Genomic DNA, 115343 nt, shown 5'->3' on the forward strand with positions numbered 1-115343 from the left:
GGGAATTTGAGGATAAGCAACGATGGGATCAAAAACGCCCGTAGGATAACTAAGGCAAATGTTTAACCTATCTTTTGGTTGATCGAGAACAATCGAATTAATAATCGAACCGCAAGCTGTATTTTTGCTAATTTTAGTTACAACAAAACCATTGGGTACATTTGGAATAGTAGTTGTCCCAAATCCTCCTAAGGGATAAGCAGTGCAGACTTCTATGCCAGGAAGTGGCTGCTTGATTGTAAGTGTGGCATCATCAAGGGAACTGCAAGCAGAGGTAGTGGATTTACTGGTTACAACATAGTTACTAGGTACTAAAGCTCCTTTAGTTCCACCAGTAGGCAATATATAGTAGGAGCATATCTTTAAATCATTCCTGGGTGTGTCAATTACAACTGCATTCTCGCCAGTTGTACCACATGAGGCTGTGGTGTTACCAGTAATGACATAACCATTAGGTAAATTCGGAAGAACTGTACTCCATCCTATCCTGTAAGATTTGCACATTTTCAGACCTGGTTGTGCAGGAGCGATCTGAAGCTGTTGACTGCCATCACAGGATGGCCAATCTGTAGCCGCGATGACTATATAATTATTGGGTATCTGTTGCTGCGAACAAATCGTAAGTGTCTGTGCATTAACTTCCTGCTTGCCTAATAGAATACTGCTAATGAAGAACATGAAATAGACAAGATACCTTGCATTCCCTTTCACTAAAATAGTGTATATGAAATAACGCATATTATATTTCTAAAATGTTGAATTAATTCCTTTGCTTTTCATTTTTGACAACGCTTAATCCGGTAACAAGTATTTTATAGTGCTTTTTACTAAAAAAGTAAATATTATACATAGATATTTTATCTATTTTTAGTTGTAACTTTATAAGCGGGCATCACAGACAAGGGAATGTAACCACCACTGATTAAATAGATGTGCGATCGCTTACTGTGGGCTTGATATCGGAAGTGCGATCGCAAACTCTGCTCCCTGTCCCAAAACAGAATTAACTTCAATCTTTCCTCCATGACGCTCAACGACAAGTAGCTAATTTTTAGTGGTTAGTTTTTAGTCGCTGCTCTCGGTAGAGCCACGAGTTATTCACTAACCATTAACCATGAAAAACTAATAATCAACAACCAATGACCTTCCAAGCTCTAAGCCGCATCTGTCTGTTGTAGCACAAAGTCGAACTCGGCTGTATAGAAAGGTTTGCTTTGATTGTATGCGTTGAGTTTGTCGAGTGTCTCATGTTTTTGCAGCTTAATGATGGCAGATCTGACCGCGAACGTTGTATCTGAATCGAGGTGCGGATCTCCATCAATATGAATTTGTGTAGTCAGGGGTATATAGCCTGCAGCACTCAACTTAAAATGGATATGGGCTGCTCGTTGGGTATGTCGTCCCAAAAGCTGCAGCAGCTCACCGCACGGTCCGCTTGATGGGATAGTGTACCCTATTGGCACAACCGTTTCAAATGCGTAAGAGCCGTCCGAATTGGTTCTGAAACGACCTCGAAAGTTACCCTTTGCCTGGGATGCATCATGAAGGTCATAGAGTCCCTTTGAATTTGACTGCCAGACATCAAGAAGCGCATTGGCAATTGGTTTGTTGTTCAGGTCTAAGACGCGTCCTGATAGGAAGAGCGTATTGCCGTCGCGATCAATTCCGAGGCGATCGCCCATGTTGCGCTCTGGCGCATCCGCTACATAGACAGGACCCTCCAGATTACTTTCAGTAGCTGTGCTACTCTTGTTATGCAATAGAACCACTAGCTCTGAGATTCCCAGCAAGTCGAGCAGCATATGAATTTCCCCATTCGGTATCTCTTTTGTGTAGCGATCTGCCCGAATGAGAAAATCGCGCAAGAGCGATAACTCCTGTTCCGTCAGATTCACCTCCTGCACGAAGGCGTGCAGATGTCGAATAAGGCTGGTATAAATCTCGTAAAGGCGTGCATGAGTCTTGCCTTGATCACCGTGCTCAATCACGGCTTGAGTAATACTTTCGAGAGTAATGTTTCTCATCTTTATCTGCTTTAAGTACTTTAATTTTATCAAACGAAGTTTGAGCTTGTTGCAACACGAATTGTGCCAACTGTTCCATCAACTCAAACTCGGCACAAAGAAGAGCTGCTTCGGCTGCTTCTTCGTGCAGTTTTAATGTCAAGTTATAGTGTGTTTGCCAAGAGTCAGCAGACAACAGAGCGATCCCAACTGTAAAATACTTAAGTGCTGGTTCATAAGCCGCAGCCGCCTTGGCTTTTCGTCCCGCCATTAAATTCAGTTGCGCTAAATTTTATTTAGCGGTGTTGGCTCAAAATAGTGTTCGCGCAATACCCGACGCATTACCTTATTGGAAGCAGTGCGTGGCAAGGTATCAACAATCACAAGGTCGTGAATCTTGAATAGGGGATTGAGACGTTGCTTAATTGCTGCTTGTAAAGATATCATCAGCGCTGCTTTATCTTGTTGAACCTCCGGTGCAACGACCGCATAGATTACTAATCGGCTCGGTCCTCCTTGTGAAGGAGAAACTGCGATCGCAACACTTTCACAAATTTCTGGTTCACCATTCAGAACTTGTTCAATCTCAGCCGAACTAACTTTAATACCGCCCAGGTTCATGGTATCATCTACCCGACCTTGAGCGCTGTAGTAGCCGTTAGGTAACCTTTCTATTTGGTCGCCATGACGGCGTAGAGGAATGGCGGAGGAGAGAACAGGAGTCTTTGCGAAGTAAACTTGGTGATGGTCTTTGTTCAATAACTGAGTAGACAACCCAATTGATGGAGGTACGATAAACGCCTCGCCTTTGTTAGCAGAATTTCCTTCTGTGTCAAGAATAACAAAGTCCAATCCCAAAGCAGGTGTGGTAAAAGTTGAAGGTACACAAGGCTGTACTAAAGTTCCAGTCATATAGCCTCCACCGATTTCTGTACCCCCGCAGTATTCAATAACGGGTTTATATCCAGCCAGGGACATTAAATACAGCATATCTTGAGGCTTAGAACACTCACCTGTCGAACTAAAAGCTTTTATAGCACTCCAGTCCAGCCCTTGCATGCAAGCAGTCGTTTTCCAGTGACTAACAAGACTGGGTACGACACCAAGTAAATTTACTTTAGTGTCTTGTATAAACTGACCATATTCTCGTTCTGTAGGCACTCCATAATAAAGTGCAATAGTCGCTCGATTCATTAAGCAAGCATAAATCAGCCAGGGTCCCATCATCCATCCTAAGTTACTATGCCAAGCGACTAGATCGCCGGGATGAATATCATGATGCAAATGACCATCAACAGCGCATTTAATGGGAGTGGTTTGCGTCCAAGGAATGGCTTTGGGTTCTCCTGTCGTACCGGAGGAAAATAGGATATTGATGGCAGTCGCAGGATGGGCAAGGATAGCATCGAATTGATGGTTGGAACTGAGAAAATCTTCCCAAGTCAAATCGCCAGGACGCAGTTTTAAAGATGCCAACAAGGAAACAGTCTCCCGATCCTCGTTCCCCATTTTAGTTTTTACAACAATTGCTCTCGGTGAATTGGCTGCTATAACTTTCTCATAGAGAGGCAACTGCTTGCCACCACGCAGAATATAGCTTTGGGTAAAGATTGCTTGAGCGTTAGATAGACGCAATCGCATAGCAATTTCTGTAGCCGCAAAACTGTCAGCTATGGAAACTACCACGCAACCAGCTTTAATAATTCCCAAGTAAATTGCCACAGATTCGGCTGTCATGGGCATCACGATGGCAATAGTATCGCCAGCAAGAAAGCCAGCCTCCACCAATCCATTAGCAACTCGGTTAGTTAGAGATTGGAGTTCGCCATAAGTCATGGTAGAAATTGAACTACAATCTGATTGGAACAGAATAGCTGGTGCATTAGCTGGTGCTGAAAAGCAACTTTCAATGATGTTAAATCGAGCACCTACCAGCCATTGCGAAGACTCAACTCCATTGCTCAAATCGATAATATGGCTGTACTTTTCTCGGAAGTGAATACCCAAATGTTGAATCACTATTTCCCAGAACTCAGCCCGATTTTGTGCTGACCAAGCATGAAGTTCTGGATAAGAATCTAGCCCCAGGGATTTCATTAAAGCAGCGATATTCGTTTCTTGAATTTGCTCTTTGGAAGGAAACCAAGCAGGCGGTAGTCCTTGACTGCTATCCCAATCGGAGAAGGTGGTTTTGTAGAAGAGTTCATGTAATGCAAAGGGATGACTGGGAGTGAGAATGTATTGCACTAAGTGCTGCCAGCAATCAGCAGGTTGTAATGAAGCAAGCCACTGATTGACCTGCGGCAGAATTGCGATCGCAGTCTTTGCTTCGACACCACAAGCGATAATTTGTTCTAGTGACAATTGCGTCCTCATCCCCCTTGTCCTCCTTATCTCCCTCATCCCTCCATTCCAAGACGATCTGCCTCCAACCCATCCCAAAAAACGGCAATGGCATCAAGAATTTCTCGTCCTCCCTGGATGAACTCGGCTTGGTCAAAGTCAGCTTGAAAATAAACCGCTTCAAGCTCCTCCAGAGTGTGTCCGGCGTGTTGCATCTCGACACGATTGTGCCAACTGAAGAATGCTAAACGCAAGTTCGGGTATCGTGCTTGCTTAATGCGCGTGAGTCCTTCCTCCAATTCCTGCCAGAAGCCTGCTGCTGCCCAGTTTTCCACTGCAAAGCTAGCACCCTCAGCTATATATGGGTCATCACTTCCATAAAGACGTTGCAGTTCATTGCAGAAGTGCAAGGTGGTAGAACTTCCGTGCTTGCGTTTGCCAATGTCTTTGTAGTGTAACCCCAAACCCTCAGCTAAATTGACCAGCCATTCAAAATGTGCGGCGCGGAAACGACAAATGCCACCGTCCACTGTACCCTCGGTACTGACTAATTCAGGATCACCTTCTCGATCCTTGTCCTCTTCAGTCTGACCCATGTTATTGCCAATTGATTGCTCTAGCTTGCGATAAATGACGCCTAGTTCGTTCAGCAATATCTCGCGACTCTTTCGCGACTGCTCAAGGGTGGGCGAGTTAATGGCTTTTAACAGTGCTGCTATGAGGAATTGATTGGAGAACACCGAAAATTGCTGAATAAAGTAACGCAATTCTTTCTCTGTGGCTGTACCGTTAGAAAACCAACGAGTATAGGTGTTGTTGGTGATAATGCGGTGTTGTAACAATTCTTGATTGATTTTGGTGAGGAAATCTTGGAAATTGTCTACTTGTTTTTGAGTTAATTCGCCTTGATGCGATCGCTTTTCGATGCGAGCGGAGATGGTTAAAGAAGTTGGGGTATTCACGTGAATAAAAGTCATAATATTTACACAACAAAATATCAAGCAATCCAACTATAGGCGTAGTCTTTGTCCTCCAATGCCAGGGCTTGTTTTGTCAGCTGCAACGGACGAAAGGTATCAATCATCACAGCTAGTTCATTAGTTCGCTCTTTCCCAATCGAACCCTCGTACATTCCTGGATGAGGACCGTGAGGAATACCACTAGGATGAATGGTAATTGATGATCGCTCTATCCCCTTACGAGACATAAAGTTCCCGGATACATAGTAAATCACTTCATCCGAATCAACATTGGAATGGTTATAAGGAGCCGGAATTGCTAGAGGGTGATAATCAAAAAGGCGTGGCACAAAGGAACAGATAACAAAGCCAGGAGCCTCAAAGGTTTGATGTACTGGAGGGGGCAGGTGAATTCTGCCCGTGATGGGTTCAAAGTCCTCAATATTAAATGCGAAAGGATAGAGATGCCCATCCCATCCCACAACATCTATAGGATGATGGTGATAGAGATAGCTAATAATTCTATCTCTGGTTTTGACCCGCACCTCAAATTCCCCTACTTCGTCATGGGTTACCAAATCCTCTGGCGGACGAATGTCGCGTTCATTATAGGGAGAGTGTTCGAGAAATTGTCCGTACCGATTGACATATCTTGCTGGTGGCTCTATGTGTCCGCTTGCTTCAATGACAAGCATTCGCTGCTCTACACCTGCATCCGGTATAAGACGCCACAGCACTCCCGCCGGAATGACTAAATAATCTCCTACTTGATAGTGTAGAATACCATACTGGCTTTCTAATACACCACTGCCATCATGGATGAAGATCGCTTCATCACCGTGAGCACATCGATACCAGTACAACATTGGCAATCTGGGTCGAGCAATTGAAATGCAAACATCTGCATTTGCCATCAACGGGACACGTGCCTCCACAGCATCTGCCCCCGATTCTACGGTTGCTGTGCGTAGATGGCGGTGACACAAGGGACTAGATTCTTCATAGGACACATTTACCGTCCTCTCTAACAAAATTTTCTGTATTTCTGTAGGTGGACGTAAATGGTAAAGCAAGGACTGAACACCTGAAAAACCTCGCATCCCGATCAATTCTTCATGGTATAAAGAACCATCAGGTTGACGAAATTGAATGTGTCGCTTGTGGGGAATTTTTCCTAATTTATAGTAGAAAGTCATAGGCTCATCTCCTCTATCCCCCGTATCTGGTGCATCATAAATTACCCCGCAGCGCTTGTTCGCGTTCTATCGCCTCAAACAGGGCTTTGAAGTTACCTTCACCAAAACCTTGCGCTCCATGACGCTGAATCACTTCAAAGAAAAGTGTTGGTCGGTCTTGCACGGGCTGGGTGAAAATTTGGAGTAAATACCCATCTTCATCCCTATCTACTAAGATGCCCAAATCTGCTAGTTGCTCGATAGGCTCATCAATCTCACCCACTCGCTCTTTCAAGTTTTCGTAATAGGTTCTCGGTACGTCTAGAAACTCCAACCCCGCCTTTTTTAATTGGGTGACTGTTTCGATAATGTTATTCGTCGCGCAGGCAATGTGTTGTACTCCTGGTCCCTTATTATATTCCAGGTACTCTTCAATCTGAGATTTGCGTTTTCCTTTGGCTGGTTCGTTAATTGGTAATTTAATCTTGCCCGTGCCGTTCTGCATCACTTTAGACATTAAGGCTGAGTACTCTGTGGAAATTGCCTCATCGTCAAAATGCACTAGCAGGTTAAAACCCATTGTATCAATGAAAAACTGTACCCATTTGTTCATTGCACCTAATTCGACGTTTCCTACGATGTGATCGATATTGCATAAGCCTACAGAGTTAGTACTGTTAATGGGGTATCGAGGTGCAAAGCCAGGAGCAAAGACTCCAGAGTAATCGCTCCTCTCTACAAACTTAATCAAGACATCGCCGTAGGCATGGATAGCCGCATAACGCAACACACCGTATCCATCTTCTTCCTCAGTTGGTGCGATCGCTCCTACAGCACCCCGTTTGGTTGTTTCTTTGTAAGCGTTTGTAGCATCTGGCACTTCAAAAGCGACGATTGCAACTCCATCACCATGCTTAAGCACGCTTTGAGAGATGGGATGGTTGGCAACGAGTGCTGCGCTTAAAACAAAGCGGGTTTCTCCTTGCTGCATGAAATAGGATGTTACTTCACGGCTGCCAGTTTCTAAACCCCGATAAGCCGTATTGGTAAACCCAAAAAACTTGGAATAGAACAGTGCTGCTTGCCTTGCATTTCCAACATAAAACTCAAGGTGGTCAAAGCACTTAATAGGACAAAAGTCAATCATCTGAATTCCTCCCAGTTCAGAGGAAATACTGGAAATAAATTTTTCACAAGTATTATATTTACTATATGAGGTGGGATAAGTAATTTTGAATATAAGTAATGCCACTCTAGGAATCAGAGCCAAGCACTATTTTTTTCAAACAATCTGCTTTTAGCGACGATTGTCACTAAGTAACCTCTAATTCGATTATAAAATTAAGTTTTTCTTTTGCCAGGGTATGGTTTGTTAACTTATGTGCTTACAGCAATTTTCAGATTAATAGACCACATGGAGTGGGGTGGGCGTCCTCGCCTGCCCTCTCCAGAATGTACGGGCGGGGACGCCCGTACCACAAGAGCATAGTGTGGTTCTAGACCTTGAAAACGGGTGCAATATTAATGTAGTCTGTGTATTTCATTGAGAATTGACGCGTTATAACAATGCGGCTTTCCTCCGTGATCTGAAAGTACGCGGTTTCCACACTCCCAGAGGTTTTTAGATGAGCCGTCCCATTGACACCACCCATGACCCGAACTTACGTAGTTGGGTAGAATCTGCCAATCGCAAGGACACTGATTTTCCAATTCAGAACTTACCTTTTGGTGTATTTCAACTTTTAAATAGCGGTGAACCCTCACACATCGGTGTTGCTATTGGCGACCAAATTCTAGATGTGTCCCTGTGCTTGGAGACAGGGCTTTTGCAAGAACTTCCTGAACATCTACAAGCCGCTTGTGGGGAATCTAACTTAAATCGACTCATGGCTATGGGGGGTGGGGCTTCATTAATGTTACGCCGTCACCTGAGCCAATTACTGCAATGGAACGATCGCTCGCCTACAGCACAACAAATGCTCGTTCCCATGTCTAATGCTAAACTTTTACTACCAGCTAATATTAGCGATTATACTGATTTTTATGCTTCGATTTTTCACGCGACTAACGTGGGCAAGTTGTTTCGTCCCGACAATCCCCTCTTACCTAACTACAAATATATCCCCATTGCTTATCACGGACGAGCTTCCTCAATTCTACCTAGTGGGACTGCTATTGTGCGCCCCAAGGGTCAGAGAAAAAGTCTTGAAGCACTAACCCCTAGTTTGGAACCAACTCAGATGCTGGATTACGAACTCGAAGTTGGTTTCTTTGTGGGTGTTGGCAATGAGTTAGGAGAACCTATCTCCATAGATACCGCCGAAGACCATATCTTCGGGCTGTGTTTGGTCAATGATTGGTCAGCAAGGGATATTCAAGCTTGGGAATATCAGCCCCTTGGTCCTTTCTTAGCTAAAAGCTTTGCGACTATTATATCACCTTGGGTGGTGACTCTGGAAGCACTAGCACCTTTCCGAACTCAAGCTTTTAAGCGCGATCCGGGCGATCCGTTGCCACTACCTTATTTGTCTTTCCCAGTAAATACTGAAATGGGGGGTATTGATATTAAAGTAGAAGTGTTACTGCGATCGGTTCAAATGCAGGAGGCGGGGATGGAACCATTCTGCTTAAGCCGTGGCTCTTTTAAAGAGATGTACTGGACAATAGCACAAATGCTAACTCATCACACGAGTAATGGTTGTAACCTCCGTCCTGGCGATTTGTTAGCTAGTGGAACAGTTTCAGGTGCTGCAAGTGGTTCACAAGGATGCCTGTTAGAGATCACTCAGCGTGGAGTCAATCCAATTGAATTGCCTACGGGTGAGATGCGCTCTTTTTTGTTAGATGGTGATGAAGTTACCCTGCGCGGGTACTGTGAGAAACAAGGTTTTACCAGGATAGGTTTTGGAGAGTGTCGAAGTGCGATTTTACCTGCTAGTGGTCTGTCACACCAACTTTAAGGCGGAGCCAGATCCCCGACTTCTTGAAGAAGTCGGGGATCTGAACTTCGGCTTTCTCAATCCAAAATCCAAAATCCAAAATCCAAAATCCAAAATTCCCCTTGTGGGTACTCTAAACGCCAAAAAAGAGAGATAATCTAAGTCTATCATTTAGTTGCCATTAGTCATGGCTCACGGCTTTTCAGATAAAGACCTGCGAGGTTGTTCCTTTCGAGATTCTGACCTTACGGGAGCTAACTTTTTTCGATCGGATATTCGCGGTGCAGATTTTACCAATGCTACCCTTACGGGGGCTAATTTCTGTCAGGCAACAGCTGGTTTACAGCCGCGTCAGGCAATGCGTTTGGTATTTATAGCAGTCGTCCTATCGGCACTCTTGGGATTGACGGCTATATTTGCTATTGTTTTTTTTGGCTGTGTAATTTTTCCTTTGACGGTAACCCCAAGAAAAATCTTGTCAGCAACACTCGTTTCCGAATTGTTTGCTGTCTATATACTTTTCAATATTCCTCATAATTTACGGAGGGCTTTAGGAACGATCGCAGCGACTGGAGTTATATTTGGGGTAATATTTGGGGTGACGACAGGCAACTTTGTTGGGGTTAGTGCTGGAATAGTTACAGCAGGTATAGCTGTAGGATTGTGTACAACTGCGATCGCCGTCTCCGTTATAGCTGTGGCAATTTCTGATATGATATACGGAGTTATGGCTGTATGTGTGAGTGCATCTGCAACTATAGTGAGTGCCATCCTAGGTTCTGCACTTGGAGTTACACTTGGTATCGCAGTTGTTAGATTTATTCGTCACGATCCCATCTTGCCCCTTCCTAAAGCTGAAGCTTTATCTGGAACTCTCATGGCAACTGCTTTTGGAATTGCTTGTGGTGCTCTGATAGTTAGATATATTGTACGGCAAATTTTGGCAGAGGATAAAACATTTGGGTGGATGCGGAAGATTGCGATCGCGATTCTAGCTAGATTGGGAACTAGTTTTAAGGGGGCTGACTTAACTCATGCTGATTTTGCCCATGCTATCCTCAAAAATACGGATTTTACAAATGCTAAACTGACTCGCACTCACTTTTATTTAGCGCAACACCTTGAGACGGCTAAAGTTGATCGTACAATTTTGTCCGAGCCACAAGTGAGAAATGTAATTGTTACAAAAAGGGTTACCAAAGATTCTTTTGCGGGTTGTAACCTCAAAGGTGCTAACCTTTTGGGTGCAGATCTCCGCAATGCTGATTTTACAGAAGCAGATATCAGTGAAGCAACATTTGAATATGCGGACTTGGAAGGAGCAAACCTGACGAAAGCGAGAGCAATACAAGCGGATTTTCGACAAGCAAAGCTCACAGGAGCGTGTTTGGAAGCGTGGAAAATAGATAGGACGACTCAACTGAAAGAGGTAATTTGTGATTATGTTTATCTCGCTCAGAAGCAGCTAAAACGCTATCCTATCTATAGAAAATTTGTACCAGGAGAATTGAATCTTTGGGCAAAGCAGAAGGTAGATGAAGGAAAGTTAAGTTAGTCATTGAAGGAATTACGCAGCAGTTCCATAAAATTTACATTTATTAATAATTCGCCAATGACAAATTCGTCTATTTTTTCTTCGTCGAACTAGGTTGAACGCTGGGTGTAGGTTGTTTGTTGCTATTGTCTGGGGCTTGTTTCCACTCTGAAAGGTCTCGCTTGACAGCATTTTCAAAATCTGTAGAGACTAACAACACATTGATATTTCCTTTTGGTTGAGCGGAAGGATTTACTTGAGCGTAGAGAAAACGGCGATTAAAATCAGTTTGTCCCAAAATTAACTGATGGTTTTGTTGATTTTTCAGTTTGATATCAATAGTTGCTTGTGGTTGAGCTAAGCCAAATTCTGAAAGTTGATTGGTTGAAATAGAGATAGTGCGATCGCTCTTTCCTTCTACTAACAAATTCATCAAATAACCGACAATTGGGTCACTTGCTGGAACAACAGAGGGAGATTTCATCAACCACTTAGTACCTTCAGACTTACCACTACGTTCTAAATTGATAGTTTGATTTTGAGTCTGAATTGTTAAAGACTGCACCTCATCTTCTTTAAAAGAGAAAATTGGCTGCTTGTTTTCCTTGACTTCCTCTCGTTGAAATGAGCCTCTAATTTCATAGAAATAAACAAAACCTCCTAAACCTAATGCTATCAGTAGCAAAATTAAAGTCGTTCGCTGTAGTTTCATAAATTGGTTGGTAGTTAGTGGTTAGTAGTTATACAAAATTTTGATTTATAATGTCCCCTGATAATTGAGTCCGCGTAGGCGGACTTCGTTTGTATAGGCGTGATTTCTAATCGCCACGGATAAAAGGGGGCTATAACAACGAATTTAGTATTAGTAATTAATAGTTAAACATACTATGTACAGAGCGCAATGCCTTGCGCCCCTACTAACCACTAACTAAAAATTATCTTCTTATCCACCAAAGAAGACCTGCAGCTAATAACCCTATAAGCGGTAAAACAAACAGAGACGATATCTCTAAAAGATTGGCTTGGGCTGTTGTTAGGTTAATGCGACGGTTTCTGACTTCTTTAGGGCTAATTGAAAGAGGTTGTCTATCTTGTTGACTGAGCCATGTGACTGAATTCAAAAAGACATCTTTATTCAGCTGCTGTTCAAACAAGTTATTAACAATAAAACCTGAATTTCCGATCGCGACCATTCGTGATTCAGTAGCAGAGGAGGGGACAGGGGGGCTAGCTTTGGCTTGAGTTGTTGGTGATGCGGTGGCTGTAGGTGTGGGGCTAGCCTGAGTTGCTGGGGTTGGGGATGCATTAGGCGTGGGTTTTGCGCTGGGAGTGGGGCTAGCTTTGGCTTGAGTTGTTGGTGAAGGACTGGGTTTAGAAGTGGGTTTGGTGGTAGTCGCAGGGCTAGCTTGAGTTGCTGGGGTTGGGGATGTTGTGGGTTTAGGGATGGGGTTGGGTTGGATTGGAGGTGTAGCTGTCAGTTTCCTCCTTAATGCAACACCTAATGTCAAAGGTCCTTTGCGATCGCTTTCAGGATTAAACTTCAAATCCTCACTTTCTAAATCACTTTCTGCCCAACTATCGGGGTATGGCTTAGTCAGTAAAAGTGGAGTGACTTCTACACCCGCAACTGGTGTTGTATCAATTGGTCGTGCTAGCGGATAAAAAGAAATGCCGTTACCAAAATCTTTAGTGATGGGGTGTTTTCCGTATTCTCTCACCAAAGGTGCCGCAGGCCCAAGCCCTACACTTCCAGAAACATCCACAGCCAAACGATTATCTAACCTGATACCCCATTCAGCAAATAAACTGTTGAGTTTTGGGTCGATACTGGGGTCAATCATTAACAGTAAATTGCCACCTCGATTGAGGAATTGCCGCAAAGCGTTGACTTCGCTTTCAAACAGTGCTCGTTTCGGACCTGCTATAACAATAACAGTGGCATCCTGAGGAACGCTCTTATTTTCAGCAAGATTGAGTGGTAATGTGGTGTAAGTTTTGTCACTTAATGCTTTGATGGCTTGAGATATTCCTTCTTCACCGCCTGAAAATTGGTGTTCGCCGTGACCTTGAAGGAAGTAAACTTTAGCCGAACTCAGGTTAGTTACTTGTTGCAAGCTATTTGTCAGCTTTATTTCGGATAAAGGTTCTTGCTGACTGACTACCTGTACTAACTGTTTTTTATCTTCAGATTCCAAGTAAACTTCTCCATCTTCTTTAACGCCAAACTTGCGTGTCAATCCCGGTCTGCCACGTGGATCGACGTACTCAAATTTAAATTTTGGGCTTTGTCGTCGGTAATCTTCTAGCAAGTCCCGATCTAGAGGATTTTGATTGACATCAAACACCCATACCTTTACAGGAGTTTCTAAGGAACGAACCAATTCCCGTGACTGGGGAGAAAGGGTAAACAATTTGGTTTCTGTCAAGTCAGTTCGCCAGTTGTAGCGAGTTCCTAAAAAGTTAACTAACCCCAGAATTGCCAACACTGCCAAAGTGGCAAACAGGGCATTAGTACTAGCTTGAGTGGAACGTTTGCCCCACCAATTATTTTGTTGGTTTTGCCATATCAGCCACAATCCAATGACAACAGTACCTGCAATTATCAGTACTAATGGTATTAATCCCCAATTTTCTGATACCAACCCAGCAGTCACACCCGCCGCTATCAGAAACAGACCAACCCAAACTAAATATTTCCAAATTTTCTTTTTAGCAATCGTCTTCATTTTCATGTCATTTATCAAATCGCTTCTCGAAAATTCGTAATTAATAATTACGAATTTTCGGTCACTGGTCACTGGTCACTGGTCACTGTAATTGACTGTGCTGTGAGAAAGACTCCTAGAATAATGTAACTGGAGAATAAAAGCAAGCTGCTGGTATCAAAAATACCTTGTACCAGTGTATTGTAATGTTTCAGCAATGATAGATGCCCTATTGCTTCTCCTAAAGAACCACCAATGTTTTTGGCGATTAAATCTAGGAATAATAGTAATAAAATTAACGCGAATGTGAGGACTGCAGATAAAATTGTGCTGTCTGTTAGGGAGGAAATAAACATTCCCAAGGATAAGATGGCTGCTGCTAGTAAGATGAGCGCTAAATGACCGAGCAGGGGAATTGTTGACGGTATTGGCGGATTGGATGCACTTAACGCGATCGCTTCCAAGACTAGCATGGGCATGACCATAGTTGTAAAAAATGTTAGCACCCCTAGTAGTTTTCCAACAGCAACTGCCCAGTTTGTAATGGGTGATGTGGATAAAAGTTCCAACGTGCCGCGCTTGCGTTCTTCAGCATAGAGACCCATAGAAAGAATGGGCAGCACAAATAACAACAGCCATCCCATTCTGTCCAAAAAAGCACGTACAAATTCATAAGGAACATCTATTGGCGGAACTGGTACTCCTATTTGTTGCCCTCGTAGATCGTAGGCAGCCACTGTTGACAAAATACCCTCCGGTCCCATCAAAATGAGCACAAAGAACAATCCAGATAAAAACCAAAATACGCCTGCAACAGCATAGGCTAAAGGCGATACAAAATAGCTCTGCAGCTCTCGGCGATAAATGGCAATAATATTACTCAGTACTATACCCATCTAAGCGGCTTCTCCTTCCTTGGCTTCTGCTGTTTCTGTCTCTATCTCCAAAACCTTTTCTGCTGTTGTCAGTTGTAAAAAGGCATCTTCCAGAGTAGGGCTAACACGTCGCATTTCGTGTAAACTAAATCCCGCACGCACTAACGCGGCTGCAATCTCCTCGCCCGGTTCAGTTCCGGGTTGTGATAGCACTCGCAGGTGAGTTCGTTGATCTTTTAAATCATGATGACCTTGCATCGCCACTGTGGGAACTGATTCTACCAAACCCACGCCCGGTATGTTTTGTAACATTTGTTTGGCGAGGCTGGCTTCTCCTTTAATTTCCATTTCATAGCCTGAGCCTCTCGTCAACTGTGACATTAGGTTTTCTATAGTATTAGTTGCTACAATCTTACCTCGATTGATAATTGCTACGCGGCTACAGGTCATATTCACTTCAGGCAAAATGTGGGTCGAAAGAATAATTGTATGACTACCTGCCAAACTCTTAATTAAATTTCGGACTTCAATAATTTGCCTGGGGTCGAGTCCAACGGTGGGTTCGTCCAAAATAATGGCTGGTGGATCGTGGACAATGGCTTGGGCTATACCGACTCTTTGACGGTATCCTTTAGAAAGTTTGCGAATGATGGTGTGACGCTTATCTTCTAAGTTACACTTTTCTAACGCCGCTTTGACTTTTGCTGTGCGATCGCCAGCAGGAATTCCTTTAATTCTTGACACAAAATACAAAAATCCCTCAACCGTCATTTCAGGGTACAACGGGGGTGTCTCAGGTAGATAACCAATGCGTTGGCGCACAGCTAGGGAGTTATCGTGGACATCAAAGCCAGCAATCCGGGCAGTTCCACTTGTTGCTGGTAAATAACCAGCTAAAATTCTCATGGTTGTTGTTTTTCCAGCACCATTTGGTCCGAGAAAGCCCAAAATCTCTCCTTGTTCCACATTAAACGTGACATCAGCGATGGCTGGGGTAGAACCGTATCTTTTACTTAACTTTTCAACTTCGATCATTCCTGGTGCCGAGTACGAGTGATAGAGTTTCCAACCATAATAAATCACTTAATTAACAAACTATATGCTCATGGGCGGCGAAGAGTCAGTTCACTCATTTGAGAGGGGGTTTTGGATGTAAATCAGTCTCCAATCTATTAGTAAGAGAAATGAGTTTGTCATTACGCTCCCAATCAAAGTTTATTGTTGAGAAGCCCGTACAGTCATAGGTGGGTAGGAATTATGATAAATAAATTACGAATTATGAATTAAGAATTCTTTTTTTCAAACTGGGTACTCTAAGAAAAAGATTTTTTGCAAATTGTGTTCTTTGAGGATTGGGAATGAAAAATGTCAACATTGATTTGCTCGGTTATCAGAGCACAAATCAGTTATACGCAGGGTCGCGTACTGTAGTGTATCAAGCCATTCGAGAAGCAGATCGATCCCCAGTCGTCATTAAGCTGATGCGAGAGGAATATCCTACTTTTGGAGAATTAGTTAGGTTTCGCAATCAGTACGTAATTGCTCAAAATCTGGATTTTGGTGGTATTGTCAAACCATTGGCTCTGTTACGGTATGGTCAAGGTTATGCCCTTGTTATGGAAGATGTGGGGGGCGTTTCCTTGGCAAATTATCTCAAAGAACAAGCGATCGCTCTCACTCACCGATGACGTAGTAGAATTCATGGCGTCGCAGTTGCAGAAGTTGCCACCAGCAACCCAGAACGTTCTCAAATTAGCCGCTTGTATTGGCAATCAGTTTGATTTAGCAACACTGGCAATTGTTTCCGAACAAACTGAACTAGAAATTGCAACAATCTTATGGAAAGCACTACAGGAAGGCTTAGTGATTCCTTTAAATCAAGTGTATAAATTTTATCAAGATTCATCATTGGTCATTGGTCATTTATCATTAGAAAATAGCGAACAAAAAACAATTTATAAATTTTTGCACGATCGCGTCCAACAAGCAGCGTATTCCCTAATTCCCAAAGATGAGAAACAACCCGTTCACTTGAAGATTGGACGGTTGCTTCTGAACAAGACGCCCGAAGCCAAGCGGGAAGAACGGATTTTTGAAATAGTGGGTCAACTCAACATGGCAATTGAGTTAATGACCCAATTAACAGAACGTCAAGCCCTAGCCCAGTTCAATTGGATAGCCAGCTGTAAGGCAAAAGCAGCCACCGCCTACGCCGTCGCCCTTGAGTATGCTAATGTAGGCATTCGTTTACTGAATGAAGCCCTTTGGCAAAATCAATATAAGTTAACCCTAGCACTCCATCAAGTTGCCACAGAAGTTGCCTATCTGAGCGGCGATTTAGAGCAGATGGAAACCTTTGCTAATAAAGTTTTAAGCTACGCGAAAACTCCCTTAGATCGAGTTAGCGTGTATGAGGTCAAGATTGAAGCATTTACTGCTCAGGGGCAGTTGGCGGACGCCATCGCTGCAGCACTGACCATTTTACAGCAATTGGGTGTGGAACTGCCAGCAGATCCCAAGCAGGAGGACGTTGCAGCTGCTTTTCAATCCGTCTCGGATGCCATTGGAGATCGCTTACCTGCTGAGTTACTCGACCTCCCAGAAACTACGGATGAGAACGTTTTAGCAGTGGCACGAATTCTAACGTCAGCAGCACCTAGTGCTTATCTGTTTGAACCACTGTTATATATACTTGTAGTCTTAAGAAAAGTTTATCTTTCTGTTGTATATGGCAATGGACCAACCTCAACTTTTGGTTATGTCAGCTATGGGATATTGATGTGTGGTGCCATCAAAAATTTGGAATTGGGTTATGAATTTGGTCAGTTAGCCCTCGATCTGTTATCACATATACAAAATTCAGAACTTACGGCAAAAATATTCTGCCTAGTCTATTCATTCATAAGACATTGGAAAATGCATTTGCGTGAGACATTACACCCCTTACAGAACGCTTATGCTAGTGGGTTAGATGTGGGCGATTTGGCTTTCGCAGGCTACTCTACTCACGTCTACGGATTTTACTCTTATTACGCAGGGCAAAACTTAACGCAACTGGAGTTGGAAATTGCCGAATACTGTGAAGCTCTCAAGCACCTAAAGCAAACTGTAGCTTTAGCCTATTGCCAGTTGCTTCGACAAGTCTTACTCAATCTGATGGGACATGGAGATGACGTTGTGACCTTGAGTGGTGTTGCTTACAACGAACAGCACCAGGTGATATTTTATGAAGCAACGGGCGATCGCAATGGATTAGCTTTTCTATGGATTAACAAACTGGTCTTGTCTTATCTGTTTTCAAGGTTTGCACTAGCTGCAGACTCGGCAGAACAAGCAAGACAGCATTTGGATACCGTCTCTGCTTATATACACGTACCCATCTTTCATTTCTATGAATCTTTAACCTACTTAGCATTATTACCGCAATGCTCAGCCACAGAACAGCAGCAAATGGGGGAACGCATCGCTGCTAACCAAGCGAAACTCAAGGACTGGGCAATTCATGCACCGATGAATTTCCAGCATAAATACGATCTAGTGGAAGCAGAGCGGTATCGAGTTTTAGGTCAGCGAGGGGAAGCAATTGAATACTACGATCGCGCCATCGCTGGAGCCAAAGAACACGGTTACATCCAGGAAGAAGCCCTTGCCAACGAACTAGCAGCAAAGTTCTACTTGGAGTGGGGCAAAGCGAGAATCGCTCAAGACTATATGATTGAAGCTTACTATGGCTATGCCCGTTGGGGCAGCCCAGCCAAAATTGCCGATCTCGAACAACGCTATCCCAAACTGCTGACCTCCATCCTCCAGCAAGAGCGTTCTGCCCTGTGGCTCAAAGAAACCGTCTTTGCTGGGAGTATAGTGACTTCCACTAGTTCCAGTAGCAGTGTCTCGAATTACCTCGATCTATCTGCCATTCTCAAAGCCTCCCAAACCCTTTCTGGTGAAATCGAATTAGATAAACTTCTTTCTACTTTGCTGCACACCGTCATCCAAACAGCAGGAGCAGATAAGTGCGTGTTAATGGTGTTAGAAGAAGATTGTCTCATGGTGCAGGCATCGGCAAAGCTAGTGTCTTTGCAAGAAAAAAGAGTCTTCCAGATTGATTCTCATGTGCAACAAACTCCACAGCCTCTCCAAGAGAGTTGCGAAGTCCCAATCAGTCCGATCAACACGGTCAAACGCAGCTTACAATCCTTGGTCATTACCAACGCCACAGAGCATCCTCAGTTTGCTATTGACCCTTATATTGAAAGGCAACAGCCCAAGAGCATTTTGTGTAGCCCGATTTTACATCAAGGCAAGTTACTTGGCATATTGTACCTGGAAAATAATTTGGCAACTGGAGCTTTTACTCGCGATCGCGTCGAACTACTCAATCTGCTTTGCGCTCAAGCCGCCATTTCTTTAGAAAATGCTCGACTGTATCAACAAGCGCAACAAGCATTGGTTGACTTACAACACGCCCAACTTCAGATTGTCCAAAGTGAAAAGATGTCTGCACTGGGCAATTTGGTAGCAGGAGTCGCTCATGAAATTAACAACCCGGTTGGTTTTATTGCTGGCAATTTGCAACCGGCTTTGGATTATATCAAAGATACCTTTGGCTTGATTGATTTGTATCAGCAGGAATATCCCAATCCCAGCAAGGAAATTCAAGATGAGATGGAAGCCATTGACTGGGAGTATATCCGCGAAGATTTGCCCAAATTAGTTGACTCCATGAAACTGGGCGTGCAACGTATTCGTGATATCAGTACCAGTTTGCGAACTTTCTCCAGAACGGATAAAGATTACAAGGTTCCGTTCAATCTTCATGAAGGGATTGATAGTACCATCTTGATTCTCAAACATCGCCTCAAAGCTTCAGAATCCCGTCCCGCCATTGAGGTGGTGAAAAACTATGACCATCTCCCACCAATTGAATGTTTTCCCGGACAACTCAATCAGGTGTTTATGAATATTTTAGCAAATGCCATTGATTCACTGGAAGAGTCATTTGTCAAGTATAAAGTGTCATCGGCAAACAAGAAAATTCCAACAATTACAATTCGCACCTACTTAACAAGCAGTTGTAGTGCTCAACAGATGACTCATCCCAGGGATAACAGCGTTGTCATTCAGATTCAGGATAATGGTATTGGTATGACCGATGAGGTAAAACAGAAGATTTTCGAGCATCTGTTTACCACCAAAGCCGTTGGTAAAGGTACGGGATTGGGACTGGCGATCGCTCGTCAAATTGTAGTAGAAAAGCACAATGGCAAATTGAGTGTGAACTCAGTTCTGGGTCAGGGAACGGAATTTTGTATTGAACTTCCAGCGTAAATTTCAGTTCTTGTTAGCAAACAACTACAGTTTCTTACCCGCATTTGGGAAAACTAAATCTGGCAATCTCAAAAATTCAGCAGTATGGTTACTCCCCAAATCAGCATTCCCGGTTATCAAGTGAAGAATTTAAGTAAGCTTATGGGAAAAAAATACATTGTAGATTTAAACGAAACAGAATACTCCCAATTGCGATCATTAACGTTCCCATTCACCCATCATCAGTTCTGCTCTTGCTGCATACAGAAGCGATAGCTGTACCAACACATCCCCTGCAATGTGCAGTTGTTCTATCAATGGTTGTTTGTGTATGGCTTGCTCTAACGCTTTCAGCAGCGAGCGCCGAAGGCGGGCACGGAGCGCCAACGCAAGTCTGCCATTTCTGGAAACTTAGATGCTGTTTCTAACGATCGCCATAAATCGAGTTCTAGCTGCTGAGTTTTTTTCAAATGTGTACCTCTGGATGAAGCGGACAAGGGCGAGTCGGACAATTAAGTGGGTGCAATTCCACTGAAGAACGAAAACTTTCAATTTTCATTCCACAATGCTCGGAAAAAATATTCAAAATCTGAACCAGTAGCGTTTTGACTTGACTCTCGGTTAGCCCCAAGCAATGAACTGGCTCAATTTTGGCGATGCGATCGTTACCCATCCAGAGTTCCGCCCCTAACGCATGAAGTGGAGAATCTTTTGTCTCCCGATACCAATGAATCACAGCCGCCTCAACAGCAGGAGATGGAATTTCCAGCGTGACAACTCCAAGAGAATCTCTTACAGGAGAACCTATATCCTGATGCTGTCGGAACCTTTGCTGCTTCCTTTGATGATTCCGAACTCCTCGATGGCGGTAATAAGAACGGCGGTTGTGGCAATACTTTGGATTCCAGCATCCATCGCCACTTTCTCCATGCTTTTGCTGGGCTTCGAGCGAACTCAGTTTTGAGCAAAGCCGACATTTTTCACTATCTGGACGCGCCATTTCCACCTCGAATCGGTGCTAATAATTCCTCAACCCACTGTTGGTTGGCTTGTGATAATTTAGGAGGTGGAACTGGTTGGCTGTAATCAATGCGATCGTTATACCCAGCTCGCTCGCATACGCCATCAACAATTGGCTGCAAATCAACGCTCAATTCTTCATCTGACAACGAAAGCGGCAAAGGAAAACTGGGAATTGGTTCGGGTAGATTGAAGCCATATAAGTCAGCTTTGGGTCGTTGTGGACTTCGACTCACAACGATACGGTAGTCTGTTGGCTGTACTTTACCTAACATGGTCATTGGTGAGTGAGCGCGTAGTAGGTCAATTTCGATCAGATGCGAAAGGCTTCCTAAAACCCGCCCCCGTTTCTTTTCATAGGCGGTTCTACCCGAACCTTTTTGTTTATTTTTGGGCGATAACACTTCAATGACGGTAATTACAGTATCACTGCCTATTTCTCGGACTTCCAAATACCGCTCTTTTACGGTTATGGGCATAGGTAGCGCTATTGACTGCGGACGCTTTTGAGTTAGGGTAAGTCCTGTTTCTGACTGAAGTTTCTCTCTGGCTGGATGAGATGAACTGCTTTTAAGGACTGTAGCATCTGGAACTCCAACTAAAACCTCATCGCTCTCAGAGTCTTGGTAAGTGCGAGTTTCGACTTCAATGTAATACTTTGGGCGCAACTGAGGTGCAACTGTATCGGCGATTGCGACCAAAAGCCGAGTATGAAATGAAGACCAAAAAGCAGACTGTTCCAGATAAGGCTTCATCCCCGGAAATGGTGAGGGCATGAGTTAAACTTCCATCCCACAAGCGTTTTTCACAGTATACCTTATTGTTAGTTGAATTTAGTCGGATTTTAGTCGTATATAAGATATTGTTGACATATTTGATATAGAATAGGATATAATTAGAGCGCGATAAGCCGGGTACGGCTTGCGCCAAAAGCGAACGCGTTTATGGAGCTTCTGCTTATAATATTAATTTAGCACGTTAAGTACGCAAGAACCGATCCTCGCGAACAAATTAATGATGTGCTTGACCTCGCTAAAATCGAAGCTAGGAAATTGGAATTGTATCCGGGCGACGTATATTTCCCGGCGTTGCTCGAAGGTATTGCTGAAATGATGCGCGTGCGTGCTAATCAAAAAGGAATTGCCTTCACTTATCAACCTGATTCTGATTTGCCCACTGGGATTACAGTCGATGAAAAACGCTTGCGCAGTATCGGCCATTTGTCACAGTACTACGTCAGTATGCAGATAATTTTCAGATTGAAAAGATTCAAACATTTCTTGAATCTTTTCAACCTAAATAGTTAAATAGTTTCCATGGAGCGAAGCCTCTTGGAAGGCATTCCCACGCGGAACCAGGGAACAAGGTGGGAGGGTCTAACCCACCATTCGTTAACAGTATCCGTAAAAGAAATAATTTAGGATTCCTATAGCTGTCGTTTACTGTTCGCATTGCTTTTTGTAAAAGAATTTAGCACACATATAGTTAATTAATAGGAAGACCAAGAACAAAAATCCAGTAGTTTGATAAATCTCGCTCATATCGTTAGTCCCGCTAAATTCAATAGGCTCTGGAGCTACCGCAACTTCCGATTGATTGTATATTTTTGTAACATTTATACGGTTTTGAAAATGATTCTGTGCTACTAAAATCATTGGTTCTCCTCCTGGTTATTTCAGTATGTTCCTTTTAAATTAGTGATACAATCTGAAAAAAATAACAGTGCTAACACTTAAATTATGACTGATTCATTTTTTCAAAGAATAGCTGCTGAAAAAGCAAAAGAGCCTGTTAAGTTTTGAAAAATTTAAAACTTAAAGCAAGAATCAATTATTACGGATATAAGGGCAAGAAACAGATGAGTAATGTATTAGTTAGCGACATAAGCCCTACTATAATATTAATACGAAGAGCTAAAATAATCGTGTAAAAAAAAGTTAATATACTGTGTCCAAGAGTCAAGAGTCTCATACGGCACCTTCCCTGGCAGAGTCAGGGAACGAAAACAACTGGTCACTGGTCACTGGTCACTGGTCACTGTTACTTTGGTAGTGCATATACACAACAGGAATTCTTATTAGCTTCTTCCCCAGTTGAGATAAACCGAACTTACGTTTGAGGGATGGGGGTAAATTTTCAAAACCGACTGGGGTAAAGCTAAAGCGGCTGTAAAACTGAGCTAATTGCTGACCCAAGCATTCCAAATAAAGTGGCAAAGTTGCTTGATTAATCAGATGTTGTGTCAAAACAGTTCCCAAACCGCGACCTCTCCATGCAGGTAAAACGACTAAGCTCCCAAGTTCTTGTACCCCAGAAAAGTTGCGGAGTTGTCCGCAAGCCACTATTTGCTCATTGCATTCTATGACCCAAAATTGCTGCCATCTTATTTGAGTAGGGTCAAGGGTTGCTCTCAGTACCAGTAACCGAATCGACCAAATATCTTCAGATGTTGCTTTGCGAAGACCACATTCTGCTGGTAAAGAAATCATAGTGGTTAGTGGTTAGTGGTTAGTGGTTAGTGGTTAGTAGTGTAGGACAGGCGTCTCGCCTGTCATCGTTATTAGTTAGTAGTGTGGGACAGGCGTCTCGCCTGTCATCTAGTAGTGTAGGACAGGCGTCTCGCCTGTCATCGTTATTAGTTAGTAGTGTGGGACAGGCGTCTCGCCTGTCATCGTTAGTTGTTAGTAGTGTGGGACAGGCGTCTCGCCTGTCATCGTTATTAGTTAGTAGTAATTCTAACTAATAACAGCATTTCAATCTTACAAAATGTAAAATTTGTCAGAAAATGTCATGAAAGGTCATAGCCTTGCCAAGCTTACTTTAACCTTTGCGAAAAGCTTCTACTTGTAGATGAATCCAGATATATAACCAAATCGGAAAAGGAAATTCTCAACAAAACTAAATCATTAAATTTGGAATTAATAAAGATTAAATTTACTTGACAAGGAGATGAGCATTATGAAAGTTAATAACCAAGATTTATATTACAAAACTATTCCTCAAGTTGATGAAAATATTGAAGATGTTTTTGCCCAACATACAGGTTGCATCTCAAATCTCAATTCTGCTAATACTAAGAGCAAGAAACCTGCTCTCGTTGCTAGATGGTATAGAGAGAACGGCAAAATGGTTTGTCAATGGGAATCTATCTAGAAATGGCAATTATTACCAAACTCAGTTAGTCGGTGAATCGTGAGCTTATAGTTGCGCCGCTAGGCGTGCCGTAGGCATAGACAGCGCTACTACAAACAGAATTCATTCAATTTACATTTCGTCACAGATTTTGATTTTTCCTTACCAAAATTACACAGGAAACTTATCTTATGCGCCTAAATTATCGTGGGTCATCATACACTTCTACTTCCCAAAATATTGAGACTGTGATTTCTGATATTTCTGCTCAGTTTCTCGGACAAACTTATCAAATTCGTCGTGCAGTTCAACCTTCGAGATTTCAATCGAGTGTCAGTCTCCAGTTTCGTGGCTCTTTGTATTTCAAAGCTTTATCATGAAACTTGGCAATGGGCAATATGAATTGAAGAACTTTTAACAATGCCCATTGCCCCACTCCCAACCCCCCACTCCCCACTCCCTACTCCCAACTCCCTTCTTTCACAATAGGAGGTTTTGATGAACAAAAAGTTTATTTTATTTACTTTGTCTTTGCTAATCACAATTGGATTGTTTACATATCCTACTAAGCTGTTTGGTCAAGTCATGGCAAACGAACCTAGTAGCATTTCTGCGCGAGAGACTCATCCCTCAGTACCTCTTCTGAAGAATCTTGGCAATCACCATTATTCCATATCAACTAGCTCAAAACTTGCCCAACGCTACTTTGACCAGGGGCTTGTCCTAGCTTATGGATTCAATCATGCTATGGCAGTACGCTCCTTTCAAGAAGCAACAAAGTTAGATCCTAATTGTGCAATGTGTTATTGGGGACTCGCACTTGTACAAGGACCGAATATTAACGCCCCCATGGATGCAAAAGCCATCCCGTCAGTATCTCAAGCATTGCAAAAAGCAGTTGAGTTGAGCAAAAATGTCAGTGAGAAGGAACAGGCTTATATTAACGCCTTAACAAAGCGTTACGCTTCACAACCCATTGAAGACCGCAAGCCTTTGGATATTGCCTACGCCAATGCAATGCGAGAAGTACAAAAACGCTATCCAAATGATTTAGAGGCTGCAACTCTATTTGCTGAAGCTTTAATGGACACAATGCCTTGGAATTATTGGACAAGGGATGGAAAACCTAACCCAGGAACAAATGAACTTCTTGCCACTTTGGATTCTATCTTAAAGCGCAATCCCAATCATCCTGGTGCTCTCCACTTACATATTCATGCTGTTGAAGCATCTCCCCATCCTGAACGTGGGGTAACCAGTGCAGATCGTCTCCGCAATTTAGTTCCAAGTGCTGGACATTTAGTGCATATGCCCGGTCATATTTACATTCGAGTTGGGCGGTATCATGATGCCGTTGTCGCCAACCAAAAAGCCATTGCGGCTGACAAGCAATCCATGTCCTTGACTCCATGTCATACCAAAGGGCTTTACGAGTTGGGTTACGTACCCCATAACTACCACTTCCTTTTAGCAGGCGCTATGATGGGAGGAGAAGGTACATTAGCAATTCAAACAGCCCGTGAGACATCGGCAATTGCCGATCACCAAGTGATGCGGCAACCTGGATTCGGAACTTTACAGCATTATTACGCGTTACCACTGTATACTTTAACAAAGTTTGGTAAGTGGGATGAGATTCTCAAAGAACCGACACCAGATGCAGACCTGATGTATCCCAATGGCGTTTGGCATTATGCACGGGGAATGGCGTTTACTGCAAAAGGTCAACTGAAGCAAGCTACAGAGGAATTAGAAAAAGTAAAAGCTATTGCTGCTGACCCCGCTTTGGAGAAGGTCACAGTTTGGGATATTAATTCCACTGTCAGTTTGATGAAAATTGCCTCTGAAGTTTTAGCGGGTGAACTTGCAGCAAAACAGAAGAATTATACACAAGCGATCGCTCACTTGAAAACTGCTGTTTCATTAGAAGATAATCTCAGATATGATGAACCTGCAAGTTGGTACTCTCCTGTTCGGCAATCATTGGGAGCCGTTTTGCTTGAGGCTAACCGCATACAAGAAGCTGAAACTATATATCGGGAAGATTTAGAACACTATCCTGAAAATGGTTGGTCGCTTTTGGGGTTGACAAAAAGCTTAGATGCACAAGGTAAGACAAAAGAAGCACGCTCGGTGCAACAGCGATTCGAGAAGGCTTGGAAGTATGCTGATATCAAGCTTGTTACTTCACGAGTCTGAGTTTTGATGAAACCTCTTGTATCAATTAAATATCTCTAGAAATTAATTTACATCGTCTACAATCTCTGTAAAGATACTTCAAACAGCGCGTCTTTACATTGTTTTTTGGAGATGTCTAGAGCGTCGGTACAGTAATACTAAAAACCCGGTAACTTCATCGTTGAGCATACGAGATATCAAGCTTGACCACAGAGAGAAACCGGGTTTTTTGCCTCCTTTTTGACTACTAAAGTTTAAGCATTAAATTTTCCTTTAAATTTTACTTATTAATCAATACCTACCCTACCATCACTAACAACCAAAGCAAGTTCCCAAAATGAAACTCTATTACATTCCCACAACACGAGCGGTTCGTCCTCGATGGCTCCTAGAAGAGATGGGTATTTCCTACGATCTGGTTCAAGTCAACATGAATATGACAAAGCAACCAGAATATCAAAAATTACATCCCCATGGGAAAGTTCCTGTTTTGATAGATGGAGAAGTTACAATCTTTGAGTCTACTGCCATTTGTGCTTACCTTGCTGATAAATACCTAACTTTTGGGTTTGCTCCTTCTCCAGACAGTCCTCAAAGAGCTTATTACTACCAATGGCTGTTTTATGCTTCCGTTACTCTCGAACCTCCCGTGGAGCATTTTATGTTCAATGTTTTACCGAACTTGCCAGAAAAACTACTGCCAGAAAAAGTGCGGTTTGGAGCTTCATCTGATGAATCTCTACAATGGTTAACCGAGTTGCCCAACCTTTAAGAGAAGCGCTAGCTAATAACAACTATTTAATAGGCAACCAATTTAGCACAGCTGATATCGTGACTGGAGGAGTTCTGCTATGGGCTAAGAAGTTAGGAATGCTTGTTACAAACGACTCCCTTACTCAATACATTGACCATTTGATGCAAAGACCAGCCCTCATACGAGCAGATGAAGATTTTTATGCCAAAATCCCTCAAAAACAGTAAGGCAATCTGGTTTTCTTTTTGAAAAATCATAGTTTTAATTTAACATTTACCCAGTTCAACTGCTCCACAAGGAATTTGCTAAGGATTAGACAATATTACTTATGAAATATGTGGTAATAAGCATAATTACTCCAAAGGGGATAAGACTTAAATTCTAGAAACTTGTTTAATAATAAAAACGCCCACTAGATAGCTAGCTGACATCTAGCTTCTAGCAGGACTTTCCCCTAATTGAACTAGCAACTAGGAGACAAGGCTATTATGTCAAATAATTTAAAGATTGGTCATCTTGATCGCGACGTAAAAGATACGCACTCTTTAGATGATTTACGTATTCTTGTAGTAGATGACGATCCGGATAGCAGTATGTTACTTGCTTTTATTCTTGAAAGTTATGGTAGTCAAGTAATGATTGCATCGTCATCCATAGAAGCGTTGGGAATATTAAAAGAATTTGAACCGAATTTTTTAATTTCCGATATTGTTATGCCGCAAGTGGACGGTTATTCATTAATTCGCCGAATTAGAAATCTTGATTCTCCACTAAGAACGATTCCCAGCGTGGCGGTAACAGTTGTAAAACCAGAAGAAGGACACAAATTGGCTTTAATATCAGGGTTTCAAGCTTACTTGATTAAACCAGTAGACCCCGATAATTTAATCACAGAAATCAATAAACTTACCGTTTCTACAGAAAACTTTAATTGTGATTGAAAAAAAGCGATTCGAGAAGGCTTGGAAATATGCTGATATCAAGCTTGTTGCTTCATGAGTTTGAGTTTTGATGACTCCCGTCAGGGGCTTTTGTAACCAAAGCCATTTTACGAACGTTTTCCCTAAATACACTGTTCTCATGCCACATCGGTATCGTATGATGATGTAAAAATTTTGACGCATGAGACGGCAATGTTTTTCTTCCATACTTACAGCAGTTTTTGTTTCCAATTCAATGATATTGCTAAAAAATTGTTCTAATCTACCAACCCTGGCTTTGTTTGTGTAGCTGCTAGCTGAATTTTTAGGATTTTATTTTGTTCCCTAAGTACTCCTGGTGAATCAATCTGACAATCGTCAAAAGTCACAGAGTCAACATCTAGGAACTGAGCGATCGCCAACTCAATTACTAATTCTGGGGAAAGTTGGGTTTGTTTGGAGTATTCCTCTATTGCCTGCCTAATGCGCTCTGGCAAGTAGTCCAAGATATTTTTAAGTGCATTTGTTTCGGTTCTTTGCATAGTACTTACTCTTACGATGGAATTTTACTGTTATATACTTCCCACGGGTATAGATTGCGCTTTTGAACCCAGGTGTAGGGGCGCAAGGCATTGCGCCCCTACAAAGGATGTTGTTCATTTTCACGTTTATTAAGTATAAGAATTAACAGATCGCTATTAACGAACCGTTTTGAACTGATTCGCAACAGTTAAGTTAGAGTTATAAGTTATAAATTTATTTTATAGCTTATAACTAAGACTATTTTCAAAAATTATTTATAAACTGCTTAATAGTAGTCGCAAGCAGAAAAGCTTAACAAGAAAAACTCATGAACACACAGCAAGCCAATGACTTCGACAAAATTAGCCTCACTGCTTTTATGGTGAGCTTAGCCAGAGAGTTTACAGATATTCCCTATGCTGGGGAGTTGGCAAAATTGGTAGAAGCGCAAAGATTCATAGAGCTATATTTACCGCAAAATCAAGACAAGAGCGTTTTGCTAACCGCACGTGTGGAAGCTCGCTACAAAGCTATTAACCAAGTCATGGCTCAATATCAAATAACCCAAATTCTAGAACTTGCATCTGGTTTGCTACCGCGTGGTATGAACTTATCTTGTGACCCTAACATCACTTTTATTGAAACCGATTTGCCTGCAATGATTCGCTGTAAACAACAATTGGTTCAGCAACTCATTGGGGAACGTCCCAATCTGCACTTTGTAGAAATTGATGCTACTAGCAGTCCCAGCCATTTTTTAAAAAGTACCGTGCATTTAAAAGCAGAACAGCCAGTCATGCTTTTGTGTGAGGGGCTTCTGACACACCTTACACTCTCAGAAAAACAACAAGTATGCACCAACGTCCGAGAAATGCTTCACGCTTACGGTGGAGTCTGGATTACCCCTGATTTCATTGACACACCTAGCTTTTCGCGATCGCTACAAAATGACCCAGATTTACAAAAGCTAATACAAATAGGAACCAACTTTACAGGTAGGTCTTTAGTAGATAATAATTTTGCAACTCCCGACCAAGCGCGACAATTCGCTTACGAACAAGGCTTCCGCGTAGTGGAGTATAGTATGCTGAACGTAATCAACGAGTTAAGCTCCTTGAAAATTTTAGGCGTTGATGCAGAAGTGGTTAAGAAAATGCTCACCACTCAGTTTGTCTTTGCTCTGACTCTTGATATCGCTGATTGAAGTATCTACTGATTTCTCAGTTCTCTTGATGAAGGAAATATTTGATTGGGAGTTGTTCGCAGTCCTCCATTCGAGCTATTTGGACTAAGATACGCTCCACCTGGTTTCATCTTATCTTTCCTAAGAATGACACGTGTTCCATTGCGGTAGTAGAAAGTTTTTGTACCATTACCGTTATCAATTGTATTGGAAGGATAAAGCGTACCATTATTTGGTGTAGTAATTCTACCATTCGGGGCAATGCGAGTTCCAGAAGGATAGCTGAGAAAATTACCTGTACCTTGCGATCCATAGGAATTAGGATCATTTTGCGCCCATGCTAGTTGAGGTGTTAAAGCACCCAAAACTGCTACACCAGTTATAAGGAGTTTGAAGATTTTTGCGCGAGCGCCCAATCTATGCTTGGTGACAAACGAATTAGACTGGGACACAAAATTGTAGCTCAGATGTTTGAATGCACTGTTCCCAGGAATCATGGAATCCCTCCTGTATAGTCTGCTATCTACTATTATGAACCTTGTTATTGATAATGTTTTCTATCTAAATACCCATAAAAAGGGAATTTTCAATTACAAAACATGATAGATTGTGAAGGTTCTATAGGAATCATAAATGATTTCTGAAAAAATCTCAGTATTGTAGGGTGGGCAATGCCCACCATAAGCTTTATGTGTGCGGCATAGCCCTAACTACGTATATTTCAAAAATCAAATAGGAGTCTTATATTTCAATATTTTATTAGAGGCAGTATGATTTTAGAAGTTGCAATTCTCCAGGTAAAACCCGGAAAAGCTCCTGAATTTGAAACAGCTTTCAAGCTAGCTTCATCAGCGATCGCTTCAATGCATGGCTATATTAATCACGAGCTACAACGATGCTTGGAAGTAGAAAATCGGTACATTTTACTAGTGCGTTGGGAAAAATTAGAAGACCATACAGTTGGTTTTCGTCAATCCCCAGAATATCAACAATGGCGTCAATTATTGCACCATTTTTACGAGCCGTTTCCGACAGTTGAACATTATGAAATGGTAATGACTAGCCAAATATCATAACATTTAAATATGACTTATTTACAAGAAGAAAAGCAGAAGAAAAGCGTGCTTTTCAGCATGGATTCCTTCTACCCTCTGCTTTTTTCTATACTTAAAAAAGTCGAAAAATGAACGGATAACGGAACGGTTCATCAGGCTTGCTAAAACAATGTAACAATGCCCAAATTGTCAGCCCCCAATGTAGTGCAAAGCCAAAAGCAACAACTGGAAAGAATAAAATTCCACCAAGACCAAAGGTCAGCCAAGATAAAATTCCAATTGGCACTCCAATGACAGTCGCCCAGAACCAAACATTGAAGTGAAAATTAATTGATTCTGTCGCGTTACTTTTAACAACTGGATCATCCGAAATTAAGTTAATCACAATTGGAATCCCAATCGAAAACAATGTTGTGCTGAAGAAAATCGCACCATGAGACAGAGATGATAGCAATTTGCGCTTATCAGAATCGTTTGTAACTTGCATCCTGGAGGCTCCTCTATTCTCTTTATAGTTTTAATTTTAAACGGGATTTGGCGGCTTTTGTATTACTGATTACCGTACTTTCAACAAAATTTCTAGGTTTGTATGGCGCGTGTTCAGATCCCCGACTTCTCTAAGAAGTCGGGGATCTATCTAACTATCGTTCCGCCTCCTCAATCAACGCTTTTTGTAATTTCGGATCTCTTTATGAATTTTCTTCCATCGTTCTTTCTCCAATAAATTCAACCTTTGGTCTTGCTTGCGAGCAAGATAATTAAGTTCTTTTTGCAACTTTTGATAGTTCAGGAACCTTCGATAGTCAAGTGTTCCTTCATCCAATGCTTGCTGCACTGCACAACCAGGTTCGCGCTCGTGCTGGCAATTTCGGAAACGACATTGTTGTACAAACATTTCGATATCTGCAAATGTTTCCTGCAACCCCTCGTCTCCCGACCAAACTTGGAGTTCCCGCATACCTGGGGTATCTACAATCAAGCCACCTGTTGGCAGTAAAATTAACTCTCGATAGGTGGTTGTGTGCTTCCCTCGATTGTCTCCTTTTCTTACCGCTTGCACAGTTTGAACATCTGTTCCTATCAATTGATTGGCGATCGTAGATTTGCCAACACCAGACGATCCCAACAAAGCCACTGTTTGTCCGGATTGGAGGTAAGGCTTTAAGCCATCCAATCCTTGAGAGGTACTGGCACTTAAAACTACAATGGGTACACCAAGTGAGATCGCTTCCACCTCCGCCACACACTGTTCCAGGCGATCGCACAAGTCTGCTTTATTAAGAATGATAACAGGATTCGCCCCGCTATCCCAAGCTGTAATTAGGTAACGTTCGATTCTTCTGGGATTAAAGTCTCCATCCAATCCTGAGACTAAAAACACCGTGTCAACGTTGGTAGCAACGATTTGTTCTTCCGTTTTACCACCTACAGTCTTGCGGGAAAATTTGCTTTTTCTCGGCAAAATTGCCTGGATAGTTGCTCGTCTTTCAGAATCTCTCACCTGAATAACAACCCAATCCCCTACAGCAGGAAAATCTGTTGATTCAGTCGCTTGGTATCTCAGTTTACCTGTAACTTCTGCTGAAAGTTCTCCGCGATCGCTGTAAAGGACGTAAGTATTTTTATGTTCAATCGCAACCCTACCAACAGTAAATCCTTCTTTGCGTAATGGTTCAAAGCTAGAAGCAAAAAAATCGCTCCAGCCCAAACAATTCAAATTCATTTGTATTTCCTCGGTGCGTGCCAATTTTTTTGCACAAGGTTCACAGAGGAATTGCGAGCTTCATTCCTGCGCGATCGAGGACTGAACGATAATCTCTGTGCCTTGTGTCGGATGTTTTGAAAAAGCCAAAGTGACTTTGACGGCTACAAATACACTCATCGTTTGTCCTCCTGACGCGTCTAATAATGTTATCAACAATTTCACTGCTGTGAATTCCGGACATGCTAAATCCTGTTTTTCTAAAAAACTAGTGAAGATACATAATAACAGTGACTTTCTGTGATACTTTCTTATATAAGTCATCTGTGTATTGGTACGTATAATTATCTATTTACTCTCTTGAAAAAGTTCTTTTTTCATAGAGCAGCAAAGATTTTGACTAAACCAGCGCTATCCCTGTTGACTAAGTTTAATTAAGTTATAAAAAATACAAATACAGAGTAAGTATGAAAAAAGAACTCTTGACAGCAGGATTTTTCCTCTTCTCTTTGACTTTACCCCTAAAAGCTTCTGCGGCCTTTAGCCAATTTAATGTATTTGGTGATAGCCTGTCGGATACTGGTAATGTATTCAATGTCACTCAGCAATTCTCGCCTACAGGTGCGATTCCTCCAAGCCCGCCTTACTTTCAAGGACGTTTTTCCAACAATAAGGTTTGGGTAGACTACCTTGGAGAAGCTATAGGATTAACCCCCACTTTATTCACCAATCTGGGTAGTACGGTTCCAACCCAAGGTGTCAACTTTGCTTTTGGTGGGTCTACCAGCGGTCAAGACAATGCTTTTGTTCCTGGCGTACCAGGAGTGCTGGCGCAAGTCGGCGGGTTTACGCAACCCTTTTTAACAACTAACCAAAAGGTAGAAGCAAATGGACTCTATGCTGTGTGGGGAGGTGGAAACGATTACCTATTCGGTAAAAATCCTAACGTTGCTCAGACAGTAAAGAATATATCAGATTCAGTAGGTTTACTTGCCCAAGCGGGTGCCAAAAATATTTTGGTATTTAATTTGCCCGATCTAGGCAAAACCCCAATCGCATTAGGGTCTGTCAATTCCCCTACTTTAAACGCTGCGACAAACGCTCATAATGCGGCATTAGCAACATCTGTAGCTTCTTTAAGCAATACTATTCCAGGTGTTAATATCATCCCTGTGGATATTAATTCGTTATTTAATAGGGCGATCGCTAATCCAGGGGAATTTGGTTTTAAAGATGTGACCACCTCTTGCGTAGTGTATAGAATCGTAACAAACGAAGTTTTGAAAACCTGTGATAATCCAAACGATTTTCTCTTCTTTGATGAAGTTCATCCCACTACAAATGCTCACAAGTTGGTAGCAGAAACAGCACTAGCTGCAATTAGAGCTAAGTCTGTACCCGAACCTTCGACAACTTTCGGTATGTTAGCACTTGGTGCTTTGGGTGCAGCAGCAATGTTCAAGTATAGACGCAAACAACTTGCCGCGACTCGCACTAAGTCAAATCCCTAGCACTCTCACCTCTTACCTCTGCGTACTCTGCGTCTCGGCGGTTAAATCAATTCTTTTAAACCGCAGAGGCGCAGAGAGCACAGAGAAAAAAGATGAGGAATACAGAGATCGCACTTCCCGTACTGCTTTTGATTATCTAGCGGGACTATCAAAGTTCTTTACATCTGTTGGAACGCAAATGCCAACTGAAGAAGTCGATTGAGAATAAATTGTCCTTACTTGAGGGTTACCCCAAATAACAGTGGTAGCAAGAGCAGCAAGCGCCCCTAATGATATACCAGCGAGATATCTCACCTCAGAACGGAGACGCTTAATCTCGCCTTGGCTGGTATTTTCTATTCCTGATAAAGAATCTAATTGGACTTCTGAGACTATGGTTGTAGGAAGAGGTACTGGTTGTATAACTGTGAAAGTCACTTGCAAGTAAAGCCAGTCTGTAATCAATTGGGGACAATTCTTTTGAAACCAACGCAGCGCAAAGATTTTGAACGCTGGTTTGGACATTCTAGCAATTGATTTTGCTACAGCGTTGAGAGAGCGGTTCTGAAGCTTTTTGTTAATTAGGTTCACCGAAGCAACATCGTACAGACCATCCAAAATAAGCTTTACGGTGGCTTCCTCACTTTTAACTAAATGATTTAGCAGCAGAAGAACATCATGCATGCGCTCTTGTTGCATTTGTTCCTCTACCAATTGTTGCGGAATTTTTACTAACTTTGGGCTGGACACTGTATTAAACTAACCAACAGGTAGGGTGGATAATAGATAACCCAGAGCATAACATTTGGTTTTCAAAGTTGTCTTCCATCTGAAGAAAATAAATTATTTTTACCTATCTATCCGTAGATTTACAGTGGAGGTAGATAACAGATTGAGTCACGAAACCTAACCTACATTCATGCTTTTTTAAGGTTTAGTAAACGTAAATTCCGCCTGTTTGCTGCAAGTTGATTGTTGTATCTCCAGCACCCGACCCTGCTTGTCTAATAGTATTGTTACTCGTCGATTCTTGACTCGCTAAACGACCATCTTCCATGTAGACAATGCGATCGGCAATGTCAAGAATGCGATTGTCGTGGGTGACTAACAAGATCGTGCAACTCTTCTCTTTGGCAAGATGTTGCATGAGTTCTACAACGTCGCGACCGGATTTTTTATCGAGTGCTGCTGTTGGTTCGTCAGCTAGCACAATTTTGGGTTCTGCTACTAGGGCGCGTGCAATGGCGACTCTTTGTTTTTGCCCTCCCGAAAGGTCATCGGGATAGTAGTTTATACGCTGACCCAATCCTACTTGTTCTAGCATAGCGATCGCACGATTAACCATTTGTTCGGAAGTTATGCTTTGATGCAGTTCTAAACCCATTTTGACGTTCTGCAATGCTGTGAGACTACCGTGAAGATTATGCGCTTGAAAAATATAACCGTTGTTGCGCCTTGCTAATGTCAGTTCTTTCGCAGTTGCACCGCATAATTCTCGTTCCAAAACACGCATACTGCCATCTTGGGTGGAACGCAGCCCTCCTACAAGTGTCAGAAGTGTGGTTTTTCCAGACCCTGAGAGACCTGTCATAATGACAATTTCACCTGGATTTATTTCTAAGTTGATGTCGAATAACACTTGTTTGCGGAGTTGACCGCGACCGAAATAATGATTGAGGTTTTTGATGGAGATGACGGATTTCATGATGATTTTTAACCGCAGATGAACGCAGATGGACGCGGATAATTAATTGAACGAACGACTGTAGGGGATCGAGGCATTGCGCCCCTAATCACACATTTTTTAAAACATATCTGCTGGATCGGCAGATTGCAGTTTTCGAGTGGCGATCGCACCTGAAATAATACACATAATTAGGGTTAGTACAAGGACTGTTATCGCTCGTGCTAAGGTCATGTAAATGGGTAAGTTGGTTGCATTTCTTGTTAAAGAATAAAGACCAAAAGGCACTACTAATCCAGGAATGAAGCCTAGAATTGCTAAAATAATCGCTTCTTCAAAAATGACTCCTAGTAGATAGAGATTTTGATATCCCATTGCTTTGAAGGTAGCGTATTCTTTAATATGGGCATTGACATCTGTGGAAAGAACTTGATACACAATAATGATGCCGACTATAAACCCCATTGCTACTCCCAATCCAAAGATGAAGCCAATGGGGCTTTCTGTTTGCCAATAGTTTTGCTCGAATTGAATAAATTCTTCGTGGGTTAAAGCTTTGACATCGTCTGGCAAGTAAGTTTGTAATGCTTCTGCTACCTGTTTTGGATTGTAGCCTGATTCAATATAAATTAACCCTAGATTAATACTTGCTGCTTCTTTTCTAAGAAATAGCCGTAAAAAGTTTTGATCGCTGGTAATTAGGTTGCCATCAGCCCCAAAGGAAGTTCCTATTTTGAATAAGCCACTGATAGTAATGGTACGATTTTCTATTTCAGTGGTCGCCATTTTACCTTGTTGAATTTGGGCAATGACATCTTGATACTCTCCCTTGGAACTTTGGTCAAATAAAAAATTATCTGTCAGCTTTATCTTATCTAACTGTTGGTTGACTTCAGGTAACTGAAAAGACGAACGGTCGGGATTGATCCCCATAACCTGAATTGATGTTTCGCTGCGAGTTTGAGGATTTTTCCAGGTAATAACGTTAACGTACATGGCTTCTGCTGCTTTCACTCCTGAAAGAGAAGATGCTTGGTACAATCGTCGCCGGGAAAATGTGGATAAATTTTGCATATTACGAGCTTTGGGGCTAATTAAAACAATATCTGCATCCAAAACTCGATTGAGACGTGTATTACTGTCATACAATGCACTTTGAAAACCTAGCTGCATGAACATGAGAACATCAGCAAAGGCAATTCCTGATAATGCTACAAGCAGACGACTTTTTTCTCGACTCAGTTGTAGCCACCCTAGAGGGGTTCGTCGTTGTAATTGTTGGATGAATCCGATCAAATCTCAATCACCGCCTTGACTTGTAAATTGGTTAACTTAGCTGCTTTTTGACTGGAGGGACTATCGAGTCGTACATGGACTTCCACAACTCTGGCATCAATATTGCTACTGGGATCGGTGTTGACAACGCTTTGACGCCGGACTTGCAAGCCGACTGAGTCAACTTTTCCTTGCAATTCTTCTGGTAAAGAATCACTAACAACTCTCACTTGCTGCCCTTGACGGACTTTGTTAATATCACTTTGATACACTTCTGCAACAACGTACATTTGGCTTGTTTGTCCAATTTCAACAATGCCCTCGTCTGATACAACTTCGCCTGCACGTGTATGTATATCTAAGACTTGACCATTTTGTGGCGATCGCACGTAGGCTTGTTCTAAATTTTTCTTAGCCTGATTGACTTCTGCTACAGCATCGTTTACCTCTGCTTTTGCCACTTCTATATCGACCGGACGGACTTCGGCGATCTTTTGTAGTGTGGCTTGAGCTTCAATAATTTGTCGGCTACTCGTCGTATTAATGCGAGCAAGAACAGCTTGGGCTTCGCTCAGTTGTCTGCGACTCGTGCTATCGATGCGCTTTAGGATTGCCTTTGCTTCGTTGAGTTGCTGTGTTGCTGTATCTAAGCTCAAACGTTTGCTGTCAAAAGAAGATTTAGAAATTGCACCTTCAATCGAGAGCTGCTGATAACGTTTGTATTCAGCTCGAGCATTGTTAACTTCTGCTTCTAGTTTTCCAATGGTCGCTTGTTGCGCTGTTTTATCTCCTTCCCATTGCGCTTTGATTCTGGCGACGGTTTCTTCTTGAGCTATTTTGTCCCCTTCCCACTGCGCTTTCAGCCTGTCAATCTGCGCTTTTTGTGCATCAATTTCACCACGTTTTGCACCCGCTTTAACCTGAGCGAGGTTTGCTTGCTTGATTTTTACTTGTTCCTGCGCTTTTGTTAAGGTGGCTTGAAGTCGGTCTTTGCTGTCAAGAATAGCGATCGCTTGTCCTGCTTTGACTTCTTGTCCCTCCTTTACCAAGAGTTGTTCAACTCGATTTTCTTGAGAGGATGTAGGTGCTGAAACTTTAATGACCTCTCCTTGCGGTTCTAGCCTTCCCAAAGCAGCGACCTTTGTAACTTGAGGTACGCTCACTTGGGCTATTTGGGGCTTACTAGATTCTTGCGCCTGAAACTGCTGAAGTTGGTAGATTGTGACTCCACCAACAACGAGAGTTGTGGCAATTCCTAAGGCGAACGCTGGGCGACGCTTTTGTTTGAAAGATACAGAACTGTTAGATGTTGTATTTGTTGCATCACTCACCATAAGTGGCTTGCCTCATCAGTTATGACATAAACTAAACTGGTTAGTTTAGTTGCTTATTTATAAACTAAACTGTACAGTATAAAAATGTCAAGAGTATTTCATATGCATAAAATAGAATTATTTGAAAGCTGTGAGATATAGAAACCGGGTATCTGGCAGATACCCGGTTTCTGAGACTTATTTTCTGACAATTCAAGGAAAATTACTATATAAGCTATTCTTATAAAAAAATGAGAGAAACAGAAGACCACAATCCAGATCGCAAGCTTTCAGAAGAGAAGGTCGAAGCCATTCTCTCAGGAGCAATACAAGAATTCTTAGCAAATGGATATGCTGCTACAACAATGGATCGGGTGACAGCAGCAGCTGGTGTATCTAAGGCTACTATTTATAATTACTTTCAGGATAAGGAAGGATTATTTACTGCTCTCATACAGCAATTGATAATCAAGCGGTATCAAGCTGCATTTAATCCTCAAAAAGCTCTCTCAGCAGAGGGTGAAGCGTCTGACATCCTTCGCCAACTAGCAATTTCAATACTGGAAAGTGTTACAAAAGATGAACGTGTCTTGGGATTAATCCGCTTGGTCATTGGTGAGTCTGGGCGCTTCCCAGAATTAGCGAGAACCTTTATTCGTAATATAGAAAAACCTGCTTTAGACGACCTCAGCCAATTCCTTTCTTGTTGCGAACTTAATCTACCCGATCCAGACGCATCTGCACGCATTTTTTTGGGGACTTTGGTTCATTTCATCTTGGTTCAGGAAATATTCCATGGCAGTGACATTTTACCTATGGAACGCAATCGTCTTATTGACAACTTAGTTGACTTGTTCACAGCAAAACTAACTGCAAAGCCTTTATCATCAGATCGATTTACCGGAACGAGACAGAAGTCTCAAAGGCGCAATCGTCAGGATTCAGGTAAATTTGAGCGAGATTATTCCGAACCCAAACGTCTGAGATCTATCCGACTGACAGATACAGCTTGGGAAAACCTGGCTGCGATCGCAGCTAAAGATCGACTGACCCGTAGTGAAGTTATTGAAATCATTGCTCGTAATGAGGATGTCTTGTAAAAATGGGGGCAAACGACTTCTAGAGCGTCAGTACAGTATTTAAAAGGAGGCAAAAAACCCGGTTTCTCTCTCCTGCAAAGCTTGATATCTCATAGGCTCAACTCGAAGAAACCGGGTTTTTGTAATTTCTGTACCGATGCTCTAGCTACATTGGTTTTTGTATATACATGGCTGAATAAAGATTAAGTATTTGTTTATGGTACATTAACTGTATATACATGGATTCTCGTTATTTATTTTAAGACTTAACTGCTCAGTTCGTATTGAAGGGGCTGAGCAAGGAAGTGATTCAATGTGCCTCTTTTTGATTATTTGTTTTGTCATGGCACCCAAATTCGGGATTGCTGAAAACGCTTTGCTAACCACAATTTTCCTCCATTAACAAGTCCTAAAAATGTCACCAACACAAGGGCAGAGGCATTTGATTCGCCACCAGAAACGTTCATTGCTAGGTCATAAATGTGGACAGAGATCGATCGCCCCGAATCCCAAAGAGATTCTGGCATACGGTCAACGTAACCACAATGTCCTCTCTATTCTGAACTATAAACTATGAACTGAGCTTAGTTTAGAGTGAGCATAGACTAACCTGTCATAATAAGCCCCGATCCCTGGTCACTGGTTACTAATTCAGCTCGTGAAACAAGTTCTTGTGGTTATGGTCTGTTATGATTTAGCAAAAATTAACAATACTAGCAACGTATCCTCTAAGCGGATATACAGAGGAGAAACAAACTAAGCGAGTGCCATTGCTAAATTGAGGAAGGATATTGAGCATATTTCCAGCACTTCAGTCTAACTCCCTTCTCCCTTGGGGAGAAGGGTTGGGGATGAGGGCAACTTCTTTTAATACCTTGCGTACTAGAAGATAGAATATAGCATAACCTTTGTGCCGTTATTAACTTAATCAGTAAAAAGTTTTACAGAAATGTAGCAAATTCTACAGAATGAAGCTTAACAAAATCTGTATTGAATAAAAGGCAAAAAAGGTTATGCATCTAACCCCAACTCTAAACTTTTATGGATTCCCGGATTCGCTTTTTGATGTGCTCCCCTGACCACTATGATGTGGACTATGTTATTAATCCTTGGATGGAAGGGAACATCCACAAGTCATCTCAAGAACGTGCTGTAGAACAGTGGGAAAAACTGCATCATATCCTTAAAGAATATGCAATTGTAGACTTAGTGCCACCTCAGAAAGGTTGGCCTGATATGGTGTTTACAGCCAACGCTGGCTTGTTGCTTGGGAAGAACGTTGTCCTGAGTCGTTTTTTACACAAAGAGCGTCAGGGGGAGGAACCTTATTTCAAGCAGTGGTTTGAAGACAATGGGTATACTGTTTACGAACTGCCCAAAGATTTACCTTTTGAGGGTGCAGGTGACGCCCTGCTGGATCGGGAAGGACGCTGGCTGTGGGCTGGATATGGTTTCCGGACAGAGTTAGATTCTCACCCCTACCTAGCAAAATGGCTCGATATTGAGGTGCTGTCTCTGCGCCTGATTGATGAACGCTTTTACCATCTCGATACTTGCTTCTGTCCTTTAAATAATGGCTATCTGCTATACTATTCACCCGCTTTTGATTCCTACTCCAATCGTTTGATAGAAATGCGGGTTCACAAAGATAAGCGCATAGCTATTTCAGAAGCAGATGCGGTTAACTTCTCTTGCAATGCAGTGAATGTTGACCATATTGTTGTTATGAATAAAGCTTCTGATGCTTTGAAAGCACGTCTTGCACAAGTCGGCTTTCAAACGATTGAAACTCCACTGTCGGAATTCTTGAAAGCTGGTGGTGCAGCTAAGTGCTTGACGCTGCGGGTTACCGAACCAGTGCGGGAAGAAGTTCATGCCAATGTGTTGGTTGAAAGTCGCATCTTCCGCATTGAAGGACACTTGTTGGATTCTGGTTTGATTAACCGTGCTTTGGATTTAATTATAGATAACGGTGGCAGTTTCCAAGTTCTGAATTTCTCGTTGGGAGAACAACGGCAAAGTACTTCGGCTGCAGAGGTAAGAGTTTCAGCGCCTTCTCATGAAGTGATGGAAACTATCCTATCTCTTCTTATTGATTTGGGCGCGGTTGATTTACCTCAAGATGAGCGGGATGCTAAACTCGAACCGGTGACTCTACCGGGTGTTGCACCTGATGATTTTTATGTCACCACCATTTATCCTACGGAAGTGCGGATTGATGGTGAGTGGGTGAAGGTACACAATCAGCGCATGGATGGGGCGATCGCAATTTCTCAAACTCCCAATGGCTTGTTAGCACAGTGTAAAATTTTACGGGATTTGGAAGTTGGGGAACGGGTTGTTGTTGATGTGCAAGGTATCCGTACTATCCGGAAAACTGAATCGCGGGAACAACGGAATGCTCAGGAATTTAGCTTTATGTCGGCTGGGGTTTCTAGCGAACGGCGTGTGGAACTGGTGGTTGAGCAAGTGGCCTGGGAATTACGTAAAATCCGCGATGCTGGTGGTAAAGTTGTTGTGACAGCAGGACCTGTGGTGATTCATACTGGTGGTGGCGAGCATTTGTCACTGCTGATTAGAGAAGGATATGTTCAGGCGTTGCTTGGTGGAAATGCGATCGCTGTCCATGATATTGAGCAAGCGATGATGGGGACTTCCCTGGGTGTGGATATGAAGCGAGGTGTTGCTGTACGTGGGGGACACCGCCATCACTTGAAGGTGATTAACACGATCCGTCGTTATGGTAGCATTGCTAAGGCGGTTGAGGCTGGCGCGATCGACAGTGGTGTGATGTATGAGTGTGTACGCAGTGGTATACCGTTCTGTCTTGCTGGCTCGATTCGGGATGATGGTCCTTTACCGGATACGGAAATGGATTTGATTAAGGCACAAACTGAGTACGCTCGCTTGCTCGAAGGTGCGGATATGATTTTGATGCTGTCATCAATGCTGCACTCGATAGGTGTTGGGAATATGACTCCTTCTGGTGTGAAGATGGTTTGTGTGGATATTAATCCGGCGGTGGTGACGAAGTTGAGCGATCGCGGTTCGATAGAGTCTGTTGGTGTGGTGACGGATGTGGGATTGTTCCTGAGTCTGTTGGTGCAGCAATTGGATAAGTTGACTAGTCCTTATACTATTAAGATGAGTTAAGTAAGTAGGGTGGGCAATGCCCACCACTTAACTTTTGATGAATGAACCGCAGAGTACGCAGAGTAAGCAGAGGAAAGAGGAAGAGAGAATGGTAGGTGTAGCTTTTAGTCGAGGGGTGCAAGTTCGTTGGGTTAGTTTTATTGCTGATTTCTTATTGTTGGGGATGGTGTTTGGACCTTTGGTTGCTCCTTTTTTGGCGGTGTCTGGGTTACCGTTGTTACCTGTGGTTGGGGATATTATTTATTTTATGGGTCGTCATGTGTGTCCGCAGCCAGATCTGGGGTTGGTTTTGGCATCACCCTATATGATGGCGGTGTGTATGCGTTGTTACGGGACTGTGACAGGTTTGCTGGTGATTCGTTTGCTATATGGGGTAACGGGTGGTGAAGGTTTTTACTGGTTGAGTCAGTATGGTTGGAGTGGTGTTGCAGTTGCTAGTGTGTTGATGATGGCTTATCCGTTGGAATTGGCGGCTCAGGTTTTGGGTTGGTGGGGTTTTCACAATTATGTTGTGACTTTTTTTGGGTTGGTGACAGGTTTGGCATGGGGTTTATTTACTATGCCGATTTTGCATGGAGGCGCGACCAGTGACCAGTGACCAGTGACCAGTGACCAATAACAAATAACAAATAACAAATGACCAATCACAAATGACAAATTACAAATGACAAATTACAAATGACCGATTTAATACTGGTTGTAGATGACGATAAGATAACACGGTTACAAATGCGACAACTACTGCAACAAGTAGGGTATCGAGTCGCAGAAGCAACTAATGGCGAGCAAGCATTAGCTGTTTACATGGAGCAACAGCCAGATATGGTGCTGTTAGACGCCATGATGCCGATCGTGGATGGATTTACCTGCTGTACTAAATTGCAGGCGCTTCCTGGTGGTGCAGCAACGCCTATATTAATGATTACCGCTCTTTACGACCAAGTATCCGTAGATAAGGCTTTTGCGGCTGGTGCCACTGATTACATTAGCAAACCAATTCAATGGCAAGTTTTGCGTCAGCGAGTGCGCCGGGTGTTGGAATCCCGCCGCGCAATGCAAGAATTGCATCAGCAAAGCGAACAGGCGCAAAATCGAGAGGCGCAACTTAGAATAGCGTTAGACGCGGCTCGCATGAGTCCTTGGGAATGGGATATTACACATAACAAAGTAACTTGGTCGGAGCATTTAAAATTGCTCTTGCGGTTAAACAATATTTATGAAAATACTACCTATGAAGCTTTTCTTGAACGCGTTCATCCTCAAGACCGCAATTTTGTTGACTGCTCAGTGAAACAGGTTCTTCAGGGTGGGTTTGATTATGATATTGAGTTTCGTGTTATTGGATACGACGGTAGTCTTCATTGGATAGCAAGCAAAGGTGTTGTCTTTCGTGATTCAGAAGGAGTGGCGCTGCGGATGTCTGGGGTAGATATGGACATTACCAAGCGCAAGCAAGCAGAGGAGTCGTTGGAAGCGTATGCAAATCGTCAGGCGCTGGTGGCGGAACTCAGTCAAATGGCATTAGCTGGTCTGAATTTGACTACATTGATGCAAGAAACGGTCACTCTTGTTTCCCATAGCCTTAAGGTAGAGTATTGTAATATTTTGGAACTTTTGCCGGATAGTAGTATCTTGCGATTGGTTGCGGGAGTTGGTTGGCATCCAGAATTGGTAGGACAAGCAACCGTAAGTGCTGGAAGTGATTCTCAAGCTGGCCATACCCTGCGTTCTCAAGAACCAACAATTGTTAATGATTTCCTCACTGAAACGCGCTTTGGAAAACCACAACTGCCACACGACTATTTTATAGTCAGTAGTGTTTCTTTGTTAATTCATGGTAAAGAGAATCCTTTTGGAGTGTTGGAAGTACACACAACAAGAACGCGCACTTTTAGCAAAGAAGATGTTTATTTCTTGCAAGCCGTGACTAATATGCTGGCTACTGCTATTGAACGCCAGAGATTTGAAGATGTCCTCAGGGGAAACGAACAGCGATCGCAATTGTTTTCTGACATCACGCTAAAAATTCGTCAATCTTTACAAATTGATGAAATTATTCAAACAAGTGTTACAGAAGTCCAACATTTGTTGCAAGCAGATCGTGTCTTAATTTTTCGCTTGCTACCTGATGGTACGGGAGTCGTTGTGCAAGAGGCGGTTGTTTCTGGGTTTATTAGCATTCTCGGACACAATCTTGAAGATCCCTGCTTTAACGAGGATTACGTTCAACAATACCGTCAAGGACGAATTGGTTCGATGAGCGACATTGAAAAGGTCACAATCACACCTTGCTACCTAGAATTTTTACAAAAACTCAGTGTAAAAGCCAACTTAATTGTACCGATTATTTTCAAGAACAAACTGTGGGGACTACTCATTGCCCATCAATGTGCTCATCCTCGGGAGTGGACGAGTTGGGAAACCGAACTTTTACAACAGTTAGCAAATCAAATAGGAATTGCTGTAGCTCAAGCCCAGCTTTTAGAACAGGAAACTCGCCAAAGACAAGAACTTGCTCGTTCTAATGAAGAACTGCAACAATTTGCCTTTATTGCTTCTCACGATCTGCAAGAACCACTGCGTAAGATAAAGACGTTTGGAGAACGGCTGAAAGCGACTTGTAGTGATGCATTGACCGAACAGGGGCAAGATTATCTGGAACGGATGCAAAATGCAACTCGCCGGATGCAAGCTTTGATCGAAGATTTACTGACACTTTCACGAGTTACAACTAGGGCAAAACCTTTTGAGCAAGTGGATCTAGCGCAAGTCACACAAGAGGTGTTATCCGATTTAGAAATACGTATCCTGCAAACAGAAGCGCTTGTGGAGGTGGGTGATTTACCTACTGTTCAGGCAGATCCGCTACAAATGCGCCAATTGCTCCAAAATCTCATTGGCAACGCTTTAAAATTTCACTACAAAGATACTCCACCTATTGTCAAAATTTACACTCAACAACACGAGGCCGGACACGAGCAACTTATTGTTGAAGATAATGGTATTGGATTTGACGAAAAATATCTTGACCGAATTTTTAATGTTTTTCAACGTTTACACGGTCGTAACGAATATGAAGGTACGGGTATGGGCTTAGCCATTGCCCGTAAAATAGTGGAACGTCACGGTTGGAGTATCACTGCATACAGCCAACTGGGGAAAGGATCGAAATTTATCGTTTCGCTCGCTTTTCTTTGATAAGGTTTATCATACTTCCATGGGTGTAAAAATATTACAGCCTAAGTCCTCTATTGGTTGTATTTTGACGGTCGATTAACGATAAACCCTCAAAAGGAGAAAATATAGAGTGAAGGGTCGGCATACAACGATCACAATTTTGATGGCTGAAGATGATGAGGATGACCGTATGTTAGTTCGTGAGGCATTGACAGAAAGTCGATTGACTCATGACTTGCATACTGTCAGTGATGGTGAAGAGTTAATGGATTATCTCAAGTGGCGTGGTAAGTACGCCGACAAAAATATTGCACCCCGTCCGGGTTTAATTTTGCTAGATTTAAATATGCCTAAAAAAGATGGTCGTGAAGCCCTCAAAGAAATTAAAGCTGATATTCAACTCAGAAAAATTCCGATTGTTGTGCTAACGACCTCTAAGGCAGAGGAAGATATTCATAGTACTTACGATTTGGGTGCGAATTCGTTTATTATCAAACCGGCGACTTTCGCATCTTTGGTTGAGGTGATGAGGACAATAGGAAAATACTGGTTTGAAATTGTAGAACTGCCACTATAAAAAAGGAAGGCAGAAAAATGAAGCAAATCTCTATAAAAGTTCTTCTTGTTGATGACGATGAAGATGATTACACGTTAACTCGTGATTGGTTTCAGGAATTCCAGATTTGCCACTGCAAGTTGGAATGGGTTAGCAATTATGAGTCCGGAAAGGAGGCGATAGCAGCACATCAACATGATATCTATCTTGTTGATTACCGTTTGGGAGCGCAAAATGGGTTGGAACTGTTGCGCGAAGTTATATCTTTAGGCTGTTCTTCCCCAATTATTTTACTCACAGGTAAGGGAGACAGGGAAATAGACATTGAGGCAATGAAAGCAGGTGCAGCAGATTATTTAGAAAAAGGTCAATTGACAGCGCCTCTTCTTGAACGTGCCATCCGCTATGCTGTTGAACGCAAAAGAGCGGAATTAAAAATCCGCGAACAAGCAGCTTTATTGGATGTTGCCACAGACGCAATTTTTGTCTGTGATTTAGAAAACAAAATTTTATTTTGGAATAAAGCAGCCGAGAATCTTTATGGTTGGAAAGCGGCTGAGGCGATTGGTCACAAAACTTTAGAACTTTGGGAAGAAAAAGATAACGCACAATTACAAGTCGCTATTGATACTTTAATGAAAAATGGTTCTTGGGAAGGAGAGCTATATCAAAAAACAAAATTAAGCAAACAAATTATTGTTGAAAGTCGCTGGACGCTAGTACAAGAGTTTGATAAAAAACAACAAACTATCCTGGTTGTTAATACTGATATTACAGAAAAAAAAGAACTGGAAGCACAATTTTTCCGCACCCAGCGGTTGGAGAGTATTGGGACTTTAGCAAGCGGTATTGCTCATGACTTGAACAATGTTCTTGCGCCTATTTTGATGACAGCACAACTTTTGGAATCACAACTGCATGATGAACGCAGTAAGCGACTATTACCTATTTTGATATCCAATGCCAAACGGGGAGCTAATTTAGTCAAGCAAGTACTTTCTTTTGCTCGCGGTATAGAGGGCGATCGCACTCTTCTACAACTAAATCACTTGATCAGAGAAATCCAGCAAGTTGTGAAGGAAACATTTCCCAAATCTGTTGAGTTTTCTTGCCAAGTCCCACAAAATCTCTGGGCTGTTTCTGGAGACCCAACCCAGCTGCATCAAGTCTTAATGAATTTGTGCGTAAATGCTCGCGATGCCATGCCCCATGGGGGTTGCCTAGTTATTTCTGCTGAAAATCTTTTCGTTGATGAGAATTACGCTAGGATGCACATAGATGCTCGTGTGGGTTCTTTTGTTGTCATCTCTGTTACAGATACTGGAATTGGTATTCCAACCGAGATTCTAGACCGCATTTTTGAACCATTTTTTACCACAAAAGAAATTGGCAAAGGCACGGGTCTTGGTCTTTCTACGGTACTTGGTATCGTCAAAAGTCACAACGGCTTTATCAGTGTGTACAGCGAAGAGGGCAAAGGCAGCGAGTTTAGAGTGTATTTACCAGCACAAGAGGCAGTAGAACCTCTTGAAGACCGAGAGATGGATTTACCAAGTGGTAGTGGAGAATTGATTTTGGTTGTAGATGACGAAGATTCAATTCGAGATGTGACCAAAACATCCTTGGAAAGCCATAATTATAAAGCGATCGTTGCTAGTGATGGCATTGAAGCAATTGCCCTTTATGCCGAATATCGAGATAAAATCTCTCTTGTTTTGACAGATATGGTCATGCCATCCATGGATGGGTTAACTACCATTCGCACGCTCCAAAAGATTAATCCAGAAGTAAAAATCATTGCCGTTAGCGGACTTGCTTCCACTGAAAAGATTAATGCTGTCACAGAAGTAGGGGTGAAAGCTTTTTTACCCAAACCTTATACAGCAAAGCAACTTCTGTTAACTATTAAAGAGCTAATGGCTAATGGCTAATTGCTAATTGCTAAGAACTACTATTAGTAGGTAGAGTTATGCCGCACAAAAGCTTTTAGGTGGCGAATGGCCACTCTACTATTTAGCTGCTATTAACTTTCTCAATCCAAAATCCAAAATCTAAAATCCAAAATTATATAATTATGACTAACCAACGTTCTGAAATTTTAGCAGTTAACGACGCTTTTTATCGAGCGTTTGAAAAAAAGGATATCGAAGCAATGGGCGCAGTGTGGTCGCAAGGAACTGGTAGTCTTTGCATTCACCCTGGATGGAATGTGTTAAATGGTTGGAAAGATATTCAAGCTTCCTGGGCGAATATCTTTAAAAATACGGCTTATGTTGAGATCGACACCGATATCATTACAACAGAAGTTCGCGAGAATGTTGCTTATGTTGTCTTGGTAGAAAATGTTCTCCAAATTGCTAATGGAAGAAAACTCAAAGCGCAATCCATAGCAACAAATGTGTTTGAGCTTCTCGGGGGTAAATGGTACTTGGTTCACCATCACGCAAGCCCAGTTATGCGATAAGGGGATTGGGGGACACGGGAGACAAGGTAGATACGGCGAAATTTGCTTCCTTGTTTACCTTGTCTTTCCCCCTCCCATGCCGTTCTTAATCTCCAATTAATTCCACACCATCTCGTCCATCAATTTCTTGTAAGAAAACTTTCACAATTTCATCTTTTGCCGTGGGCAATTGTTTGCCAACAAAATCTGGATGAATTGGTACTTCACGATGACCTCTATCCACTAGCACTGCTAAACGGATTGACTCAGGTCTACCATATTCGTTCACGGCATTCAAAGCAGCGCGAATTGTCCGTCCTTTATAAATAACATCATCTACAAGGACAACTGTTTTACCCGTAAGGTCAAAAGGAATATAAGTTTTTACAGGCGTCCGCAACCCTATGCGATCCAAATCGTCACGATAAAATGTAATGTCCAATGCTCCTACTTCTGGTGATACACCTTCAAGCACCTCAATTTGATGTGCCAACATATGAGCTAATGGCACACCTCTAGTGTAAATACCTATTAAAGCCAGTCGAGATATGATTGGCGTTTTTTCTACAATTTGAGAGGCTAGGCGATTGGCAGTACGACGGAGTTCCTGTGGTGAGAGAATTTCAACGACTTTAGCTTGAGTAGATAAAACCATAGATTGATACCCTGAATATAGAGCAAGGGGTTAGGAATAAGGTGCTGTGAATGAAGGGGCTATGAACAACTCCTCACTCTTTACTACTCACTCCTAACTTTCTAGTTATTCCCTATATCCATAATTACCTGTTTTTATTTGGGGTGGGTACTACTCTCGTTACAATTGTGGCATCAACTTTTGGACTGAAGTTGTAGTTGTAACTGCTGCGACACCAGTTATACCCAACCAAAGTAAAAAACAAAAGCGGGTGAGTTGTAAGGCTTGATAGATGGAACTTGCGGTGATGCGATTCTTTGCGTCTCCAAGCAAAGGTTTGTGCTTCGCAACCCCACGATACCAATTAGTACCCCCCACCTGCACCCCCAAAATAGCAGCGTAAGCGCATTCACTCCAACCAGAGTTGGGACTGGAATCGCTTGCGCCATCTCGTCGGCAAATTTGCCAAACGTACAAGGGTTTACCTGAAAGAACTGCAAGAGTTAATATTGTTAAACGACACGGAATCCAAGTTAAGCAATCTTCTACACGAGCACTAAACCATCCTAAATATGTATATGGGGCTTCTCGATAACCTACCATTGAATCAAGAGTGCTACTCGCTTTATATGCCAAAGCTAGGGGAGTTGGACCTACAATCGGCACAAATAAACCAACAATTGCGTAGAAAAGAGGAGCCATCACTCCATCGGTGGCGTTTTCTGTCACCGTTTCTAGAATAGCTCGCAATATTTCTGATTCTGTCAATTTATCAGTATCTCGACCAACGTATTTACTTAAAAGAACGCGTGCTTCGGATAAGTTTCCTGCTGTTAAAGCTTGTAAAACTGTTTGAGCTGCATCTCTCAGACTTCGACCTGCAAAACAGCTGGCTAGCAATACACATTCTAATGTTATTCCTAAAAGTGGATGCAGCAATTTGGTCACTAGAATAAGGAAGTACCCAACAACGCCACTACCAATTATTAAAATGATGCCGATCGCAATTCCTGCTACGCGTTGTGTCAGATAATCATGACAATGGGTTAAAGCCAATTTCGTAAAGCGAGAAATAAACCATCCCATAACTTGGACTGGGTGAACCCAACCCCAAGGATCGCCAATTAAGTAATCTATAGTAGCAGCGATGATGAGAATAATAGTAGAGGTCATTTATTGTTGGTTAGTAGTTAGTAGTTAGCAGTTAGTGGTGATTTGCCGCTAACCACTAACCACTAACCACTAACCACTAACATCTCTATTAAACAATAAAACTAGCTTCTTCGCCAAGAGAAGCTTGCCAACTACGAGCATCATAATAAAGATCTGCCAGAGTAATACTGTATATCGCTTCTTTCAGTTTTTGGTGCAATCTCTTCCACAGGGTGTGGGTTACCCAATCTTCTGCTTGTGTTGGAGAAGCTTGGTGATGGGGTAAAGGTTCAATCGTTTCACCAACCGCTTCTAAAATTTCTCCCAAAGAAATTTGTAAGGGCGATCGCGCAAGTTGGTAACCTCCGATGCTGCCGCGAATAGATTTTACCAGTCCAGCACGACGCATTTCTATTAGTAGTTTCTCCAGGTAAGGTGCTGGGATATCTTGGCGTGCGGCTATTGCTTTAGTAGATACAGGTCCATATTCTGGCTGTAAGCTCAAATCAAGCAATGCTTTTACACTATAGTGTCCTCTAGTGGTTAGTTTCATTTTGGTCATTAGACATTGGTCATTAGTAATTGGTCACTGGTCACTGGTCAGGTGGTCACTGGTCACTGGTCAAAAGTTCAGTTTTGCTTATCATTCTGTATGCCAATTATTGTAATTCCTGCAAGTAGGCAACCCTTTTAGCTTAGTTTAGGAAACTTAAACAAACATAGGGTGACAGTCTTCACGAACTTAAAAAGTATAGCCATCACCATAATGTATCTTCTTTAGACTATATTGTATTGGGAATATTGCGAGCGATCGCAATATTTTGCTCTTAAGATGTAATATACTTAGCTAAGCTAAGAGGAAAATAAAAGGTTTCTGCTCGCATTACCTCAACCTCAGCTAAAATAAAATCGATTAATCCTATTTGACCATTCGTTTGTGAATTAAGTTGATGGCTAAACAGAAAAAAATTGAACCCCTAGTCGGAGAAGATCTGCTCAGAAAAGTCAAAGAGCTAGAGCACCTCAGCAAAGAAGAAAAAGCTAAACAATGCGGCTACTACACCGTAACCAAAAACGGGATCGAGCGCGTCAACATGATGAAATTCTTAAACGCCCTAATTGATGCCGAGGGCATTCAGTTAGACAGTGCTCCTAGTGCAAACGGGCGAGGTGGACGAAGTGCCAGCTATAGAATTAGCGTGCAGTCGAACGGTAACTTATTGATAGGTTCAGCCTACACAAAACAAATGAATCTCAAGCCAGGAGATGAGTTTGTCATTACTTTAGGCAAAAAACACATTCGGTTGAGGCAAATAGACTCTGAAGAAAGAGAAAGTGCTGAGGCTGTAGAAGCTTTAGTCTAAAGAGTCATTGGTCATTAGTCAGTGACCAGTGACCAGTGACCAATGACCAGTGACCAATGACCTTTTGACAAATGACTAATGACTAATACTAACACCTGTTTTGAGAGTCATTGGTAAGTAATGACGAAGAGACCTGCGCGTGACTGCAACGTTGCAGGTTAAAGCGATTTGCTCGCGTTCTAATAAACCTAAAATTCGTTCTTGGTTATCTCGGGTGACTACAGGTAACTGATGCAAACCTCGACCTGCCATTCGATCTAAAGCTTCAGCGAGAGGTTCATCAAGCCATGCATAAAGAAGCTCGGTGGTAGAAATATCCATGAGCGTTTGATTAGCTATGTCAGCCCGAATTTCACTTGACGAATTTGGGTATTTTTCCCAAACAGAAATAGCACGGTTGATATCTTCTAAAGAGACGATACCAACAAGTTGCCCTGCGTCATTAACAACTAAGGCACTGCGGCATAAGTCTCCTGTCATTTCCAAAGCGGCTTCAATTACCGTCATGGTTGATGATAGCTTTTTGGGGCAAGAGAGCATAGCATCTTCTACTAAAATTTGCCGTAAAATTTCTGCTTGTTCGTCTTTCAATTCAGAAAGACCAATTTGTTGTAAGTTGGAGTTTGAGTTGGAATTTGGCTTCATTCTCTCTACCAACCAAACACTTAGACCTACTGCCGCCATTAAAGGTAAGACAATGCGGTAGTCTCTCGTTAATTCAAACAGCATTAAAATTGCCGTGAGCGGTGCTCTTACACTTGCAGCCAAAACAGCAGCCATTCCCACCATTGCATAAGCAGGAGGACCGGCCATAAATTGACTAACTGCAGGTACGATCCACGCTAAAATTTTGGCATAAGCTGCTCCAAAGGAAGCACCTAAAAACATAGCAGGAGCAAACACACCACCGACAAAACCACTACCAGCACTAACAGCTGTCATCAGAAGTTTTCCCACAAGCAGCACAACGAGCAGTTGTAAAGAAAATTCTGCATCTTGCAGCATCGCTTCTACAGTGCCATACCCAATCCCTAAAATTTGCGGGAGATATATGGCAACTGCGCCAACAATGACCCCACCGATAACAGGGTGAAATGGTTCGGGTATGCGTTTCATCCATTGGAAATAGGGAACTTTTCCGTGGAAGCAAGCTTTTGCCAGACGGATAGACTGGGTGTAGGCAAGAGAAACTACACTGGCTCCCAAACCTAAGCCGAGATATAAAGGTAATTCCCAAGGGCTGCGGACTTGGTAAGCGGGTAAGGTAAAAGCTGGCTGTGCGCCCAAACCAATTTGAGCTACGAGTGCTGCAACAACAGCGGCTAGTAACACCACACTAACAGCAGAAGTGGCAAAGGCAGTCGTACCTAAGACCACTTCCAAAGCAAAGAAAACTCCCGCAATTGGAGCGTTAAATCCAGCAGCCAAGCCCGCAGCAGCACCAGCACCCAAAAGCAAGCGCTGTCTTTCTTGTGAGACTTGCTGCACAACAGACAGTAGCAAACCAAAATTAGCCCCAATTTCTACACTGGGTCCTTCTGGTCCTAATGAAGCACCACTCCCTAAAGATACAGATGCAGCCAGCATTTTGGTGACCGGTCGTAGTTTTCGCTGGATTTCCCCAGGGTAGGAAGCAGCAATGAGAGAAGAGAGTCCTGGTCCAAAGTCAGAGGTACGCCAGCGCATGAAACCGACAATTATTCCACCCAGGATAGGGACACAAGCTAAAGTCCAAGCACCCCAAGCCCCAATCGCACCCATGAAATTTTCCAGCATGAGGTGGTGAATGATTTCAATGAGGTAGTGAAATGTGACCACCCCCATTCCACTGCCACCCCCTATAAGCACGGCTAAAAACAGAACAACACTTTCTGGAGATGGTTGAAAACGGTTAAGCAAATCGGTTAACCGGGCAGAAAGGAAGTGAAAAGCAGGTTGTTCCACAACCTTCCTTAATTGAGTAGAATGCAAAAGGCTCATTGGGTGGAGGAGTAAATCTAATAAAAAATTTAAATTTTTATGTCTTCCATCTCATTGTGAGCGATTATTTATCAACCAGACAAGTAAAAATTAGCGGATTAGAAACTAGGGACTAAGGATTAGGGACGAACGATTAGTCATTGGGATTGATTTTCTATTTCCCAATGCCCAATGCCCAATGCCCAATCCCCCTCATCTACGAAAGTTCATCATGCCTCCTTATTCAATTTACGAAGCTTTGGTTAAAAGATTGCAAGCACTCAAAATTTTTGCGGAGACAATGCTTAAATGAGAAAGAATCGAAGGTTAGCAAAAGGATGAAGTATGAAGGATAAAGGATGAAGTAACCGCCTTTGAGGGGCGGGGCTTGAACCATACGGTAAACACTGAAGTGCTTGAACAGAGATTGCGCCCACAAGGGTAAGGTTTGAGGTCATTTCTTCACTTTAGCCTTCATCCTTTACACTTCACACTTCTTGCGAGTTATAAACTACACACTTCAAACAGAGGCGTGGTCGCTTCCCTGGCACTAGAATTGTAGGGGAAACCGAAACACGAACAATTCAGTGACTGATGGCTGATGTCAGAACATTGGGTGCTCTACGTAAGTGTCACCGGAATTTCTATATAGCTGTTGTTTTGTTATTAAAGCGAGTAAGAGACTAGGCGGACGAGGTAGATGAATACACACATCTTTGATAATCATTATTTGACTTGCCCCATTTGTCAGAAAAACGCTGCACGAAAACCGATGAAGGCGTGCGTTGGATTGTTTTCTTGTCCGTACTGTCAGGAACGGCTAGTCGTTTGTCAAAGCGGTCATTACGTCCGCGATCCTTTTTCCTACAAACAGCAGGTAGCAGTCTCATCTTCCCTACGCCGTCAAAGCCGACCCCTAGCTAGGATTTTACGGGATTTTGTGATTCTCAAGCATCCTTTAGTGGCGCTAGTTGTAGGAAGTGCTATTTTGCTGGGTGCAATCGGTATAACCCAGCAACAAACTACAATCTACGACACTCCAGAACTTCCAAAGACAGAGAAGCAATTTTAAATTTGTTAGTGGTTAGTGGTTAGTGGTTAGTGGTTAGTGGTTAATACAACTAACAACCAACAACTAACAACTAACAACCAACAACTCTCAATTTTTTGTAATCAATACCCAATCGGATGTTTGGTCAATTAGCTTCACAGAATCTAAATGCAAGATTTTACGTGCAGCTTCATCTAGCAAGAAGTAGGGTTGCTTGTCGTTGCGCCAGTAACTATCGAGTTGAGCAACAGATGCAGGAACAATAGTGCGATCGCTATAAAAATCTAATGATGGGCGATGATAAAGGAAAGAGGTGTAAATCTTTTTTGTATCGGGATCTGCTCTTTGTATCATTTCAGCAACTGGTTTGACAGGATAGGCTTCTCCTAATTCCCAAACCCAATACTTTGAGAACATTAATAGCAGCAACGACACATAAGTACCCCAAAATAGAACTTTTAGAAATTGCCCGTCACCTCGTTCGGCTAAAACAGCAGCTAAAGCCATTGTTAACGCAACTGCGGCAAAAAGCAGTTGTAACTCCGATCGAGACGCACTCCCTATACTGTAGTATATACTGCCAGCGATCGCGACTAATGCTAACAGAGCTAAAGAAACTATCCAAGACCGGGGATAAGGTGAGAGCAATTGGGAGTCTTCGGTTTCTGCTATTTTTGCCCCAAAAGCTAGAGCTAAGCTGGGGTAGATGGGAAATATGTACCAAGGAAGTTTAGTACTCATTAAAGATATAGAAATTAAGTAAACACTACTCCATACCAATACAAGTTTTGCCCAGCTAAGGTTGCGATTTTCCCAGGTTAAACGCAAACTTGAAGGTAAAAAAATTAGCCAAGGCCAACTGTACTTGAAAATTTCCAGAAGGTAGTACCAAGGTGGTCCGGAATGACCTTCAACAGATTGCCAAAGACGACTGAAGGACTGATCTACCATACCGACTTTGGTAAATATCTCACCGTAATGTAGCCATTGAGCACCGTACCAAAATGCCACAGGTACACTGCCAATGAAAATTCCCAACCACATATACCAACTGGCTAACAGTCGTGGTGTGTCCCAAAACAGAAATAGGATTGCTATTATACCTAACAACAGACCAAGTATGCTTTTTGTTAAGCAAATTAACCCAAAACCAATGCCAACACCAAGACAGTAACGTAAGTTGCGACGCGATCGCAACAAGCACAACATCATGAGCATAAAAAAACAGACAACAGCCCCATCCAACATTGCCAAGCGTCCGTGACGCACTACAGGTAGCATGGTGAGGTAAATTAAAGCGCTGTATACTGCTGCACGACGTTTGCGAAATATTTCTCGACCAATGTAATAAAGCAAAGGCACTGAAACAGCCGTTAGCGTAGCTCCAGGTAAGCGGGAAGCCCACTCATTAACTCCCCAAATAGAGTAAGCCCCAGCAATCAGCAAATGCATGAGCGGTGGTTTGTTGTGATAAGGTTCTCCGCCAAGTGTTGGATAAAGCCAAGGCATTGAACCAGCAGGAGCACGCATGATTTCACGTGCTACTTGTGCGACAGTACCTTCATCCCAATCCCGCAGTGGTAATTCTCCAAGATTTATGGTAAAGAGTAATACAGCTGCCAAAAGCAGCACGATCACCCATACCCAATCGATCCACTGTTCCGCCGACCGATACTGTTTTTCCAGACGACCCCAAAGAAAGCTTACGAATTGCATAATCTAGGATAATGACTGTGCTTGCTGGTTGTTGAATGAAACTCCTGACGCAATGTAGACTTGAATGTTGCATTTCATCAAAGCTCCTAGATTTTAAATTAACTTATATTTCCTCGTAAAGTATTTTTTTATAGCTTTTTTTGGTTTATCTATTTTTCTTAATAAGAAAGTGAACTGGGTTCCAATTCCGACTAAGATCGTATATTAATTCCTGAGTGGAGAAGAAATTTATGAATCTACCTGCTATGTTTGACGTAGTCATCGGCTTAATATTTATTTATTTAATTTTAAGCTTACTTGCCTCAGAAATTCAAGAATTGATTGCAACTTTATTGCAGTGGCGGGCTGCACACTTAAAAAAGTCCGTTGAAATTTTTTTAGCAGGCAATGTCTCGAGCCAAGATCAACAGCATGAATTAAAGTCAGTTATTGAATTAGCCAATAAACTTTATGACAATCCCTTAATTAAAAATATTAATCAAGAAGCCAAAGGATGGTTTGAGTCTTTACCTCGAAAATTTACTTGGGCAATTGCTTCATTTATTCGGTCTTTAATATCATCAAAACAGCGAGGTCAACAAACTATCTTTGGTAAAGGCAAACATACCGGACCCTCCTATATTCCGGCAGATATTTATGCAACGACTGTGTTAGAAGTACTGGAAATTCCCAAATTAGTTCGTTGGTTAACCGAAGCGAGGCTGGAAAGATTCAAAACAGCACGAATCAAGGAAATTAGGGATATTTTAAATCAATTGCAACAGCAGACTGTTCAAGATGAGAAATTACGAAGATTTTTTAATCAACTTGCACTGAACCTTCAAGATTTAGAAATAGATTACAATGAAATAATTAAGAGTTATAAAGATAATAAAATTAACTTGACTGCTAGTGTTGAGCGCATGGAAATCAGTTTAAAGAGATACATAGAAGATCTTCCACCAGAACTTTCGAGCCAGGAGCCATACAGCAAAGTTTTCAAAAAATTAGAATATTACCAACAAGATATGTTTGGTAATCCCAACCAAGCAATGTTAATTGGAGGATTGCAGCCCAATATTGATGAAGTTGTTGGATTAATTAATAAAAACAGTGCAATTTATCAAGAAATTAAGGCGATTTTCAAGACTAAAGATGGAGCAGCATATCAGGAAATTCAGAATTTGATTGAGAATTTACCTGAATCAGTTGTGGATAATATTTCAGTTTTAGCAAAACGTGCGGGAACGAAAATACAAAATACACGCGAAGGAATTGATAGATTGCGACAAGAAATTGAGTTGGCTTTTGATAGCTCTATGGAAAGAGCCTCTGGGGTTTACAAACGCAATGCTAAAGGTGTAGGTATTTTAATTGGCTTGGTACTTGCTGTTGCAGCCAATGCGGATGCATTTCACATGGTGAATAGATTATCAAAAGATTCAGTGCTGAGAAATATAATTGTTCAAAATGCTGAAAAATTATCAAATCCTAACGTTAATAATTTTTCAACAGTAGGAGACATAAAAAAATTGACAAATGATGCTGACAATATTCTCACAGCAGTTTCTCTACCCATTGGTTGGACTCCTGCTAACTTATCACAACAGTTTCGCTTAACATCACCAGAAGAACCTGTCATTACACCTACTAGAATTTTAAGAATGATTCCTGGTTGGATTGCAAGTGGTTTTGCGATCGCAATGGGAGCGCCCTTTTGGTTTGATGTACTCAGTAAATTTATGAATGTACGAAACGCAGGGAAACGTCCTCAATCTACAAAAACTGTAAGTGAGACTGAAGGTAATGGCTGATTGTTACTGAAAAGTTAGATCCCCGACTTCTTTGAGAAGTTGGGGATCTGAACACAGCGAATTTTCACAAATGAAATAGGATTGCTATTTCAAAAAATAAAAATAACTTGTAATTCCCAATCTTTATCTTCACGAACAATCTCAACTTGTCGAATAAACTCACGGAAGTAAAACCTTCGTTCCGCTTCAGACAAATCTAACCAAAACTGAGGAATAGAAACTGCTTGAGCAACAGAACGTAAATTCACTGGTGGTAGAGTTGCCAACTTCGCTTGAAGTTCTGATATTTCTACACGGAGTTTATATGCTCTTAACTGAGATGTTTCTGCATCCAAAACTCCAGCCTCCACCAAATCAGGTAACTGTTTGAGTATTTCTTGTTGGCGCAAAATAGATTGATTTAAATTATCTTTTACTGTCTCTAGCTGAGGAGAATCCATTCCAGCTACCGCAAGGGGTAAGTCTTTGCAAACAGTTTTAATAGTCTGTTCTAATACTTCTTGATATGGTATGGCGCGACACTTGGGATGTTTGGGACAGCTAATTGGGCGTAGATAGAGGTATTCTTTGTCTTGGTTGCGTATGGTAACACGGGTAATTGTCATGTGTGACTGACATTCGCCACAAATCGCTAAACCTGCTAAAGAACGTGGTGCGCTAGCTGTTCTTCGGGGTAGACGGCTGTTGCGCCGCAATAGTCTATCCACTTGGGCGGCTTCTTCTCTACTAATGATGGAAGCATGAGTATCGGACAGGACTTCTCCATTGTGATATGCTGTATCGCCACGGTAGACGGGATTTGTCAACCAACGGCGTCCTGTGGTAACAGAAATTTTCTTGCCATATTTTTTTGCCAGGTAACGAACTGCGCCTCGCAGGGAACCGTAAAGTAAGAAGTTATCAAAGAAATCTTTAACAACTGGGGAAGTACTGCGGTCTACAGTGTATTTTCCTTTACCTCTGCGGTAGCCATAGGGTGCTTTACCAGGTGGGGGTGCGGCTTCTAAACGGTTGCGGGCGTGTCCTTGACGTATGCGGCGACTCTTTTGCTGATGCTGTATTTCGTAGAGGAGTTTGAGCAAGTCAGCCCGGATGTTGGGGCTTTTGTGTGAGGAGTTATAATTTTGTTCAATTGCAATGAGTGTAATTCCCATTGTTTCTAGTTCTGTCAGGTGGGAAGTCACTTCTTCTATGGTGTCTCCTAATTCTTCTAAGCGGCGAATGAGGAGGTGAGTGGGGGTTTCGGTTTTGCAGTCGTTAAGTAATTTTTGTAGTTCAGTCCTTTTTCCTAAGTCTTGATATGTTCGTTCTATCTCCCATCCCCAGGTTGTGGGATCGGGGTTTTGTTCTAGTATGGGATCGCTGTAGGTGTAGGCGAAGGTTTTCATCTGTAAACCGCGAAGGCGCGAAGTCTTTTTCATTGCTGGCTGAGTTCAACAATGTTACCATCTGGGTCTTTGGTAAAGACAGCTGGGCGTCCGGAAGCACTGGGTTGAATGAGATAGTTGTTATCTATAAGTTGCTGTTTGGCTATATTTAAGTCAGCGACTGAGAAAGCGATGTGGGCGTTGCGTCCCCATTTTTCGTTTTGCGATTCGGGTGTGGATGGGGCGGCGATGAGGTGAATTTGGTAATTTCCTATCTGATACCATACTCCTGGGAATTTTAAGGAACGTTCTACTTTGGGTAATCCTAGCACTGTTCCGTAGAAATGCTCGGCTTTTTCTAAGTCGGTGACGAGAATGGCTGTATGGAGATATTGGGTTATTTGCATTTGAAGTATAGTTGTATGGTTGAATATCTATATATTAAAACTTACGCAAAGTCGCAAAGAAAGACGCAATTCCTGAAATTGCTGCGGGAGCATCCCAATTTGGAAAAAACATTGGGCGATTAAAATCGCGTCTATACAAACGCTCGTCCACCTACGTGGACTTTCTATTAAGTCCGCGTTCGCGTAGCGTGCGCTTTGCGCTTGGGCGGACAAGCGTTTGTGTAGCCCCAGAATTCTATTCTGAGGGCAATGCGCCAAATTGGGATGCTCCCATTGCTGCTCGCGACAATTCCCACTTTCGTAAAGCACACCGAAGAAAAAATTAACCGCAGATGAACGCTGATGGACGCTGATAAGTTTGTACTCAGCAGACTGGGAACTGCTATAATTGGATTTGAGATAACAGGACAGGGAGTGTGAGCAAAATTTGGGCTATCAGAGTGAAAAGATAATATTTACTATGGAAGTCTCTCTAATACCTGCCGTGCCGAAGAAGCCCAATATTCATCGTTATATTCAACATAAATTTCTAAGGCTTTTTGTAAATTAGCTCTTGCTTGTGCGTAATTTTCTTGTGCTTCTGCCAGTGTTCCCAAACAGTAATATGTACTAGCTTGGGAATAGAGATCGCCATATTCGAGTTTAATTTCCAAAGCTTGTTGATAATATTGCCGCGCCTGTTCGTACTCTTGCAACTCTTGGGTTAAATATCCCAATTGATGGTATGTACGAGCACTTGAGTAGCGATCGCCAAATTCAATGTAGATTTCCAAAGCTTGTTGATAATATTGTCGCGCCTGTTCGTACTCTCGCAACTCTTGGGCTAAATATCCCAATTGGTGATAGGTGTCAGCAGACTTGTAGCGATCGCCAAATTCGAGTTTGATTGCCAAAGCTTGTTGATAATATTGCTGCGCCTGTTCATATTCTCGCAATGCTTGAGTTACTATTCCCAACTGGTGGTAGGTGCTTGCACTTGAGTAGCGCTCGCTAAATTCGATGTAAATTGCCAAAGCCTGTTGATAATATTGTCGCGCCTGTTCATACTCTCGCAATTCTTGGGCTAAATATCCTAATTGGTGATAGGTGGCAGCAGACTTGTAGCGATCGCCAAATTCAATGTAAATTGCCAAAGCCTGTTGATAATATTGCCACGCCTGTTCATACTCTCGCAATTGTTGGGCTACTGTTCCTAATTGGTGGTATGTGCCAGCGCTTGAGTAGCGATCGCCAAATTCACTGTAGATTGCCAAAGCTTGTTGATAATATTGTCGCGCCTGTTCGTACTCCCGCAATTCTTGTGCTAAATATCCTAATTGGTGGTATGTAGGAGCACTTGAGTAGCGATCGCCAAATTCGATGTAAATTTCCAAGGCTTGTTGATAATATTGCTGCGCCTGTTCATATTCTCGCAATGCTTGAGTTACTATTCCCAACTGGTGGTAGGTGCTTGCACTTGAGTAGCGATCGCCGATTTGTAGATCGAGTGCTAAACATTGATGATAAAGGTTTTTTGCCTGTTGAAATTGTCTTAAATTCAAATAAGTATTGCCCAAGGCAAACAAAGCAGCAACTTCACCTAGACGATTACCCATTTCTTGTGAAATTCTGAAAGACTCTTCATAGTATGCAATAGCCTTATCAAAATTCCTTTGTTGATAATATGCTTTGCCTAATGTATTGAGAGCTTCTGCTTGGAATGATAAATTCTCACTATTTTTAGCAATTGTTACAGCTTCTTCTAAATATTCTCTTGCTTTTTCTGGATTTCGTTGACTTAGATATGCGACTCCTAGTTGATGTAATATGTTACTGTAGCTATGTAAATTTTTTCCTTTTACTCGATCGCCTGTAGGTTTGTATTCCATTAACAGACGATGTAGTAAGTCTACACGCTCTTGTTTTTCTGGTTTCTCTAACGTGTCTATTGATTGGTTGGAGTTAAGAGTTTGAGCAAGCGCGTCTTCTCTAGTAAGTTGAGTTGTTTTAAAACGAAAAACTCCCGATCTCCAAGCCCAAAAATCAGGGGCAAATTTTGCTAGGCGGGTTAGAGCATAATCAGGTAATATAAATAATATAGGGTGAGGAAGCGTTTTTTTATAAGCATCGCGAACAAAGTTTAGGTCTTGTAAAACTGGAGGATAATCTCCAAAAACACCAATGGAATTTTCTAACTGCCGTACAATCAAAACTAATTTTTTGCTTGTGTCTCTTTGAATTGTTGATAATATTTTAACTATCTCATCTTTTAAAAAACGTAAATGAGGATCGGGAAAATCAAGGGTGACAAATTGGATTTCCTGACATTCAGGATGATTTTCAAGTACTGTAATTAAAATTTCTCTATCTTTAGGAAAATTTATTTCAATAAAACCAATTGTAAATTTTTCAGCAAAATCTATAAATGTGATTAACTCTGCAAAAGTTTGTTGATTGACTGCTAGAAATTGTTCTTTTTCTATCTTAGGATTGCTGGGAAAGAGCGGATTTGAGGGCGGCTTGAAAGAATTCATTTTGTTTCACCACTGGATTTGGGTAATTCCATCGCTTATCCCCGTTGTACTCTAAAACCGAGGTATTAAAAAGCATTAACTGACCAATATCATCCTTACTAACATTTTTAGTTAAGCAAACTTGAGCTAAAAATGGATAGTGTTCTTCAGGAATAAAGCGTTCAAAGCTAAATTGCTGTTGTTTTACAGCGTAAATTACATCCTCAGTATTAATTTTGGAATGTTTGCGAGTGCTAGCTGTTTGGCAAGCCGTCCGCATCATCTGCATTAACTGACGTACATGACCTCCACTAGCTTTTGCTAGATCGAGTAACTCTTGTCGCGATTCAAAAACTGCATCAATATCTACACGACGTTCAATCAGGCTAGCGACTGCTTCTAATCCTTCTCGATTGTAATTTAGATGGCAGATATCACGTTCAAATTCATATATGTTCACCATTGGTACGATGTGGGGATTACCATCAAATTGGGTACACGGGTTTTTAGGCGAACAAAGAACAGAAATTGGTACTGTATAAATGATAGTGCAATTTAATTCTTGTAACTGAGCCGCGTATTCAAAGAATAAATGGTCTGCCACTGCAAGGGGAACCCGATCTAGATTATCAAAAATAATCAATAAACCTTTACATTTAGGATATTTATTTCTGAGTTTAACGTATGCATCCCCTAGCAAAAGGTTAATATCTGCCTTCAAACGGGATAAATCTTTCTCTAAAGTTTGGCGAATCGTTGTTTTTTGCTTGTCAGAGCCTTTAATTTGTGCTAGTAACTTGACTAGCAACTTAGCGATAAACGGAGCTTGAGGTCCGAGGGTAGCTTCTCCTTCTATACTGACGGATTTTTCAACGGTTTCTTCAGTTTCTTTGGTAACTTCTTTAAACCAAGATTCAAAGTTTTTCAGGAGTTTAGAATCAAAATGTAAACCTAGTTGACGTAGCTCAAACTCTACTTGCTTGATAATTATTAAATATAAGTCTGTATAACGAGCATCATTAATATCTGTTTCTTCGTTGACTTCTAAATAAATAACTTTATAATCTTCTTCCCATTGCTTTTGAATTTTCTTCAGTTCTGTACTCTTGCCACAACCTCGATGCCCGGTAAATAGAATGGTAGTGAATTGTGCAGGTTCTTGAAAGTCTAAAATAGTACTTACATTTTCAATAGCAGATGTTTTACGAACTGATGATAAGTCAACATAATAACGCTCTATTTCTTCTTCTTCTAGAGGTTCAACATTACAAAATTGAAAAGCTGTCTTTAGTGTCGTAGCACGGAGATAATTATATACAGTCATTGAGTTGCAAGATTTATGTTAGGTTTATTAGTAGAAAGTCAATCAATGATAAATTTTAGCATTCCCAGGACTCACTACCCGTGAGGGCTAACGAAAACTCAAGGTCTTTACAGCAGTTATTAAGTAAATAACCACAGTATTTTCTTGTGGTACGGGCGTCCCCGCCCGTACTGGATAAGAGGGCGGGCGAGGACGCCCACCCCACCCCACCCCATATGGTCTATTAATATGAAAACTGCTATAAACCCTCGTAGGTGGGTTTTGCCTGTATAGACGCGATTACAAACATCGCTACATTTCAAACATCCTCTCCAATCCCAAGGTGCAAAAGTACATGGCTCCTATGTACATATTTGCTATATAGGTGAATATTAAACTCTGAATAAAGTAAATCTGTCATTAGATGTATTTTAAAATCTTTCATTATGAGTATTATAGATTTGGGGCTACAATCTAATATAACAGCAGTAAAACTGTGAAATTATGTTCATTCTTTGTGAAAGATTGCAGATATGGTGAATTAGAGCTATAAATACAACCCTAATTCACTTTATAATTAGTGGATTAAGTTACAACAGCAATCTTAGAAAAATCATTAGTGGTGCCAAATTAGGAGTGGGGCAAGCAATTGTTTGCCCGAATAGGAGGGGCGAATGGCTTTATACCCAAACGCCCGTACAGGAGTTTTTTTTAAAATCACCCCTTAGTCTCTCTGTACGACTATGAAACACCAGGCACCCAATAAAAATTTTAAAAAGTATAAAGATATACATCGCAAGTTTGAACGCTTGGACTTGGATAGTCATTTCCGGATTCTGTATGCATCCAAACAAGTGCAACGGTTTGCTGCTAACCCTCAAGAGGTTATGCCAGGAAAAGATATTCGTTTGGGTTTTCCTGAATTTATTGGTCTTGAAGATATTTTGATTCCTATCTTAAAAGGAGAACAGGAACTTTTTGAATTAAAATCTCTGGCTAGAACATTTGGCAGAGAATGCCGTCTATCTTTTGATATCTATATTCTGTGTAAGGGTGGTGAAAGTTATAATGAAAATCAACTAACAATACTTTTTGAAGATACAACAGAGATAATGCTCGTTAAACAACAAACAAATAATATAAAAATTTTATATAATACTTTGTTTGCATATAAAAATTATATAGAAAAAGCGATCACTGCAATGGCAGAAGTCTTGTTAGTGACAACGAAAGCGGGAAAAATTAAGAAAATTAACCGTGCTGCATTAGAGTTATTTGGTTATAGCGAAGAAGAATTAATAAATCAGCCGATATCTTTATTATTTGATGATAATACATTATTTCAGAAAGCTATTCAGCAGAGAGCCTTATTTAAAAAATACTTTCAAAATATAGAAATTATTTGTCGAAATAAAGAGAAAGAAAAGCTGATGATAGCGTTTTCTTGCTCGGTAATTCAGTCGAAAACAGACGGTTTGACAGATATAGTTTATATGGGGAGAGATATTACTGCTCAAAAGAGCCGACAGCAACGAATTGGTACGCAATACACCATAACTCGGATACTATCAGAATCACAAAGTATCAAACAGGCAATTCCCAAAATTTTACACGCTATATGTGAGTGTTTGGGATGGGATTTGGGGGAGCTTTGGACAGCAAATGAGTACATAGGACTATCGTCACAGCAAGATTGCGTTCATTCAGTACTCAGATGTGTGGAAATTTGGTCGAGTCGAACGGTTACAATCCGAGAGTTTAAAGCAGTGACTTGGCAAACGACTTACACCCCCAGTATTGGTTTTCCCGGTCAAATATGGTCAACTCAATCGCCTCTTTGGATCGAGAATATCGCGCAGCATGAAAATTTTGGTCGGGTGTGCGATACGGCTTTAGCGGTTAAGCCTTCAGCTTATCGCAACGCATCTTTGCATGAAAATGAACAGTCTGGTGATGTGCGATCGCAAGCTGCTATGGAATCCGGATTGCGATCGGCATTTGGCTTTCCCATTTTGGATAATGGGGAAATTTTGGGGATTATGACTTTCTTTAGTCAAGATATACAGCCAAAAGATGCCGAATTATTGCAAATGATGGTTTCTGTTAGTCATCAAATTTCTCAGTTTATTAAATCCAAACTATCAGAGGAAGCACTTGTAGAAAGTGAAGAACGCTATCGGGATTTATTTGAGAATGCAGATGAATTGATTCAATGCGTCACTCCTTACGGTCAATTTGAGTATGTTAACCGTGCATGGCATAAAACTTTAGGATACTCACAGTTTGAAGTCAAACAGCTTTATCTGTTTGATATCATTCATCCCGATTTTCGAGAACAATACCGACATATCCTTTATCAGGTGATGTCAGGAAAAAACCTCAGCCAAGTAACAATTGCATTTGTCTCTAAAGATGGTCAAAAAATTTTTGTGGAAGGAAATATTAACTGCAAATTTGTCAAGGGAAAACCAGTTTTGACGCGTGGTATTTTTCGGAATGTGACTCAGCGTGTTGCAGTGGAAGAAGTACAGCGCCACCAGCAAGAACAAACCGAGCGTTTGTTGCTCAATATTTTGCCAGAAGCCATTTTCAACCGTTTAAAACAAGAACCCGGTACGATCGCAGAACACTTTACTGATGTGAGTGTTCTGTTTGCTGATATTGTTGGCTTTACTGAAATCGCCTCTCAAATTAGTGCCATTCAGCTTGTCAAGATATTAAACCAAATTTTTTCAATGTTCGATCGCCTGACCGAAGAATATAGTTTAGAGAAAATTAAGACCATTGGTGATGCTTACATGGTAGTTGGCGGTTTACCCGTGCGCCACCCAAATCACGCCCAAGCCATTGCTTGTATGGCTCTAGATATGCAAACTGCGATTGACGAGTTTAACTCTGAGAACAACCAAAACTTTAGTATACGAGTCGGAATCCATAGCGGACCTGTAGTAGCGGGAGTCATTGGTATCAAAAAAGTCAGCTACGATCTTTGGGGAGATACGGTAAATATCGCCCATCGGATGGAATCCCAAGGTTTGGCTGGTAAAATTCAAGTCACAGAAACTACATACCAAAAGTTGCACGATGAATTTGTATTTCAAAAACGGGGTGAAATTGAAATCAAAGGCAAAGGCAAAATGACAACTTATTTGATGATTGGGCGGAAATGAGATTAGAGGGAGTGGGGAGTGGTGAGTGGTGAGTGGGGGAAGAATATGTACTTACTTACTCCCTACTCCCTACTCCCTACTCCCTACTCCCCTCCCCCAGTATTGGGAATCAACCTTCCTACAGGATAAGTCACAGATTCTTGAACACCTGTCTGAACCATAGCGGCTGGAATTTGCTCTGAAGAACGAGTTTTAGCGGCTAAATATTCTGTTCGCAATTGCGCTAGCATATTTTCTCGCTTGTCATACAGCCGCTTTAAAGTACGGGGCTGACACTGGTTCATGACATAAGCTGTGACTAATGGTAAGGCAATAGTACTGTCAGTATAACAAACAATTGTGCTGGGTAATTCATCGGGATCGATCTTACCCCAGCTGACTGCTTCTGAGGGTGTTGCTCCAGATAAACCTCCAGTGTCTGGACGAGCATCTGTAAACTGTATAAAGAAATCGTGTCCCCGTTCTTCTAGTCCTAGAACTTCATGCAGTTGCGGTTGGGTTTGTAATAGAAAGTTTTTGGGGCTTCCACCACCAATAATGAAAGCTGCGCTTTTCCCTTCAGAACCTCGTGCATAATACGCGATCGCGGCTGTCTCATTCACATCAATTGACGGATCTAGTATCAGTTGAGAACCTTCTAACGATAAGGCTGCAACGTTCATTCCTATAGAGCTATCACCAGGGGATGAAGTATAAATTGGTACGCCATACTCATAAGCTGTGGCCAGCAAACTGGAATGCTTAACTCCAACTTGTTTTTCTACTTCTCGAACATACTTGCCAAGTAGATAGTGAAACTGTGCTGTTCCCATCCGTTTTTGAAAAGCTGGTGCTTGCAAAATCTTACGAATGAAAGCATCTGTTTCTAGTAAGACATCGTAGCTAAATATAATGTCATAAATACGGATGGTTCCTTCCTGTCGTAACTTTACATCATTTAAAAATGGATTACCAGCGAAAAGTTCAAAACCTAAGCCGTAGTGCATATCGTGGTAAAGGTTAGCACCAGTACTAATCATCCAATCAATAAATCCATGGCGGATGAGAGGTGCAAGCACCGAAACTCCGTATCCTGCTGGTGTCATAGCACCAGAAAGGCTAACTCCCACCGTTACACCTTCTTTCAGTACATCCCGGCTCAGTAAATGGCATATTTCCCGCAATCGTGCCGAGTTGTATGCTGTAAAGTAGTTATCAATCAAATCTACGACTCCAATGTCAGTTGGCATTGGTGCAGGTGCAATTTTTTTACCTAGATGTTTTGACATTTTTGATAGTCCCCTGTAAGTCCATTTAAAATGAGCAGACCGGATACAATCTTATACGTCTTTAAATTTTTTCTCACCTGTAGGTAAGGCTGTGCCGCACGTTTGATTTGGTTGGTTTTAGCCCTACCTACGTGTATTTAAAATTCAAATACTATTGTTACAAATTTATATTTAATACTTATGTTATTTTAAGACAACAGCAGACAGTTTCTGTTGCGACCTTGTTCCTTAGCTGCATACAGTGCCTCATCTGCACGTTCAATGAGAATAACCAATTGCACAGATACCTTTTACTAACGGCGGTAAGAGGATCGCCATCGGCAGGAGTTTCCGCGCCATGAGACTACCTGCACCATTTCCACTCACCAATATTGTGAGTGCATACCACAGCCATAATGATGCGATCGCCATGATAAAGCTAACAATGGTGGCAGTTTTTAATGTGGGTATTTCCAAGCCTATACTCTTCAACTGTAAAATGTTGAATATCCAGTTCAGCAGAACTAGCCCTCCTATGAAACAGGAGGCAATACTGGCTTGTTTGACAAAAAACGGGAGAAAAAAGCTTCCAGGTAGAAACTGGAAGTTTTTTGAGTTTCCAGGAATACCCATAATTCTCATATCTTTATATTGCTTATTAATTGACTAATTTACTTTTGGTATGAATGCTGCCTTGCTTAGTAACGTTCTTGTGTTCTATGCGACTTCACGTAAACATTGAAAAACTTTGAGCTTTCACCTGTATTAGTTACATTGTCACATTAAAACATCAATTTGACATCGTATAAATACTTAGTTTGTCTTAAAAAAGACTTAAGAAAAGCTATATCAAACAGTGATAATTATTTATATTTTGACTTTTCAAAGGTTATACATAAATGGACACAGTAGTATTACTGATCTTGTTTGCCAAAACTTCAAAAAAGTATTTTATTCTTAATGACTTTCTAGAAACAAGGCAGTCGGAATGAAAAAGACTCAAAATAAAAATTTATAAACATGTGTAACAACTTATAGACAAACGACCTATTGTGTAGGGATTTTAGAATTATGTATAGAACTCACATAAATTGTTAAGCGGTGAAATAGTACGGCATACAATATTTGTGGGTGTCGGAATGAACAATGCGAATCCTCTCTATCTCTGACCAAGTTATTCATCACATACCGTTTATTACCCACTCACCTAACGGCTTAGGTGTGGTTAATAAAGTGTTGCCTGTTTTATTAGCTCATGTTGACTCACTACCGGATGGGTTGGAGGCGATTGTTGCGACAAGCGACTTGCAAGGTATCGATCAAAAAAACCAACGCCTTCTAGGTCATCTTGTCAATGAAGAATTAGATACGTTGGCTGATTTGGGCAAAATTCCGCCGCTAAGAGAAACAGGTGTAATTTTAGCGGGGGATTTTTACGCAAAGGTAGATAAGCGTGGTGGTGTAGGTGATGTCCGTGACGTGTGGCAAGCATTTCGTCAACGTTTTCGTTGGACTGCTGGGGTAGGGGGAAATCATGACAGTTTTGGTAGAACACAACAGGAAATTAGAGCTTTTCAAGACGGCAGAGGTATAAATTATTTAGATGGTCATATCACCTGTCTTGATGGACTGCGTATCGCTGGAATTTCAGGTATTATTGGCAAAGCAACCAAACCTTTCCGTCGATCGGAAAAAGATTTTAGAAAACTGCTCACACAACTCCTCAATGAGTCACCAGATATTTTTGTACTACATGAAGGTCCTAACGACGTAAACGCTAAGTTAGTGGGCAATGAATCTATACGTGCTGAACTTGTTAGGGGAAATAATTTCTTAGTGATTTGCGGTCATTCCCATTGGACAGTGCCTATGACTGCTCTGTCTAAAGGAATTCAAGTGCTGAATGTGGATACTCGGGTTGTTGTTATGGTAGCAAAGTGAGCGATAGGTAGCGCTCGAATGCAAATGATAACCAAGTAATGGTAATGAAAATTCTTTGGAAGACTTTGTATAAAACTTACAATTCAGGGAAAATTCCACATAATCTTTACATCTATCTCTTCGGAATACCGCTAAAGTTCTTCTATTAGGTTAATTTGAACGCTAATTCTTGAAGTTAGCAGTCGTATCTTAACCTTTCATAAATGCTCTACCAAAGAATGCACGAAATTAAGTAATCGGACAGAAATAATTACACATTAGGTTCTAGGTTAGACATGGGTTTCTGGTCGAGTTTTGTGTAATTAATTTTGTCTTAATACTTATAAGCAGTAATCCATAGTCAACGCATCATTGTCTATTCGCAACAGGTATATTTATATGAAAACCAAGACAGGGCTATATAAGTCTGGGAGTTTTAGTGGCAAGTATATCTATTACTTGCTTGGCTTATTCAGCTTTATTATTGTGCTGAATTTTCCAAGCATAGTTATAATGCTAGGTGAGTTATTAATGCAGGAGAGTATGAGACTAGTTGCATTAGTAAATCAAATAACATTAACGCAGATAGTGTCATATTCTTCTAAATTAGTTTTTCCTTTTTTCGTACTGTTGATTATAATCTATGCTCTCTTCAAAGATGTTAGATTATCTTTCTTCTTAACTTTTTTGCTACTTCCCCTTGGCTTTATTGTTAAATTATGTATTGGATAAAAAATTAAATAGGACATGGTGACTTGGACATCTTTTATCTCACAAGTTATGGGTGTCGCTTCCTAGAGCGCCGATAAAATAGTCAAGATGGGGGCAAAAAACCCGGTTTCTGTCTGCTGTAACGCTTGAGATCTCGTAGGCGTACAGACGCTTTCATTCAGTGCGTCTCTACAAAGAAACTGGGTTTTCGAGATTACTGTACCAATGCTCTAGAAGTTGAAATAGTGCGTACCTGTTACATCTCTAGAGAAAACACTCTGCTACTTCCTTTATAGTCAACTCTACTAACTTAAGTAGCCATTATGTACTTTTATACACCAGAATGAAAGAAAAAACCTTATTAAAGAGAAATTACTAAACTACTGCTATGCACTCCATTTCTACTCGTGCATCTAGAATCAATTTACTAGCTTCAAAGGCGGTTCTTGCAGGAAGGCGGTCTTTAGAAAAGTAGGTAACATAAACTTCATTCACTGCGTTCCATTCTTTTATATCTGCAAGTATCACCGTCACTTTAACGACTTGGTTGAGAGATGACCCATATCTTTCCAGAATACGTTTAATATTTTCCATAGTCTGCTTTGTTTCAGATGTGACGCCTCCAGAAGCAAGTTCTTTCGTACCTGGGATGTTACCAATGACCCCAGACAGATAAAGCATATGACCAACACGCACGGCTTCAGGAAAAGGAAGATTGAGAGATTCTGTCTCTGTGGAAGCCAAATATTCGATAGCATCAGAAAGATCTGTCATTGTCGTTGAGTTTAGTTAATGTTTGGATAACTATGGCATGAAACCAATATACCAAGTCGGTCAAGTCTATAACTTCTTGCTCCTAATGCGCCACCTTTGAGTGGTTTTCCTGTTTTACTTTTTAACAAACAGCAACTGTCTGATGAAACAGTGGCTTGTCGGACTTCTATTGAGCAAGTAAGGAGGATTGATGGTGTTGTGAAGTTTGCCGTCACCACTGCATCTTTAGCAAACTGAATCAAACTAGCTACGTGCGATCGCATTCGCGAATCTAAAATTGTGTTAGGTTTGTAATTAACAACTATGGATGCTGCATCACGATTCATCCGAACGCTTGTTGCTTGTTGATCTTCTTTCAGCAGTTTTTCTAGCTGCTGCGCGTATCCAGAATCTTGGGCAATCAAGGGAACGTTGAATCTAACTCGTCCTGGGATCGCATGAACAACACTGCAATCAACCTTGGAAGGGTGTGATAAATCTTTATGACCCTGACTCGAAGTAGGTTTAGGAGAAATTTCTTGACGAGTTGCACTTACCATCATTAAGCAGACTGGAATTGCTGCCCAACCGTTGATTCTCAGAATCCTAATGATAAGTAGACCCATTAGGATAGAAATGAAATTGAATCCCTGTGTTTTCCAAAAACTGACTGATTTTTTAACAGCAAGAAGTTCTGCTCGACTCGCTTTGAGCAAAAAATCACTTTGTATCCACTCAGCAATTGATTCAGAAGGCAGTTTTAACTGAGTGCTTAAATCGCCCCTTTTGCTGACAGTAATTGTCATTTGTGACAAGATTAATGAAGGTGAGTCATAACTTAAGTATATTCCACCTTACACACACACAGTATGAATTACCCTCATCCCCAACCTTCTCCCAAAGGGATTCGGGAGCTAGAATTCTTGTCCCCTCTCCCTTTGGGAGAGGGCTAGGGTGAGGGCAAATCTTAAGGGTTTAACTAGGTTCATAGCTTGATTCAGCAACGCCCTTAATTCAGTATGCAATTTCGCAAACAGCGTGTATTATAGAAGTCATATAAATTCATACATCAAGTTTTTATTGAGGTGACCGTAAATTCTCCACTCCATCAGTAACGCTTAACAGTAACGATGACAGCAAGGTTAAGTACTTAATTACCAGCGCACTGCCTTATATTAATGGCATCAAGCACTTGGGGAATTTTGTTGGTTCCATGCTTCCTGCAGATGTTTACGCTCGTTTCTTGAGGCAAGAAGGCGAAACCGTTCTCTTCATCTGTGCTACTGACGAACACGGTACACCAACTGAGATAGCAGCTTCGGAAGCAGGGCTGGATGTAGAGACTTTCTGCCAAAGAATGCACGAAGTCCAAGCAGAAATTTACAGAAATCTTGGTTTATCGTTTGATTATTTTGGTCGCAACTCCTCAGTTGAAAACCACGAGTTAACTCAGCATTTCTATCAATCTCTGAACAAAAACGGTTTGATCGAAGAACGAGAGATGAGCCTTGTCTACTCTCTTGACGACGAGCGCTTTTTGCCAGATAGATATATTATTGGAACTTGTCCTCACTGCGGATATCAATCAGCCAGAGGTGACCAGTGTGAAAATTGTACATCATTACTTGACCCACCTGATTTAATAGAACCGCGTTCGGCAATTTCCGGAAGCAAGCGTTTGGAAGTCCGAAAAACCAAGCATTTATTCTTAAAACTTTCTGCACTTGTGGATGAGGTAAAAGCGTGGGTTGAAGCACATCCAAATTGGTCTAATCTCACCAAATCAATTGCAATGAAGTGGTTGAATGAAGGGCTAAAAGACAGGTGTATCACCCGCGATATAGCTTGGGGAGTTCCTGTACCTCGTCCGGGATTTGAAGGAAAAGTGTTTTATGTCTGGTTTGACGCCCCCATAGGATATATTTCTGCAACCAAAGCATGGGGTATAGAACATAGTCAAGATTGGGAGACTTGGTGGCGCGATTCAGAAAGTACCAAGTATGTACAATTTATGGCTAAGGATAACTTGCCATTCCATACTATTATGTTTCCAGCAATGATTTTGGGTACGCGAGAAAACTGGAAACTAGCTGACCAAATTAGAGGATTTAACTGGCTGACATATTATGGTGGAAAGTTCTCCACTAGTGCAAAACGAGGGATTTTTTTAGACCAAGCACTCTCGCTTTATGAAGCGGATTATTGGCGATATAGCCTTTTGTCGATGATTCCTGAATCTGCTGATTCTGCTTTTACTTGGGAGTTATTTCAAGTTAAGGTTAATAAAGAGTTGGCTGATACATTAGGCAATTTTGTGAATCGAACTCTCAAGTTTACTGTCAATTATTTTGATGCGACTGTTCCAGAAGATGGCTGTTTTGGTTTAAAAGAACAGGAGTTACAAAATACCTGCAAATTACTTGTCAACCAATACTGCAATTCTTTAAAGAATATGGAGTTTCGGAAGGCAGTAGAAGCTCTTTGTTCCTTATGGTCTGTTGGAAATCAGTATATTGATGCAGCAGCACCTTGGAAGGTGATTAAAGTAGACCGTGAAGGTGCTGCTCAAGTGGTAAGGGCTTGTCTTCATTTAATCAGAATTTACGCCCTGGTTTCTGCACCAATTATTCCCTTTACCTCGGTAAAGTTATTTGATGCACTACATTTGTCTGAGATTGACAGAATGACAAAGATTAGCGAAAGTGTAAATTTTGAAGCTTTGTCTCCAGGTCATGAAATTCATGCGATCTCACCACTGTTTCGTAAGTTGGAGGAGGAAGAAGTTCAAGAGTTATCAGCCAGATTTGGTATGAGGGAGTGAACGCAATACTGCTCGGTTAAGAGAAAACGAGAACCCCGGTATCTTTAAGATACCGGGGTTCTGGCACCTCAACTATCCTTAACCGACAAGTATTGGGAGTGAACGGCTCCCTTCCATTCTTTTTCTAGAAATACAGCATTTTCTGGCTGTTAGTGTGCTGATGGGTTTTACGCACACTCAATAAAGAAGTAAAGCATTTTCACGTAAAATTGTGACAGCAATCTGCTCAGCTTCAGCAACAGAAATGTCAGAATCTGTAACTGCTTGCCATAGAACTTCTCCTAACAGTTGACGGCCCCATTTTGCACCCAAGTAATACAATTCTGGAATTGAGTGAGCATCAGAAGCATACATGAGTTTGGTAGTGGGAGCTAATTCTAATAACTGTCTGATGGCTTCCCGCATTCCAGATACGCTTAAAAAGGGTACTACCAGACCAAAATCTAAATAAACTTGAGGATACACAGAAGCCAAATAACTAGCTTCCCGCATATAAGGATAGGAAGCATGTAGCAATACTATGGGTACGCGGCTGTACTGTGGTGACTCTAGTAAATGACGCAAATATAAGGGATTAGCCAATCGTAAATCCAAGTCGGGATCGCCATAGCCAGTATGTAATTGCACTGGGAGGCAATATTTTGCCGCTACCAATAATGCCTGTTGCAACAAAAAATCAATCAGGGGTTTATCTGTGAGTCGCACTGGTTGAGTTGGAAATTTTTGTTTGAGGTTATGAAAATGAGCCACAGCCACCTCTTCAGCTACAGGTTGAATATCCAAGCCAGTCCGATAACAGGCAATACTTTTAAAAGCAACGACCCCTGGTGGTGGCGGATCGAGTTCGCTGTTGAATCTGGCTAGGAAAGTCGTAAAATCAGGTGATTGTGGAATTAGCTGTTCTGCTAACATTTCTAGTCTCAGAATTCGTCGCACAGAAATAAAGCTTTCATGCCACGACAGAGGTAGGATAGTTTCTGGTTGTAAACCATCATCCAAATAAATCTCCTCTAGATTGGCCGCGTGAAAATAAATCTGTGTGAGTTCTTCTAACCCTAAACTTTCTCGTCTTGCCAAAATTGCTGTTTCTTCAGCTTCACAGTTCAACAAAGCCGCAATCTCGCGCAAACTACGCCGATAAAAAAACGTGTAGCGGGCATGGTAGTTGATAATTTCTGGATGATAGCTTTCAGTAAAAGCAGATGCATAAGGATATTGGGCAGCTGCTTCTGGTTTTAATATGTTGTGGGCGTGTTGGTCAATTAAAGGAATATCAGCTAAATTCATGGAAGTTAAATATCGTTAATATTTCTCTAATAATGTGTTGACTTCTGTTTTTAATTCCCAATCTTTCATAGCTTGCCACTCTGCTTGACGCACTGCTAAGAAAGCTTGCGCTAATTGGGGATTTAAAGCTGTTAATAGGATATCGTTTTGCTGGAGGTGAGCGATCGCTTGCCCTAGATTATCTGGTAATGAATCTATTCCATGAGAATGACGTTCTTCCAATGATAAATATCCGGGGTCTTGATTCACAGGGTTTCCAGGTGTCAGACGACGCTGCACGCCATCAAGTCCGGCGGCAATGACTGCACCTAATGCTAAGTAAGGATTAGCTGAGGCATCCACAGTCTTCAATTCCAAGTGGCTGGGACAGTTCAAGCTAGGGTCACTGGGAACTCTCACAGATGCTTCCCGATTATCTAATCCCCAACAGCGAAAAGCACCACTCCAACTATGAGGACGAATGCGACGATAAGAATTAGTACTTGGAGTCGTTAGTGCCATCAGTGCTGGAAGATGGTGCAGGATGCCAGCGATAAATTGTAATGCTATCGGAGATAGACCACAGATACCTTGGGGATCGCCTAAGAGGTTTTTTTCATCACGCCAAAGGCTAAAATGGATGTGACAACCACTACCCGCCGCATCGCTGAAGATTTTGGGTAAGAAGGAAGCGGTGAGGTTGTGGCGGTAGGCGATCGCTTTGACAGTTTCTCGAAAAGCAATCTGCCAATCACCTGCTTGCAAAGCATCGGTGTAGCGCATGGAAATTTCATGCTGACCGGGGCCAGATTCTGGATAATACTGTTCTACAGGTATACCTTGGGCTATGAGTGCATCAGCGATCGCATTAATGACTTCATGGTTGAGATCCATTGCCTGAGTTGAGGCGAACACTGTGGAATCAGCAGGAATAATACCATCAGGTGTTTGCCGCACCAAGTAAAACTCATTTTCAAAAGCTGCCCGCACTTCCAAACCTTGAGATTTGGCTGCGGCAATCATCCGCTTTAAGAAATTTCGCGGGCATAACGCCCAAGCAGAACCATTGAGTACCATGTTGCCCATAGCACGAGCATGACCGGGGGCATAAGGCAAGGGTTTCAGGCTAGACCAATCTGGTACTAGGCGAATTTCACCGACTGGACCTAAATCAGTTTCTGGGACAACTGCATCATACATCACAGGAACTCCCTGTTGACCTACGGAAATCCCCACCCCATGCTCAAAGTAGTGAGATAGCATATCTATATGTACGGCTTTGCCACGGATAATGTTGGCATTATCACACCAAAGAAATCGCACGAATTTAACCCTAGTTTCTTCAAGAAACTTACGTGTTTCTTGAAAATTATTTTTTTCAACCATTACTATTTGGCAAGTTTTTTAACGCATCATCTATGACCACCTCAGCATTAATTATGAATTTTTTCAAGAAATAGCAATTAATTTATATTTTTGGGCGTGCTAAGGATGAACTACTTCGTATTTCGCTTGCCTAACAGCTATGATTGCAAAAAATAAATTCTCCCCGGAATGTGGGATGGGCGTCCTCGCCCGTCTTTTATTAATGGCGGGCAAGATGCCCGCACCACAAGAAATTTTGGGACATTTTTTTATTTGAAAGTCCCTAATTCCAAGGATATTTCCCACCACTGATGAAAATTGTGTAAAATCTTTAGCTTAAATCCTGACAATGGATCTCTAAGTATGTTAGGCTTGGCTTATCTTCTGCACAATTTTGCTCGATTACTTTTTTCTTTTTCTAAATTACCGGAAAGCTTGCCATACATGCTGTTGCTATTGTAAGGCAAGCATCCTCATGGGAGATTAAATTATGAAATGCTCACTACCAGCCTTACTTGTTATCATGAGTGCGATCGCTATGGCTCATCCTGTCTACGCGAATGAAGAGAATGTTTCGACCCCTACAATAAATCCAGGTCAAGCTTCTCTTCTGATTGTCAAGCCAGCCTCCATAGAAAACCAGATAGGTAATACGCGAATTAACAATCGAGGATCGTTCTCTAGTTCTATTGGGTTGGTGCGTGAAAAAAAATGTAAAGATATTGCTCCACTAGACTTTCTTAAAGATCCTGCGGCTAATCTCAAGCTCTGTTCTAAACTAGAACAGCCGCAAAACGAAGAATCTAAACCTGCTGAAGCAGCTAATTACTATAAAGTGCCTCCCCTTGAATCCGGTATTCGCTTACCACTCTCCAAGTTTTAAGCATTGGTCACTGGTCACTGGTCACTGGTCACTGTTTATATGCTCGTAATGTGACTGTAAATTGTGAACCTTCATTGGGGGAACTGTCAAATTTTAAAATTCCGCCCAAAGCCTCGACTTGGAGTTTAGTCAACCATAAACCCAAACCTATGTTTCCGCGATCGCTTTTGGTTGTAAACCCAAGTTGAAAAATCTCGTTGAACTTATCTGGTGCGATCCCCAAGCCCGTATCAGAAACTTTGACTTCCACCCAAAATTTGCCCTCTAATTCTACAGTTGTGGCATTGAGAGATAATGTGCCACCATTTGGCATTGCATCCAGAGCATTTTGTATGAGGTGGTAAAAAATACTCAGCAATTGCTGTTCGCCACCTAACACTTTGGGCAAGTCAATTGGAACATTAATAGATAGCTTGACTTCATGGAGTTGTGGAATTTCACTTAGAGCCATATCTACTATCTTATGAAGATCGAGAGGTTGAGGTTTCTCCTCTTGAGCGATCTTGAGACCTTTTAAAGTTTGGCTCATTTGGTCTACAAAACTTAGAGCAGTATTTCCTCTATTTTTGCTTGCTTCAACATTGTTTTCATTTAAACCGCTAACAATCTCTCGTAACAATCCTTCGACGGTGCTAATGCCAGTATTCATTTTGTTGAGAACTTTGCCAGAGACATTTCCAACGCTAGTTAATACTTCCTTTATACCCTTTTGCTCTTTTTTTTCTGCATTCTGTGCATTCTGAATCGCAATAACCGCCAAACCAGCCAGGAATTCCAGCCTCCCCAAGTCTTTTTGTTTAAATTTTGCTTTTTGACGACTTTCTACATTCAGCACGCCAAGTGTCTGGCAATCTTTATCTAAAAGAGGTACGCAAAGTTCAGAACGGCTGTCAGCAAAATAGCATATGTAGCGTTCATCTATTTCAACATCATTTACTAATGCTGCCTTGCGATGCATTGCTACCCAACCACTAACTCCTTCGCCCATTTTAATATTCAAGAGTGCATTTTCAATTTGCTTATGAGCAGGATATCTAGCTTTGGCAACAAGGTCTTGAGTTGTGGGTTCAACGATGCTAATCACTCCTATATCGGCACCTGTATTTTGTACTGCTTTTTGCACAATTAATTCCTGCAGTTGCTCCCAATCTAAAGTTGTTATGATTTCTCGCTCAATACTATCTAATGTTTGCAACCAACGTTGATTTTTGATAGAGCTTGCTGCAGAAGACGCAATGGAGCTAATAATTTGTTTTTCTTCATTTAAAAAAATGTGAGAGCGTCGGTAGTTAATGAACATAACTCCAACAACATCTTTATCGACTCTCAACAAAATACCCGCGACCGATTGTATTTTTTCTCTTTGAGTAAAAAGTGAATTTTTAAAAATAGGTTCTTGAGAAATATTTGAAACATAAATATTTGTTTCATGTTGAATCAGTAAAAAAGGCACACTTTGTTCGGGAACTTCCGATTCCATTGCATCTTCTTGAATCAACCTCCCCGCAAGGCTAGGTGGAGAGAGAAATTGTTTTTCCGTCTGAATATATTCGTAAATAACAACTAAATCTGCTGCCAGTACATTCAGGGTATACCAAGCAATATGACTTAGCAAATCATTTTCTATTTGACTGAGAGATTGCGTCACACATTGAAGAGTGGCTAACTGTCGCGCTTCTTCACGCATTTTTTGATGTATTGTAATGTGCCAAATCGCATCAACAGCTTTGTTAGCAAAATACTCTCCCTGACGGCTGAGTTCCTCAATAAATTGATGTTCATAGCGGAAATGAACATACAAAACTCCTACAGGAATCAGATGCTGTTCCCGTTCTACGCTACTCCCTTGCTTGGTAGGAGTTGCAATTATCCGTGGTATGACCTTGTATTTATCATTGATAAGTAATGGAAAAGCGGCGTAAGTCTTTGTTCCTCTTTCAAGCGCAACTGGGCTAAAATCTACTTCTGAGTTTTTATGAACAGAAGATAAGTATGTGACGTACTGAAGCTTTCCTTCAAAAATACTTCGCCATCCAACCCCATATTTACGAGGAGAAAAGCGTTTTAAGGGAATATTACCGGGATCGCCAGCCAACACTTCGTAGATGTAACGTTCTTCCTGTGGTTCCCATAAGAAATGCAATGTGGCTAAGTCAGCATGAAAAATGCGTTTTGCATTTTCAGCAATAATTTTTAATACGTAACGTAAACTACCACGACGAATATCTAATGCTCGTCGTGCAATCAACTTGGCAAGATGTGTTGCTTGTTCGTATGTAATTGGTCTGCTAGTGTTTTCATAACCAGCTTCGACTGTACCGATAACCACAGGTGGGAAACCACCGGGTAATGGCTGCATCCGGATAACTCTATTATTGCCTTCTCCCTGGACTGGACTGGGAATAAAATTTTTATCCCATTCATAATTTTCAAACCAATTTTCAATTTCCTTTCCTTGCTCATCATGAACTAAGAAAATAGGTGAAAAAATCCGATTGAGTTGGTCATGTTGAAAGTTTTCATAAATCCAGCGATCGAATCGCCTATCCCATCCAGAGATGATTTCAGTGTGACAAGTATCAACAATATCTGCTTGAATATCTCTGATATCTTTGTCGGCATTAAGATAATGTCTTGCCTGATCGACCCATCTTCCTGCAATACCAATTCCGTATACTGCCTCAATTGTATTTTGTTCGGGTATAACTAATGATATGCTAACAAAGTCAAAACTTAGTAATTCTTGAATTTCCTTACAAACATCATCTAGAATCGTTTCCTGACCAAATAAATCTGCAATTGCTTGTGTTATTTCTTTGTCCGCTTCTAAAAAAGGATCGAAAGCCTTTTCTTTTATTGTAATGACAGAATCGGTGACTAAATGAGAAGGATTTTTCAGCTTAGTGTCTTTAAGGTTTGCATCCCTAAAATTGGCACCGCTCAAATCGGTATTGGTCAAATCAACACTTTTTAAATTAGCCCCATTTAGATTAGCTTGATAGAGAATAGCATTATTTAAATTAACACCAACAAGATGAGCATCACTGAGATTAGCACCACTCAGATCTGCATGGCTTAAATTTGCATTTCTTAGATTAGCGCCACTTAAGTTGGCACCTTTTAAGTTAGCACCACTTAGATTCGTACTTCTTAAGTTGGTATCGCTTAAGTTAGCAAAACTTAGATTTGCCTGACTCAAATTATCTTCGCTTAAGTCTTCGCCACTTAAGTCAATACCTTCAAAATCTTTATGCAGGTTGAGACCAGCAATTTGCACTAATTCAGAAAATTGATTTGTTTCTGTTTGGGCTAAATCTTGCAACAAATCTGGCAAAGATGGTTCCTTATTCATAGAATTCCTTTTCTAGCCGTAGGTTGCTTAAACATTAAACTCTGCTTGAACTATGCAAGGTTTCAGTCGTGGTTTTAAATAATTAAGAAGAATTAACCTTTCAACAACTGCTTTTTTCTTTTTATTTCTAAATAACCCCAAAAGCAAGTTCTTTTCTTCATTCTCGTTTTCCATTTCAGTTATGCAGAAATCTGTGGTGGAGCTAGCTTCAAAGGTTGCTTTTATAGAGCATATTGTACTATCTTCTGTATCGACAGGTTGCTGCGATGTTGTTTGCTGCATACTTTTGCTTTTAACTACAGTTCCCAACTTAACTCGATTAATTAAGCATTTAAGTGTACCATTTTGTGTTGTATTTGCTTGGAAAGTCCAACATATATCATTTTCTACTCCTCCTGACATATCAACCTGACAATTTACGAACTGAGATGTATCTACGGATTCAATAGGGATAATGCCGTTTTTTAAGTACAGTTTTAGTTGTCCCCGCTTCAACCCAAACCAAATTGTAACACCATTCACCTCGATCCGTTGCTCGCTAAAATTTGCAATGATATATAAATTAACTTTTTGCGAGTCTACAGGTTCTATGTGAATTTTCATAAGTAAAAACTTTATATTACTATCGTTCTCCTCAGAATTTAAATCACCTATATTTTGACAGACTAATGAGGAATTATCAGTCTTGTTAGAGTTAGGTCTTTGTAAAAGAATAGTCTTACCTAAGTAGGATGTTTGTTGATTTTGATTTCTTAAAGGAATTGGAGAAGATGAAGTCCTAGAGTTAGTGATTAATGTAGGAGCCACGTTGGCTGGAAAATCTGCTATTTTCATGAGCGAACAACCAAGTTTGTAAGCAAAGTCAACAGTTTTACCAGACCATAATGCATCGTAAAAGCCAATAGAAAATTTAATAGCATCCGTATCCCTGATTTCTAAGCTCATACCAATCACGTACTTAATATGTTTTGCGATCGCATGAGCCTGCATCTCTGAATAACAGGCATTAAGGACAACACATTCCACTTGGTCAGCAAACAGTTGAAACAATTCTGCCAATGCTTCTGCACTCACTAACTTGATTTGACCTAACTCGTCTTCAAATACTAAACCTTCTTCTTGCACCCCATGCCCCGAAAAGTGAATGATATGCGGTTCATAGTCCAAAAGAGATCTATGTATGTCCGTGTATCGTACAGCTTCCGCCGTAACTATTAAATACTGATCCCGCATTGTTGAGCGTTTCAATCCCTCTTTAATTTCGCGCATCTCCTCACTCAGACGAAGCTGGCTGCTACCTGTAGGATTTGCTGACAAAAGTAAAACTTTCCGGGGTTGATTGGGATGATTACTCATTAGAAATTTAGATTTCCGGAGACTATCACTGTATCTAGCATGAGTTGTATAGCTGACTCGAACGTGAAGTAGTCGTTGTGAATCAACATATTAAGTTTTCTTTATTATAAATGGGATTATCAAATTGCCTAAGTAATTTTACTCTTATTACTAAATTATCAAATTTTTCAATAAATGCCAGAATCTAAGTATTTTCCGTATTTTTTAGAAAAATTAGTTAAGAATATAACTTTTTGATGAATCATTGATTTGGTACAATTTTAATTACTCCCGAACCGCCAGAAGATTACCTAAACAGGTAGGTAGGGCTAAAGCCCGCCGTTGGCTATTGGTGGGCTTTAGCCCTACCTACAAAGATCGGTAATTTGAGAGCGGAAAGGGAGTAACTCTCTTCGGGACTCTAAAATTAACAATCTTCGTAATTTGATGTTGGTGGTCTTTAGCTCTACCTACGCTTTTAAGTAATCTTCTGGTGGCAAGGAAATAAGTTTGTTACAAATAAACAGTATTTTTAGTATAAAAATGCACTAAGTTGTATATTACAAAAAAAACTATTCATTAATTTAGCAGACAGTCATTAATTTAAAACAGTCAATTTGTAATTTTTAATTTAAATTTCAATTTTTGAATTGCCTATGATGAAGAAATGAATCTAGACTGTCCGGAGTAGCCATGCCAAAACGCCTCATGACAGGTTTAAATCCACTGGTCACTGGTCAGCTGATTCCACCAGAACGGTTACAGCCGCAATTGCGATTAACATTTCATCATTTTTATCATTAAGTACCGCAATGGCTTTACCCTGAACAATCATTCCCCCAGGCTCTACTTTCAGTGTTTTCCGCCCAAAGGGTAGCACAGCCAAGACTTCTTCTTCTCTCACCTGTTCGGGATAGGGAACAGCAACCTGTACCTCAACTATCATTTCATTTGGATCGCTCAATCCAGCAACTTCCCAAACTCCAGGTAAGGCATTGTGTGCGATCGCATTTCTCACAGCCCTTGCTGCTGCGACAGTTGGTTCTTGTCCGTGTTGGTCAATACCCATCCCCATTTCAATAATTAAGCGTTTGCGTGCCATGATGACCTACCTTGGTAGTTAAAAAAATGCTGGATTTTGTTTCTCAAACTAGCCTACTAGATTCATGATTGAAAATGGGGTAAGTCTGTGAGGAATTTGGTGCGTAGGCGTTGCTGAATAACAGTATGAATTACCCATCACCCCAACCCTTCTCCCAAAGGGATTCGGGAGCTAGAATTCTTGTCCCCTCTCCCAAAGGGAGAGGGCTAGGGTGAGGGCAAATCTGAAGGGTTTAACTAGGATTCATACCTTGATTCAGCAACGCCCTAGTTTTCAACGCTTAGACTCGATCCTTTGGAGTAGCCAGACTGGATAATTTTGATGCTCGATAATCTGTGTGTAGCGGTAAACGAGTCTTTTTGACAAGATTTGCTATTCTTAGGAGCTATGCTCGCGTCTGAAGGGAATAAAGTTGACACGCATCAGTAATCATGCTTTTCCAACTGGATAGTTATTTTCGCGCTTACTGCACTAGCCTGCGTGAACTGGTAGACTGAGAAGCTAACCAATGGTCGTGTATTGCTTGTATCTGCAGCATAACTGAATCAATCACCTTTTTGGTTAATAAAAGACGACAAACAATACTTTCAGTCAGGCGAAAACCACAAATGGATTGAATGAAATGGTAAGATGACCTGCCATTTTCTCGCTTGAACTCAGGAAAGATAATTAAAGCCTCTTCTAACAACTGTAAATATTTTGAATAGTCATCAATCTGCAGTGCTTCCCTAGACAAGTCAAAATAACATTTAGCTAAGGCATAACGGTACTTGATAGAAAGTTGGTTGAGTTGCGTCAGTTTTTGTTCTGCTTTAATCAATACTGAACGGTGACTTTCTATCCAAAGAGGTTTAGAGCGAGTCGAGACTGTGACATTTCCATATCGTCTGTAAATGGCATGACAGCCCGGTTGATAGGCAACTTTAGCATCTTGAAGAACTACTGATAAGAAAAAATCTCTATCCTGTGCAGCTTTTAAATTTTCATCCCAACCACCGATTCTCTCAACAGCAGTTCTACTATAAAGTAAGGAAGCAACCGCAGTCCACCAATCAGCAAGTAAAGATTCAATAATATCTGCTTGTGTTCCAGGGCGTTCGATATTATCCAAAAAACTTGTACCATCAGGTAAATGATGCCGATATCTCCAATCACCATAAACAACATCGGCTTCTGTTTCTTCAAGGAAAGATACTTGCCTTTCTATTTTATTGGGCAAGATGTAATCATCTGCATCTAAATACTGAATATACTTGCCTTTTGATAAGGCTAAGCCTTTGTTTCTAGCGTAATTTCCTCCTCTGTGGTTAACACTTTGCCAAATCACTTTTTTCCCATAGCTTTTGATAATTTCTAACGAATTATCCGTTGAACCATCATCAACAACAATAATCTCTATATTTGAGTATGTTTGTTGCAAGCAGCTATCAATTGCTTCTGCTATCCATCTTTCTGTATTAAAGCACGGAATAATGACTGAAACGAGGGGTGGCATATATTCATTTCCTATTTTCAAAAGAACAGAGGGAATACATCAAACCAAAAGCCAATATTTATTTACTTTCAACACAAGGCTTACTTATTAATAACTTTCCAATACCTTGGCTGATAAAACAAAGATTGACTAATGACTTTATTCGCTCTTACTAAAAATCTAAAAGATTCCACTATATCGAAAGAGCGAATACCTTCTTTTACATATACTTTGGCGCTGTATAAACCAGGTAATAAGCAACAGTAAGGCATTTGCATTTGTATTTCAGATTTGCCTGGTAAGATTTCAAGGAATTCGTTATCACTTGATGAAGCAATATACAAAACTCGTTCGTTCTGTCCGGATAAAGCAGTAATTAAGATACCTATATTGATATTCTCTACTTTTATATGTGATGCACATTCGACACAGAAGTAGGCTAATTCGCCAGATAGAAGATTATCAAGTATGTTTCCTTGCTCATCCTTAAAACAAAGAGAAATCACATCAACACCAAGACTTTCATTCTTTTGTTTTTCAGGTAAATACATGACTCCTGAAGATACTTCTGTACCTCCCAAACAAAGATCTTCTTCATATTTGCGAATGACAGAGCTTGTCTCACCAGAAGTTACCAAATTGCCTTTCTTCAAATAAATAGAAGATTCACAAACATTTAAGACAACATGAGGATTATGGGAGACTAAGATAAAAGCTGTACCCTGTTCCCTGAGTTTTGCAAGTCTCTGATAACATTTCATCTTAAAAGAAATGTCTCCTACAGCTAGCACTTCATCAATCAGCAAAACATCTGGCTCGATGTGAACTGCACACGCAAATCCCAATCGTGCTGCCATTCCAGAACTATAAGTCTGTACTGGTGCATCAATCGCATCTGCAATTCCAGCAAAATCAACGACTTCCTGAAATTTCTCTTCGATTTCTTCAGTAGCTAAACCCAGAACGGACATATTTGCATAGATATTTTCTCGTCCCGTTAGGATAGGATTAAATCCTGCACCAAGAGCAATCAGAGGTGCGACTCTACCTCTTACTTTTACTGTACCAGTATCTGGCTTAATCAAACCACTAATGATGCGTAATAGCGTACTTTTTCCAGCGCCATTCGAGCCAACCAAGCCTAATGCTTGTCCGCGCTTTAGGTCAAAGCTAACATCATTCAGCGCCCAAAATTCTTTTGCTCTTAAAGTATCGCTTTTTCTGTTTCCTCCTGTTAACTCGATCGCAATATCTTGAAGCCCGTATAACAAAGAGTTTTTCAAGTCCCTGCAAAACTTTTTAGAAACATTTTTGGCTGAAATAACAACTTCCGTATCTTCATGATGAACCGTAATTTGTTTTTCTCTTAAATTAGTCATTACTAAGAACTCACTCGCTCAACAACAAAAGGCATTGCTAGTCGAAAAGTCACCCAAGTTACTAACAATCCGACAAAGGAAAGCACACTGACAACCCAAAATCCTAAAGGGTTGGAGATAACTCCTGTTGTTGCTAATTCTCGTGTTGTCACTAATAGAGGAGTGACAGGATTTAGCTTGACTAATAACCCAAAGGTTCCTTCATTTGGAACTGGATAAACCACGGGAGTCAAAAATAGCCAAAACCCTGTAATAAGAGTTAACCCTTTAGAAACATCTTGATACAAAATTCCTAATGGAGCCAACAAAACACCAATAAATGTTCCCAGAATAATCAAATGAATTAAAGCAACTGGTACTAAGAGCGCTGTCCAGGTGATAGAAATACGAAACCAGAAGTACAATCCCACTATTAAAATCAATTTGATGGCAAAGTTAAAAAACACTTCGCCTACTTTTGCTAGAATCAGAGACTCTCGAGGAAAATTCACTCTCGCTAGCATTGGTTTTGCAACTGTCACGGCTTGTACCGGACCATTTAATGCGTCTACAAATGTTTGCCATAGCGCAGTGCTGAACATGACATAAGCTGGATAAGGTATGTCTGTCTTTCCAACATTAATGACATTGGCATCATTTGCAAGAGTAAAGCCAATAGCCATGACAATTGGCGGTAAAAATGCCCAGGCTACACCTAAAAATGATTGCCGATATTGAGCTGTAATATCCCGTACCATCAACCGCCATGCAAGTTCGCGAGAAGCTAGCAAGTCGCGCCACATTTGTTTGAACAAGTCAATTGGACGCCGCAGTTGACTTTCGGGTGTATAAATTACCTCAGATAGTTGCGATTTTAAGCTCTCTTTATGTTTCAAAATTCTTCACCTTACTGCATCTTCTCTGTTTGCGTATGGTGAGTATCTTTTACCACACGCTTTTTTTGGAAAGGAGACTCTCCAGGGTATCATCCTTGCGTTGAGGCTGCGATCGCATTCACCACTTTTGATGAAACAGCGTTTCGTTTACCTTGGCAAGTATCTTTTAGCATAGTGGCTAGTGATATACCTGTTCAAAACCTTATCCAGTTCATACAGTATTTTCCCTGCTACCCGTGACCCAAATCTACCAAAGGGTACTTTACGGGCGATGGAATTGATAATTGTCATGTCGCGACGCCATCCCAACCGCTTGTACTTATTTTTAAAGTATTCATCTTCAGTGAGGTTCCACTTGTCCCGGAGGCGTTTTAGGCTTGTGAGTTCCCACTCATCACTCCAACGCAACATATAGTAATGTACGTCTGTCCAATCAAGTGGAGGTCCTGGTACGTAAGTGACTAGAGAATCTGGTTCTAAATAGATCGTACCACCAACTTCAGCCACCTGAATGCACAAATCGACGTGTTCTTTGGTATTCAGCAGGGCTTCATCCAAAAGACCGATTTTCTCAAATATTTCCGTGCGTACCATCATGCAGTGGAATTCTGCTAGCCCAGTTTTTTGCCGTTGCAATTGAGGACGGACTTCTGAAATTTGACGACCTTGCTTGTAAATTTTTTCAATTATCCGCCGTCTTGTTGTTTCGCCTTTGGTTTCTAGCACAACTCCAGATTCACCACCCGCACAATGCACTTCTTCATGTAGGGGAGTCCCTTGACAAATCAGAGGGCTGACTAAAGTCGCTTCCGTTTCTTCCGCACAGGACACCAAAGTCTTCAGCCAACCAGGGGTAACGACAACGTCGTTATCAATAAAAACGACATATTTGCTGTGAACTTGACGCAAACCAATATTTCTAGCGTGGTTTGGAGAGAGGTAATGTTCGGTGCGGAGCAGTTGAAATTGCTTTTGGATAGCTTGCTCTGTTAGGTACTTTTTGATATGAGATGGTGAACCACCATCTACGTAAACTAACTGAAAAGGATATTCAGTATATGCGTAGATACTTTCAAGAGATTCACGGGTGTAACTGAAGCGTTCTCGTGGAACGACGACAATAGTCACTTGCGGGTTTGTTACTTCTGATGAGTTCATATCTAAATCCTGCTCTAATGTTATTCGATAGGTGTTTCATTCAATATTATCCCTTTTGAGTTATACCACTTATAGTGTAACTACGGATTAGTGTATTCGCGATTTGCGGTGACCACTGACATTTCTTCCTGACTTGGTTGATGGGGGGTCATTGCTACTAGTTGGTAAATCTCGACTAGCTTATCGTTCAACTTATTAATATCGTAGTTTGCCTCTACACAAGTACGGCCAACTGCGCCCATGTTTTCCCAAATATCGGGATGCTCGATCAAATAAATTAACTTTTCAGCTATGGCATCCGCATCTCGCTCTGGAACGAGAAACCCAGAAACACCATCTTGTACGAGTTCGGGAATACCGCCATGAAAGGTACCTATGACTGGTAAACCCATTGCCATTGCCTCTTTTAAAGTGTTAACTGGAGCGTCTTGATTGCCATCTTGAGCAGTTACACTTGGAGCTATAAATAAATGAGAATTGTCTAGGATGTCAATAATTTCTTGCTGATTTTTCCAGCCTAGAAGTTTAACTTTGTCAGTTATTTTCAATTCTTCTATCAACAAATGTAACTCTGTTTTTAAGTAGCCATCACCTATGACATTGTATTCAACATTTGGATGAACATTTGCCACTTTGGCAAGGGCGCGAATACCGTACTCTATACCTTTCTTCTCAACAAGACGCCCAACAGTAACAATCCGAATTTTGTTATTTGCGTTAGGACGCCGTGCTTTAAACTGAAATCTGCTACAGTCTATTCCCGAACGAAGAACTACAATTTTGTTGCGATCGCAACCTAGGTTAATGGCTTTTTGTCGGAAAAATTCACAATTGGCAAGGAAAAAATCTCCTTTGACAAAAAGTTCATTATAAACATCTTCGCCACACTCTTGAACATAGTAGCTAATATCATAACCTCGGAATGAAGTGACCAATTTGCCTTCGATCGCACCAATATCGCGGAGTATCTGACCTTCGATACCATGCATTCCAAATTGACCGTGAATAATATCGTACTGCTTGGACTTCAGGAGTGGTATTACTGAGTATAACAGCCGAAGGGAAGTGGCATATTTACCGTATTTTAAAAAGTTTAGCGATCGCAGTATAACCAATGGGCTTTTGTGTAAATTAGTCACTATTAATCCCAGCCCTTTTAGCACTCGACCTAAGTAATTTGTTGAAATTGAAGGTATGTAGTGAGTCCGTTGAAGAAGTTGATATTTTTCTATATCTGGATGTATTTTAGACATATCATCAGGACGGTAACCGTAAATATGTACCTCATGTCCTCGCGAGATTAACCCTGTAATTTGATTCAGGATAAAAGTTTCTGATAATACAGGAAACTCACCTAAAATGAATGCTATTTTCATAAAAAAATCACAAATCAACACTTATTTCGATTTGCTTTAATACCGACTTTTGTGGTTTTAGGGCAAATAATCCTTAACTACCATAATTACTTTTTTTTAGAGAAAAGCTATTTTTTGAACTTTCTTTACAGTATATTTATCTTTTTAAAGATATGGTAAATTTTTAGTAATTAAAGAATTTATGTACTGACAGTGTGGTTTGTGGGAAAACTTAAAACGCCGTTCGCACAACTAAATTATGCATCAGGGTTACTTAGCATTAAATTTTGCTTGCCTATCTCCGATTTTGCAATAAGAAACCATTTGCAGTATATTCACAAAAATGCGAACATATTAGGAGAAGATGTGCCAATAACATTAGTAATCTTCTACAAAGAGGAGGATGGAAGTGTTCCAGTGTTAGAATGGCTACATAATCTGCCAGAAAAGAATGAGAGAAGAGAGAACAACAACTAACGCCCTCAGAATTATACATCAGCGCTATTACCAGGGAAAACCCGAGCGCATTGCGGCACTCCAACAGGCAAGAATTAATGATGAAGTAGCTCGAAAAACCAATCTCCTTCGAGAAGAGGAAGGACTTTCTCAAAGTGAACTTGCTAAACTTGTTGGCGTAGCTACATCAGTTATTTGCCAACTAGAAGATGCTGACTACGAAGGAGACGCGATCGCTATGCTAAATCATATTGCAGCAGCTTTTGATAAACGTGTCACGATCTATCTAGCGCCCATCTCTGATAACTTGCCAAAAGACCTACCTACTGCTCAATCATTCTAAACTGTTCACGGTTGGGAGCGTAATGTCCTCATCCAACAGTTAAAATAATAAATATTTAGACCTTACCATCAAAAAATTCTTAATTTATGGAGTGGCGGCAATACATCCATTCCAACCCGAAAGTATTATCAGGTAAACCAAGTACGTGCAGTGATTTTTAAGTATAATTTAGGAGGTCAAGATGACGCTTCGCTATGAAGTTATTCTATATTGGAGCCAGGAAGACCAAGCATTTATTGCGGACGTCCCAGAATTACCAGGTTGTGCAGCTGATGGTTCTACGTATCAACAAGCACTGGAAAATGTAGAAATTATCATGCAGGAGTGGATTGAGACAGCCAAGGAACTAGGTCGTCCAATTCCAGAACCAAAGCAGCACATAATGTCCGCTTAATTACTCAAGTGACAACTACGAATTAAGGACGTTCTGTTACCGTTGTGCGTGCATAGGTAGTAAGTTCCGTCCATCATCAAAGCTGTCCCTTAGTCAAATCAAACGCTGTCTCAATTGCCTCTTGTGTAAAAACTTATCCTGTATCTTCGGTATGTTGTTTGTCTAATGTTTAATATATTCACTCACAAAGATTTAATTAGACATCCTACCTATATTATTGGTTTTGATTTGCTTCCTGGAGAAGGTTCGGAAACTCCTATTTTTGGTTTGGCTACCCACTCAGAAATCAAAGATGTTAATGATTGGTCGTGGAGGGGTTTTTGTAAAACCCAATATGCTAGCAATCCCAAATATGGAGGTTTGGAGAATTTTCTCAAGTGTCATTTATTGATTGTGAAAATGCTCGACGCGGCTTGTGAGTTAGGAATTACTTGTGATGTTAGCGATGAAGCCGGTTACTGGGAGAACCGAAATATAGAAGCACTTACCTCAATCATTGGCCAACATAATGTTTTAATAGCGGCTTTGACAGGTAAAATCAGAGATGATTTAGCTGTTATGGGTAATATTCCTACTCTGTCTCCTATTTTTGATTATCCTAATTTTGAGTATTTGGAAGCTGAGGGGAGGCAGAAACAAGATTAGTAGTTCGAGAAGTCTATTCCCTTACCAAACCACAGTATCTCCCAAAATACTGGGTTTCTCTAGGTAATTTCTGAGAAAGATTTTACCTCTGTAGGGGCGCAAGGCATTGCGCCCCTACGACAGGTTACCGATTCCCCGGTAATTAATTTTCTGGAAATCACCTTATTTCACAAATGATTTAGGATTCCTATAGAAGCAATTTACGGTGATGGAATTGGCTTGTATGTCGCTAACAGAAGAAATTCTCTCGCAACTACCAGGTAATGTTTTATTGGGGCTACGTCAAAGCGATCGCATCTTAGCATCCATAAGAGAAGGCGATACACCAATACCAATGGTAGTCAAGGAAACAACCGAGCCTTTAGGTACGGTAGATTGGGACGTTGTGATTTGCGGTGGAACCTTAGGCATTTTAATTGGCTGCGCCTTAGCTTTAAAAGGAGTGCGAGTGGCGCTCATAGAACGGAGAATGTTGCGAGGTAGAGAACAAGAATGGAACATTTCCCGCAAAGAATTACAAGTTTTTTTAGAATTAAATTTACTGACAACAGAAGAATTAGAGAAAGCGATCGCAACAATTTACAACCCTGCTAGAGTCGGCTTCCATAACGGTACAGAAGTTTGGGTAGAGGATGTTTTAAATATCGGCGTAGATCCAGTTTACCTCTTAGAAACCTTAAAACAGAGATTTTTAGCCTCTGGTGGAAAGTTATTTGAGAACACACCATTTACAGAAGCCGTCGTTCATCCCGACGGAGTCAGAGTCAATAACCAGTTCACAACCAGGTTGCTTCTTGACGCTATGGGACATCTTTCCCCCATTGTGCAACAAGCACGAGCAGGAAAAAAACCAGATGCACTGTGTTTGGTGGTGGGAAGTTGCGCTCGAGGTTTTCCGGAAAATCACACGGGGGATTTGTTGTTATCTTTCACACCCTTACACAATCAATGCCAGTACTTTTGGGAAGCTTTCCCAGCAAAAGATGGTAGAACTACTTACCTGTTTACTTACATGGATACACATCCACAACGCATGGGTTTGGAAGCACTTTTTGAGGATTATCTGCGCTTAATGCCAGAATATCAAGGCGTGGAGTTAAACCAGTTGACATTTCAAAGAGCACTGTTTGGCTTTTTCCCCTCCTACCGTCAAAGTCCTTTAAAAACACCTTGGAATCGCATACTACCAGTCGGAGATAGCAGTGGTAGCCAGTCTCCCTTGAGTTTTGGGGGTTTTGGTGCAATGGTACGTCACCTAGAGCGTCTGACACTTGGCATTCATGAAGCACTCCAAACCAATCAATTATCTGCCAACGCACTCTCAATTCTGCAACCCTACCAACCCAGTTTAGCTGTGACTTGGCTTTTCCAAAGAGCCATGAGTGTGGGAGTGAATCAAAAAATTGACCCCAATCAAATTAACCAACTACTGTCTGCAGTCTTTCAACAAATGGAACAGTTAGGCGAACCAGTTCTCAAACCATTTTTGCAAGATGTGGTGCAGTTTCCCGCACTGACACAAACCCTCATCAAAACTGGTGTGACACATCCCGGATTAGTCGCCAAGGTGATTCCACAAGTTGGATTGGGAACTTTACTCAATTGGATGGTACATTACGGAAATTTAGGGGTTTATGCTGCTTTGTTTTTGCTAAGTGAAATGTTACAACCGTGGATGAAAACTTTGCCCCATGTTTCCAAATACTATTGGCATCGCTTAGCTGAGGGTTGGAAGTATGGTTCTGGCAAGGATTATTTTTGAATTGGTTAGTGGTTAGTGGATAGTGGTTAGTTGTTAGTAGCCATTAATAAGTAACCAACAACCAACAAATAACAACTAACAACTAACAACCAACAACATGATAGAGCGAGAATCCCAAGGCATAAAATACTTTGCAGTACTCATTGGCTTGTTGCGAGAACGACAAGCATTTCTAGAAGATATTCGTCAAGGAGTCAGATTACCAAATAAAATTATATCTTTGCTTGTTTGTAGTTCCCTGTTCCTTGCCATCTATGGTGGAATCATTGGTGCTTATCATAGTTGGATGCAAGCTTTGTCCTCTGCTATTAAACTACCAGCCCTCTATTTAATAACACTACTGATTTGTTTGCCTACACTTTTCTTTTCTAACATTATTTTTGGTTCAAAGCGCACTTTCAGTCAGCATTTTGCTTTAGTCCTAACAGCAGTTTCTGTAACGAGCGTACTATTATTTAGTTTTGCGCCTATCACACTGTTCTTTTTAATTACAACAAATAATTATCAATTTCTAATTCTGTTAAATGTTATTATCTTTGCTTTAACAGGATTTATTGGAATTTCTTCTTTATATCAAGCAACAAGTGTAGTTTTAGAACAAGACGGCGAGGGGAGCACTACCCGTAAAAAAATTATACGTTCTTGGTTATTTCTTTATGCTTTTGTTGGTAGTCAGTTAGGATGGACTCTCAGACCCTTCTTTGGTACACCTGATTCTACTTTTCAATTATTTAGAGAGAGGGAAGGCAATTTTTATCTAAGCATTCTCCAATCAGTTAGTTATTTGTTGGGGTTTCGTTAAATGAACCGCAGATGAACGCAGATACACGCAGATTATTTTTAGAGAATTATCCGCGTCCATCCGCGTTCATCTGCGGTTAAATAATCAAAATCTAAGAGACTTTATGATTCAAAAACAATTTCAAGGCGTACAACACTTTTCTGTCCTTCTTAGCTTACTGCGCGATCGCCAAGCTTTTCTAGAAGAAATCCGACAAGAAGTCAGACTGCAAAGCAAAATCAGTTCCCTGCTGGTTTCAAGTTCCATATTTTTTGCTACCTACGGCGTAATTATTGGTGCATCTCACAGTTGGGCGCAGGCAATTTCTGGGGGTATCAAACTACCCGCGTTTTATTTACTGACTCTCATCATTTGTTTTCCAACTTTATTCTTTTTTAATGTACTCTTTGGTTCCCGTAGCAGCTTTATACAGCATTTCGTTGTTCTGTTAACAGCTGTATCGGTTATAAGCGTACTTTTATTTAGTTTTGCACCAGTGACGCTGTTCTTTTTAATCACAGCCCCTGACTCATATCAATTTTTTAAAATTTTAAATGTTTTAATTTTTGGGATCACGGGTTCTTTTGGCGTCAAATTTCTTTACGAGGGGATGCAATTACTTTCACAACAAGATGAGGTAGGTAAAAAAACCCGTACAACTATACTGCGATCGTGGTTGTTTCTGTATGCGTTTGTGGGAATGCAGTTGGGATGGTTTCTCAGACCATTTTTTGGTGCGCCCGATTCTAAATTTGAGTTATTCCGAGCGGTACAAGGTAACTTCTATCTTGATATTGTCTCAGCGCTTTCAGAAATTTTTGGCGCACGTTGAGTCAGTCTGTATAATCATTACGATTGCAGGTCAAGTACTAGTTACTACTCAATAATTTCGTCATATTGATTGGTATCGTCTTCCTGCAATTGTTTCATTTCCACTAAAACATCTGCCAAAGTTTTTTGCTCTAGCCATTGATGACGTTCTTTGGTATAATCCCCCTTACCTAGACTAAAATATTGAATAAATCGAATGGTATCAGCAACTCCCAGAGAATTGATTAAGGCGTCGTAGCCTTGTTTAATGATTTCATTTTGAGTTTTCATCATTGCTTTCCTCAGCTTGTACTACTTCTGCGAGCCATTGAACGGGATTATTAATCTTTACGTTAATTAATTGATAATTTTTTTGGGCTTTTCTGAACAGTCTGTCATCTGTTGTGAGAAATACATCAGCCTGACTTCTTTCAGCGCTAGCGATATGAGTTGCATCATAACTGGAGATCACATAGTGCTTGTTTGTCAGTCTAATCAAGTATTTATACTATACTACGCTTCTGATTTCAGTGTTTACACCCTCTATACCATTTGATACTCAGGATTAGATGTTTGTGTATTACATTGTTAGATGCATAGCAGTGTCTCAAAAACCATGAATAGACAATCCGGCTACTACAGGTTTCCAACGATTCACGATACCAATGTCGTTTTTGTGTGTGAAGATGACCTTTGGAGTGTTCCACTTAAGGGCGGGTATGCTGTACGATTAACTTCGAATCTGGGAGCAGTCTCTCACCCTTGTTTTTCTCCTGATGGAACTTTACTGGCTTTTATCGGACGAGAAGAAGGTCATTCAGAAGTTTACACGATGCCTGCTGATGGTGGTATTGCCAAACGACTGACATTTTTGGGAGCAGCAACAGCCGTTGTTGGTTGGAGTTTCGATGGCAAGTCTATTCTTTTTTCCAGTAATGCAGCACAACCTTTTCGGCGAATACACAATCTTTACCGTATTGACTCAGAGGGAGGAATGCCAGAACGCCTTCCTGTAGGATTGGCTCATCACATTTCCTATGGAACGAATGGTGGGGTTGTCTTAGGTAAAAACACGAGTGACTTAGCTTACTGGAAACGCTACCGAGGTGGAAGAACTGGAGTCTTTTGGATCGATCCATCATCCAAGGGAACGTTCCAAAAACTCATCGATTTACCGGGAAACATCAGTGTTCCCATGTGGGTGGGGGCGCGTATTTACTTTATTTCTGACCATGAGGGGATTGGAAACCTTTATTCCTGTACTCCTGTTGGAGAAGACTTAAAACAACATACCTACAGTCGGGAATACTATGTGCGTAATGCAACTACAGATGGCAAACGAATTGTGTATCATGCAGGTGCAGAACTCTTTTGCTTCGATCCAACTTTAGAGGAAAATTATCAAATTGAAGTTGACTTCCACAGCCCTCAAGTTCAGAGACATCGCAAGTTTGTGGATGCTGCACACTATTTGGAAGAATATAACTTACATCCAGAAGGACACTCTACTCTAATTACCTGTCGGGGTAAAAGTTTCTGGTTTGGGAACTGGGAAGGTGCTGTGACTCAAATTGGGCTTCCAGATGGAGTGCGTTATCGTTTAACTCGTTGGTTGAACGATCGCAAACGATTTGTTACTATCTCTGACAATAGAGGAATAGAAGCACTTGAAATTCACAGCCCAAGTCCGAATGCACAACCAGAACGTTTGGATGGACTGGATTTAGGTCAAGCTGTTGCAATGGATGTTTCACCAGTGGAGGATTTGGTAGTTCTATCTAACCATCGGCTCGAATTGATTTTGGTAAATTTAAATACTAAAGAAAGTCGTATAATTGACCGCAGCAACCACAATCGGATGAGCGGACTCTCTTGGTCTCCAGATGGTAAGTGGGTTGCCTACAGCTTTTCAATCAAGTCAAAAGTATCGATAATTAAACTATATTCTGTTGAAGATGGTAGTACTCATTGCTTGACAGAACCTTGTTTTTGGGATTTTAGCCCTTCTTTCGATCCAGAAGGCAAATTCCTTTATTTTCTTTCCTACCGAGAATTCAATCCGGTTTACGATAGCCTCTACTTTGACTTAGGTTTTCCCCGTGCAGTACGTCCATTCCTCATTTCTCTAAAAAAAGATACACCATCACCGTTTGTACCTGTTCCCAAACCACTGACAAAGCAGTCCCAAAATTCAACGGAAAAATCATCTGGTGAAAATAGCGATCGCGAAGAAAATGGAGAAGCAAAAAGTGCTCTGACATCTGAGAATAAAAAAATTCCTAAAATTGAAATAGATTTTGATGGTATAACCCAGAGAGTTGTTGCTTTTCCAATCCCAGAAGGGAGTTACAAAAAAATTTGGGGTTTAAAAGGAAAAGTCTTGTTTAGTTCTTTTCCAATTCAAGGAAGCTTGGATAATGAAGATGACTGGCTCCATCAAAAAGATGACAAAGCATTGCTGCTTGTTTACGATTTTGACAAACAAAAACAAGACACTGTCGCTAAAGAGATAAGTAGTTTCAAAGTTGCTAGAGATAACGAAACTGTCATCTATCGTTCTAAAAATCGATTGCGTCTCTGTACAGCTACTCCTCAAACCAATAATAAGATAGAAGATGAACCAGGGAGAAAAACTGGATGGCTTGACTTAAAACGAGTGCGAATTTCTGTAGTTCCCACTCAAGAATTTCAGCAAATGATGCGAGAAGCGTGGCGGTTGCAAAAAGAGCATTTTTGGGTAGAAAATATGTCTGGTGTGGATTGGGAAAGAGTTTGGCAACGCTATCGCCCTCTGTTAGATAGGGTTTCTAGTCGTTCTGAATTTTCAGATTTAATCTGGGAAATGCAAGGAGAACTGGGGACATCCCACGCTTATGAAATAGGTGGTGATTACCGGAAGTCTCCCTTTTATCGATTAGGATTTTTGGGTGCAGATTTTTCTTACGATGCTAGTGCAGACGCTTATCGGGTAGCACACATTGTTCGTGGTGACTCCTGGGATGAAAAAGCAGATTCTCCCTTGAATCGTCTCGGTACTAATGTTGAAGTTGGCGATTTACTGTTAGCAGTGAATGGACAACGAGTCAGTCGCGATCGTCCTTTGCAAGAAATGTTAGTTCATCAAGCCGAATGTGAGGTTTCTCTAACTTTTGCAGGTTCTTCTTCTGCTGAGGAGTATCGCACTATTACTGTAAAAGCTCTAAAAGACGAGAGCAAAGCCCGCTATCGGGAGTGGGTTGAGCACAACCGTCAAATAGTTCATGAAAAAACAGAGCATCGGGTTGGCTATGTCCACGTACCGGATATGGGACCGAGAGGTTATGCTGAGTTTCACCGCTATTATTCTATGGAAGCACAGTATGAGGGGTTAATTGTTGATGTGCGATATAACTCTGGAGGACACGTATCGCAACTTTTATTAGAGAAGTTGTCACGCAAGCAGATTGGCTACAAAGTACCCCGTTGGAATCAGCCGCAACCATATCCATATGATTCTGTTGCAGGACCAATTGTGGCGATCGCAAACGAATACTCTGCATCAGATGGAGATATTTTCAGTCATAGCTTTAAATTAATGAAGTTGGGGACTTTAGTTGGTAAGCGAACTTGGGGTGGAGTGATTGGTTTGCGATCGCGTCATTTTTTAGTAGACGGTAGTATTTTGACGCAACCAGAAAATTCTTCTTGGTTTACAGATGTTGGTTGGAAAGTAGAGAATTATGGCACAGATCCAGATATTGAAGTGGAAATTACTCCCCAGGATTGGGTACAGGGTAAAGACTCTCAGTTGGATCGCGCCTTGGAACTTATTTTGGAACAGTTGGCACAAAATCCTGTCAGAGTACCTGATTTTGGCGATCGTCCTCAATTGCGGTTACCAGATTGAGCGCAGACTGATTTGATTGAATTTTTTGTAAACAGTAACTTGGATTATATGTGTATGTGTAGGAGTAAATATGGCATCTAGAATCAATCTTAATGAGCCATTTTTAGAACAAATACAGAGACAAGCTATTCGGGAGACGCTAGATTTACCATTAGAACTATCACCAGCAAAGAGCAACTTTGAGGAAATGTTGAGAGTTGTTCGAGATGCGATTTGTAAAGAGTTGGCTGATGCTAAGTATGATGAGAGTGAACTCCTTGGTCTTCGACTCGAATATAGATTAATCCCAAAAGAAAGCGATCGATCGGAGGAAATTTATTCCGTAGAGTGGTGTCAGCCATTTCAAGGTACAGGTTCTAGAAATAAGAATTTGATGAGCGCAACAACTACAGTTGAAACTGCTAATATCGGTGAAGAAAACCCAAAGAATTCCGAAGATGTGTCGAGCCGAAAGCTTCCAGTATCAGTAGATTTTTTAGAAACGCTAGCTCAACGTTTTGATGAAGCAGTGGTAAACCTCGTTCCTGGAAGTACAGGTAGTGCGATATCTTGGAGTTTCAGGTCTGCTCCTATCGAATTTCTGGGTCGTTCATGTACCTGTGTGGGAAGTAATGGTAAGAGATATGAGAGATTACCAGATGGCACATGCTCTGATTATATGTGTGAAATCCGCATTGACAGACCTAAAGAGGTCTAGCTTGCTGACACAGTATTCAACATAGGGGTAAACAACCCGGTTTCTCTCTGTTACAAAAGTTGATCTCTCGTAGAATCAACTTAAAGAAACCGGGTTTTTGAGATTAATGATATTACCTAAGCAGAGAAATAACTGACTGGATTTCTTGCTGAAATTGAGGTTGAGCTTTAGCTAGATTCTTTAAAACAAAAAGCACCTCATTTTTTGCTGTTTGATTTTGACTTAAAGATTTTCTAAGATATTGATATATTTCTTTTGCAGCTTTGGTATCACCCGCCTGCTGTTGAGCAATTCCTAAATAACTGAGCCACTCGTAATTATTCGGTTCGCGTTGACAAGCAAATTTTAAATCTTCAACAGCTTTTTTAGTATTATTCTGATTCAAATATAAGAGAGATCTACTAACACGAGCTATTAACCCTTTTTTGGTTTCCGGAGCAATTGCAAGTAATTGACTATAAACTCGAATTGCCTCATCAAGATTACCTAGCTGCTCTTGAAGAATAGCTTCTTCAATAAAAGCTTGGAAAATACTAGAGTCTATTGTTGCGGATTTTCTAAATAAATTTGCACTATCAATACAATCTTGAAGATATTTTTTTAAACAATTTCCTTCCACAGGAAGGTGTAAGTAACCAAGAAATAAGTATGCAAGTCCTAACGTTTTTCTAACATATTGAATCTTCAAGTTTGGTTCTGATAATTCAGTTAAGATAACCGATGTTTTTAAAATTTCACGTGCTTTTAGATTTTGTTTTTCTAATCTTGAATAAATTTCACTTAATGCAAAAGTTATCATTAGAGAAATCATCTTAGGTAAATCTTTTACATTCTCGAATGTTTGGGTATCAGTCATAGAAATAGATACAGTAGTTAAGTATACAACTTCAATTTTTAGCGTAGTTACTTGTATCTCAAGTTCTACTGGACTTTGTCGCCCCCAAACAATAATTGCTGCTCCTAATTTATTTCCTAAAACTTTCGCTTCATTCTTGTTTGATACACTTTCTTTAACAGGACAAACTACAACATTTAGTTGTTCTTGCTTGCTCAGTCGATCCAGTACTTGATCTTGAACAAAGGGAATAACTTGATCTAAAGTGTTATCAATACCGTTTAATCTAGTAATTACCACAATGAGTTTGTTTTCTTTTGTGGCTAATTCAAAGCAATTTTGTTGTGTATTGTCAAATTTATCACGAAGTGTTACTAAGAAATTTATCAGTGTGACAAACGCTAATGCAAGCAAGAGGCTCACAGCAATCAATCTGTAGATTTGTATTTTATTTGACAGATGTTGAATACTGTGGTCGGACTTGTTTCTAACATCATTTTTACCTGTTGTTTGAGTAGAATTAGTAGTCATAGATTGAGGTAATTCTTCAGAGATATCAGCAATTTTCCCTAATTTCTGGGTAGTTTCCTCAATGGATTGCCATGAAATTTTCTTTTCTAGAATAGGAATTTTTCCTTCAGAAAAACTCTCTAGCTTAATAGCAACTAAACCTTCATCAAATGCTCTTTGAAATATATCTTTATTATCTAAATCTTTGTAACCTAATGCATCATAAAATCCTCGACTAAATGCGATCGCAGCATTATCTCCTATTGCTTGATTCATACCGATCGCATAATAAATGTGTTCGCTAATTGCCTTAGCAAGATTAGCTGAGTAGCATATATTAAGTAGCACACAATTCACGTACTCAGTATGCAACTTAAACAGCGCTGCTAGCCCTTCTGGTTGCACAGGTTTGTTGTTTCCTTCATCATCCTCCAACACCAAACTGCCATCTGGCATACCATGTCCACAAAAATGGACAATTTGAGGGTGTGTTTCTGCAATCGCTCTGCGAATATCTTGAGGGCGTACAGCCGTTCTGATGCTAACTTCAAACAGATCTCTTCTAATGGCACGATAAATAGCGTCCTGAATTTCCCTAATTTCTCGATCTAGGCGCAGACCGTGAGGAATAGCTGTTAAAATCAGGATTTTTTGCTGCTGAGTTCGTTGTTGCGTCACTAATGTCAAATGATAAAAGAAAGTTTTTAACTAATTCTATCAATAGTGTTGTCGCAAATAACTGTGCGGATATGGTGATAAATAAACCAAGTGTGCGCCCACAGCCTCAATTGCTTCTTGAATTCCTGCAACTTTATGAGAGCTAAAATTATCCATCACTACACAGGCTCCTTCGCTGCATACTAGTAACCAAGACTTGTTCAACAAAAGTTTGAAATTCGCATTCATATTTTTAGCCCCAATACTTCAGCAAGGCACCCTGCATATCCTGAGTCTTGTATCAATCACTTCTACTGGATCGGCGCTCTAGATGGTATTTTTATGAAATGTTGGGTTTCGTTCCTCAACCCAACCTACCGATCTTCTTCTCTTTCTTCGTGCTCTTTGCGTCTTTGCGGTTCATTCTTCCCTCTCTAGCCAGAAATGAGAGATGAATCCAAAATCCAAAATCTAAAATCCAAAATTACCAAGTTGCGACAACTCGAAAACCGCAAATCCTCAGCCCACCATCTGGTTCATTCCAACTGCGGCTAGCGCTGCGACACAGTTCGGGGCTAAAACTCCAAGAACCACCCCGCAAGACTCGGCGATTCTCATCTCCACCAACTTCCCAAGCAGTTCCATCTATCGGTGCGCCTTCATAATTTTTGTGCCAAGCGTCAGCACACCATTCCCAAACAAGCCCGTGCATATCGTACAATCCGAAGGCATTTGCTACTTGAAAACTACCTACCACTGTTGTTTCTTTGCGCGATTTGGTTGTGAGTTTGGAGGCGTCAGAATCACTAGCGCTACAGTTTGCCACCTCAGCTGTGAGCGTTTCACCAAAGTGGTAGGGGGTGATTGTTCCAGCACGACAAGCATATTCCCACTCAGATTCACTGGGTAAACGATACAACCGTCCTGTTTTTTCAGTCAGTCTGGTACAGAATTCGATCGCTTCATGCCAAGAAACATTTTCCACAGGTCGATTTGCCCCTTTGAATTTGGATGGGTTGGGATTTAAAGATTGTTTGACTTTTGGCAAAGCTGCTACAGCTTTCCAATGTGCTTGAGTGACGGGAAACTTACCCATAAAAAAAGGTTTGATATTAACTTCGTGTTGGGGGCGTTCGTCACTATCTCCCTCGTTCTCTGGTGAACCCATGATAAAATTGCCACCAGGAATTGCCACCATATGCATGATAATTTCTTGACCTAAATCTTCTGTGTAAAACTTTGAGCTTCTGCGATCGCTTTTAATCTTATTTCCTTCCCGATCAACTGTGACCACATCAAATTGAAACGTTTGTAGTTCGGAAAATTCTGAAAAATCTTTTAATTCGGAGGTTACCATTGTTAATTGCTTCTCTTGAAGCGATGATTGTACTAATTGTGGCGCTCCCAAAATTGATTGTGTAACAGTTACTTTGAGAGCCTTCAACTCTTGCAGAACTTCTGTAGCAGATTGATATCTATCCCTTGCCAAATGACTCAGTAATTTATCTAAAATTTGCCCTAATTCATCACTAATAGTAATATCTGTATTCTGTAAATGCTCTCGCCACAACCATATTCCATTCAAGGGATCGTAAAGAGTATCATCTATCTGTCCGCAAGCATCTTGTACGGGTAAGCACTGAGTTAGAAGTCGCACGCAAGTGACTCCTAAAGAGTACAAATCGCTAGCGTGACAAGCAAAACCAGCCATTTGTTCGCTAGGTGCGTAACCAATTGTATAAAGTACTGTTGCTTGTCTCGATAGGCTAGTTTGGGTAACCTGTTTTGCACCACCAAAGTCAATTAATACGAGTCTCCTATCCGATTGTCGGCGGATGATATTCTCTGGTTTGATATCCCGATGGATGACGTTACGTTCGTGAATAAATTCAAGAACTGGTAGTAGATCCGCTAACAGTTCTCGAATTTGTTCTTCACCAAAAGGTTGTTGCTGAAGTTCTTGTAAGAGAGTTTTCCCTTGGATAAATTCTTGTACGAGATACAAACTAGACCCTTGTTCAAAGTAAGCCAGCAATCTAGGAATTTGGATGTGATTTTCTCCAAGTTCGTACAGTCGTTTCGCTTCTTGCTTGAACAATTCTGCAGCTTTAGTACGTTCCGAAGTCCCCTGTACCTGTGGGAAGAACTGCTTGATGACGCAAGGTGCATCAAGTCTATCCGCATCTTCAGTAGCATAGGTTCTGCTAAACCCGCCTTCGCCTAGCAGTCTTAATACACGGTAGCGGTTCCTGAGGAAGTTGCCAAAGTTGCTTTGTCCGCAACTGTTGCAAAATCTGTTGCCATCAGGATTGAAGGGATTTGAGCAATGAGGATTTTGGCAAATTTGCATAGTGAGCCATGTATCGCATATTGTCTGGAATTGGCTCTTACTGAGCGAGGTTGAAGACAGATGTGTATCTCTGCATACAGAAGTTTTCCACCTGTTCTCACTTTCCACTTTGGTAGATACAGATAAAGAAAATTCTCTGTCTTTGTTTATATACGGTTAAAAATTTATAAATCAGGAATTTATCAATATTCAGTAAATAAGTCAGTTGTCATTTGTCACTTGTCATTGGTATGGATTTTAGATATATTTACATTTTATATTTGAAGTCTGTTGATTTGCACTTACCTAAGTTAAGATGCAAATGCAATCTCACAAATTTCTGTTATATCAATAATAATCTGCTCAAAAAATTTTAACAGTTAATACTGAACATTTAACACCTAACCAGTGACCAGTGACCAGTGACCAGTGACCAGTGACCACTAACCACTAATTGACGAAATTTATTTTCTATGGCTAGAAGCGCGAATTAATTCGGCTACCAATGCAATAAAAGCAGAAACGACAATCAAAATTACACTGAGAGCATTTATATCTGGTTTAACTCCCGTTCTAATACGACTAAATATTTCTATTGGTAGAGTGTTGGAACCGCTACCTGCAGTAAAGCTAGCGATGAGAAAATCATCTAAACTCAGGATAAAAGCGAGCAAGCAACCAGCAATAATACCTGGCATTAACTGGGGTAATAAGACTTTTATAAAGGCTTGTACGGGTGTTGCACCTAAGTCGAGTGCTGCTTCTTCTAAATGGGGATCTAGGTTGGTAAGTCGAGATGACACAACAAGACTAATATAGGCAAGACAAAACACCACATGAGCTGCCACAATTGTCCATATATTGAGGGGAATCGCAAATGCAGCAAGGAAGACTAAAGTGGCAACTGCGATCGCAATATCAGGGATAATCAAAGGCAGGTAAGAAATCCCACGATAGAGAGTTTTTCCAGGAAACCGATAACGTCCCAAACCCACTGCCATCAAAGTTCCTAATATAGCAGAAATACCTACAGCACTAAATGCAACTATCAAACTGTTTTGTAAAGCTGACAAAATACGCTCATCATTGAAAAGTCTGTTATACCAATCCAACGTGAAACCTTGCCAAGTTGCACTGTAGGGAGATTGGTTGAAGCTATAGAAAGCTAGTACCAGTATAGGAAGGTACATAAAAACGAACATAAACAATGAGAAAACCGCCTGCCATGAGACGACACGCGGCTTTTTACGGGATGGAGTTATATTCACGTTTGTTATTTAAATTGATATTTCTTACTTATGGCACAGTAAGATAACAAATTTAACTTTTGTTGTCAACCATCACTGGTCACTGATTCCTGGTCACTGGTCACTGGTCACTGGTCACTGGTCACTGGTCACTGATTCCTGGTCACTGATTAAAAAGTCTTTCTATTGAAAGATCCAATCAATATTTTAATTGTCTAGAGTAATTTTAGTCAGTGTAAAGTTGTAAAGCTACAGGATAAAATCATGAGTAATCAGCCAGATCGTGAAATCAGACAACCAGTTAGCCAAGACTGGCATGCTCGAGAAGAGCCAACAGCTAAAGAAAGAAATTTAACGGCAAATCCAGGTGATGTCATTGCTGACAAACCTCAATCAGTAGAAGAAAAAGCTCAACAAGTTGCTGTAGATTCACCAGACATTACAGGCGACCATATTACAGTTCCCACATACTTTGTTGTGAATGAACCAGATGGCGAACAGAAAGCACTTCATCACGTAAAAGATGCAGAAGAAATTTCTGATGTTATTCGCCAAGCACGAGTTGATGAAGACGGTAATCGGATTTGGTCGTAGTCATCAATAACCTTGGTTAGCGATCGAGAATGAGGCTCTCATTTGATGAGATGCTCTAACAGACATTATTGCCAGAACTTAGAGCATTGTAAACAGTAATACCAAGTCAAAAAATGTTTGTAACAGATCTAGGCGTAGGGGCGCAAGGCATTGCGCCTCTACAGACTCGTGGGCGGTTACTGTGCATAAGTACAATCTGCTGTCACCTATATTCTCTATAGCAAGGTACAAGTCATTACTCTCGCCTTTGTTTTTCAAAAAAACATCTCAAGCTTAGAGGATAAACCACAGCTATGCACGTTAATATTTATGACATGGTTAATCAGTATCGCCATCTAAGCCCCAACTTAGAAAGCGTATCTGTTACACCAGATTCCCGAGGAATATTACAATTGCAGCGTAAATTCGATGTTCTTTACGTATTTGGTGATAGCCTCAGCGATCTTGGTAATGCTTTTGATGCGACAGAAAAGGCGACAGGTGAGGGAAGCCCACCATCACCGCCATACTTTCAAGGTCATTTTTCTAATGGTTTGGTATGGGTAGAATATCTTGCACTATTTCTGGGATTGACGGCGAACAGAAGCACAAATTTTGCGGTAGGTGGTGCGAATACAGGAAGCGCGAATACTATGATTCCCAATAACCCACTAAACTTACCGGGATTGCAGCAGCAAATTGATAACTTTACTGCATCTGTTAAGGAAAGCCGTCAGGATGCTAACTCCCCAGATCTTTACATTGTGTGGGCTGGAGGTAACGATTACTTGGGTGGTGACGTGACTCACCCTACCTTACCTATTCAAAATCTGTCGAACGCTGTCTCCTCACTTGCTAAAATAGGTGCTCGGAATATATTGGTTCTGAATTTACCAGATTTAGGCTTAGTACCGTTAACTCGTAATAACCCCGAGCAATCTATCTTACTGAATGAGTTAACAAAAGCTCATAACACGGGTTTGGCAAAAGCTCTTGATGCCTTAAAATTCTCTTGTGGTGAGAGTGTGGATATTCTCTTGTTCGATGTTAATTCAATCTTTAGTCAAATCATGAACAACCCAGCAAAATTTGGGTTCACAAATGTTACTGATGCTGAACTTGACCAAATTGCTCAATCTCAGCAAGGTACAGATAAGTTCTTTTTCTGGGATGGTTTACACCCAACAACCACATCCCATCTGATATTGGCTAAAGCAGTATTTTCAGTACTTTGTTCTGATGGTGTGAGTGAACTTAATGCTGAGGAGTTTGCACCAGTTGGCGGGGCATTTATATAAGGTACTATGATGGAAATAGAAAAACCCACCATGCGTTGGTGGGAATTGTGATGGCACTGGTACTATTGTACCATACTGGAATGAAAATAATGTGTAGAAAACTTTTTATAATTTTCTACACATAAAATTATGAATCTGTTTCCTCTTAACCTTCTGTTGCTTGGTCTTGGGACTCTTCAGAAACCGATTCCGCTTCAACTTGAGGTTCTACGATGACATTCGGTTTTGACTTGACAGGTTTTGGTCCACGTGCTAAAGCCGGATTAACTGGCGGCTTGAATTCATTTCCATAAGATGATTTTTTGCCTTTACCCGAAGAGCGACGTTCTGAAGAATCTGCTCCGCGATCGCTATTCCGTTTTATGCTTTTAGGATTTGATTCAACAGGAGGTGTAGAATCTAAATTTTCCGAATTGCTGTCAGCATTGGTGTTAGACTGACGTTCTGATTTCTTAATTGGGCGTTCTACCATTGTTAAGTTTTTTTATTTTCTTATATGATATGGTACCTTGGCACTGACTTAACTATTATACTAACTAGGTTATCCTCCGACTTCACAAATAAAGTTAACTAGTCAAAGAGATCGCCTGTCAAGAGTAATTAGACTTGTTCCTATTCCATCGTTTATTAGCAAGGTTGTCGGAAGCCTCTTGCATCCGTGTAGTTAGAGTAAATCATCTGGGTTAGCTTTGGTGGTGCTTCACCAACATGAAAGGCGCGAACTCGTTCTTCAATCACCTTATCTTGCATTGTGACTCTCTCAAATTGCCGCTTGTGTTCTGCCCACGACTCAACTATTGAGGTTTCCACAAACCGTGTAGGATCGGATAAATCTTGATACACACCCCACTGAATAGCACCATCACGCAAACGGATCTTACCAATTGCTTGTACTGCCTTGGCAAACTCTTCAGCATTTGCAGGATCGATACAATATTCTATCGAAATTAACACCGGACCGTCATTCGGACAAGGTTCAAAGGCATGAGTCGGCTCATCCCAATGCAAAGATGCCTGCAAATTCAATTTCTCAGCACAATGAAGGCGAAATCGCACTGTTAAGGCGACAAACACGATTAACCCTACAGCAGCAATGGCTAGGGAATTTGAAATACCAGTATATTGCGCTAATGTACCCCATAAAAGGCTGCCCAATACCATACAGCCCTGAAACACCAGCAAATGTACCGATAATGCTCTTGCACGTACCCACGTAGGAACTGCTGTTTGTGCAGCTACATTCAAACTAACCATGACACTTAGGGATGCAATTCCCACAAGGAGCATGACAACACAAACTAGAGGAACGCTGCGGAAAAATGCGATCGCCAGCATCATTCCTCCCATGAGTATGGAAGACCCTGCTACCAATTTATCAACAGCAAACTGCTGTCGCAATTTGGGTAAAAGGAAAGCACCTGCCAATCCCCCAATACCCCAAAAGCCAAGAATAATACCGTACCCCAACGCATCCAGCTTTAACTCTTGACGTCCCACTAAAGGTAGTAAGGCAAATAAAGCACTAGCAAAGAAAATATAGGCAACTGTTCTGAACAACACGGCTTGAAAAACAGGGGCATAGCGAATGTAACGTATCCCCGCTTGCATTGCTCCTACAAAACGTTCTGTTGGTAAGCCACTTTTTTGAGGCGTCCGTTGCCATTGAGAAATAACAAGTATCACCCCAACAAAAGAAACTGCATTTAGCAGGAAAACAAAGCCCGTTCCTGCTGCTGCAATAAATACCCCCGCCAAAGCCGGACCGATGGAGCGTGAAAGGTTAACTACTATACCACTGAGAGTCACAGCTTGAGAAAGTTCCTCCCTGGGTACAAGTTCTGGAGTCACCGCCTGCCATACAGGCATATTCATTGCGCTGCCAATACTTAGGGCAAAGGTGAGTAACAAAAGTACTGGAGGAGTTGTAATTTTAGCGACTGTTAGCACTCCCAACAAAGTAGCGGCAGCTAACATCCAACTTTGCGTCCACAGTAACATTTTGCGGCGATCCACAACATCTGCGAGCGCACCTGCGGGTAAAGCTAACAAAAAAAATGGCAAGCTAGCCGCCGCCTGCATCAGTGCTACTAGCAAAGGTGAATTGGGTGCAAGAGAAGTCATCAGCCATGCTGCACCTACGTCATGCATCCAAGTGCCAATGCTTGATACTGCTGATGCAATCCAAAGAGCGCGAAAAATCGGTTGGCGCAGGGGAGTCCACATGGTAATAGATGCTGCAGAAGTCATCGGAGTCTCTGGGTTAGGGAAGAGGAATTTTTATATCTTTGTTGTGGGCAATTGCTCAATGTGGCTTTCACTTGCAGGCAAGATGCCCGCATTACATCTTAATATTTAATTCAACTTACTTACTCAACAACTGCTGTAATATCTATAATCTCTATCCCCAGTCTCCAATACCCAGTCCCCTACTCATGGTTAACTGTAGAGGTTTAGCCGATCGCAACACGACATCAAGCAACTCCGGAAACAGTAACTCTAAATCTTCTCGTCGCAAAATATTAATGTGTTGAGTGCCTTCTTTTCGAGTCAAAATGACACCCGATTCCCTCAGTATCTTAAAGTGGTTGGACATAGTTGACTTAGCGATCGCAAAATCGAAGTCACCGCAGCATTGCTCTCCTTCGGTTGCCAAACGTCGCACAATTTCCAACCGCACTGGATCGCCCAGGGCATACAACACTCCAGGCAAAGAAATGTTTTTTTTATCTGGATGATACAGGAATTTCATATTTACATTATGTCACAGAGTTGACATTCTTTCATTTATTCGATAATATCGAAATATCGAAATACAGAGGAGGGCTAAATATGTCATCCGTTACAAGCGTGACAGAGTCCACATTCAAGCAAGAAGTCCTCGAAAGTGCAGTCCCGGTATTGGTTGACTTTTGGGCACCGTGGTGCGGTCCATGTCGCATGGTAGCTCCCGTAGTAGATGAGATTGCTACCGAATATACAGGACAGGTAAAGGTTGTGAAGCTAAACACAGACCAATATCCTACTGTTGCCAGTCATTATGGAATTCGCAGCATTCCAACACTGATGGTGTTTAAAGGGGGGCGGCAAGTTGATACGGTAGTAGGTGCAGTTCCAAAGACAACCTTGGCTAAGACTTTAACACAGCACCTGTAATACAGTTAAATAATTCGTAATTGATAGTTCATAATTTGTAATTAAGAATTCAATTACGAATTAGTAATTATTCGGTCACTGGTCACTGGTCACTGGTCACTGATATTACAGGAGCACCCTATGGACTTGAAGTTACAAGGTAAAACTGCGCTGGTAAGTGGATCGACTGCGGGTATTGGTTTTGCAATTGCCCAAGGGCTGGTACAAGAAGGTGCATCGGTAATTATCACCGGAAGGTCAGAGCAACGGGTATCACAAGCAGTCGATAAAATTAAACATACCAACCCAGATGCGAAAGTTTCTGGAATAGCTGCGGACTTAGCAAAAAAAGAAGGTGCGGAAAAAGTCTTTCAAAAGGTTTCGAGCACAGACATTCTAGTTAACAATCTTGGTATTTATGAGCCAAAACCATTTTCAGAAATTACCGATGAAGATTGGTTAGATATTTTTGAAGCCAACGTTTTGAGTGGAGTCAGGCTCAGTCGTCAATACCTCTCAAAAATGCTAGAGCAAAATTGGGGACGTATGATTTTTATCTCTAGTGAATCTGCACTAAATATTCCCGTTGAGATGATTCACTATGGGATGACTAAGACGGCTCAGTTATCTGTTGCAAGAGGTTTAGCAGAAATGACAGTTGGAACTGCAGTCACGGTAAACAGTGTTCTTGCAGGACCAACTCGTTCCGAGGGGGTTGATAAGTTCATAGCAAATATGGCAAAAGAACGAGGAATTAGCCAAAGTGAAGTTGAAGCCGACTTTTTCCAAACTCTTCGTCCAAGTTCCCTAATCAAACGATTTGCCACAATCGAAGAAGTAGCAGCAATGGTCATTTATCTGTCCAGTCCATTAGCAGCTGCCACAAATGGTGCTGCTTTACGGGTAGATGGTGGTCTTCTTAAGACTGCTGTTTAAACCCCACACTAACCACCAACCACTGTACGGGCGTAAGGCATTGCCCACCGTTCGATGTAGGTGAGCAATGCTTTCTCAATCCACGCATCCACGCATCCAAAATCTAAAATCCAAAATGGTATTACTCTCACCTTACAAATTAGGGAATTTAGAATTGCCCAACCGTATTGTCATGGCTCCCTTGACCAGACAACGCGCTCTTAAAAATAATGTACCGCATCAACTCAACGCCACATATTACGCCCAACGAGCAACCGCAGGGCTGATTATTGCCGAAGCAACTCATGTTGCTCCGCAAGGTCTAGGCTATATTTATGCGCCTGGAATCTATTCACAAGAACAAGTTGAAGGTTGGAAGTTGGTAACAGATGCAGTGCATCAACAGGGAGGAAGAATTTTTCTCCAAATATGGCACGTAGGCAGAATCTCGCACCCAGATTTGCAACCAGATGGAGCTTTACCTGTAGCACCTTCTGCCATCGCTGCTAGAGGAGAGATACTGACTTATGAGGGAATGAAACCTCATGTAACTCCTCGTGCGCTACAAACATCAGAAATTTCTGATATTGTAGAACAATTTCGCAAGGGAGCAGAAAATGCCCTAGTAGCTGGATTTGATGGTGTAGAAATTCACGGCGCTAATGGTTATTTACTCGATCAATTTCTCCGGGATGGAACAAATCAGCGCACAGACAGGTACGGCGGTTCTGTTGAGAATCGTGCTAGACTGTTGTTAGAAGTCACCGAAGCAGTCATGAGTGTGTGGGGTTCAAAACGAGTAGGAGTGCGCCTTTCTCCCAGTGGTACTTTTAATGATATGCGTGACTCCAATCCTTTGGAGACATTTAGTTATGTCGCACAAGCGCTCAACAAATTTGATTTAGCATACCTACATATCTTTGAAGCGATAGAAGCTGATATCAAACATGGGGCAGTAGTAGTACCTACCAGTCATATTCGAGAACGCTTTCACGGTACGCTCATGGTCAATGGCGCTTATACTCTTGACAAAGCCAAGACAGTTGTAGAAAGGGAAGAAGCACAGTTAGTTTCTTTTGGCACGCTGTTTATATCAAATCCAGATTTACCCCAACGCTTTGCTCTCAATGCACCACTGAATGAAGCAGACCCAACAACATTTTATACAGGTGGGATCAAAGGTTACACTGATTACCCAGCACTGGATCGACAATCTTTGTCTCCTGTAGGAGCAAAATAGTAATTTGTAGAGCTTTGCGACTGGAAGTCGCGGCTATACAAACAAAACCCACCGACGTGGGTTTCAAGCTCCTGATTTTCCGTTAGTATAGTAGCTTTGCGACTGGAAGTCGCGGCTATACAAACAAAACCCACCGACGTGGGTTTCAAGCTCTTGATTTTCCGTTAGTATAGTAGCTTTGCGACTGGAAGTCGCGGCTATAAAAACCCACCGACGTGGGTTTCAAGCTCCTGATTTTCCGTTAGTCCGCGTAGGCGGACTTCGGATGTATAGTAGCGAATTAGATTCGCCTAAAACTTTAAACCTTTGCTATACAAACAAAACCCACCGACGTGGGTTTCAAGCTCCTGATTTTCCGTTAGTCCGCGTAGGCGGACTTCGGATGTATAGTAGCGAATTAGATTCGCCTAAAACTTTAAAACATCCTCTAACAACTCTATAATGTGAGAAAAATCACGGATAAATCCAATGGTTCAAGAACTAGACCTGAAAACCAAACCTCTGGATGTACCTAGCGCTATATATCAGCGTCGCTCTATTAAAACTTTCAAACCAGATCCCATATCGCCAGAACTGCTTAAGCAACTTGTAGAACTGACTGTAGCAGCACCAAGTAGCTTTAATATTCAAGATTGGCGGATAATTCTCGTACAAGATGAGGCACAAAGAGCCGCGCTTGCAGCTGCATCTTGGAATCAAAAGCAAGTCGTTGAAGCACCCGTGACTTTTGTCTTTGCTGCTGATGTGGCTGCAGGGGAACAAGATTTAACACCGATTTTTCACAAAGCACTTGAAACAGGTGCATGGAATGAAAAGACAGTGGAGTATTTCAAAAACTCTATCCCTCAATTCCAAACTGGGCTGGGAGACAAGCGGCGAGAGTATGCTATTAAGGATGCCATAATTGCTGCTACCCATTTGGTACTTGCCGCAGAAAGTCTGGGCTTGTCTACCTGCTTTATGAATGGTTGGATTGAAGAGAAAGTGAAAGAAGTCATTGGTGTGGCAGAAAATCCAGATATTGCGATCGCAGTTCTTGTCCCTGTTGGATATGCAGCAGAACCGCGCCGCGATCCCGGACGCTTGCCATTATCCTACAACGTTTTTGTGGATAGAGTGGGCAACCCATACAATGGTTAGTAAAGTATAGGGGATAAAGGATAAAGGATGAAAAGGTATACAGGATAAAAGTTTTAATTTTATCCTTCATACTTCATCTTTTCTCCTTATAGAGAATTTCATGAAAATTGATTTTGGTGCAACTGCTAGTGATTACGCAAAACATCGTGCTGGCTTTCCCAGTTCATTGTTTAACAGACTGTCTGAATACGGTATTGGTTTGCCCGGACAAAAGGTTGTAGACATCGGAACAGGAACGGGAACACTCGCACGTAGCTTTGCAATGAGAGGATGTCATGTCATTGGCATCGATCCATCAACATCTCTCCTCGAACAAGCAAAGCAATTAGATCTCGCGAATAATATTAATGTAGATTATCGCCTAGCAACTGCTGAGAACACGGGGTTAGAAGAGTCTAGCGCTGATGTTGTAACTGCAGGACAGTGCTGGCATTGGTTCGATCGCTCCCGTGCTATTCAGGAAGTGATTCGCATACTCAAAGCAAATGGGTGTATTGCGATCGCTCATTTTGATTGGATACCGTTAAAAGGCAATGTCGTTGAGGCGACTGAAAACCTAATACAGGCTTATAATTCTGATTGGAACCTGGGAGGTGGAAATGGTTTATACCCCCTGTGGTTGCGAGACTTAGGAGAAGGTGGATTCCGAGAAATACGAACATTTTCATATGACGTCTTTGTACCATACTCCCATGAAGATTGGCGGGGTCGAATTCGAGCGAGTGCTGGAGTGGGAGCAAGTTTAGAAAAAGACAAAGTTGAAGAATTCGATCACGAACTGGCAGAACTACTCCAAAGCCAGTTTCCTATACCTATACTTCAAGTTCAACATAGAGTTTTTGCTGCAATTGCAAAATCACCAAAATGTAAGGATGTCTTAAATCATGATTGAGCTTTACTACTGGACAACCCCCAACGGGCATAAAATTACAATGTTTCTTGAGGAAACTGAATTACCCTATACCGTCATTCCTGTCAATATAGGATCTGGGGATCAATTCAAACCAGACTTTCTCAAGATTTCTCCTAACAATCGCATTCCCGCAATTATCGATAAGGAACCTGCATCTGGAGATGGTCCAATTTCGGTCTTTGAATCTGGCGCGATTTTGCTGTATTTAGCCGACAAAATAGGAGAGTTGATCCCAGCCGATCTGCGCGGTAGAGTTGAAGTCCTCCAGTGGTTGTTTTGGCAGATGGGAGGTCTAGGTCCAATGGCAGGACAAAACCATCACTTCAGCCAATATGCTCCAGAAAAGATTGAGTACGCAATTAAGCGCTACGTCAACGAAACAGGACGCTTGTATGCTGTACTGAACAAGCAACTGACAGATAGAGAGTTTATCGCCGATGAATATTCTATTGCAGATATTGCCTGCTATCCCTGGATTGTCCCTTACGAACGTCAAAGCCAAAATCTAGATGATTTTCCCAACCTCAAGCGCTGGTTTGAAGCCATTAAAGATCGTCCGTCAACAATTCGTGCTTATGAGAAAGCAGAAGCATTCAAAAATCAAGCACTTGATGTTGACAAGTCAAGAGATTTATTGTTCAATCAATCGGCAAAGACGGTTTAATGGTTAGTGGTTAGTTGTTAGTGGTTAGTTGTTAGTTGTTAAGAGCAATTAACAATTCGCGATTATTCTACTTTCACTGGCATATATTATGAGGTAGCTAGCAGTTACCTTTGTATTGCTTTTTGTTTGGTACGTCAGGTTTAACATCAGCCAGCTGCTTTTCAAGAAACAGCAAGTTACCTTTGTATTGCTTTTTGTTTGGTACGTCAGGTAGAAGCAACGTTTCAGTCCACATT

The 115343-nt window shown here is 41.3% G+C and carries 102 protein-coding genes and 2 pseudogenes (1 of these 104 only partly in view); 45 read left to right on the top strand and 59 right to left on the bottom strand.

Going from position 1 to position 115343, the window contains the following annotated elements:
- The 8 genes from WA1_RS58600 to hppD form a co-directional block, all read right to left on the bottom strand.
- Positions 1 to 738, bottom strand: partial view of a hypothetical protein gene (locus WA1_RS58600; RefSeq protein WP_201789081.1) — the 5' portion only. It extends 228 nt beyond the left edge of the window; the window shows 738 of its 966 coding nt (coding positions 1-738); its start codon is at positions 736 to 738; the stop codon falls past the left edge of the window.
- A 119-nt stretch (positions 739 to 857) separates the two neighbouring features.
- Positions 858 to 1025, bottom strand: a complete 168-nt coding sequence (locus tag WA1_RS56810; protein WP_272819110.1) for a hypothetical protein — start codon at positions 1023 to 1025, stop codon at positions 858 to 860.
- 129 nt (positions 1026 to 1154) lie between these two features.
- The gene (locus WA1_RS09840; RefSeq protein WP_017743829.1) at positions 1155 to 2024 is read right to left on the bottom strand and encodes a dioxygenase family protein; all 870 of its coding nucleotides are present in this window, start codon (positions 2022 to 2024) and stop codon (positions 1155 to 1157) included.
- Entirely contained in the window at positions 1981 to 2274 is a 294-nt protein-coding gene (locus WA1_RS09845) for a hypothetical protein (RefSeq protein ID WP_017743830.1), read from the bottom strand. The genes WA1_RS09840 and WA1_RS09845 overlap by 44 nt, the downstream gene beginning before the upstream one ends.
- 14 nt (positions 2275 to 2288) lie before the next feature.
- Entirely contained in the window at positions 2289 to 4379 is a 2091-nt protein-coding gene (locus WA1_RS09850; RefSeq protein WP_017743831.1) for an AMP-binding protein, read from the bottom strand.
- A 23-nt stretch (positions 4380 to 4402) separates the two neighbouring features.
- Entirely contained in the window at positions 4403 to 5323 is a 921-nt protein-coding gene (locus WA1_RS09855; RefSeq protein ID WP_017743832.1) for a hypothetical protein, read from the bottom strand.
- 20 nt (positions 5324 to 5343) lie between these two features.
- Positions 5344 to 6501, bottom strand: coding sequence for a homogentisate 1,2-dioxygenase (locus WA1_RS09860; protein ID WP_017743833.1), 1158 nt, complete (start codon positions 6499 to 6501; stop codon positions 5344 to 5346).
- 34 nt (positions 6502 to 6535) lie between these two features.
- Positions 6536 to 7627, bottom strand: a complete 1092-nt coding sequence (gene hppD / locus WA1_RS09865) for a 4-hydroxyphenylpyruvate dioxygenase (protein ID WP_026134698.1) — start codon at positions 7625 to 7627, stop codon at positions 6536 to 6538.
- A 478-nt stretch (positions 7628 to 8105) separates the two neighbouring features.
- On the opposite strand from hppD, the gene fahA reads away from it, so the two are divergent.
- Both fahA and WA1_RS09875 read left to right on the top strand, forming a co-directional pair.
- The gene (gene fahA / locus WA1_RS09870) at positions 8106 to 9440 is read left to right on the top strand and encodes a fumarylacetoacetase (RefSeq protein ID WP_017743835.1); all 1335 of its coding nucleotides are present in this window, start codon (positions 8106 to 8108) and stop codon (positions 9438 to 9440) included.
- 166 nt (positions 9441 to 9606) lie between these two features.
- On the top strand, positions 9607 to 10974 hold the full coding sequence (locus tag WA1_RS09875) for a pentapeptide repeat-containing protein (RefSeq protein ID WP_017743836.1): 1368 nt from the start codon (positions 9607 to 9609) through the stop codon (positions 10972 to 10974).
- Between the two features lie 70 nt (positions 10975 to 11044).
- Here WA1_RS09875 and WA1_RS09880 read toward each other — a convergent pair whose 3' ends face one another.
- The 4 genes from WA1_RS09880 to WA1_RS09895 form a co-directional block, all read right to left on the bottom strand.
- On the bottom strand, positions 11045 to 11665 hold the full coding sequence (locus WA1_RS09880) for a DUF4340 domain-containing protein (RefSeq protein ID WP_017743837.1): 621 nt from the start codon (positions 11663 to 11665) through the stop codon (positions 11045 to 11047).
- 223 nt (positions 11666 to 11888) lie between these two features.
- On the bottom strand, positions 11889 to 13679 hold the full coding sequence (locus WA1_RS09885; protein ID WP_026134699.1) for a Gldg family protein: 1791 nt from the start codon (positions 13677 to 13679) through the stop codon (positions 11889 to 11891).
- 68 nt (positions 13680 to 13747) lie between these two features.
- Positions 13748 to 14554 (bottom strand): ABC transporter permease, encoded by an 807-nt coding sequence (locus WA1_RS09890; RefSeq protein ID WP_017743839.1) that lies wholly within the window; start codon positions 14552 to 14554, stop codon positions 13748 to 13750.
- Positions 14555 to 15568 (bottom strand): ABC transporter ATP-binding protein, encoded by a 1014-nt coding sequence (locus WA1_RS09895; protein WP_017743840.1) that lies wholly within the window; start codon positions 15566 to 15568, stop codon positions 14555 to 14557. It lies immediately after the preceding gene.
- 323 nt (positions 15569 to 15891) lie between these two features.
- Here WA1_RS09895 and WA1_RS09900 point away from each other — a divergent pair, with 323 nt between their 5' ends.
- Both WA1_RS09900 and WA1_RS09905 read left to right on the top strand, forming a co-directional pair.
- Complete coding sequence (locus WA1_RS09900) at positions 15892 to 16221, top strand: hypothetical protein (protein WP_017743841.1); 330 nt, start codon at positions 15892 to 15894, stop codon at positions 16219 to 16221.
- Positions 16157 to 19861: a trifunctional serine/threonine-protein kinase/ATP-binding protein/sensor histidine kinase gene (locus WA1_RS09905; RefSeq protein ID WP_272819111.1), complete on the top strand. Its 3705-nt coding sequence runs from the start codon at positions 16157 to 16159 to the stop codon at positions 19859 to 19861. The genes WA1_RS09900 and WA1_RS09905 overlap by 65 nt, the downstream gene beginning before the upstream one ends.
- Positions 19862 to 20059: 198 nt before the next feature.
- Here WA1_RS09905 and WA1_RS56815 read toward each other — a convergent pair whose 3' ends face one another.
- The 3 genes from WA1_RS56815 to WA1_RS09915 all read right to left on the bottom strand — a co-directional run bounded on the left by WA1_RS56815 (position 20060) and on the right by WA1_RS09915 (position 21636).
- Complete coding sequence (locus WA1_RS56815; RefSeq protein ID WP_017743843.1) at positions 20060 to 20227, bottom strand: hypothetical protein; 168 nt, start codon at positions 20225 to 20227, stop codon at positions 20060 to 20062.
- Between the two features lie 79 nt (positions 20228 to 20306).
- Complete coding sequence (locus tag WA1_RS09910; RefSeq protein WP_017743844.1) at positions 20307 to 20840, bottom strand: hypothetical protein; 534 nt, start codon at positions 20838 to 20840, stop codon at positions 20307 to 20309.
- Entirely contained in the window at positions 20824 to 21636 is an 813-nt protein-coding gene (locus WA1_RS09915) for a DUF4058 family protein (RefSeq protein ID WP_033335279.1), read from the bottom strand. The genes WA1_RS09910 and WA1_RS09915 overlap by 17 nt, the downstream gene beginning before the upstream one ends.
- 243 nt (positions 21637 to 21879) lie before the next feature.
- Here WA1_RS09915 and WA1_RS09920 point away from each other — a divergent pair, with 243 nt between their 5' ends.
- Positions 21880 to 22167: a sensor histidine kinase gene (locus tag WA1_RS09920; protein ID WP_017743846.1), complete on the top strand. Its 288-nt coding sequence runs from the start codon at positions 21880 to 21882 to the stop codon at positions 22165 to 22167.
- A 132-nt stretch (positions 22168 to 22299) separates the two neighbouring features.
- Here WA1_RS09920 and WA1_RS09925 read toward each other — a convergent pair whose 3' ends face one another.
- A complete protein-coding gene (locus tag WA1_RS09925; protein ID WP_017743847.1) occupies positions 22300 to 22515 on the bottom strand; it encodes a hypothetical protein in 216 nt (71 codons plus the stop codon).
- 372 nt (positions 22516 to 22887) lie between these two features.
- Entirely contained in the window at positions 22888 to 23349 is a 462-nt protein-coding gene (locus WA1_RS09930; RefSeq protein WP_017743848.1) for a GNAT family N-acetyltransferase, read from the bottom strand.
- Positions 23350 to 23378: 29 nt separating this feature from the next.
- Here WA1_RS09930 and WA1_RS54825 point away from each other — a divergent pair, with 29 nt between their 5' ends.
- From WA1_RS54825 to WA1_RS09955, 7 genes are all read left to right on the top strand, one after another.
- Positions 23379 to 23603, top strand: a complete 225-nt coding sequence (locus WA1_RS54825; RefSeq protein ID WP_148662665.1) for a hypothetical protein — start codon at positions 23379 to 23381, stop codon at positions 23601 to 23603.
- Positions 23604 to 23818: 215 nt separating this feature from the next.
- Entirely contained in the window at positions 23819 to 24013 is a 195-nt protein-coding gene (locus WA1_RS09935) for a hypothetical protein (protein ID WP_017743849.1), read from the top strand.
- 170 nt (positions 24014 to 24183) lie between these two features.
- On the top strand, positions 24184 to 24372 hold the full coding sequence (locus WA1_RS09940) for a DUF4278 domain-containing protein (RefSeq protein WP_017743850.1): 189 nt from the start codon (positions 24184 to 24186) through the stop codon (positions 24370 to 24372).
- A 118-nt stretch (positions 24373 to 24490) separates the two neighbouring features.
- On the top strand, positions 24491 to 26191 hold the full coding sequence (locus WA1_RS09945; protein WP_017743851.1) for a tetratricopeptide repeat protein: 1701 nt from the start codon (positions 24491 to 24493) through the stop codon (positions 26189 to 26191).
- Between the two features lie 316 nt (positions 26192 to 26507).
- Entirely contained in the window at positions 26508 to 26942 is a 435-nt protein-coding gene (locus WA1_RS09950; protein ID WP_017743852.1) for a glutathione S-transferase family protein, read from the top strand.
- The gene (locus WA1_RS58605) at positions 26915 to 27151 is read left to right on the top strand and encodes a glutathione binding-like protein (protein ID WP_201789082.1); all 237 of its coding nucleotides are present in this window, start codon (positions 26915 to 26917) and stop codon (positions 27149 to 27151) included. The genes WA1_RS09950 and WA1_RS58605 overlap by 28 nt, the downstream gene beginning before the upstream one ends.
- A gap of 261 nt (positions 27152 to 27412) precedes the next feature.
- On the top strand, positions 27413 to 27865 hold the full coding sequence (locus tag WA1_RS09955; RefSeq protein ID WP_017743854.1) for a response regulator: 453 nt from the start codon (positions 27413 to 27415) through the stop codon (positions 27863 to 27865).
- 257 nt (positions 27866 to 28122) lie between these two features.
- Here WA1_RS09955 and WA1_RS09960 read toward each other — a convergent pair whose 3' ends face one another.
- A complete protein-coding gene (locus tag WA1_RS09960; protein WP_017743855.1) occupies positions 28123 to 28386 on the bottom strand; it encodes a hypothetical protein in 264 nt (87 codons plus the stop codon).
- Positions 28387 to 28694: 308 nt separating this feature from the next.
- Between WA1_RS09960 and WA1_RS09965 the strand changes: the two genes are divergently transcribed.
- Positions 28695 to 29570 (top strand): class I SAM-dependent methyltransferase, encoded by an 876-nt coding sequence (locus WA1_RS09965; RefSeq protein ID WP_017743856.1) that lies wholly within the window; start codon positions 28695 to 28697, stop codon positions 29568 to 29570.
- A gap of 5 nt (positions 29571 to 29575) precedes the next feature.
- Here WA1_RS09965 and WA1_RS09970 read toward each other — a convergent pair whose 3' ends face one another.
- Entirely contained in the window at positions 29576 to 30046 is a 471-nt protein-coding gene (locus WA1_RS09970; protein ID WP_017743857.1) for a hypothetical protein, read from the bottom strand.
- 273 nt (positions 30047 to 30319) lie between these two features.
- Between WA1_RS09970 and WA1_RS09975 the strand changes: the two genes are divergently transcribed.
- Positions 30320 to 30625 carry an antibiotic biosynthesis monooxygenase family protein gene (locus WA1_RS09975; protein ID WP_017743858.1) on the top strand — a complete coding sequence of 102 codons (306 nt, stop codon included), beginning with the start codon at positions 30320 to 30322 and terminating at the stop codon, positions 30623 to 30625.
- A gap of 91 nt (positions 30626 to 30716) precedes the next feature.
- On the opposite strand, the gene WA1_RS09980 is transcribed toward WA1_RS09975, so the two are convergent.
- A complete protein-coding gene (locus tag WA1_RS09980; protein WP_017743859.1) occupies positions 30717 to 31091 on the bottom strand; it encodes a DUF4870 domain-containing protein in 375 nt (124 codons plus the stop codon).
- A gap of 174 nt (positions 31092 to 31265) precedes the next feature.
- Positions 31266 to 32327 carry a ribosome small subunit-dependent GTPase A gene (gene rsgA / locus WA1_RS09985; RefSeq protein WP_017743860.1) on the bottom strand — a complete coding sequence of 354 codons (1062 nt, stop codon included), beginning with the start codon at positions 32325 to 32327 and terminating at the stop codon, positions 31266 to 31268.
- Positions 32328 to 32773: 446 nt separating this feature from the next.
- Between rsgA and WA1_RS09995 the strand changes: the two genes are divergently transcribed.
- A complete protein-coding gene (locus WA1_RS09995) occupies positions 32774 to 33817 on the top strand; it encodes an SGNH/GDSL hydrolase family protein (protein ID WP_017743862.1) in 1044 nt (347 codons plus the stop codon).
- A gap of 132 nt (positions 33818 to 33949) precedes the next feature.
- Here the strand turns inward: WA1_RS09995 and WA1_RS58610 are convergent, their stop codons facing one another.
- The 4 genes from WA1_RS58610 to WA1_RS10015 form a co-directional block, all read right to left on the bottom strand.
- Positions 33950 to 34495, bottom strand: a complete 546-nt coding sequence (locus WA1_RS58610; protein ID WP_017743863.1) for a hypothetical protein — start codon at positions 34493 to 34495, stop codon at positions 33950 to 33952.
- Between the two features lie 235 nt (positions 34496 to 34730).
- Complete coding sequence (locus WA1_RS10005; protein WP_017743864.1) at positions 34731 to 35501, bottom strand: DevA family ABC transporter ATP-binding protein; 771 nt, start codon at positions 35499 to 35501, stop codon at positions 34731 to 34733.
- A gap of 99 nt (positions 35502 to 35600) precedes the next feature.
- Positions 35601 to 36776, bottom strand: a complete 1176-nt coding sequence (gene devC, locus WA1_RS10010) for an ABC transporter permease DevC (protein WP_017743865.1) — start codon at positions 36774 to 36776, stop codon at positions 35601 to 35603.
- The gene (locus WA1_RS10015) at positions 36773 to 38089 is read right to left on the bottom strand and encodes an ABC exporter membrane fusion protein (protein WP_017743866.1); all 1317 of its coding nucleotides are present in this window, start codon (positions 38087 to 38089) and stop codon (positions 36773 to 36775) included. Before WA1_RS10015 ends, devC begins: the two co-directional genes overlap by 4 nt.
- 230 nt (positions 38090 to 38319) lie before the next feature.
- Between WA1_RS10015 and WA1_RS10020 the strand changes: the two genes are divergently transcribed.
- Positions 38320 to 39168 (top strand): TetR/AcrR family transcriptional regulator, encoded by an 849-nt coding sequence (locus WA1_RS10020; protein WP_017743867.1) that lies wholly within the window; start codon positions 38320 to 38322, stop codon positions 39166 to 39168.
- Between the two features lie 320 nt (positions 39169 to 39488).
- Here WA1_RS10020 and WA1_RS10025 read toward each other — a convergent pair whose 3' ends face one another.
- Entirely contained in the window at positions 39489 to 39674 is a 186-nt protein-coding gene (locus tag WA1_RS10025; protein WP_017743868.1) for a hypothetical protein, read from the bottom strand.
- A 514-nt stretch (positions 39675 to 40188) separates the two neighbouring features.
- Here WA1_RS10025 and argZ point away from each other — a divergent pair.
- The 6 genes from argZ to WA1_RS10055 all read left to right on the top strand — a co-directional run bounded on the left by argZ (position 40189) and on the right by WA1_RS10055 (position 48497).
- On the top strand, positions 40189 to 42300 hold the full coding sequence (gene argZ / locus WA1_RS10030) for a bifunctional arginine dihydrolase/ornithine cyclodeaminase (protein ID WP_017743869.1): 2112 nt from the start codon (positions 40189 to 40191) through the stop codon (positions 42298 to 42300).
- Between the two features lie 88 nt (positions 42301 to 42388).
- On the top strand, positions 42389 to 42898 hold the full coding sequence (locus tag WA1_RS10035; protein ID WP_017743870.1) for a DUF2085 domain-containing protein: 510 nt from the start codon (positions 42389 to 42391) through the stop codon (positions 42896 to 42898).
- An 80-nt stretch (positions 42899 to 42978) separates the two neighbouring features.
- Positions 42979 to 45498, top strand: coding sequence for a GAF domain-containing protein (locus WA1_RS10040; protein WP_017743871.1), 2520 nt, complete (start codon positions 42979 to 42981; stop codon positions 45496 to 45498).
- Positions 45499 to 45607: 109 nt separating this feature from the next.
- Positions 45608 to 46054 (top strand): response regulator, encoded by a 447-nt coding sequence (locus WA1_RS10045; protein ID WP_017743872.1) that lies wholly within the window; start codon positions 45608 to 45610, stop codon positions 46052 to 46054.
- A 17-nt stretch (positions 46055 to 46071) separates the two neighbouring features.
- Positions 46072 to 47964, top strand: coding sequence for a hybrid sensor histidine kinase/response regulator (locus WA1_RS10050; RefSeq protein ID WP_017743873.1), 1893 nt, complete (start codon positions 46072 to 46074; stop codon positions 47962 to 47964).
- 143 nt (positions 47965 to 48107) lie between these two features.
- The gene (locus WA1_RS10055) at positions 48108 to 48497 is read left to right on the top strand and encodes a nuclear transport factor 2 family protein (protein WP_017743874.1); all 390 of its coding nucleotides are present in this window, start codon (positions 48108 to 48110) and stop codon (positions 48495 to 48497) included.
- An 85-nt stretch (positions 48498 to 48582) separates the two neighbouring features.
- Here the strand turns inward: WA1_RS10055 and pyrR are convergent, their stop codons facing one another.
- The 3 genes from pyrR to WA1_RS10070 form a co-directional block, all read right to left on the bottom strand.
- Positions 48583 to 49131: a bifunctional pyr operon transcriptional regulator/uracil phosphoribosyltransferase PyrR gene (gene pyrR, locus WA1_RS10060; protein WP_017743875.1), complete on the bottom strand. Its 549-nt coding sequence runs from the start codon at positions 49129 to 49131 to the stop codon at positions 48583 to 48585.
- Between the two features lie 159 nt (positions 49132 to 49290).
- Positions 49291 to 50283, bottom strand: a complete 993-nt coding sequence (gene cbiB, locus WA1_RS10065; RefSeq protein ID WP_017743876.1) for an adenosylcobinamide-phosphate synthase CbiB — start codon at positions 50281 to 50283, stop codon at positions 49291 to 49293.
- An 88-nt stretch (positions 50284 to 50371) separates the two neighbouring features.
- Positions 50372 to 50815, bottom strand: coding sequence for an Rrf2 family transcriptional regulator (locus WA1_RS10070; RefSeq protein ID WP_026134701.1), 444 nt, complete (start codon positions 50813 to 50815; stop codon positions 50372 to 50374).
- A 397-nt stretch (positions 50816 to 51212) separates the two neighbouring features.
- On the opposite strand from WA1_RS10070, the gene WA1_RS10075 reads away from it, so the two are divergent.
- Entirely contained in the window at positions 51213 to 51626 is a 414-nt protein-coding gene (locus WA1_RS10075) for an AbrB family transcriptional regulator (RefSeq protein WP_017743878.1), read from the top strand.
- Positions 51627 to 51701: 75 nt separating this feature from the next.
- Here WA1_RS10075 and WA1_RS10080 read toward each other — a convergent pair whose 3' ends face one another.
- Positions 51702 to 53606, bottom strand: a complete 1905-nt coding sequence (locus WA1_RS10080) for a chloride channel protein (protein ID WP_026134702.1) — start codon at positions 53604 to 53606, stop codon at positions 51702 to 51704.
- A gap of 679 nt (positions 53607 to 54285) precedes the next feature.
- Between WA1_RS10080 and WA1_RS10085 the strand changes: the two genes are divergently transcribed.
- Positions 54286 to 54657 carry a hypothetical protein gene (locus WA1_RS10085; RefSeq protein ID WP_017743880.1) on the top strand — a complete coding sequence of 124 codons (372 nt, stop codon included), beginning with the start codon at positions 54286 to 54288 and terminating at the stop codon, positions 54655 to 54657.
- Between the two features lie 87 nt (positions 54658 to 54744).
- On the opposite strand, the gene WA1_RS10090 is transcribed toward WA1_RS10085, so the two are convergent.
- Positions 54745 to 56352 (bottom strand): ArnT family glycosyltransferase, encoded by a 1608-nt coding sequence (locus WA1_RS10090; protein WP_017743881.1) that lies wholly within the window; start codon positions 56350 to 56352, stop codon positions 54745 to 54747.
- A gap of 230 nt (positions 56353 to 56582) precedes the next feature.
- Between WA1_RS10090 and WA1_RS10095 the strand changes: the two genes are divergently transcribed.
- The gene (locus tag WA1_RS10095; protein ID WP_017743882.1) at positions 56583 to 58145 is read left to right on the top strand and encodes a hypothetical protein; all 1563 of its coding nucleotides are present in this window, start codon (positions 56583 to 56585) and stop codon (positions 58143 to 58145) included.
- Between the two features lie 89 nt (positions 58146 to 58234).
- On the opposite strand, the gene WA1_RS10100 is transcribed toward WA1_RS10095, so the two are convergent.
- From WA1_RS10100 to WA1_RS10115, 4 genes are all read right to left on the bottom strand, one after another.
- Positions 58235 to 59533, bottom strand: a complete 1299-nt coding sequence (locus WA1_RS10100; protein WP_026134703.1) for a recombinase family protein — start codon at positions 59531 to 59533, stop codon at positions 58235 to 58237.
- 29 nt (positions 59534 to 59562) lie between these two features.
- Positions 59563 to 59919: a VOC family protein gene (locus tag WA1_RS10105; protein WP_017743884.1), complete on the bottom strand. Its 357-nt coding sequence runs from the start codon at positions 59917 to 59919 to the stop codon at positions 59563 to 59565.
- Positions 59920 to 60377: 458 nt separating this feature from the next.
- Positions 60378 to 62432, bottom strand: a complete 2055-nt coding sequence (locus WA1_RS10110; RefSeq protein WP_017743885.1) for a tetratricopeptide repeat protein — start codon at positions 62430 to 62432, stop codon at positions 60378 to 60380.
- On the bottom strand, positions 62383 to 63735 hold the full coding sequence (locus tag WA1_RS10115) for a P-loop NTPase fold protein (protein ID WP_017743886.1): 1353 nt from the start codon (positions 63733 to 63735) through the stop codon (positions 62383 to 62385). The genes WA1_RS10110 and WA1_RS10115 overlap by 50 nt, the downstream gene beginning before the upstream one ends.
- Before the next feature lie 722 nt (positions 63736 to 64457).
- Between WA1_RS10115 and WA1_RS10120 the strand changes: the two genes are divergently transcribed.
- Positions 64458 to 66884 (top strand): adenylate/guanylate cyclase domain-containing protein, encoded by a 2427-nt coding sequence (locus tag WA1_RS10120; protein ID WP_017743887.1) that lies wholly within the window; start codon positions 64458 to 64460, stop codon positions 66882 to 66884.
- An 83-nt stretch (positions 66885 to 66967) separates the two neighbouring features.
- Here WA1_RS10120 and WA1_RS10125 read toward each other — a convergent pair whose 3' ends face one another.
- Both WA1_RS10125 and WA1_RS10130 read right to left on the bottom strand, forming a co-directional pair.
- A complete protein-coding gene (locus tag WA1_RS10125; RefSeq protein WP_017743888.1) occupies positions 66968 to 68152 on the bottom strand; it encodes a homospermidine biosynthesis protein in 1185 nt (394 codons plus the stop codon).
- A gap of 258 nt (positions 68153 to 68410) precedes the next feature.
- On the bottom strand, positions 68411 to 68773 hold the full coding sequence (locus tag WA1_RS10130) for a hypothetical protein (RefSeq protein ID WP_017743889.1): 363 nt from the start codon (positions 68771 to 68773) through the stop codon (positions 68411 to 68413).
- Between the two features lie 504 nt (positions 68774 to 69277).
- Here WA1_RS10130 and WA1_RS10135 point away from each other — a divergent pair.
- Entirely contained in the window at positions 69278 to 70072 is a 795-nt protein-coding gene (locus WA1_RS10135) for a metallophosphoesterase family protein (RefSeq protein WP_017743890.1), read from the top strand.
- A 1065-nt stretch (positions 70073 to 71137) separates the two neighbouring features.
- On the opposite strand, the gene WA1_RS10145 is transcribed toward WA1_RS10135, so the two are convergent.
- Both WA1_RS10145 and WA1_RS10150 read right to left on the bottom strand, forming a co-directional pair.
- Positions 71138 to 71536, bottom strand: coding sequence for a RidA family protein (locus WA1_RS10145; RefSeq protein WP_017743892.1), 399 nt, complete (start codon positions 71534 to 71536; stop codon positions 71138 to 71140).
- 11 nt (positions 71537 to 71547) lie between these two features.
- Entirely contained in the window at positions 71548 to 72321 is a 774-nt protein-coding gene (locus WA1_RS10150; RefSeq protein WP_026134704.1) for an HMA2 domain-containing protein, read from the bottom strand.
- Between the two features lie 332 nt (positions 72322 to 72653).
- Between WA1_RS10150 and metG the strand changes: the two are divergent.
- Positions 72654 to 74336 (top strand): annotated as a pseudogene (gene metG / locus WA1_RS10155) (methionine--tRNA ligase); the annotation flags it as partial.
- A 177-nt stretch (positions 74337 to 74513) separates the two neighbouring features.
- Here the strand turns inward: metG and WA1_RS10160 are convergent.
- Together WA1_RS10160 and WA1_RS10165 are read right to left on the bottom strand one after the other, a co-directional pair.
- Complete coding sequence (locus WA1_RS10160) at positions 74514 to 75623, bottom strand: amidohydrolase family protein (protein WP_017743895.1); 1110 nt, start codon at positions 75621 to 75623, stop codon at positions 74514 to 74516.
- A gap of 15 nt (positions 75624 to 75638) precedes the next feature.
- On the bottom strand, positions 75639 to 76988 hold the full coding sequence (locus tag WA1_RS10165; RefSeq protein ID WP_017743896.1) for a glutamine synthetase family protein: 1350 nt from the start codon (positions 76986 to 76988) through the stop codon (positions 75639 to 75641).
- Positions 76989 to 77457: 469 nt separating this feature from the next.
- Here WA1_RS10165 and WA1_RS10170 point away from each other — a divergent pair, with 469 nt between their 5' ends.
- Positions 77458 to 77850, top strand: a complete 393-nt coding sequence (locus WA1_RS10170; RefSeq protein ID WP_017743897.1) for a hypothetical protein — start codon at positions 77458 to 77460, stop codon at positions 77848 to 77850.
- A 28-nt stretch (positions 77851 to 77878) separates the two neighbouring features.
- Here the strand turns inward: WA1_RS10170 and WA1_RS10175 are convergent, their stop codons facing one another.
- From WA1_RS10175 to WA1_RS10210, 8 genes are all read right to left on the bottom strand, one after another.
- Positions 77879 to 81202 carry a pentapeptide repeat-containing protein gene (locus tag WA1_RS10175; protein ID WP_017743898.1) on the bottom strand — a complete coding sequence of 1108 codons (3324 nt, stop codon included), beginning with the start codon at positions 81200 to 81202 and terminating at the stop codon, positions 77879 to 77881.
- Positions 81203 to 81229: 27 nt separating this feature from the next.
- Positions 81230 to 82558, bottom strand: a complete 1329-nt coding sequence (locus tag WA1_RS52540) for a CHAT domain-containing protein (protein ID WP_017743899.1) — start codon at positions 82556 to 82558, stop codon at positions 81230 to 81232.
- A 709-nt stretch (positions 82559 to 83267) separates the two neighbouring features.
- Positions 83268 to 83639 (bottom strand): Lin0512 family protein, encoded by a 372-nt coding sequence (locus WA1_RS10185; RefSeq protein WP_017743900.1) that lies wholly within the window; start codon positions 83637 to 83639, stop codon positions 83268 to 83270.
- A gap of 463 nt (positions 83640 to 84102) precedes the next feature.
- Positions 84103 to 85134, bottom strand: a complete 1032-nt coding sequence (locus WA1_RS10190; protein WP_017743901.1) for a glycosyltransferase — start codon at positions 85132 to 85134, stop codon at positions 84103 to 84105.
- An 80-nt stretch (positions 85135 to 85214) separates the two neighbouring features.
- Positions 85215 to 86492: an ABC transporter ATP-binding protein gene (locus WA1_RS10195; RefSeq protein ID WP_017743902.1), complete on the bottom strand. Its 1278-nt coding sequence runs from the start codon at positions 86490 to 86492 to the stop codon at positions 85215 to 85217.
- 2 nt (positions 86493 to 86494) lie between these two features.
- Positions 86495 to 87367: an ABC transporter permease gene (locus tag WA1_RS10200; RefSeq protein ID WP_017743903.1), complete on the bottom strand. Its 873-nt coding sequence runs from the start codon at positions 87365 to 87367 to the stop codon at positions 86495 to 86497.
- Positions 87368 to 87514: 147 nt separating this feature from the next.
- Complete coding sequence (locus WA1_RS10205) at positions 87515 to 88525, bottom strand: glycosyltransferase family 2 protein (RefSeq protein ID WP_017743904.1); 1011 nt, start codon at positions 88523 to 88525, stop codon at positions 87515 to 87517.
- An 80-nt stretch (positions 88526 to 88605) separates the two neighbouring features.
- Positions 88606 to 89901, bottom strand: a complete 1296-nt coding sequence (locus WA1_RS10210) for a glycosyltransferase (RefSeq protein WP_017743905.1) — start codon at positions 89899 to 89901, stop codon at positions 88606 to 88608.
- A 430-nt stretch (positions 89902 to 90331) separates the two neighbouring features.
- Here WA1_RS10210 and WA1_RS10220 point away from each other — a divergent pair, with 430 nt between their 5' ends.
- The 6 genes from WA1_RS10220 to WA1_RS10245 all read left to right on the top strand — a co-directional run bounded on the left by WA1_RS10220 (position 90332) and on the right by WA1_RS10245 (position 95093).
- Positions 90332 to 90679, top strand: a complete 348-nt coding sequence (locus WA1_RS10220; protein ID WP_017743907.1) for a helix-turn-helix transcriptional regulator — start codon at positions 90332 to 90334, stop codon at positions 90677 to 90679.
- A 181-nt stretch (positions 90680 to 90860) separates the two neighbouring features.
- Positions 90861 to 91073, top strand: coding sequence for a type II toxin-antitoxin system HicB family antitoxin (locus WA1_RS10225; protein ID WP_017743908.1), 213 nt, complete (start codon positions 90861 to 90863; stop codon positions 91071 to 91073).
- A 165-nt stretch (positions 91074 to 91238) separates the two neighbouring features.
- A complete protein-coding gene (locus WA1_RS10230; protein WP_017743909.1) occupies positions 91239 to 91718 on the top strand; it encodes a hypothetical protein in 480 nt (159 codons plus the stop codon).
- A 223-nt stretch (positions 91719 to 91941) separates the two neighbouring features.
- Positions 91942 to 93480: an FAD-dependent oxidoreductase gene (locus tag WA1_RS10235; RefSeq protein ID WP_026134706.1), complete on the top strand. Its 1539-nt coding sequence runs from the start codon at positions 91942 to 91944 to the stop codon at positions 93478 to 93480.
- 97 nt (positions 93481 to 93577) lie between these two features.
- Positions 93578 to 94282 (top strand): hypothetical protein, encoded by a 705-nt coding sequence (locus WA1_RS10240; protein ID WP_017743911.1) that lies wholly within the window; start codon positions 93578 to 93580, stop codon positions 94280 to 94282.
- Between the two features lie 103 nt (positions 94283 to 94385).
- Positions 94386 to 95093, top strand: a complete 708-nt coding sequence (locus tag WA1_RS10245) for a hypothetical protein (RefSeq protein ID WP_017743912.1) — start codon at positions 94386 to 94388, stop codon at positions 95091 to 95093.
- 44 nt (positions 95094 to 95137) lie between these two features.
- On the opposite strand, the gene WA1_RS10250 is transcribed toward WA1_RS10245, so the two are convergent.
- Both WA1_RS10250 and WA1_RS10255 read right to left on the bottom strand, forming a co-directional pair.
- Positions 95138 to 95362, bottom strand: a complete 225-nt coding sequence (locus WA1_RS10250; protein WP_017743913.1) for a hypothetical protein — start codon at positions 95360 to 95362, stop codon at positions 95138 to 95140.
- Positions 95346 to 95543: a PIN domain-containing protein gene (locus tag WA1_RS10255; protein ID WP_017743914.1), complete on the bottom strand. Its 198-nt coding sequence runs from the start codon at positions 95541 to 95543 to the stop codon at positions 95346 to 95348. The genes WA1_RS10250 and WA1_RS10255 overlap by 17 nt, the downstream gene beginning before the upstream one ends.
- A gap of 144 nt (positions 95544 to 95687) precedes the next feature.
- Between WA1_RS10255 and WA1_RS10260 the strand changes: the two genes are divergently transcribed.
- Positions 95688 to 98957 carry a S41 family peptidase gene (locus WA1_RS10260; RefSeq protein WP_017743915.1) on the top strand — a complete coding sequence of 1090 codons (3270 nt, stop codon included), beginning with the start codon at positions 95688 to 95690 and terminating at the stop codon, positions 98955 to 98957.
- Positions 98958 to 99027: 70 nt separating this feature from the next.
- Positions 99028 to 99654, top strand: coding sequence for a hypothetical protein (locus WA1_RS10265; RefSeq protein WP_017743916.1), 627 nt, complete (start codon positions 99028 to 99030; stop codon positions 99652 to 99654).
- 112 nt (positions 99655 to 99766) lie between these two features.
- On the opposite strand, the gene WA1_RS58615 is transcribed toward WA1_RS10265, so the two are convergent.
- The 4 genes and pseudogenes from WA1_RS58615 to WA1_RS10285 all read right to left on the bottom strand — a co-directional run bounded on the left by WA1_RS58615 (position 99767) and on the right by WA1_RS10285 (position 105187).
- Positions 99767 to 101677 carry a tetratricopeptide repeat protein gene (locus WA1_RS58615; RefSeq protein WP_017743917.1) on the bottom strand — a complete coding sequence of 637 codons (1911 nt, stop codon included), beginning with the start codon at positions 101675 to 101677 and terminating at the stop codon, positions 99767 to 99769.
- A gap of 69 nt (positions 101678 to 101746) precedes the next feature.
- Positions 101747 to 101848: pseudogene (locus WA1_RS61645) on the bottom strand (IS630 family transposase); the annotation flags it as partial.
- A 292-nt stretch (positions 101849 to 102140) separates the two neighbouring features.
- Positions 102141 to 104006: a bifunctional serine/threonine-protein kinase/formylglycine-generating enzyme family protein gene (locus WA1_RS10280; RefSeq protein ID WP_017743919.1), complete on the bottom strand. Its 1866-nt coding sequence runs from the start codon at positions 104004 to 104006 to the stop codon at positions 102141 to 102143.
- 443 nt (positions 104007 to 104449) lie between these two features.
- Positions 104450 to 105187, bottom strand: coding sequence for an ABC transporter permease (locus tag WA1_RS10285; protein WP_336389800.1), 738 nt, complete (start codon positions 105185 to 105187; stop codon positions 104450 to 104452).
- Positions 105188 to 105496: 309 nt separating this feature from the next.
- Between WA1_RS10285 and WA1_RS10290 the strand changes: the two genes are divergently transcribed.
- Both WA1_RS10290 and WA1_RS10295 read left to right on the top strand, forming a co-directional pair.
- Positions 105497 to 105826: a hypothetical protein gene (locus tag WA1_RS10290; protein ID WP_017743921.1), complete on the top strand. Its 330-nt coding sequence runs from the start codon at positions 105497 to 105499 to the stop codon at positions 105824 to 105826.
- Positions 105827 to 106119: 293 nt separating this feature from the next.
- On the top strand, positions 106120 to 107103 hold the full coding sequence (locus tag WA1_RS10295; protein ID WP_148662666.1) for an SGNH/GDSL hydrolase family protein: 984 nt from the start codon (positions 106120 to 106122) through the stop codon (positions 107101 to 107103).
- Between the two features lie 145 nt (positions 107104 to 107248).
- Here WA1_RS10295 and WA1_RS10300 read toward each other — a convergent pair whose 3' ends face one another.
- From WA1_RS10300 to WA1_RS10310, 3 genes are all read right to left on the bottom strand, one after another.
- The gene (locus WA1_RS10300; protein WP_017743923.1) at positions 107249 to 107575 is read right to left on the bottom strand and encodes a hypothetical protein; all 327 of its coding nucleotides are present in this window, start codon (positions 107573 to 107575) and stop codon (positions 107249 to 107251) included.
- Between the two features lie 155 nt (positions 107576 to 107730).
- Positions 107731 to 109350, bottom strand: a complete 1620-nt coding sequence (locus tag WA1_RS10305; protein ID WP_017743924.1) for an MFS transporter — start codon at positions 109348 to 109350, stop codon at positions 107731 to 107733.
- Between the two features lie 151 nt (positions 109351 to 109501).
- Positions 109502 to 109852, bottom strand: coding sequence for an ArsR/SmtB family transcription factor (locus tag WA1_RS10310; protein WP_017743925.1), 351 nt, complete (start codon positions 109850 to 109852; stop codon positions 109502 to 109504).
- Between the two features lie 80 nt (positions 109853 to 109932).
- Between WA1_RS10310 and trxA the strand changes: the two genes are divergently transcribed.
- Both trxA and WA1_RS10320 read left to right on the top strand, forming a co-directional pair.
- Positions 109933 to 110256, top strand: a complete 324-nt coding sequence (gene trxA / locus WA1_RS10315) for a thioredoxin (RefSeq protein WP_017743926.1) — start codon at positions 109933 to 109935, stop codon at positions 110254 to 110256.
- A gap of 120 nt (positions 110257 to 110376) precedes the next feature.
- A complete protein-coding gene (locus WA1_RS10320) occupies positions 110377 to 111171 on the top strand; it encodes an SDR family NAD(P)-dependent oxidoreductase (protein ID WP_017743927.1) in 795 nt (264 codons plus the stop codon).
- Positions 111172 to 111179: 8 nt separating this feature from the next.
- Here WA1_RS10320 and WA1_RS59585 read toward each other — a convergent pair whose 3' ends face one another.
- Entirely contained in the window at positions 111180 to 111302 is a 123-nt protein-coding gene (locus WA1_RS59585) for a hypothetical protein (RefSeq protein WP_272819112.1), read from the bottom strand.
- Between WA1_RS59585 and WA1_RS10325 the strand changes: the two genes are divergently transcribed.
- The 4 genes from WA1_RS10325 to WA1_RS10340 all read left to right on the top strand — a co-directional run bounded on the left by WA1_RS10325 (position 111287) and on the right by WA1_RS10340 (position 115107).
- Positions 111287 to 112390 (top strand): alkene reductase, encoded by a 1104-nt coding sequence (locus WA1_RS10325; protein WP_033335345.1) that lies wholly within the window; start codon positions 111287 to 111289, stop codon positions 112388 to 112390. The two genes, WA1_RS59585 and WA1_RS10325, sit on opposite strands and share 16 nt — an antisense overlap.
- 468 nt (positions 112391 to 112858) lie before the next feature.
- On the top strand, positions 112859 to 113530 hold the full coding sequence (locus tag WA1_RS10330) for a nitroreductase family protein (RefSeq protein ID WP_017743929.1): 672 nt from the start codon (positions 112859 to 112861) through the stop codon (positions 113528 to 113530).
- A gap of 100 nt (positions 113531 to 113630) precedes the next feature.
- Entirely contained in the window at positions 113631 to 114422 is a 792-nt protein-coding gene (locus WA1_RS10335) for a class I SAM-dependent methyltransferase (protein WP_017743930.1), read from the top strand.
- Complete coding sequence (locus WA1_RS10340) at positions 114415 to 115107, top strand: glutathione binding-like protein (protein ID WP_017743931.1); 693 nt, start codon at positions 114415 to 114417, stop codon at positions 115105 to 115107. The genes WA1_RS10335 and WA1_RS10340 overlap by 8 nt, the downstream gene beginning before the upstream one ends.
- Positions 115108 to 115343: the final 236 nt, after the last annotated feature.

The organism is Scytonema hofmannii PCC 7110, assembly GCF_000346485.2.
In the GTDB taxonomy this organism is placed as follows: domain Bacteria; phylum Cyanobacteriota; class Cyanobacteriia; order Cyanobacteriales; family Nostocaceae; genus Scytonema; species Scytonema hofmannii.

What these genes read in the sequence shown, in the direction of transcription:
- WA1_RS56810 (WP_272819110.1), bottom strand. Translation starts at nt 1,025, where the DNA reads ATGGAGGAAAGATTGAAGTTAATTCTGTTTTGGGACAGGGAGCAGAGT.
- WA1_RS09840 (WP_017743829.1), bottom strand. Translation starts at nt 2,024, where the DNA reads ATGAGAAACATTACTCTCGAAAGTATTACTCAAGCCGTGATTGAGCAC.
- WA1_RS09845 (WP_017743830.1), bottom strand. Translation starts at nt 2,274, where the DNA reads ATGGCGGGACGAAAAGCCAAGGCGGCTGCGGCTTATGAACCAGCACTT.
- WA1_RS09850 (WP_017743831.1), bottom strand. Translation starts at nt 4,379, where the DNA reads ATGAGGACGCAATTGTCACTAGAACAAATTATCGCTTGTGGTGTCGAA.
- WA1_RS09855 (WP_017743832.1), bottom strand. Translation starts at nt 5,323, where the DNA reads ATGACTTTTATTCACGTGAATACCCCAACTTCTTTAACCATCTCCGCT.
- WA1_RS09860 (WP_017743833.1), bottom strand. Translation starts at nt 6,501, where the DNA reads ATGACTTTCTACTATAAATTAGGAAAAATTCCCCACAAGCGACACATT.
- hppD (WP_026134698.1), bottom strand. Translation starts at nt 7,627, where the DNA reads ATGATTGACTTTTGTCCTATTAAGTGCTTTGACCACCTTGAGTTTTAT.
- fahA (WP_017743835.1), top strand. Translation starts at nt 8,106, where the DNA reads ATGAGCCGTCCCATTGACACCACCCATGACCCGAACTTACGTAGTTGG.
- WA1_RS09875 (WP_017743836.1), top strand. Translation starts at nt 9,607, where the DNA reads ATGGCTCACGGCTTTTCAGATAAAGACCTGCGAGGTTGTTCCTTTCGA.
- WA1_RS09880 (WP_017743837.1), bottom strand. Translation starts at nt 11,665, where the DNA reads ATGAAACTACAGCGAACGACTTTAATTTTGCTACTGATAGCATTAGGT.
- WA1_RS09885 (WP_026134699.1), bottom strand. Translation starts at nt 13,679, where the DNA reads ATGAAGACGATTGCTAAAAAGAAAATTTGGAAATATTTAGTTTGGGTT.
- WA1_RS09890 (WP_017743839.1), bottom strand. Translation starts at nt 14,554, where the DNA reads ATGGGTATAGTACTGAGTAATATTATTGCCATTTATCGCCGAGAGCTG.
- WA1_RS09895 (WP_017743840.1), bottom strand. Translation starts at nt 15,568, where the DNA reads ATGATCGAAGTTGAAAAGTTAAGTAAAAGATACGGTTCTACCCCAGCC.
- WA1_RS09900 (WP_017743841.1), top strand. Translation starts at nt 15,892, where the DNA reads ATGAAAAATGTCAACATTGATTTGCTCGGTTATCAGAGCACAAATCAG.
- WA1_RS09905 (WP_272819111.1), top strand. Translation starts at nt 16,157, where the DNA reads ATGTGGGGGGCGTTTCCTTGGCAAATTATCTCAAAGAACAAGCGATCG.
- WA1_RS09910 (WP_017743844.1), bottom strand. Translation starts at nt 20,840, where the DNA reads ATGGCGCGTCCAGATAGTGAAAAATGTCGGCTTTGCTCAAAACTGAGT.
- WA1_RS09915 (WP_033335279.1), bottom strand. Translation starts at nt 21,636, where the DNA reads ATGCCCTCACCATTTCCGGGGATGAAGCCTTATCTGGAACAGTCTGCT.
- WA1_RS09925 (WP_017743847.1), bottom strand. Translation starts at nt 22,515, where the DNA reads ATGATTTTAGTAGCACAGAATCATTTTCAAAACCGTATAAATGTTACA.
- WA1_RS09930 (WP_017743848.1), bottom strand. Translation starts at nt 23,349, where the DNA reads ATGATTTCTTTACCAGCAGAATGTGGTCTTCGCAAAGCAACATCTGAA.
- WA1_RS09935 (WP_017743849.1), top strand. Translation starts at nt 23,819, where the DNA reads ATGAAAGTTAATAACCAAGATTTATATTACAAAACTATTCCTCAAGTT.
- WA1_RS09940 (WP_017743850.1), top strand. Translation starts at nt 24,184, where the DNA reads ATGCGCCTAAATTATCGTGGGTCATCATACACTTCTACTTCCCAAAAT.
- WA1_RS09945 (WP_017743851.1), top strand. Translation starts at nt 24,491, where the DNA reads ATGAACAAAAAGTTTATTTTATTTACTTTGTCTTTGCTAATCACAATT.
- WA1_RS09950 (WP_017743852.1), top strand. Translation starts at nt 26,508, where the DNA reads ATGAAACTCTATTACATTCCCACAACACGAGCGGTTCGTCCTCGATGG.
- WA1_RS58605 (WP_201789082.1), top strand. Translation starts at nt 26,915, where the DNA reads ATGGTTAACCGAGTTGCCCAACCTTTAAGAGAAGCGCTAGCTAATAAC.
- WA1_RS09955 (WP_017743854.1), top strand. Translation starts at nt 27,413, where the DNA reads ATGTCAAATAATTTAAAGATTGGTCATCTTGATCGCGACGTAAAAGAT.
- WA1_RS09960 (WP_017743855.1), bottom strand. Translation starts at nt 28,386, where the DNA reads ATGCAAAGAACCGAAACAAATGCACTTAAAAATATCTTGGACTACTTG.
- WA1_RS09965 (WP_017743856.1), top strand. Translation starts at nt 28,695, where the DNA reads ATGAACACACAGCAAGCCAATGACTTCGACAAAATTAGCCTCACTGCT.
- WA1_RS09970 (WP_017743857.1), bottom strand. Translation starts at nt 30,046, where the DNA reads ATGATTCCTGGGAACAGTGCATTCAAACATCTGAGCTACAATTTTGTG.
- WA1_RS09975 (WP_017743858.1), top strand. Translation starts at nt 30,320, where the DNA reads ATGATTTTAGAAGTTGCAATTCTCCAGGTAAAACCCGGAAAAGCTCCT.
- WA1_RS09980 (WP_017743859.1), bottom strand. Translation starts at nt 31,091, where the DNA reads ATGCAAGTTACAAACGATTCTGATAAGCGCAAATTGCTATCATCTCTG.
- rsgA (WP_017743860.1), bottom strand. Translation starts at nt 32,327, where the DNA reads ATGAATTTGAATTGTTTGGGCTGGAGCGATTTTTTTGCTTCTAGCTTT.
- WA1_RS09995 (WP_017743862.1), top strand. Translation starts at nt 32,774, where the DNA reads ATGAAAAAAGAACTCTTGACAGCAGGATTTTTCCTCTTCTCTTTGACT.
- WA1_RS58610 (WP_017743863.1), bottom strand. Translation starts at nt 34,495, where the DNA reads ATGCAACAAGAGCGCATGCATGATGTTCTTCTGCTGCTAAATCATTTA.
- WA1_RS10005 (WP_017743864.1), bottom strand. Translation starts at nt 35,501, where the DNA reads ATGAAATCCGTCATCTCCATCAAAAACCTCAATCATTATTTCGGTCGC.
- WA1_RS10015 (WP_017743866.1), bottom strand. Translation starts at nt 38,089, where the DNA reads ATGGTGAGTGATGCAACAAATACAACATCTAACAGTTCTGTATCTTTC.
- WA1_RS10020 (WP_017743867.1), top strand. Translation starts at nt 38,320, where the DNA reads ATGAGAGAAACAGAAGACCACAATCCAGATCGCAAGCTTTCAGAAGAG.
- WA1_RS10025 (WP_017743868.1), bottom strand. Translation starts at nt 39,674, where the DNA reads ATGCCAGAATCTCTTTGGGATTCGGGGCGATCGATCTCTGTCCACATT.
- argZ (WP_017743869.1), top strand. Translation starts at nt 40,189, where the DNA reads ATGGATTCCCGGATTCGCTTTTTGATGTGCTCCCCTGACCACTATGAT.
- WA1_RS10035 (WP_017743870.1), top strand. Translation starts at nt 42,389, where the DNA reads ATGGTAGGTGTAGCTTTTAGTCGAGGGGTGCAAGTTCGTTGGGTTAGT.
- WA1_RS10040 (WP_017743871.1), top strand. Translation starts at nt 42,979, where the DNA reads ATGACCGATTTAATACTGGTTGTAGATGACGATAAGATAACACGGTTA.
- WA1_RS10050 (WP_017743873.1), top strand. Translation starts at nt 46,072, where the DNA reads ATGAAGCAAATCTCTATAAAAGTTCTTCTTGTTGATGACGATGAAGAT.
- WA1_RS10055 (WP_017743874.1), top strand. Translation starts at nt 48,108, where the DNA reads ATGACTAACCAACGTTCTGAAATTTTAGCAGTTAACGACGCTTTTTAT.
- pyrR (WP_017743875.1), bottom strand. Translation starts at nt 49,131, where the DNA reads ATGGTTTTATCTACTCAAGCTAAAGTCGTTGAAATTCTCTCACCACAG.
- cbiB (WP_017743876.1), bottom strand. Translation starts at nt 50,283, where the DNA reads ATGACCTCTACTATTATTCTCATCATCGCTGCTACTATAGATTACTTA.
- WA1_RS10070 (WP_026134701.1), bottom strand. Translation starts at nt 50,815, where the DNA reads ATGAAACTAACCACTAGAGGACACTATAGTGTAAAAGCATTGCTTGAT.
- WA1_RS10075 (WP_017743878.1), top strand. Translation starts at nt 51,213, where the DNA reads ATGGCTAAACAGAAAAAAATTGAACCCCTAGTCGGAGAAGATCTGCTC.
- WA1_RS10080 (WP_026134702.1), bottom strand. Translation starts at nt 53,606, where the DNA reads ATGAGCCTTTTGCATTCTACTCAATTAAGGAAGGTTGTGGAACAACCT.
- WA1_RS10085 (WP_017743880.1), top strand. Translation starts at nt 54,286, where the DNA reads ATGAATACACACATCTTTGATAATCATTATTTGACTTGCCCCATTTGT.
- WA1_RS10090 (WP_017743881.1), bottom strand. Translation starts at nt 56,352, where the DNA reads ATGCAATTCGTAAGCTTTCTTTGGGGTCGTCTGGAAAAACAGTATCGG.
- WA1_RS10095 (WP_017743882.1), top strand. Translation starts at nt 56,583, where the DNA reads ATGAATCTACCTGCTATGTTTGACGTAGTCATCGGCTTAATATTTATT.
- WA1_RS10100 (WP_026134703.1), bottom strand. Translation starts at nt 59,533, where the DNA reads ATGAAAACCTTCGCCTACACCTACAGCGATCCCATACTAGAACAAAAC.
- WA1_RS10105 (WP_017743884.1), bottom strand. Translation starts at nt 59,919, where the DNA reads ATGCAAATAACCCAATATCTCCATACAGCCATTCTCGTCACCGACTTA.
- WA1_RS10110 (WP_017743885.1), bottom strand. Translation starts at nt 62,432, where the DNA reads ATGAATTCTTTCAAGCCGCCCTCAAATCCGCTCTTTCCCAGCAATCCT.
- WA1_RS10115 (WP_017743886.1), bottom strand. Translation starts at nt 63,735, where the DNA reads ATGACTGTATATAATTATCTCCGTGCTACGACACTAAAGACAGCTTTT.
- WA1_RS10120 (WP_017743887.1), top strand. Translation starts at nt 64,458, where the DNA reads ATGAAACACCAGGCACCCAATAAAAATTTTAAAAAGTATAAAGATATA.
- WA1_RS10125 (WP_017743888.1), bottom strand. Translation starts at nt 68,152, where the DNA reads ATGTCAAAACATCTAGGTAAAAAAATTGCACCTGCACCAATGCCAACT.
- WA1_RS10130 (WP_017743889.1), bottom strand. Translation starts at nt 68,773, where the DNA reads ATGAGAATTATGGGTATTCCTGGAAACTCAAAAAACTTCCAGTTTCTA.
- WA1_RS10135 (WP_017743890.1), top strand. Translation starts at nt 69,278, where the DNA reads ATGCGAATCCTCTCTATCTCTGACCAAGTTATTCATCACATACCGTTT.
- WA1_RS10145 (WP_017743892.1), bottom strand. Translation starts at nt 71,536, where the DNA reads ATGACAGATCTTTCTGATGCTATCGAATATTTGGCTTCCACAGAGACA.
- WA1_RS10150 (WP_026134704.1), bottom strand. Translation starts at nt 72,321, where the DNA reads ATGACAATTACTGTCAGCAAAAGGGGCGATTTAAGCACTCAGTTAAAA.
- WA1_RS10160 (WP_017743895.1), bottom strand. Translation starts at nt 75,623, where the DNA reads ATGAATTTAGCTGATATTCCTTTAATTGACCAACACGCCCACAACATA.
- WA1_RS10165 (WP_017743896.1), bottom strand. Translation starts at nt 76,988, where the DNA reads ATGGTTGAAAAAAATAATTTTCAAGAAACACGTAAGTTTCTTGAAGAA.
- WA1_RS10170 (WP_017743897.1), top strand. Translation starts at nt 77,458, where the DNA reads ATGAAATGCTCACTACCAGCCTTACTTGTTATCATGAGTGCGATCGCT.
- WA1_RS10175 (WP_017743898.1), bottom strand. Translation starts at nt 81,202, where the DNA reads ATGAATAAGGAACCATCTTTGCCAGATTTGTTGCAAGATTTAGCCCAA.
- WA1_RS52540 (WP_017743899.1), bottom strand. Translation starts at nt 82,558, where the DNA reads ATGAGTAATCATCCCAATCAACCCCGGAAAGTTTTACTTTTGTCAGCA.
- WA1_RS10185 (WP_017743900.1), bottom strand. Translation starts at nt 83,639, where the DNA reads ATGGCACGCAAACGCTTAATTATTGAAATGGGGATGGGTATTGACCAA.
- WA1_RS10190 (WP_017743901.1), bottom strand. Translation starts at nt 85,134, where the DNA reads ATGCCACCCCTCGTTTCAGTCATTATTCCGTGCTTTAATACAGAAAGA.
- WA1_RS10195 (WP_017743902.1), bottom strand. Translation starts at nt 86,492, where the DNA reads ATGACTAATTTAAGAGAAAAACAAATTACGGTTCATCATGAAGATACG.
- WA1_RS10205 (WP_017743904.1), bottom strand. Translation starts at nt 88,525, where the DNA reads ATGAACTCATCAGAAGTAACAAACCCGCAAGTGACTATTGTCGTCGTT.
- WA1_RS10210 (WP_017743905.1), bottom strand. Translation starts at nt 89,901, where the DNA reads ATGAAAATAGCATTCATTTTAGGTGAGTTTCCTGTATTATCAGAAACT.
- WA1_RS10220 (WP_017743907.1), top strand. Translation starts at nt 90,332, where the DNA reads ATGAGAGAAGAGAGAACAACAACTAACGCCCTCAGAATTATACATCAG.
- WA1_RS10225 (WP_017743908.1), top strand. Translation starts at nt 90,861, where the DNA reads ATGACGCTTCGCTATGAAGTTATTCTATATTGGAGCCAGGAAGACCAA.
- WA1_RS10230 (WP_017743909.1), top strand. Translation starts at nt 91,239, where the DNA reads ATGTTTAATATATTCACTCACAAAGATTTAATTAGACATCCTACCTAT.
- WA1_RS10235 (WP_026134706.1), top strand. Translation starts at nt 91,942, where the DNA reads ATGTCGCTAACAGAAGAAATTCTCTCGCAACTACCAGGTAATGTTTTA.
- WA1_RS10240 (WP_017743911.1), top strand. Translation starts at nt 93,578, where the DNA reads ATGATAGAGCGAGAATCCCAAGGCATAAAATACTTTGCAGTACTCATT.
- WA1_RS10245 (WP_017743912.1), top strand. Translation starts at nt 94,386, where the DNA reads ATGATTCAAAAACAATTTCAAGGCGTACAACACTTTTCTGTCCTTCTT.
- WA1_RS10250 (WP_017743913.1), bottom strand. Translation starts at nt 95,362, where the DNA reads ATGAAAACTCAAAATGAAATCATTAAACAAGGCTACGACGCCTTAATC.
- WA1_RS10260 (WP_017743915.1), top strand. Translation starts at nt 95,688, where the DNA reads ATGAATAGACAATCCGGCTACTACAGGTTTCCAACGATTCACGATACC.
- WA1_RS10265 (WP_017743916.1), top strand. Translation starts at nt 99,028, where the DNA reads ATGGCATCTAGAATCAATCTTAATGAGCCATTTTTAGAACAAATACAG.
- WA1_RS10280 (WP_017743919.1), bottom strand. Translation starts at nt 104,006, where the DNA reads ATGCAAATTTGCCAAAATCCTCATTGCTCAAATCCCTTCAATCCTGAT.
- WA1_RS10285 (WP_336389800.1), bottom strand. Translation starts at nt 105,187, where the DNA reads ATGTTCGTTTTTATGTACCTTCCTATACTGGTACTAGCTTTCTATAGC.
- WA1_RS10290 (WP_017743921.1), top strand. Translation starts at nt 105,497, where the DNA reads ATGAGTAATCAGCCAGATCGTGAAATCAGACAACCAGTTAGCCAAGAC.
- WA1_RS10295 (WP_148662666.1), top strand. Translation starts at nt 106,120, where the DNA reads ATGCACGTTAATATTTATGACATGGTTAATCAGTATCGCCATCTAAGC.
- WA1_RS10300 (WP_017743923.1), bottom strand. Translation starts at nt 107,575, where the DNA reads ATGGTAGAACGCCCAATTAAGAAATCAGAACGTCAGTCTAACACCAAT.
- WA1_RS10305 (WP_017743924.1), bottom strand. Translation starts at nt 109,350, where the DNA reads ATGACTTCTGCAGCATCTATTACCATGTGGACTCCCCTGCGCCAACCG.
- WA1_RS10310 (WP_017743925.1), bottom strand. Translation starts at nt 109,852, where the DNA reads ATGAAATTCCTGTATCATCCAGATAAAAAAAACATTTCTTTGCCTGGA.
- trxA (WP_017743926.1), top strand. Translation starts at nt 109,933, where the DNA reads ATGTCATCCGTTACAAGCGTGACAGAGTCCACATTCAAGCAAGAAGTC.
- WA1_RS10320 (WP_017743927.1), top strand. Translation starts at nt 110,377, where the DNA reads ATGGACTTGAAGTTACAAGGTAAAACTGCGCTGGTAAGTGGATCGACT.
- WA1_RS10325 (WP_033335345.1), top strand. Translation starts at nt 111,287, where the DNA reads ATGGTATTACTCTCACCTTACAAATTAGGGAATTTAGAATTGCCCAAC.
- WA1_RS10330 (WP_017743929.1), top strand. Translation starts at nt 112,859, where the DNA reads ATGGTTCAAGAACTAGACCTGAAAACCAAACCTCTGGATGTACCTAGC.
- WA1_RS10335 (WP_017743930.1), top strand. Translation starts at nt 113,631, where the DNA reads ATGAAAATTGATTTTGGTGCAACTGCTAGTGATTACGCAAAACATCGT.
- WA1_RS10340 (WP_017743931.1), top strand. Translation starts at nt 114,415, where the DNA reads ATGATTGAGCTTTACTACTGGACAACCCCCAACGGGCATAAAATTACA.